Annotated in this window: 99 protein-coding genes and 2 pseudogenes (2 of these 101 running past the window's edge); 47 read left to right on the top strand and 54 right to left on the bottom strand. The window is 73.7% G+C overall.

What is annotated here, in order from left to right; all coding sequences use genetic code 11:
- Window positions 1-587, bottom strand: the 5' portion of a protein-coding gene (locus FGE12_RS15435) for a DUF1800 family protein (protein ID WP_228530812.1). The gene continues 958 nt to the left of window position 1, outside the view; 587 of the gene's 1545 nt are visible here — the first part of the coding sequence; its start codon is at window positions 585-587; its stop codon lies off the left edge, out of view.
- 180 nt (window positions 588-767) lie between these two features.
- Between FGE12_RS15435 and FGE12_RS15430 the strand changes: the two genes are divergently transcribed.
- Window positions 768-1304, top strand: a complete 537-nt coding sequence (locus FGE12_RS15430) for a 2'-5' RNA ligase family protein (RefSeq protein WP_153867228.1) — start codon at window positions 768-770, stop codon at window positions 1302-1304.
- A gap of 131 nt (window positions 1305-1435) precedes the next feature.
- Window positions 1436-3487, top strand: a complete 2052-nt coding sequence (locus FGE12_RS15425; RefSeq protein WP_153867227.1) for an ATP-binding protein — start codon at window positions 1436-1438, stop codon at window positions 3485-3487.
- A gap of 36 nt (window positions 3488-3523) precedes the next feature.
- Here the strand turns inward: FGE12_RS15425 and FGE12_RS30695 are convergent.
- From FGE12_RS30695 to FGE12_RS15415, 3 genes and pseudogenes are all read right to left on the bottom strand, one after another.
- Window positions 3524-3802 (bottom strand): annotated as a pseudogene (locus FGE12_RS30695) (HupE/UreJ family protein); the annotation flags it as partial.
- Window positions 3803-3896: 94 nt separating this feature from the next.
- Window positions 3897-4121 (bottom strand): annotated as a pseudogene (locus FGE12_RS30965) (HupE/UreJ family protein); the annotation flags it as partial.
- Between the two features lie 233 nt (window positions 4122-4354).
- Entirely contained in the window at window positions 4355-4861 is a 507-nt protein-coding gene (locus FGE12_RS15415; RefSeq protein ID WP_153867225.1) for a hypothetical protein, read from the bottom strand.
- Between the two features lie 196 nt (window positions 4862-5057).
- On the opposite strand from FGE12_RS15415, the gene FGE12_RS15410 reads away from it, so the two are divergent.
- Both FGE12_RS15410 and FGE12_RS15405 read left to right on the top strand, forming a co-directional pair.
- Complete coding sequence (locus FGE12_RS15410; RefSeq protein WP_153867224.1) at window positions 5058-6578, top strand: DUF4331 domain-containing protein; 1521 nt, start codon at window positions 5058-5060, stop codon at window positions 6576-6578.
- 14 nt (window positions 6579-6592) lie between these two features.
- Window positions 6593-6901, top strand: a complete 309-nt coding sequence (locus tag FGE12_RS15405) for a hypothetical protein (RefSeq protein ID WP_153867223.1) — start codon at window positions 6593-6595, stop codon at window positions 6899-6901.
- Window positions 6902-6922: 21 nt separating this feature from the next.
- On the opposite strand, the gene FGE12_RS15400 is transcribed toward FGE12_RS15405, so the two are convergent.
- On the bottom strand, window positions 6923-7819 hold the full coding sequence (locus FGE12_RS15400; protein WP_194797907.1) for an AraC family transcriptional regulator: 897 nt from the start codon (window positions 7817-7819) through the stop codon (window positions 6923-6925).
- Between the two features lie 176 nt (window positions 7820-7995).
- On the opposite strand from FGE12_RS15400, the gene FGE12_RS15395 reads away from it, so the two are divergent.
- Both FGE12_RS15395 and FGE12_RS15390 read left to right on the top strand, forming a co-directional pair.
- The gene (locus tag FGE12_RS15395; protein WP_153867221.1) at window positions 7996-8853 is read left to right on the top strand and encodes a Cof-type HAD-IIB family hydrolase; all 858 of its coding nucleotides are present in this window, start codon (window positions 7996-7998) and stop codon (window positions 8851-8853) included.
- A gap of 120 nt (window positions 8854-8973) precedes the next feature.
- Window positions 8974-9303 (top strand): hypothetical protein, encoded by a 330-nt coding sequence (locus FGE12_RS15390; RefSeq protein ID WP_153867220.1) that lies wholly within the window; start codon window positions 8974-8976, stop codon window positions 9301-9303.
- A 23-nt stretch (window positions 9304-9326) separates the two neighbouring features.
- Here FGE12_RS15390 and FGE12_RS15385 read toward each other — a convergent pair whose 3' ends face one another.
- Complete coding sequence (locus tag FGE12_RS15385) at window positions 9327-10031, bottom strand: VOC family protein (protein ID WP_153867219.1); 705 nt, start codon at window positions 10029-10031, stop codon at window positions 9327-9329.
- A gap of 232 nt (window positions 10032-10263) precedes the next feature.
- Here FGE12_RS15385 and FGE12_RS15380 point away from each other — a divergent pair, with 232 nt between their 5' ends.
- Window positions 10264-10725, top strand: a complete 462-nt coding sequence (locus FGE12_RS15380) for a DUF6130 family protein (RefSeq protein ID WP_153867218.1) — start codon at window positions 10264-10266, stop codon at window positions 10723-10725.
- Between the two features lie 221 nt (window positions 10726-10946).
- Window positions 10947-11969 carry an alcohol dehydrogenase gene (locus FGE12_RS15375; protein ID WP_153867217.1) on the top strand — a complete coding sequence of 341 codons (1023 nt, stop codon included), beginning with the start codon at window positions 10947-10949 and terminating at the stop codon, window positions 11967-11969.
- Between the two features lie 13 nt (window positions 11970-11982).
- Here FGE12_RS15375 and FGE12_RS15370 read toward each other — a convergent pair whose 3' ends face one another.
- A complete protein-coding gene (locus tag FGE12_RS15370) occupies window positions 11983-13296 on the bottom strand; it encodes an epoxide hydrolase family protein (protein WP_153867216.1) in 1314 nt (437 codons plus the stop codon).
- 161 nt (window positions 13297-13457) lie between these two features.
- Here FGE12_RS15370 and FGE12_RS15365 point away from each other — a divergent pair, with 161 nt between their 5' ends.
- From FGE12_RS15365 to FGE12_RS15340, 6 genes are all read left to right on the top strand, one after another.
- Window positions 13458-14057 (top strand): redoxin domain-containing protein, encoded by a 600-nt coding sequence (locus FGE12_RS15365; RefSeq protein ID WP_153867215.1) that lies wholly within the window; start codon window positions 13458-13460, stop codon window positions 14055-14057.
- Between the two features lie 18 nt (window positions 14058-14075).
- The gene (locus tag FGE12_RS15360; protein ID WP_153867214.1) at window positions 14076-15836 is read left to right on the top strand and encodes an MOSC and FAD-binding oxidoreductase domain-containing protein; all 1761 of its coding nucleotides are present in this window, start codon (window positions 14076-14078) and stop codon (window positions 15834-15836) included.
- Window positions 15837-15977: 141 nt separating this feature from the next.
- The gene (locus FGE12_RS15355; protein WP_153867213.1) at window positions 15978-17348 is read left to right on the top strand and encodes an NAD(P)/FAD-dependent oxidoreductase; all 1371 of its coding nucleotides are present in this window, start codon (window positions 15978-15980) and stop codon (window positions 17346-17348) included.
- Between the two features lie 11 nt (window positions 17349-17359).
- The gene (locus tag FGE12_RS15350) at window positions 17360-18355 is read left to right on the top strand and encodes a nitrilase-related carbon-nitrogen hydrolase (protein WP_194797906.1); all 996 of its coding nucleotides are present in this window, start codon (window positions 17360-17362) and stop codon (window positions 18353-18355) included.
- A gap of 21 nt (window positions 18356-18376) precedes the next feature.
- Window positions 18377-18883, top strand: coding sequence for a DUF302 domain-containing protein (locus tag FGE12_RS30960; protein ID WP_370458997.1), 507 nt, complete (start codon window positions 18377-18379; stop codon window positions 18881-18883).
- Window positions 18884-18967: 84 nt separating this feature from the next.
- Window positions 18968-19789, top strand: coding sequence for a general secretion pathway protein GspE (locus tag FGE12_RS15340; protein ID WP_153867212.1), 822 nt, complete (start codon window positions 18968-18970; stop codon window positions 19787-19789).
- Window positions 19790-19840: 51 nt separating this feature from the next.
- Here the strand turns inward: FGE12_RS15340 and FGE12_RS15335 are convergent, their stop codons facing one another.
- Window positions 19841-21385 carry a DUF4397 domain-containing protein gene (locus FGE12_RS15335; protein ID WP_153867211.1) on the bottom strand — a complete coding sequence of 515 codons (1545 nt, stop codon included), beginning with the start codon at window positions 21383-21385 and terminating at the stop codon, window positions 19841-19843.
- A 374-nt stretch (window positions 21386-21759) separates the two neighbouring features.
- Between FGE12_RS15335 and ggt the strand changes: the two genes are divergently transcribed.
- A complete protein-coding gene (gene ggt, locus FGE12_RS15330; protein ID WP_228530811.1) occupies window positions 21760-23574 on the top strand; it encodes a gamma-glutamyltransferase in 1815 nt (604 codons plus the stop codon).
- Here ggt and FGE12_RS15325 read toward each other — a convergent pair.
- On the bottom strand, window positions 23563-24372 hold the full coding sequence (locus tag FGE12_RS15325; protein ID WP_153867209.1) for an arylamine N-acetyltransferase: 810 nt from the start codon (window positions 24370-24372) through the stop codon (window positions 23563-23565). The genes ggt and FGE12_RS15325 overlap by 12 nt on opposite strands.
- Before the next feature lie 99 nt (window positions 24373-24471).
- Between FGE12_RS15325 and FGE12_RS15320 the strand changes: the two genes are divergently transcribed.
- Both FGE12_RS15320 and FGE12_RS15315 read left to right on the top strand, forming a co-directional pair.
- Window positions 24472-25533: a dipeptide epimerase gene (locus FGE12_RS15320; protein ID WP_370458996.1), complete on the top strand. Its 1062-nt coding sequence runs from the start codon at window positions 24472-24474 to the stop codon at window positions 25531-25533.
- 109 nt (window positions 25534-25642) lie between these two features.
- Window positions 25643-27127 (top strand): GMC oxidoreductase, encoded by a 1485-nt coding sequence (locus tag FGE12_RS15315; RefSeq protein ID WP_153867207.1) that lies wholly within the window; start codon window positions 25643-25645, stop codon window positions 27125-27127.
- Here FGE12_RS15315 and FGE12_RS15310 read toward each other — a convergent pair.
- The 3 genes from FGE12_RS15310 to FGE12_RS15300 all read right to left on the bottom strand — a co-directional run bounded on the left by FGE12_RS15310 (window position 27124) and on the right by FGE12_RS15300 (window position 30086).
- Entirely contained in the window at window positions 27124-28245 is a 1122-nt protein-coding gene (locus FGE12_RS15310) for a glycosyltransferase family 4 protein (RefSeq protein WP_153867206.1), read from the bottom strand. The genes FGE12_RS15315 and FGE12_RS15310 overlap by 4 nt on opposite strands.
- Before the next feature lie 101 nt (window positions 28246-28346).
- Window positions 28347-29030, bottom strand: coding sequence for an HAD family hydrolase (locus FGE12_RS15305; RefSeq protein WP_153867205.1), 684 nt, complete (start codon window positions 29028-29030; stop codon window positions 28347-28349).
- Window positions 29031-30086 (bottom strand): ATP-grasp domain-containing protein, encoded by a 1056-nt coding sequence (locus FGE12_RS15300; RefSeq protein ID WP_153867204.1) that lies wholly within the window; start codon window positions 30084-30086, stop codon window positions 29031-29033.
- Between the two features lie 953 nt (window positions 30087-31039).
- Between FGE12_RS15300 and FGE12_RS15295 the strand changes: the two genes are divergently transcribed.
- A complete protein-coding gene (locus tag FGE12_RS15295; protein WP_370458995.1) occupies window positions 31040-31951 on the top strand; it encodes an amidohydrolase family protein in 912 nt (303 codons plus the stop codon).
- A gap of 25 nt (window positions 31952-31976) precedes the next feature.
- On the opposite strand, the gene FGE12_RS15290 is transcribed toward FGE12_RS15295, so the two are convergent.
- The 6 genes from FGE12_RS15290 to FGE12_RS15265 form a co-directional block, all read right to left on the bottom strand.
- On the bottom strand, window positions 31977-33575 hold the full coding sequence (locus tag FGE12_RS15290) for a mucoidy inhibitor MuiA family protein (RefSeq protein WP_153867202.1): 1599 nt from the start codon (window positions 33573-33575) through the stop codon (window positions 31977-31979).
- 8 nt (window positions 33576-33583) lie between these two features.
- Entirely contained in the window at window positions 33584-35824 is a 2241-nt protein-coding gene (locus FGE12_RS15285; protein WP_153867201.1) for a mucoidy inhibitor MuiA family protein, read from the bottom strand.
- 141 nt (window positions 35825-35965) lie between these two features.
- The gene (locus FGE12_RS15280; RefSeq protein ID WP_370458994.1) at window positions 35966-36310 is read right to left on the bottom strand and encodes a YciI family protein; all 345 of its coding nucleotides are present in this window, start codon (window positions 36308-36310) and stop codon (window positions 35966-35968) included.
- A 124-nt stretch (window positions 36311-36434) separates the two neighbouring features.
- Window positions 36435-36917: a VOC family protein gene (locus FGE12_RS15275; protein WP_153867200.1), complete on the bottom strand. Its 483-nt coding sequence runs from the start codon at window positions 36915-36917 to the stop codon at window positions 36435-36437.
- An 85-nt stretch (window positions 36918-37002) separates the two neighbouring features.
- Window positions 37003-38091, bottom strand: a complete 1089-nt coding sequence (locus FGE12_RS15270) for an acetylserotonin O-methyltransferase (protein WP_228530810.1) — start codon at window positions 38089-38091, stop codon at window positions 37003-37005.
- 165 nt (window positions 38092-38256) lie between these two features.
- Complete coding sequence (locus FGE12_RS15265; protein WP_153867199.1) at window positions 38257-38937, bottom strand: hypothetical protein; 681 nt, start codon at window positions 38935-38937, stop codon at window positions 38257-38259.
- 564 nt (window positions 38938-39501) lie between these two features.
- Between FGE12_RS15265 and FGE12_RS15260 the strand changes: the two genes are divergently transcribed.
- Together FGE12_RS15260 and FGE12_RS15255 are read left to right on the top strand one after the other, a co-directional pair.
- Window positions 39502-40110: an alpha/beta hydrolase gene (locus tag FGE12_RS15260; RefSeq protein ID WP_228530809.1), complete on the top strand. Its 609-nt coding sequence runs from the start codon at window positions 39502-39504 to the stop codon at window positions 40108-40110.
- A gap of 64 nt (window positions 40111-40174) precedes the next feature.
- Window positions 40175-40705 carry a cupin domain-containing protein gene (locus FGE12_RS15255; RefSeq protein ID WP_153867370.1) on the top strand — a complete coding sequence of 177 codons (531 nt, stop codon included), beginning with the start codon at window positions 40175-40177 and terminating at the stop codon, window positions 40703-40705.
- Between the two features lie 43 nt (window positions 40706-40748).
- On the opposite strand, the gene FGE12_RS15250 is transcribed toward FGE12_RS15255, so the two are convergent.
- From FGE12_RS15250 to FGE12_RS30345, 4 genes are all read right to left on the bottom strand, one after another.
- Window positions 40749-42032 carry a cell wall metabolism sensor histidine kinase WalK gene (locus FGE12_RS15250; RefSeq protein ID WP_153867197.1) on the bottom strand — a complete coding sequence of 428 codons (1284 nt, stop codon included), beginning with the start codon at window positions 42030-42032 and terminating at the stop codon, window positions 40749-40751.
- A gap of 9 nt (window positions 42033-42041) precedes the next feature.
- Entirely contained in the window at window positions 42042-43622 is a 1581-nt protein-coding gene (locus FGE12_RS15245; protein ID WP_194797905.1) for an ATPase domain-containing protein, read from the bottom strand.
- Window positions 43623-43793: 171 nt separating this feature from the next.
- Window positions 43794-46157, bottom strand: coding sequence for a UvrD-helicase domain-containing protein (locus tag FGE12_RS15240; RefSeq protein WP_194797904.1), 2364 nt, complete (start codon window positions 46155-46157; stop codon window positions 43794-43796).
- An 86-nt stretch (window positions 46158-46243) separates the two neighbouring features.
- A complete protein-coding gene (locus FGE12_RS30345; RefSeq protein ID WP_228530808.1) occupies window positions 46244-47449 on the bottom strand; it encodes a CBS domain-containing protein in 1206 nt (401 codons plus the stop codon).
- Between the two features lie 195 nt (window positions 47450-47644).
- Here FGE12_RS30345 and FGE12_RS15230 point away from each other — a divergent pair, with 195 nt between their 5' ends.
- The 5 genes from FGE12_RS15230 (at window position 47645) to rimO (ending at window position 53068) form a co-directional block, all read left to right on the top strand.
- Window positions 47645-48109, top strand: coding sequence for a CBS domain-containing protein (locus FGE12_RS15230; RefSeq protein WP_153867195.1), 465 nt, complete (start codon window positions 47645-47647; stop codon window positions 48107-48109).
- Between the two features lie 204 nt (window positions 48110-48313).
- Window positions 48314-49960 carry a ribonuclease J gene (locus FGE12_RS15225; RefSeq protein WP_153867194.1) on the top strand — a complete coding sequence of 549 codons (1647 nt, stop codon included), beginning with the start codon at window positions 48314-48316 and terminating at the stop codon, window positions 49958-49960.
- A 30-nt stretch (window positions 49961-49990) separates the two neighbouring features.
- Window positions 49991-50488, top strand: coding sequence for a YajQ family cyclic di-GMP-binding protein (locus tag FGE12_RS15220; protein WP_153867193.1), 498 nt, complete (start codon window positions 49991-49993; stop codon window positions 50486-50488).
- 89 nt (window positions 50489-50577) lie between these two features.
- The gene (locus FGE12_RS15215; protein ID WP_153867192.1) at window positions 50578-51651 is read left to right on the top strand and encodes a hypothetical protein; all 1074 of its coding nucleotides are present in this window, start codon (window positions 50578-50580) and stop codon (window positions 51649-51651) included.
- Window positions 51652-51658: 7 nt separating this feature from the next.
- Complete coding sequence (gene rimO, locus FGE12_RS15210) at window positions 51659-53068, top strand: 30S ribosomal protein S12 methylthiotransferase RimO (protein ID WP_370458993.1); 1410 nt, start codon at window positions 51659-51661, stop codon at window positions 53066-53068.
- A gap of 51 nt (window positions 53069-53119) precedes the next feature.
- Here the strand turns inward: rimO and FGE12_RS15205 are convergent, their stop codons facing one another.
- From FGE12_RS15205 to FGE12_RS15145, 13 genes are all read right to left on the bottom strand, one after another.
- The gene (locus FGE12_RS15205; RefSeq protein WP_370458992.1) at window positions 53120-54511 is read right to left on the bottom strand and encodes a hypothetical protein; all 1392 of its coding nucleotides are present in this window, start codon (window positions 54509-54511) and stop codon (window positions 53120-53122) included.
- Window positions 54512-55327, bottom strand: a complete 816-nt coding sequence (locus FGE12_RS15200; RefSeq protein ID WP_153867191.1) for an outer membrane lipoprotein carrier protein LolA — start codon at window positions 55325-55327, stop codon at window positions 54512-54514. It abuts the gene before it with no gap.
- Between the two features lie 88 nt (window positions 55328-55415).
- Window positions 55416-56096 (bottom strand): RNA methyltransferase, encoded by a 681-nt coding sequence (locus tag FGE12_RS15195; protein WP_153867190.1) that lies wholly within the window; start codon window positions 56094-56096, stop codon window positions 55416-55418.
- 3 nt (window positions 56097-56099) lie between these two features.
- On the bottom strand, window positions 56100-57593 hold the full coding sequence (obgE, locus tag FGE12_RS15190) for a GTPase ObgE (protein WP_153867189.1): 1494 nt from the start codon (window positions 57591-57593) through the stop codon (window positions 56100-56102).
- A 198-nt stretch (window positions 57594-57791) separates the two neighbouring features.
- Window positions 57792-58064, bottom strand: coding sequence for a 50S ribosomal protein L27 (gene rpmA / locus FGE12_RS15185; protein ID WP_153867188.1), 273 nt, complete (start codon window positions 58062-58064; stop codon window positions 57792-57794).
- Window positions 58065-58169: 105 nt separating this feature from the next.
- Window positions 58170-58478: a 50S ribosomal protein L21 gene (gene rplU / locus FGE12_RS15180; protein ID WP_153867187.1), complete on the bottom strand. Its 309-nt coding sequence runs from the start codon at window positions 58476-58478 to the stop codon at window positions 58170-58172.
- A 222-nt stretch (window positions 58479-58700) separates the two neighbouring features.
- A complete protein-coding gene (locus tag FGE12_RS15175; protein ID WP_153867186.1) occupies window positions 58701-59231 on the bottom strand; it encodes an FHA domain-containing protein in 531 nt (176 codons plus the stop codon).
- A complete protein-coding gene (locus tag FGE12_RS15170) occupies window positions 59228-61192 on the bottom strand; it encodes a protein kinase (protein ID WP_370458991.1) in 1965 nt (654 codons plus the stop codon). Before FGE12_RS15170 ends, FGE12_RS15175 begins: the two co-directional genes overlap by 4 nt.
- Before the next feature lie 129 nt (window positions 61193-61321).
- Entirely contained in the window at window positions 61322-62755 is a 1434-nt protein-coding gene (gatB, locus tag FGE12_RS15165; RefSeq protein ID WP_153867185.1) for an Asp-tRNA(Asn)/Glu-tRNA(Gln) amidotransferase subunit GatB, read from the bottom strand.
- A 10-nt stretch (window positions 62756-62765) separates the two neighbouring features.
- On the bottom strand, window positions 62766-64226 hold the full coding sequence (gatA, locus tag FGE12_RS15160; protein ID WP_194797903.1) for an Asp-tRNA(Asn)/Glu-tRNA(Gln) amidotransferase subunit GatA: 1461 nt from the start codon (window positions 64224-64226) through the stop codon (window positions 62766-62768).
- 4 nt (window positions 64227-64230) lie between these two features.
- On the bottom strand, window positions 64231-64542 hold the full coding sequence (gatC, locus tag FGE12_RS15155; protein WP_153867184.1) for an Asp-tRNA(Asn)/Glu-tRNA(Gln) amidotransferase subunit GatC: 312 nt from the start codon (window positions 64540-64542) through the stop codon (window positions 64231-64233).
- Window positions 64543-64573: 31 nt separating this feature from the next.
- The gene (locus FGE12_RS15150) at window positions 64574-64900 is read right to left on the bottom strand and encodes a zf-TFIIB domain-containing protein (RefSeq protein WP_153867183.1); all 327 of its coding nucleotides are present in this window, start codon (window positions 64898-64900) and stop codon (window positions 64574-64576) included.
- 44 nt (window positions 64901-64944) lie between these two features.
- A complete protein-coding gene (locus FGE12_RS15145; RefSeq protein WP_153867182.1) occupies window positions 64945-66384 on the bottom strand; it encodes a zinc-ribbon domain-containing protein in 1440 nt (479 codons plus the stop codon).
- Window positions 66385-66566: 182 nt separating this feature from the next.
- Between FGE12_RS15145 and FGE12_RS15140 the strand changes: the two genes are divergently transcribed.
- Genes FGE12_RS15140 through FGE12_RS15130 form a run of 3 tightly spaced genes read left to right on the top strand, consistent with a single transcriptional unit; the run spans window position 66567 to window position 71218 of the window.
- Window positions 66567-69644 carry a DNA translocase FtsK 4TM domain-containing protein gene (locus tag FGE12_RS15140; RefSeq protein ID WP_153867181.1) on the top strand — a complete coding sequence of 1026 codons (3078 nt, stop codon included), beginning with the start codon at window positions 66567-66569 and terminating at the stop codon, window positions 69642-69644.
- 45 nt (window positions 69645-69689) lie between these two features.
- Window positions 69690-69971, top strand: coding sequence for an antibiotic biosynthesis monooxygenase (locus FGE12_RS15135; RefSeq protein ID WP_153867180.1), 282 nt, complete (start codon window positions 69690-69692; stop codon window positions 69969-69971).
- A gap of 14 nt (window positions 69972-69985) precedes the next feature.
- Window positions 69986-71218 (top strand): class I SAM-dependent RNA methyltransferase, encoded by a 1233-nt coding sequence (locus FGE12_RS15130; protein ID WP_153867179.1) that lies wholly within the window; start codon window positions 69986-69988, stop codon window positions 71216-71218.
- Here FGE12_RS15130 and plsY read toward each other — a convergent pair.
- Both plsY and FGE12_RS15120 read right to left on the bottom strand, forming a co-directional pair.
- Window positions 71215-71793, bottom strand: a complete 579-nt coding sequence (gene plsY / locus FGE12_RS15125) for a glycerol-3-phosphate 1-O-acyltransferase PlsY (protein ID WP_194797902.1) — start codon at window positions 71791-71793, stop codon at window positions 71215-71217. The genes FGE12_RS15130 and plsY overlap by 4 nt on opposite strands.
- 6 nt (window positions 71794-71799) lie before the next feature.
- Window positions 71800-72228 (bottom strand): DUF2752 domain-containing protein, encoded by a 429-nt coding sequence (locus FGE12_RS15120; RefSeq protein WP_194797901.1) that lies wholly within the window; start codon window positions 72226-72228, stop codon window positions 71800-71802.
- 87 nt (window positions 72229-72315) lie between these two features.
- On the opposite strand from FGE12_RS15120, the gene FGE12_RS15115 reads away from it, so the two are divergent.
- On the top strand, window positions 72316-72909 hold the full coding sequence (locus FGE12_RS15115; RefSeq protein ID WP_153867178.1) for a DUF4920 domain-containing protein: 594 nt from the start codon (window positions 72316-72318) through the stop codon (window positions 72907-72909).
- 11 nt (window positions 72910-72920) lie between these two features.
- Window positions 72921-73460, top strand: a complete 540-nt coding sequence (locus FGE12_RS15110; protein WP_153867177.1) for a hypothetical protein — start codon at window positions 72921-72923, stop codon at window positions 73458-73460.
- 204 nt (window positions 73461-73664) lie between these two features.
- Here FGE12_RS15110 and FGE12_RS15105 read toward each other — a convergent pair whose 3' ends face one another.
- From FGE12_RS15105 to FGE12_RS15090, 4 genes are all read right to left on the bottom strand, one after another.
- Window positions 73665-74576: a hypothetical protein gene (locus FGE12_RS15105; protein ID WP_194797900.1), complete on the bottom strand. Its 912-nt coding sequence runs from the start codon at window positions 74574-74576 to the stop codon at window positions 73665-73667.
- A gap of 114 nt (window positions 74577-74690) precedes the next feature.
- Window positions 74691-76262: a radical SAM protein gene (locus FGE12_RS15100; RefSeq protein WP_153867175.1), complete on the bottom strand. Its 1572-nt coding sequence runs from the start codon at window positions 76260-76262 to the stop codon at window positions 74691-74693.
- 132 nt (window positions 76263-76394) lie between these two features.
- A complete protein-coding gene (locus FGE12_RS15095) occupies window positions 76395-77126 on the bottom strand; it encodes a hypothetical protein (RefSeq protein ID WP_153867174.1) in 732 nt (243 codons plus the stop codon).
- 42 nt (window positions 77127-77168) lie between these two features.
- Window positions 77169-80381, bottom strand: a complete 3213-nt coding sequence (locus FGE12_RS15090) for a TonB-dependent receptor (protein WP_153867173.1) — start codon at window positions 80379-80381, stop codon at window positions 77169-77171.
- 301 nt (window positions 80382-80682) lie between these two features.
- Between FGE12_RS15090 and FGE12_RS15085 the strand changes: the two genes are divergently transcribed.
- The 8 genes from FGE12_RS15085 (at window position 80683) to recA (ending at window position 88019) form a co-directional block, all read left to right on the top strand.
- On the top strand, window positions 80683-81417 hold the full coding sequence (locus FGE12_RS15085) for an energy transducer TonB (RefSeq protein ID WP_153867172.1): 735 nt from the start codon (window positions 80683-80685) through the stop codon (window positions 81415-81417).
- A gap of 117 nt (window positions 81418-81534) precedes the next feature.
- The gene (locus FGE12_RS15080) at window positions 81535-82194 is read left to right on the top strand and encodes a MotA/TolQ/ExbB proton channel family protein (protein ID WP_153867171.1); all 660 of its coding nucleotides are present in this window, start codon (window positions 81535-81537) and stop codon (window positions 82192-82194) included.
- A gap of 116 nt (window positions 82195-82310) precedes the next feature.
- Window positions 82311-82730 (top strand): biopolymer transporter ExbD, encoded by a 420-nt coding sequence (locus FGE12_RS15075; protein ID WP_153867170.1) that lies wholly within the window; start codon window positions 82311-82313, stop codon window positions 82728-82730.
- A complete protein-coding gene (locus tag FGE12_RS15070; protein ID WP_370459012.1) occupies window positions 82727-83233 on the top strand; it encodes an ExbD/TolR family protein in 507 nt (168 codons plus the stop codon). The genes FGE12_RS15075 and FGE12_RS15070 overlap by 4 nt, the downstream gene beginning before the upstream one ends.
- A gap of 54 nt (window positions 83234-83287) precedes the next feature.
- Window positions 83288-83911 carry a DUF2378 family protein gene (locus tag FGE12_RS15065; protein WP_153867168.1) on the top strand — a complete coding sequence of 208 codons (624 nt, stop codon included), beginning with the start codon at window positions 83288-83290 and terminating at the stop codon, window positions 83909-83911.
- A 197-nt stretch (window positions 83912-84108) separates the two neighbouring features.
- Window positions 84109-85722: a YifB family Mg chelatase-like AAA ATPase gene (locus FGE12_RS15060; RefSeq protein ID WP_153867167.1), complete on the top strand. Its 1614-nt coding sequence runs from the start codon at window positions 84109-84111 to the stop codon at window positions 85720-85722.
- Window positions 85723-85887: 165 nt separating this feature from the next.
- Window positions 85888-86691 (top strand): 1-acyl-sn-glycerol-3-phosphate acyltransferase, encoded by an 804-nt coding sequence (locus tag FGE12_RS15055; protein ID WP_153867166.1) that lies wholly within the window; start codon window positions 85888-85890, stop codon window positions 86689-86691.
- A gap of 293 nt (window positions 86692-86984) precedes the next feature.
- Window positions 86985-88019, top strand: a complete 1035-nt coding sequence (recA, locus tag FGE12_RS15050) for a recombinase RecA (protein WP_153867165.1) — start codon at window positions 86985-86987, stop codon at window positions 88017-88019.
- A gap of 10 nt (window positions 88020-88029) precedes the next feature.
- On the opposite strand, the gene FGE12_RS15045 is transcribed toward recA, so the two are convergent.
- The 4 genes from FGE12_RS15045 to pssA all read right to left on the bottom strand — a co-directional run bounded on the left by FGE12_RS15045 (window position 88030) and on the right by pssA (window position 92094).
- Complete coding sequence (locus FGE12_RS15045; RefSeq protein ID WP_370458989.1) at window positions 88030-88512, bottom strand: DUF1285 domain-containing protein; 483 nt, start codon at window positions 88510-88512, stop codon at window positions 88030-88032.
- A 54-nt stretch (window positions 88513-88566) separates the two neighbouring features.
- Window positions 88567-89913 (bottom strand): hypothetical protein, encoded by a 1347-nt coding sequence (locus tag FGE12_RS15040; protein WP_153867164.1) that lies wholly within the window; start codon window positions 89911-89913, stop codon window positions 88567-88569.
- Window positions 89910-91169, bottom strand: a complete 1260-nt coding sequence (locus FGE12_RS15035; RefSeq protein WP_153867163.1) for a competence/damage-inducible protein A — start codon at window positions 91167-91169, stop codon at window positions 89910-89912. The genes FGE12_RS15040 and FGE12_RS15035 overlap by 4 nt, the downstream gene beginning before the upstream one ends.
- 70 nt (window positions 91170-91239) lie before the next feature.
- The gene (pssA, locus tag FGE12_RS15030; protein WP_153867162.1) at window positions 91240-92094 is read right to left on the bottom strand and encodes a CDP-diacylglycerol--serine O-phosphatidyltransferase; all 855 of its coding nucleotides are present in this window, start codon (window positions 92092-92094) and stop codon (window positions 91240-91242) included.
- Window positions 92095-92196: 102 nt separating this feature from the next.
- On the opposite strand from pssA, the gene FGE12_RS15025 reads away from it, so the two are divergent.
- Window positions 92197-93351 carry an alpha/beta fold hydrolase gene (locus FGE12_RS15025; protein ID WP_153867161.1) on the top strand — a complete coding sequence of 385 codons (1155 nt, stop codon included), beginning with the start codon at window positions 92197-92199 and terminating at the stop codon, window positions 93349-93351.
- Here FGE12_RS15025 and FGE12_RS15020 read toward each other — a convergent pair.
- A complete protein-coding gene (locus FGE12_RS15020) occupies window positions 93309-94754 on the bottom strand; it encodes a hypothetical protein (RefSeq protein ID WP_153867160.1) in 1446 nt (481 codons plus the stop codon). The genes FGE12_RS15025 and FGE12_RS15020 overlap by 43 nt on opposite strands.
- Window positions 94755-95061: 307 nt before the next feature.
- Here FGE12_RS15020 and FGE12_RS15015 point away from each other — a divergent pair, with 307 nt between their 5' ends.
- Window positions 95062-95331: an HU family DNA-binding protein gene (locus FGE12_RS15015; RefSeq protein ID WP_153867159.1), complete on the top strand. Its 270-nt coding sequence runs from the start codon at window positions 95062-95064 to the stop codon at window positions 95329-95331.
- 42 nt (window positions 95332-95373) lie between these two features.
- Here FGE12_RS15015 and FGE12_RS30955 read toward each other — a convergent pair whose 3' ends face one another.
- Window positions 95374-95994 carry a M23 family metallopeptidase gene (locus FGE12_RS30955; RefSeq protein ID WP_194797899.1) on the bottom strand — a complete coding sequence of 207 codons (621 nt, stop codon included), beginning with the start codon at window positions 95992-95994 and terminating at the stop codon, window positions 95374-95376.
- Window positions 95995-96042: 48 nt separating this feature from the next.
- Entirely contained in the window at window positions 96043-97074 is a 1032-nt protein-coding gene (gene ltaE / locus FGE12_RS15005) for a low-specificity L-threonine aldolase (protein WP_153867158.1), read from the bottom strand.
- A 121-nt stretch (window positions 97075-97195) separates the two neighbouring features.
- Here ltaE and nth point away from each other — a divergent pair, with 121 nt between their 5' ends.
- Window positions 97196-97852 carry an endonuclease III gene (gene nth, locus FGE12_RS15000; protein ID WP_370458987.1) on the top strand — a complete coding sequence of 219 codons (657 nt, stop codon included), beginning with the start codon at window positions 97196-97198 and terminating at the stop codon, window positions 97850-97852.
- Window positions 97853-97859: 7 nt separating this feature from the next.
- Here nth and def read toward each other — a convergent pair whose 3' ends face one another.
- The 3 genes from def to priA are packed head-to-tail and all read right to left on the bottom strand — an operon-like array spanning window position 97860 to window position 105474.
- Window positions 97860-98381, bottom strand: a complete 522-nt coding sequence (def, locus tag FGE12_RS14995; RefSeq protein WP_153867157.1) for a peptide deformylase — start codon at window positions 98379-98381, stop codon at window positions 97860-97862.
- Between the two features lie 34 nt (window positions 98382-98415).
- On the bottom strand, window positions 98416-103212 hold the full coding sequence (locus FGE12_RS14990) for a DUF4388 domain-containing protein (protein WP_153867156.1): 4797 nt from the start codon (window positions 103210-103212) through the stop codon (window positions 98416-98418).
- A 15-nt stretch (window positions 103213-103227) separates the two neighbouring features.
- Entirely contained in the window at window positions 103228-105474 is a 2247-nt protein-coding gene (priA, locus tag FGE12_RS14985) for a primosomal protein N' (protein ID WP_370458986.1), read from the bottom strand.
- A gap of 134 nt (window positions 105475-105608) precedes the next feature.
- Between priA and FGE12_RS14980 the strand changes: the two genes are divergently transcribed.
- From FGE12_RS14980 to FGE12_RS14965, 4 genes are read left to right on the top strand one after another with little or no spacing between them, the layout of a single operon-like run.
- Window positions 105609-106322 (top strand): TVP38/TMEM64 family protein, encoded by a 714-nt coding sequence (locus FGE12_RS14980; RefSeq protein ID WP_228530807.1) that lies wholly within the window; start codon window positions 105609-105611, stop codon window positions 106320-106322.
- Window positions 106319-107815, top strand: coding sequence for a mercuric reductase (locus tag FGE12_RS14975; protein ID WP_194797897.1), 1497 nt, complete (start codon window positions 106319-106321; stop codon window positions 107813-107815). Before FGE12_RS14980 ends, FGE12_RS14975 begins: the two co-directional genes overlap by 4 nt.
- Window positions 107812-108477, top strand: coding sequence for a TIGR04282 family arsenosugar biosynthesis glycosyltransferase (locus FGE12_RS14970; protein WP_153867155.1), 666 nt, complete (start codon window positions 107812-107814; stop codon window positions 108475-108477). Before FGE12_RS14975 ends, FGE12_RS14970 begins: the two co-directional genes overlap by 4 nt.
- Window positions 108474-109163 carry a TIGR04283 family arsenosugar biosynthesis glycosyltransferase gene (locus FGE12_RS14965; RefSeq protein ID WP_194797896.1) on the top strand — a complete coding sequence of 230 codons (690 nt, stop codon included), beginning with the start codon at window positions 108474-108476 and terminating at the stop codon, window positions 109161-109163. Before FGE12_RS14970 ends, FGE12_RS14965 begins: the two co-directional genes overlap by 4 nt.
- Here FGE12_RS14965 and FGE12_RS14960 read toward each other — a convergent pair.
- Window positions 109160-109933 (bottom strand): hypothetical protein, encoded by a 774-nt coding sequence (locus FGE12_RS14960; RefSeq protein ID WP_153867153.1) that lies wholly within the window; start codon window positions 109931-109933, stop codon window positions 109160-109162. The two genes, FGE12_RS14965 and FGE12_RS14960, sit on opposite strands and share 4 nt — an antisense overlap.
- A gap of 60 nt (window positions 109934-109993) precedes the next feature.
- Between FGE12_RS14960 and FGE12_RS14955 the strand changes: the two genes are divergently transcribed.
- Window positions 109994-110860 (top strand): hypothetical protein, encoded by an 867-nt coding sequence (locus FGE12_RS14955; RefSeq protein WP_228530806.1) that lies wholly within the window; start codon window positions 109994-109996, stop codon window positions 110858-110860.
- 12 nt (window positions 110861-110872) lie between these two features.
- Here FGE12_RS14955 and FGE12_RS14950 read toward each other — a convergent pair whose 3' ends face one another.
- On the bottom strand, window positions 110873-111472 hold the full coding sequence (locus FGE12_RS14950; RefSeq protein ID WP_194797895.1) for a hypothetical protein: 600 nt from the start codon (window positions 111470-111472) through the stop codon (window positions 110873-110875).
- A gap of 109 nt (window positions 111473-111581) precedes the next feature.
- Here FGE12_RS14950 and FGE12_RS14945 point away from each other — a divergent pair, with 109 nt between their 5' ends.
- Window positions 111582-111953: a hypothetical protein gene (locus FGE12_RS14945; RefSeq protein ID WP_153867151.1), complete on the top strand. Its 372-nt coding sequence runs from the start codon at window positions 111582-111584 to the stop codon at window positions 111951-111953.
- A 9-nt stretch (window positions 111954-111962) separates the two neighbouring features.
- Here the strand turns inward: FGE12_RS14945 and FGE12_RS14940 are convergent, their stop codons facing one another.
- Window positions 111963-112497 carry the 3' portion of an RluA family pseudouridine synthase gene (locus tag FGE12_RS14940; protein ID WP_153867150.1) on the bottom strand. Its footprint extends 377 nt past the window's final position, so only the last 535 of its 912 coding nucleotides appear in the window; the start codon falls outside the window, past its right edge; its stop codon occupies window positions 111963-111965.

Genomic DNA, 112497 nt, shown 5'->3' with positions numbered 1-112497 from the left:
TGGTGCGCCACCGCGCCCAGCAGGTCGCGGAACTTGCCGTAGACGTGGGGACGGATCGCGTCGCGCTCGTAGGACGTCACCAGCCAGCGCACGGCCCCCTTGTCCGCCGAGACGTTGAAGTGGTTGAACCAGAAGTCGACCAGCACCTCCTCCAGCGGCCGCTCGCTCTCTACCGCGCGCACCAGCTTCGCCGTCGCGAGCTCCTCCACGATGCGCCGGGGCCGCTCCTCCCACGGCAGCCGCGCGCGCCCGCCCTCTTCCCCGTCGCGCTCCGCGGCGGCCCCGCGGGGCGGAAAGGACTCGAGCAGCTGCTGCGGGGACTGCGCGAGCGTGGGAAAGGCCGCGAGCCGCGCGGCGAGCGCCGGCGGCGGGGCCCCACCGGGGCGCAGCTGCCCGTCCACCCAGGCGTCCACGCCCACCCGGCGCACCGCTTCCAGGTCCCGTGCCGAGGGACCGTAGGCCAGCCGCTCCAGCGCGTGCAGCGCGCGCTCCGCATCGAAGGGTGGGGGTGGGGCGGCGGGCGGCAGGGGCCGGGAGGCGGCGCAGGCCGTCACGCCGAGCAGGGCCAGCAGGGGCAGGGAGCGCATACGCAGACCTGAACCCGCGCCCGGTCGGAAAGTAGCGCGGGGGGCCTCGCCATGGCCGGGCGAGCCAGCGCACGCGCCCGTGCGGGAGGGCGTCTGCTCGCAGGCCGACATGCTCGCGCGCCTGCAGGGCGTCCCGAACGCCCTGCGCCTAGACTTCGGCGCCCCACCCCACTCCGCCCGATGAGCCACCCCGCGCAGCCCCCCGCACGGCCCCCGCTGCTCGTCACGCTCGGCCTGGAGCCGGCCGCGTTCGCGCAGCTCGACTCCTTGCGCCGGCGCTACTTCCCTCCCGGGCGAAACTTCATCCCCGCGCACCTCTCGCTCTTCCACCACCTGCCCGGCGCCGAGCAGCCCGCCGTGGAGCGCGCGCTCGCGCAGGCCGCCGAGCGCCACGGGCCCGTGGCGCTGCACTTCACGCGGCTCGTGCCGCTGGGCCGCGGCATGGCGGCGCGGGCCGAGGAGGCGCCGGCGCTGCGCGCACTCCATGCCGAGCTCGCCCGCGCCTTCGCGCCCTGGCTCACGCCCCAGGACCGCCAGCCGCTCACGCCCCACGTGACGCTGATGAACAAGGCCACCCCCGAGGAGGCGCGCGCCGCGCTCGCGGAGCTGGGGCGCAGCTGGGCCCCGCTCGCCACCCGGGGTGAGGCGCTGCTGCTGTGGCGCTACCTCGGCGGGCCGTGGGAGCCGCTCGGCCGCTTCCCGCTCCGGGCGGGGTGAGCCCCGGCGGCCGCCGCCTCCGCGCGGTGCGGACCCCGGCACGCCTCGCCGCTCATCCCCGGGGACGATGCACAGCAGGGCTGCGCCTCTTACCTTGGGGCCGCAATGCTTCGCGGCTCGGGAGCGCTCGGATGAGCGTCATCGCCACCTTCCTTCGCAGCCACCACGAGGCAACCCTCGGCTGCCTGCGCGTGCAGCTGCGGCGCTCGCTGCCACAGGCCGTAGGACTGCGGGACGATGCGTTGCTCGGCAACCTCCCCGCGCTGCTCGCGTCCTTCCCCGCGACGCTCGAGCAGCCGCTCTCCTTTGCCGCCCTGGACGTGCTCGCGCGCGCTCAGCCCGAGGCCGAGGAACACGCCCGCCAGCGCCAGGCGCAGGGCTTCTCGGCGCACGCCCTCACGCTCGAGTGGATGCTGGTGCGCGACTGCGTGCTGGACGAGATGGAGCACGCAGGGCTGCAGCCGCCGCTCGACGAGCTGCGCAGCTTTGCCGCCGTCACGGCCGCCGCCAATGCCATCGCGACGCACCGGGTGGTGGAGTCCGACCGCCAGGTGCTGCAGACCCGCTCCGAGCAGCTGCGCCTGCTCGTCGAGGGGGTGCGTGACTATGCACTCATCATGCTGGACCCCGAGGGGCGCATCCTGAGCTGGAACGCGGGCGCCGAGCGCATCTACGGCTACCGGGCAGAGGAGGCGCTGGGCCGCAGCCACGCCCTTCTCTACGGCCCGCAGGACGCAGCCGACGGACGGCCACGGCTCGCGCTGGAGCGGGCCTGCCGCGAGGGCCGCTTCGAGTGCGAGGAGGAGCGCGTGCGCAAGGATGGCAGCCGCCTCTGGTCGCACGTCATCCTCACCGCGCTGCGCGATGCGCACGGCAGGCTGAGCGGCTACGCCAAGGTGACGCACGACATCTCGGAGCAGCACCGCGCCCAGCAGATGCAGGCCTTCTCCGTGCGGGCCGCGCGCGAGCTCGCCAAGTCGCTGGACCTGGACGTGACCCTGCGGGCGCTGGCGCAGCTGGCCGTGGAGCTGCTGGCGGACTTCTGCCTCCTGGACCTCCTGCGTGAGGACGGTCAGCTGCAGCGGGTGCAGGTGGCGTCGCGCGCGCCCCAGCTCGCGCCGCTGATGGAGCGGCTGCGCGGCTTCGCGCCCGTGCCCGGCTCCGACAGCCCCGGGGCGCAGGTGCTGCGCGACGGGCGCTCGCGGCTCGTCCCACAGAACGGCGCACGCGATCTGGACCGCATCGCGCGCAACGCGGAGCACCGTGAGCTGCTCGAGATCCTCGGCCCCACGTCCAACATCTTCGCGCCTCTCACGGCCCACGGCCGCGTGCTCGGCGTGATCAGCGTCGCCCGTGCCGGCGCCTCGCGCCCATTCACGCCCGAGGACGTGGAGGTGGTGGAGAGCGTCGCGAGCCAGGCGGCCATGTCCATCTACAACGCGCAGCTCTACCGCGACGCGCGCGAGGCCGTGCGGATGCGCGAGGACGTGCTCGCGGTGGTGAGCCACGACCTGAAGAGTCCGCTGGGCGTGGTGGCGATGCGTGCCGAGCAGCTTCAGCGCGGCGCCGGCGCGGACGAGGCGGGCCGGCGCACCGCTCGCAACGCGACCATCATCCTGCGCTCCGCCGAGCGGATGAAGCGGCTCATCCGCGACCTCCTGGACTTCGCCCGGATGAGCGCCGGCACGCTCACCCTGAAGCGCTCCCCCGAGGAGGCGGACGCGCTGCTCACCGCCGTGCGCGAGGAGATGGAGCCGCTGGTGAGCGACAAGGGGCAACACCTGGAGCTGGAGCTGGCGGGCACGGGGGCCCGGGTGCTCGCCGACCACGAGCGCCTGCTCCAGGTGTTCAGCAACCTGGTGGGCAACGCCGTGAAGTTCTCGCCCGCGGGGAGCGCCATCACGCTGCGGGCCGACGCGGAGCGCGCGGACGTGGTCACCTTCGAGGTGCGCGACCGCGGGCCCGGCATCTCGGCCGAGCTGCTGCCGCACGTCTTCGAGCGCTTCGTGCAGGCGCGCGAGACGGCCGCGCTGGGCACCGGGCTCGGGCTCACCATCGCGCGTGGCATCGTCGAGGGCCACGGCGGACACATCTGGGCGGAGAGCCCCGGCGGCGGCGGCGCGCGCTTCCTCTTCACCCTCCCCCGCGAGCAGCGCGCCCCGCTCGAGGCCCAGCTGCACTGAAGGCCACTCGCGTCAGCTCTGCAGCAGGGCCGCGCCTCAGAGGGCGAGGATGCGCAGCACGAAGGCGCGCTCGAGGAACCACACGGAGGCGAGCAGCACGATGAGCGCGCTGCCGCCCACCAGCACCCCGCGCCGGTACGCCACCGAGCCGCGCAGGGCGTAGGCGAGCGGCAGGAACAGCGCCACCACGGCGAGCTGCCCCAGCTCCACGCCCACGTTGAAGCCGAGCAGCGTGCGCACGAGCGCCCCCTCCGAGAGCCCCAGGTCCACCAGCGTCTCGCTGAAGGCGAAGCCGTGCAGCAGCCCCAGCGCGAAGGCCGGCCACCCAGCGCAGGTCGCGCAGGAAGGGGCGCACGTTGTTGAGTGCCGCCACCACCACGCTGAGCGCGACGCCGGCCTCCACCCAGCGCACCGGCAGGCGCACCACGTCCAGCGCCGCGAGGCTCAGCGTGAGCGAGTGCGCCACGGTGAAGGCGGTGACGATCTTCAGCACGTCCCGGAGCACCGGGCCGAAGCCCGCGCGCGGCGTCCAGCCCTGCGCGTCCCGGCGCAGCACGCAGGGCAGCAGCAGCGCGACGAGGAAGAGCAGGTGGTCGAGCCCCTGCCAGATGTGGAAGGCGCCCTGGCGCACCATCGCCGTGAGCTGGCCCGCGGGCCCGCCGTCCGCGAGCGCCACGTGCCGCGTGCGCTCGCGCGCGCTGAACACCACCGGCGTAGCCACGCCCGCCTCGCCCGTGATGCGCGCGAGGCCGCGGTGCTGCGGGTCCTCGGCGAAGAAGAGCGAGTACTCCAGGTCCAGCGCGTGCGGTGGGCGCGCGCACGCGAGCGCGAGCAGGCCCAGGACCTTCGGGGAAGGAGCCATGGGCGCTAGAGCTTCTGGAAGGCCTGGGCGGCGGTGCGCGCCTCGGCCTCCGCGTCGGGGCTGCCCACGGGCCGCTGCAGCTGCAGGGTGGTGGCCCGGTTGAGGAGCACGGCGCGCTCGGGCGAGCCCAGCGCCCGCAGCACGCGCTGGCGCGCCGCGCGGGCGCTCGCCACGTCCCCATACTCGCACACGCTGAGGCGCAGCCCCCGCTGGCTGCGCGCCCCGTAGCAGTAGCGCGCGCCGGAGGCGGAGGCGAGGTACTGCTGGTGCTCGCCCAGGTGGAGCCCCGCGCGCTGCAGCGCCGCGAGCACCTCCTCGGCGCGCGGCGTCCCGGTGGGCCGCGCCTCCGCCTCCTGCGCGAGCCGCAGCGCGAGCAGGGGCGGCAGCGGCTCGGCGGCAGGGGCCGCGCGGGGCGCAGGCGCCTCGGCTGCAGCGGCAGGCTCGGCCGGCGCCGGGCGCTGGCAGGCGCTCAGCAGCAGTGGAACGAGGAGGGAGGCGAGGGGCAGGCGCATGGTGCCCTGAGGATGTGCCCTCCCGCGCTGGCGCCACGCAGTCCCCGGGTGCGAGGCCCGTGTCCGCTTTGCACCGCCTGCCCGTCCGCGCTGTCGCGTGCACACGGGCGGGACGCGGGTCCGATGCGCGCCCGCCCCGGGCTCTCCAGGGTCTGCGGACGGCCCATGGCCGCACACCCGCATCAGGAGCTCCACGATGGCGAGATGGCAGAGGATGGTCGCAGCGGCAGCCCTGGGCGCGCTTCCGCTGGTGGGAGGAAGCGCCCTGGCCTCGAGTCACCGGGAGGCCCCCTTCATCACCGAGCTGCCCAAGGTGGACAGCACGGACTTCTACATGTTCCGCAGCTACGAGGAGGGGCGAGAGGGCTACGTCACCCTCATCGCCAACTACCAGCCCTTCCAGGACGCCTACGGGGGACCGAACTACTTCGTGATGGATCCGGACGCGCTCTACGAGATCCACATCGACAACGACGGCGACGCCCGCGAGGACCTCACCTTCCAGTTCCGCTTCCGCAACAGCATCAACGGCGACAACGGGCTCACCGTCCCGGTGGGCGGCAAGGACATGAACATCGCCTTCCCGGCGCTGGGCCCCATCACGGACGACGCGAGCCGCGCCGCGAACCAGCACGTCATCGAGACGTACACGGTGAAGGTGGCGCGGGAGGGCCGGCGCAGCGCGGCCCAGGACGTCACGCGCACCGGCGGCGCCACCACCTTCGCCAAGCCCTTCGACAACATCGGCACCAAGACCTTCCCCAACTACGAGGCCTACGCGAACACCTTCGTGCACACCGTGACCGTTCCGGGCTGCGAGGGCACGGGCAAGGTGTTCGTCGGCCAGCGGCGGGAGTCCTTCGCGGTGAACGTGGGCGTGCTCTTCGACCTGCTCAACGTGCCGGACTTCACGGCCATCCTCGACCCGGCCAACCGCGGCGCCTTCCCCAACCCGCTGGCGGACAAGAACATCACCACCATCGCGATGGAGCTGCCCATCGCCTGCCTCACGGCCTCGGCGGACAAGCCCATCATCGGCGGCTGGCAGACCGCGAGCCTGCGCCAGGCACGGGTGCTCAACCCGCGCGCCACCTACAACGTGCCCGCGCGAGAGGGCGGCGCGTGGACCCAGGTCTCGCGCCTCGGCATGCCGCTGGTGAACGAGGTCATCATCGGGCTGAAGGACAAGAACCGCTTCAACTCGAGCGAGCCGCGCGAGGACGCGCAGTTCCTCGACTACGTGACGAACCCCACCCTGCCCGCGCTGGTGCAGACGCTCACGGCCGGCGCGCTCACCGCCCCGGCCACGCCGCGCAACGACCTGGTGGCCGCCTTCCTCACCGGCGTGCCCGGGGTCAACGCGAACGGCGCCACCGCGGAGTACCAGCGCCTCAACACCTCGGTGCCGCCCACGCCCGCCGCCCAGCAGAACAGCCTCGGCGCGGTGGGCTGCTTCAACGCGGCGAAGCAGGTGGACCTCACGGCGAAGGGCTGCGACCCCGCGGGCTTCCCCAACGGCCGCCGGCCCGGGGACGACGTGACGGACATCGAGCTCACGGTCGCCATGGGCTACCTGGTGCCCGGCGCGCTGCCGGCGGGCGTCGTCGTGCACGACGGCGTGCTGCAGGAGGCCGCGCAGTTCGACGCGAGCTTCCCCTACCTCAAGGCGCCGCTGCCGGGCGCAGGGGCCACGCCGGCCCCGCAGACGCGGAACTAGGGGGGAGGGCTGCCATGCGAAAGACACCTCTTCGGCTCTCGGGCCTCACCGCCGCAGCGCTCCTCGCCGTCGCCCCCGGCTGCGGCAGCGGCGGAGGCGGTGGCACGCCTCCGCCCTCCACGACGCCCCCGGACGCGCCTCCGCCCACGGACCCCGCGCCGGGCACCGGCGGCGCCACCTCCGTGGAGCTGACCCATTTCGCGCGCACGCTCGTGGAGCAGGACACCAGCGACACGGCGAAGCCGCGCGAGATCGGCGGCACCACCTTCGTGGACTCCGAGGACGCGAACGCGTTCACCGACAGCTTCTTCACGCCGCAGTAGGCTGCGTCCCGGGGCGGCCCGTCAGGCCACCTGCCCTGGGACGGCAGCGCGCTGCGCCCGGGCCGCTGCCCCGCCGACCGCCGTGCGTTGGTAGACGCCCGGCGTCACGCCCACCATCCGCTTGAAGAGGCGGTTGAGGTGGCTCTGGTCGGCGAAGCCCAGGGTGACGGCCACCTGTCCCGGGTGGGTGCCGCGGGCGAGCAACTGCTTCGCCCGGTCGATGCGCAGCGCCAGCTGGTACTGGTGCAGGGGGATTCCCACCTCCTTCTGGAACGCGTGCGCGAGGTGGAACTTGCTCAAGCCCACCGCCTCGGACACCTCGTCCAGGCGCACCGCCGCGCACGCGTGCGCCTCGAGGAAGGCGCGCGCCCGGCGCACGGCGAGCCGCTCCTGGCGCCGGACGACCGTGTGCCGTTCCCGGTCCGCGTAGCGCACGAGCAGCACCTCGAGCAGCCGCGCGAGGGCGACGTCGCGCGCGAGCAGGGGCGCGGCCTCCGAGAAGGCCACGTGGGCGGCGACGAAGGCGGAGACGAAGTCCGGGTCGGTGATGAGGGGAACGGGGAAGACGGGGTGCGCCGCGGCGCTGCCCCCCACGGCCAGCCACGCCTCGCGCATCCGGGCGGCCGAGACGGTGATCACGCGCCCGGTGAGCAGGCCCGGCGCCGACATGCTGCTCAAAAGCGGCTCGCCGGGCTCCACGACGAGCATGCGCCCCGGGGGCGAGTCGCCGCCGAAGCCCCGGTAGCGGAAGTGCCCGGGCCCGCGCTCCACCAGGTGCAGCCCGTACGCATCCTCCAGGATGCTCGTCTGCAGCTGCAGCGGGAAGTCGTACGCGCGCATCAGCTCCACGTCGCGCAGCGCCGGGTCCCGGAAGATGTGCAGTCCCGCGACCTCGTCGACCTGCGACTCTGTCTGCATCACGGCGTCACCTCTGTCTCCCGCGGGGCCCAGCCCACCCCTACCGCGCGGCGCGCCTGCGCGGCCTCGTACCCGAGGACACGCGCAACTTCCTTCAAGCGGCCACCGCCCCGCCGCGCACACCTTCTCCCCGGGCATGCGCTCCCGCGTGCGCCCGCTCGCACAAGGAGGCGTCCATGCCCCGCGCCGCAGCCTCCCCTCCCTCCCCCGTGGCGCTCGTGCTCGCGGACGTGGACGGCACGCTGGTCACCCGCGACAAGCGGCTCACCCCCCGCGCGGTAGCGGCCGTGCAGGCGCTGGGCGCCCGGGGCATCGGCTTCGCCCTCACCAGCGGGCGCCCGCCGCGCGGGCTGCGCATGCTGACGGGGCCTCTCGCGCTCGACACGCCGCTCGCTGCCTTCAACGGCGGGCTCTTCTGCCGGCCCACGGACCTCGCCGTCCTCGAGGCGCACACCCTCCCGCCCGCGCTGCTGCCCCCGCTGCTGCAGGTGCTCGCGGCGCATGGGCTGGACGCGTGGCTGTACCGGGGGCTCGACTGGCTGGTGCGCGAGGTGGGAGCACCGCACGTGGCGCGCGAGGCGTGGACGGTGCAGTTCGCCCCCACGCGCGTGGCGCACTTCCAGGGACTGGAGGCGGGCGTGGTGAAGCTGACGGGCGTGACGGACGACCCCGTGCGGATGGAGGCAGCGCGCGCGGACGTGGCGGCGCACTGCGGGGCGGGCGTGAGCGCGCAGCTCTCGCAGCCCTACTACCTGGACATCACCCACGCCGAGGCGAACAAGGGAGCGGTGGCCCGACGGCTGTGTGCGTGGCTCGGCGTGCCACGCGAGCGCCTCGCCTCGCTCGGCGACCAGCCCAACGACGTGTCCATGTTCCGCGAGAGTGGCCTCTCCATCGCCATGGGCAATGCGCCCAGCGAAGTACAGGCGCAGGCGAGCCACACCACCGCCTCCTCGGAGGCCGAGGGCTTCGCGCTCGCGCTCGAGCGCTTCGTGCTCGGCGCCGACGCGCCAGCGCTGTCCCCGTCGGAGTGAGGGGCTCGGACGGAAGTCCCAGCCGGGGGCCGCTGCGCAACTTCGTTCAAGCGCGCCGCTGCGCCGCCCCACAGCTTCCGGCGGGGCGCACGTCCCGCTGCCCCCTGCGAAGGAGACCCCATGTCCACGAAGAGGCTCGCTCCCCTTGCCCTGCTGCTCGCCGCGCCCCTGGGCGCGCTCGCCTCGCCGTCGCCTGCGTCCAACGAGCCCGGCAAGATGGAGGGCAAGACGGTGAAGGAGGCGAAGGCGGCGGGCGCGAAGCTGGACACGCGCCAGTGCGCCTTCGCGCCCGGCAAGGAGGGCATGAAGACGGGCGCCAACGGTCCCATCCGCGTGATGCTCGTCGACGAGTCGGGTGCGCTGCGCTACCTCGGCACGCTCGAGGAGGCGATGCCGGCCGCGGCCTCCACCCTGCACTTCCAGTCCGACCCCGTGCGCGGCGGGACCTGACCCGCCGCGCCCTGCAGCGGCGCTCACACGGGCAGCTGCTCGCCGGACTCCTCGGCCGTGAGGTACTGCGCGTACCAGTCCGGCCAGTTCTCGTCCCGCTGGCCGGTGCGCTTCTCGTGCTCGCCGTGCGCGGCCGCCGCGCGCCGCAGCGCGCTGGCGAGATCTCTCGCGGAGCTGAAGGACATCATCGACTTGTCCACGCGGCCGGGGAAGCGGGTGGTGACCTCCTGCAGGAGCCAGGTGTTGCCGTCCGGGTCGCTGAACGAGGCGTAGGAGCCGTAGCTCTGGTGCTCGGGCGCGGGGCCGTTGACCTTCTGGCCGAAGGGCGCGGGCCCCTCGGAGAAGTGGAACACCTCGCTCACCTTGGCGCCGCGCTTGATCAGCTCGTTGCGCGCGGCCTCGATGTCCGAGACCACGAGGAAGATGTTCTGGGCCGAGCCGGGCGCGGCGGAGGTGAGGTTCGTGCCGAACTGAAACGAGGCGGGCGAGCCGGGCGGCGTGAGCTGGAGCACGCGGGCGTTGCCCTTGCTGAAGTCCGCGTCGAGTCGCCAGCCGAGGCCCGTATAGAACGCCTTTGCGCGGTCGAAGTCCGAGACGGGGATGACGAAGGCCTCGAGCTTCAGGTCGACGCCGGCCACGCTCGCGGTGGGGCCCGCGTTGGAGCTGCCAGTGCTCGCCGCGCGCCGCGCGCTGGAGCTACCGGTGGAAGGGGTGCTGGGGGTGCTCATGGGGTGCCTCCTGGGGTTCCGCATGACGTTGGGCCCGCACCTGGCAAAGGGCCAGTGTGCCGCGCGCGAAAACCGGCGCGTTGGACTCGGGTCCGTGTGGAACGAGCGGAGCGTGCGCGAGCGGTTCTCCTTGCGACGGGGCGCGCGCGGCACCCGCGCCGTTCACCCGCCAGGCACGAGAGAGAGACACGCCTTGAAGCGGATTGCTCTATTCCTGGTTCCAGCCACTGCGGTGGCCAGCATCGTCTCGGCGGTCGCCACCACCGCCGAGGGCGCAGACAAGGGCGCAGCTCCGCCGCAGGCGACGGAGATGCGCGTCGCCAACCCGTACGCCGCAGTGGACCAGGAGCCGCCGCCCGAGCTGACCCTGGACCCGCCGGACCCCAAGGCCCTGCGCCAGGGCGTGGTGTGGATCCAGTACCAGGTGCAGAACCTCCGCATCCTCCCGGTGTTCGGGAAGGAGGCCGTGGCGGTGTCCCCGCGCGTGGGCCACCTGCACATCATCGTGGACGACCTGCCCTGGTGGTGGGCCCACACGAGCGACATCAACACCATCGACCTGGCCGGGCTGCCCCCCGGCGAGCACCAGGTGCAGGTGATGCTGGTGAACCCCAACCACGAGACCTTCCCCGGCCAGACCCGGACGGTGAAGTTCACCGTGCCCGCGGAGGCCGCGTCGGCCTCGCACCGGTGAGCGCCCGTGCACGCGGGCAACGCCCATGAGCGATGACACGCTGGACGGAGACGCGGACGGCGGGGTGCCCGCGTCGGACGGGCGGCGTACGCGAAGAAGTTCTCCGGCAAGCGCACGCACCACGTGGCCGCGGGCGCCGGCCACACCCTGCCGCAGGAGGCACCCCGCGCCTTCGCCGATGCCGTGCTCGAGGCGAACGCGCTCTGAACGAGGAGGCTCACATGCCACAGACGATGAAGGCCATGCAGGTGAAGAAGCCCCACGGAGCCTTCGAGCTCGTGCAGCTGCCGGTGCCCGAGCCCGCCGCGGGGCAGGTGCGCATCGCGGTGGAGGCGTGCGGCCTCTGCCACTCGGATGCGCTGGTGAAGGAGGGTGGGTTCCCCGGCCTCGCCTACCCGCGCGTGCCCGGCCACGAGCTGGTGGGCCGGGTGGACGCCCTCGGGGCCGGGGTGAGCGAGTGGAAGCCGGGGCAGCGCGTGGGGGTGGGCTGGCACGGCGGCCACTGCTTCGTGTGCGAGCCGTGCCGCGCAGGAGACTTCATCCAGTGCGTGCGCGCGCAGATCTGCGGCATCAGCTACGACGGCGGCTACGCGGAGTACGTGGTGGCGCCCCACGAGGCGCTCGCCGCCATCCCGGACGCGCTGGACGCCGTGGCCGCCGCGCCGCTGCTGTGCGCGGGCGTCACCACGTTCAACGCCCTGCGCCACAGCGGGGCCCGCGCCGGCGACACGGTCGCGGTGCAGGGCATCGGCGGGCTGGGCCACCTCGGCATCCAGTTCGCGCGCCACCTCGGCTTCCGCACCGTGGCGCTCTCGCGCGGGGAGGACAAGCGCGCGCTGGCCCTGGAGCTCGGGGCCCACGTGTACCTGGACCAGGCGAAGGGCAAGGCGGCCACACTGCTGCAGGAGCTGGGCGGGGCGCGCGCCATCCTCGCCACGGCGCCCAGCGCCAAGCTGATGGGTCCGCTGGTGGACGGGCTGCGCCGCGACGGCGTGCTGCTGGTGGTGGGCGCGGACGCCGCACCCATCGAGGTCAGCCCGCTGCAGCTCATCTTCGGGCGCCGGCGGGTGCAGGGCTGGCCCAGCGGCACGGCGAAGGACAGCGAGGAGACGCTCGCCTTCAGCGCGCTCGAGGGGATTGCCCCGCGCAACGAGGTCTTCCCGCTCGAGCAGGCGAACGAGGCGTACGCGCGGATGATCGAGAACCGGGTGCGCTTCCGCGCCGTGCTGCGCATCCGCAGCTGAGGGAGCGCGGCCCTCAGCGCGCCGCGCGCAGCGGGCGGAAGGCGGCGCGCAGCTCGGCGGCGAAGAGCTCGGGCTGCTCCCAGGCGGCGAAGTGCCCGCCCCGCTCCGCCTCGTGGAAGTAGCTCAGGTTGCGGTAGGCGCGCCGGGCCCACGACTCCGGCGGGCGGTAGACCTCGTCCGGGAACACGGTGATGGCCACGGGGAGCGAGATCTCCGCGGTCTTCTGCGCGGTCGCGCTCGTCACGGCCATGGGGCCGTTCTCCCAGTACAGCCGCGCGGCCGAGGCGCCGCTGTTCGTCACCCAGGAGAGGGTGAGGTCATCCAGCACCTCGTCGCGCGTGGGCGCCTGCGCGGGGTCCGCGCCGAAGGACCACCGCGCGAAGCCCGGATGCACCAGCACCCAGGCCGCGAGGAAGGCGGGGGAGTCCGCGAGGCCGTAGCCGATGGTCTGCGGACGCGCGCTCATCATCGCGTTGTACGCGGCGCTGCCCTTCTTGCGGTACGCCGCGAGCGCGTCGAACACCGCGCGCTCCTGCGGCGTGAGGCTCGCCGGCGCGGGCGCGCTGCTCGCGAGCGCCGCCTCCACCTCGGGAGGCACCACCGCGGGCAGGTTGAGGTGGATGCCCAGCAGGCCCGGGGGCGCCTGGCGCGCCATGGCGCTGGAGACGGGGCCGCCCCAGTCTCCGCCCTGCGCCACGTAGCGCGTGTAGCCCAGGCGCCGCATCAGCTCCGCCCACGCCCGCGCGATGTGCTCCGGGTCCCAGCCGGTGCCCCGGGGCTTGCCCGAGAAGCCGTAGCCGGGCATCGACGGGATGACCACGTCGAACGCATCCGCGGCGCTGCCGCCATGGGCCGTGGGGTCGGTGAGCGGGCCGATGACCCCGAGGAACTCGAGCACCGAGCCGGGCCAGCCGTGCGTGAGGATCACCGGGAGCGCGTTCGGCTGCTTCGAGCGCACGTGGATGAAGTGGATGTCCACGCCGTCGATGGTGGTGACGAACTGCGGGTAGGCGTCGAGCCTCGCCTCGGCCTTGCGCCAGTCGTAGTCGGTCCCCCAGGAGCGGACGAGCGCCTGCAGCTTCGCCAGCGGCACGCCCTGCGACCCGTCGGCCGCCGTCTCGCGGTCGGGCCAGCGCGTGGCGGCGATGCGCTCGCGCAGCTGCGCGAGCGCGGCTTCCGGGACGTGGGCGCGGAAGGGGCGCACCGAGCGGTCCTCGGGCGCCGGGGCGGCGGAGGCCTGCGCGGCGCGCGCGCCCGCGGGCGGGGTGAGCAGGAGCGGCACCACCGCGAGCGCGAGTGCCCACCACCGCTTCGTCCTCCGGCCCATGGTCGCGTCCTCCTCGGCGCGTGCTGCGCCGCGCTGGGCGTCCGATAACGCCGCGGCGCGCGCGCGACATACGACCGCGGGGCAGGACGCTGCGACCACGACAAGAATGTTCAAGGCGGAGGGGCGCGGCGGCCCTTACCTCGGCGGTGAAGGAGCCTGCGATGCGACCTGACATCGTTCCGGGTGCCGTCTTCCCGGACTACCAGCTCTCGGACCACACGGCGAAGCGCAGGCACCTCTCCGAGCTGCAGGGAGCGGACCCCATGGTGCTGGTCCTCAGCCGCGGCAGCTACTGCCCGAAGGACCGCCGGCAGCACGAGGGGCTCGTCCAGCTCCACCGCGAGCTGGAGGTCTCCTACTGCCGGCTCGTCACCATCAGCACCGACAACCTCACCGAGACGAACGAGTTCCGCACCGGCGTGGGGGCGCACTGGCCCTTCCTCTCGGATGCCGGGCGCAGCATCCAGAAGGACCTGGACATCGCGGAGTACACCGACCCGCTGCACAACCCCATGGTCCCGCACGTGTTCGTGCTCGAGCCGGGCCTCGTCATCCACACGATCTACAACGGCTACTGGTACCTGGGCCGCCCCACCGTCGAGGAGCTGCGCCAGGACCTGCGCGCGGTCACCCGCAAGTGCCGCCGCGACTGGGACCTCGCCGACCCCGAGCTCCAGGCCGCGTGGAAGGCGGGACGCAAGGAGCTCTTCCATCCTTACGGCAAGCCGTACGTCCAGACGCTGCGCGAGCAGGACGGGTGAGCGGAGGGGAGGTCCAGCATGGCACGGCTGCACTCGGTGAACGTGGGGCTGCCCCGGGACGTGCCCTGGGAGGGCCGCACCGTGCACACGGGCGTGTGGAAGGCGCCCGTCAACGGACGCAGGACGGTGCGGCGCCTCAACATCGAGGGTGATGGCCAGGGCGACCTCGGGGGCCACGGCGGCGAGCACCGCGCGGTGCTCGTCTACCAGCTCGGCTCCTACCGGTACTGGGAGCAGCTGCTGGGTCGCGCGCCCTTCACCCCGGGGCAGTTCGGCGAGAACTTCACCGTCGAGGGGCTCGCGGACGACGAGGTGTGCATCGGCGACCGCTACCGCATCGGAACGGCGCTCTTCGAGGTCTCGCAGCCGCGCGTCACCTGCTTCCGCCTCGGACTGCGCATGGGAGAGCCCCGCATGGCCGCCCTGGTCGTGGCGCACCACCGGCCGGGCTTCTACCTGCGCGTGCTCGAGGAGGGCGAGGTCGGGGCGGGCGATGAGATCGAGCAGGTGGCCGTGGGCCCCGAGCGCATGAGCGTGGCACAGGTGGACGCGCTCCTGTACCTGCCCGGCCACGCACGCGAGGACCTCCTGCGCGCGCTGCGCATCGGCGCGCTGAGTCCCGGCTGGCGGGGTTCCTTCCAGGCGCTGCTCGACGCCGAGGCGAGCGGAGCCACGGGCGGCAACACCGGGCTCGCGCCGGGCTCGGGGCCGCCCCCCGCGTGGACGGGCTTTCGCCCGCTGCGCATCGCGCGCATCGCGCAGGAGAGCCACAGCATCAGCTCCTTCGAGCTCGAGGCGGAGGACGGCAGCGCCCTGCCCGCGGCGCTGCCGGGCCAGTTCGTCGTGCTGCGGCTGTGGCCCCAGCCCGGCGCGCCGCCCCTGCTGCGCAGCTACTCCCTCTCGGGCGAGCCCGGTGCCCCGCGCTACCGGGTGAGCGTGAAGCGCGAGCCCCACGGCGCGGGCAGCGCCTTCCTCTTCGAGCACTGCGGCGTGGGCGCGCGGCTCGAGGTCAGCGCGCCGCGCGGCGCCTTCACCCTGCGCGCGGGCGAGGGCCCCGTCGCGCTGCTCAGCGCGGGCGTCGGCGCGACGCCGGTGCTCGCCATGCTCCACGCGCTCGTGCAGCAGCGCTCGCCGCGCGAGGTGTGGTGGCTGTTCGGCGCGCGCGACCGCGGCGACCACCCCTTCGTGGACGAGGCGCGGCGGCTCGTCGCGGCGCTCGCGCGCGGCCGCGCCCACGTCCGCTACAGTCGGCCCGGTGCGCAGGACCGGCTCGGCCAGGACTACGACGCGGCCGGCCGCTGGACGGCGGACGCCGTGCAGGCGCTCGGCGTGCCGCGCGCCGCGGACTTCTACCTCTGCGGTCCGCCGGCCTTCCTCGAGGCGCTCGGCGCGGGGCTCGCGGCCTGGGGGGTCGCGCGCGAGCGCATCCACGAGGAGGTGTTCGGAGCCGGCGCCTCGCTCACGCCGGGCATCGCGCCCACGGCCGCTCGCCCCGTGCACGCTCCGGTGGGGCCGGCGGGGACCGGGCCCACGGTCTCGTTCACCCGCAGCGGCCTCGCGGTGCCCTGGAGCCCGCGCTTCGCGAGCCTCCTCGAGCTCGCGGAGGCCTGCGACGTGCCGGTGCGCTGGTCCTGCCGCACCGGCGTCTGCCACACCTGCGAGAGCGGGCTCGTCTCGGGGGCAGTCTCGTACGCGCCCGAGCCGCTCGACCCTCCCGCGGCCGGGAGCGTGCTCCCCTGCTGCGCCACGCCCACCGCGGACGTGGTGCTCGATCTCTGAGCTTCGCAAGGCGCGCGCGCCGCACCACACGCCCGGTGCGGGCCCGCGCGCCCTCCATGCACCCCGGGGTCATCGTCCGCGCCGGGGTGCAGCGTTAGCCGTTCGGACGCGTGCAGCGCGCGCGTCGCGACAGGAGCCTCCATGGACTTCGAGGTGGTCGTCATCGGGAGCGGTCAAGCCGGCATTCCCCTCGCCGTCCGGCTGGCGCGCGGCGGCAAGCAGGTGCTGCTCGCGGAGCGCGGCGCGCTCGGCGGCACCTGCGTGAACACGGGCTGCACGCCCACCAAGACGCTCGTCGCGAGCGCGCGCGCCGCGCACGTGGCCCGCAGCGCAGGCCGGCTCGGCGTCCACGCGGAGGCCGTGCGGGTGGACTTCCCGGCGGTCATCGCGCGCAAGGACGCCATCGTGCGCAGCTGGCACGAGGGGATCGACCGCCGCCTCGCCTCTGCGGGCGCACGCCTGCGGCTCGTGCGCGGCCACGCGCGCCTCACGGGCGGACACGGGGTGGAGGTCGCCGGGGAGCAGCACACGGGCCAGGTGGTGGTGCTGAACGTGGGGGCGCGTCCCGTCGAGCCGCCCATCCGCGGGCTCGGGGAGGTGCCCTGGCTGGACAACCACCGCGTGATGGAGCTGCGGGCGCTGCCCTCCCACCTCGTGGTGGTGGGCGGCGGCTACGTGGGCTGCGAGTTCGCGCAGCTCTACCGCCGGCTCGGCGCCGCGGTGACGCTCATCGAGCCCGGCCCCCACCTGCTCGGCCGCGAGGACGTGGAGGTATCGCAGGCGCTCGAGGGCGTGTTCCGCGAGGAGGGCATCACGGTCGTGTTCGGCGCCCGCGTCGAGGAGGTGTCGGGCGGCGCGGAGCGGGTCTCCGTGCGGCTCTCGGGCGGCCGCAGCGTCGAGGGCTCGCACCTGCTCGTCGCGACCGGGCGCCGGCCGAACACCGCGGACCTGGGGTGCGAGGCCGCGGGCGTGGCGCTGGACGCGCGCGGCTTCGTCCAGGTGGACGACCACTACGCGACGAGCGCCGCGGGCGTGTACGCCGTCGGAGACTGCGTGGGTGGGCCGCAGTTCACCCACTCGGCATGGGACGACCACCGGCTGCTCTTCGAGATCCTCGCCGGGCGGCGCGAGCGGGGCCGCAAGGACCGGCTCGTCCCGCACACCGCGTATACGGATCCACAGGTGGCGGGCGTGGGGCTCACCGAGCGCGAGGCGAAGGCGCGCGGCGTCCCCTACGAGGCGGCGAGCACCCCGTTCGAGAGCGTGGCGAGGGCCCTCGAGACGGACGAGCGCGCGGGCCTGCTCAAGGTGCTGATCGACCCCGCGAGCGAGCGCATCCTCGGCGCCTCCATCGTGGGCGCGGAGGCCGGAGAGCTCATCCACGTCTTCGCCGCGCTGATGCAGGCGCGCGCTCCCGCACGCGCGCTCGTGGACATGGAGGCCGTGCACCCCTCGTTCGCCGAGGGCGTGCAGGCCGTGGTGATGGCGCTGCCCCGCTACGCGCTGTCGTGAAAGGAGCCCCCGTGACCGTCGTCAAAGCCGCCGCCGTGCAGCTCTCCCCCGTGCTCTACAGCCGCGAGGGCACCGTGGCGAAGGTGGTGCGCAAGATCCACGAGCTCGGGGAGCAGGGGGTGCAGTTCGCCACCTTCCCGGAGACCATCATCCCCTACTACCCGTACTTCTCCTTCGTGCAGACCCCGGTGCAGAACCTCGCCGGCCCCGAGCAGCGCAGGCTCATCGAGCAGTCGGTGACGGTGCCGTCCGCCGCCACCAACGCGCTGGGCGAGGCGGCCCGCGCGGCGCGGATGGTCGTGTCCATCGGGGTGAACGAGCGCGACGGCGGGACGCTCTACAACACGCAGCTGCTCTTCGACTCGGACGGCACGTTGCTGCAGCGGCGCCGCAAGCTCTCCCCCACGTACCACGAGCGGATGATCTGGGGTCAGGGCGATGGATCGGGCTTGCGCGCCGTGGACACCAAGGTGGCTCGCATCGGGCAGCTCGCGTGCTGGGAGCACTACAACCCGCTCGCGCGCTATGCCCTGATGGCCGACGGCGAGCAGATCCACTCCGCCATGTACCCGGGCTCCATCTTCGGAGACCTCTTCACGCAGCAGACCGAGGTCAACGTCCGCCAGCACGCGCTGGAGTCCGGCTGCTTCGTGGTCTGCGCCACGGCCTGGCTCGACAAGGACCAGCAGGCGCAGATCCTGAAGGACACCGGCGCCCCCAACGTCGGCCCCATCTCCGGCGGCTGCTTCACCGCGATCGTCGCTCCCGACAGCACCCTGCTGGGCGAGCCCCTGCGCTCGGGCGAGGGCGTGGTCGTCGCGGAGCTCGACTTCACGCGCATCGACAAGCGCAAGCTGATCATGGACTCGCGCGGCCACTACGCCCGGCCCGAGCTGCTCAGCCTCCTCATCGACCGCACCCCCACCGCCTACGTCCACGATCGCGCCGAGCAGGGACGGCACGTCCCCGAGCAGGGCGCCGTGGAGCTGCTCTCCACCGTGGCCTGAGCGCCACCCGGAGCCGTTGCCGTGACGCCCCACATGACCTCCATCGACGTGCAGGTGCGCAGGCTCAGCGTCGTCTCGTCCCGCCCCTTCGACGAGGTGGTGGCGCGGCTCACGGCCACCATCGGCCGCCCGGACTTCCGGGCCTTCAGCGAGGCGCTGCACGCGGCAGGGAGCGAGGCGGAGCTGGAACAGCGGGTGGGCGCGGCCGTCGGCCCCTCGAACCTGATGGAGTTCGCCCGCTTCGATGCAGGCGCGGTCCTGCGCAAGGAGCAGGGCACGCCGACGCCGCGCATTCTGCGCCTCCTCGTGGGCAATCCGCTCATCATGAAGGAGATGGCCCGCAGCGCGCCGGACGCCGCGGCCTACGCGCCCGTCACCCTCCTCGTGGACGAGCGCGCGGACGGCGTGCACCTGTCCTACGACTCGATGGAGAGCCTGCTCGCGCCCTACGGCAGCCAGGCCGCGCTCGCGGTCGCCCGGGACCTGGACCGCGAGGTCGAGCAGTTGCTCGACGCGGCCGCGCGGTGAGCGGCCGCACGCCGACCGAGCAGGCCCGGGCCGCATGTGCACGGTGGCCGCTCCGTCCGGCAGTCGCCACTCTTCGAGGGGACCATGGAGACCGGTGCGCGACGCATGCTCGGGGAGATCCTCCTGGAGCGGGGGGTGCTCAGCCGCGCCCAGCTCCACCTGGGGCTCGTGCACCACCACCAGACCCGCGTCCCGCTGGGCCTGGCGCTCGTGCGGGAGCACGTCTGCTCGGAGGCTGACGTGCTCACGGCCCTCTCCGAGCAGCTCGGCGTGCCGTGGGTGGACCTCGAGCGCGAGCCGCTGGACCCCGCGCTGACCCGGCTCATCCCGGCCCGGCTCGCGCGCCAGCACCGCGTGGTGCCCCTGCGCCTGGAGCGAGAGGACAAGGAGGTGCTGCACGTGGCCCTGCCGGCCCCCGCGTCGGTGGTGGCCATCGACGACGTGCGCGCCGCCTCGGGCAAGCCGCGCGTCGTGCCCCACCTCGCGTCGGAGGTGGGCCTGGCTCACGCGCTGCGCGAGCTCTACGGCCTCGACGCTCAGCCCGAGCCCCCGGCCCCGGAGCTCGCGCGCGCCTCCGAGGCCCCCGTGCTGCTCTACGGCTGGCCGGCCGTCACCGCGGTGCTCATCTCGCGCAAGCTCGCGCGCCACGGGTACGCGGCGCGGGTGGCGACGCCGCTCGAGGTGCTCCACTCCCGGCCCTCGGATCTCGTGCTCGCGCCCCTGCAGGCCATGGAGGGGCTCCTGGTGGGGGAGCTGCGAATCCAGGGCTCCATCGTCGTCCACGCGCCCCCGGACGATGCCTCCGTCGAGCGGGCCCAGGCGCTCGGCGCGAAGGGGCTCCTCGCCCACCCCACGGACGAGGAGCTGCTGCTGCGCGCCATCGGCCGGGTGCGCCCCCCGGGCTAACCCGGGGGGCCTCTTGCAACGGAGTTGCACTCGCGCTCCTGCGGCCCTGCGCTATGGCGCCGCGAGGTAGCGCGGCACGTTCGCAGGCGCCGCGCGCGACAGCCGCGCCGGCCGCACGCTCGCCGGCGTGGCCTCGCCCACCTGCCAGGGGTCGATACCCGGGGTGGGATTGGCCAGCACGAGCAGCGCGCGGAAGCCCTCCTCCCCACGCTGCGGCTGCAGAGCGCCTGCGGCCACCGCGAAGACGCGCGCCCCGGCCGTGGGCGTTGCATCGAAGGTGGCCACGGGGGTGCGCGTGCCCGCCGCCGCCACCCCCACGGTGAGCGGGGTGGCCGGGAGCGCGGCGCCCTCGGGCGCCGAGGCGTTGGGGTAGGCGATGTTGGCGAACGCGGGCGGCGTGTCCAGCTGCCCGCCCGTCACCGTGCCCACGTCCACCGCGGGGGCATCCGGCGACTGGTGCAGCAGCCGCACGCGCGCGGTGCCCGCGGCCGGGTTGGCGAAGTCCGCGGCGAAGGTGTGGAGGGCGAGCGGCTGGCGCGCGCCTCCCACGTTCGTGACGAAGCCCGCGGCGCTCACCAGGTAGCTCTCCCCAGCCTCCAGCGTGAGCGAGGCCGAGGCGGCGGGCTCGCCGGAGGGCCGGTCGCTGCCCGCGTGCGCGGGGAACACCTCCACCCCGTAGGTGTCCGGCGGGACCTGGAGGCCGTCCGAGAGCTCACCGAAGGCGAGGTTGGAGACGATCTTCGTGCCGGAGAAGACGTCCACCGCGGGCGCATCCGGCCCCGCGTGCAGCACGTACACCACCGGGTTCTGGCGCAGCAGCCCCACCGTCCCCTGCGGGCCCACCGCGAGCAGGCCGAAGCCGTCCGGTGCGTCGCCCTCGTGGGCGAGCAACCCCGTGGCGATGACGAAGAGGCTCGCACCGCCGGGCAGCGCGGGCGTGGTGAAGCCCGTCACCCGCTTCGCACCCGCGCCCGTCGTGACGATGCCCACCTGCAGCGCCTGGCCCGCCGGGAGCGCCACGCCGGCGGCGCCGGAGTCCGCGAAGCGCGCGAGGCTCGGCAGCTCCACGGAGTCGTCGTCCCCCACGTCGATGCCCACGTCCGGGGCATCCGCGCCCGCGTGGACGACGCGCGCGCGTACCTCGCTCGCACCCGGCTGGGTGAAGCCCTCCTGCAGCAGGAGGATGCGGAAGCGGTCCTCCGCGGCCTGCGAGGCGAGCAGCCCCGCGGCCACCGCCGTCACCTGCGTGTCGCGGGCGAGGGTCACCGGTCCCAGCGTGTACACCGGCGCGCTCGTGGCGGCCGCACCGGCCGGGCGCACCTGCAGGGTGTACGTGCCCGCGTTCACGTCGCGGTACGCGGTCGTCTGGGTGTAGGCCGCGTTGCTGAACAGCGGCGTGCTCTGCCCCTCGGCGTAGATGTCCACCGCGGGCGCGTCCGGCGCGGCGTGGACCACGCGCAGCCGCGCGGTGCCTGCCGAGGGTGCATTGCCGCCCCCGCCGTCACCCCCGCCGTCACCTCCGTTGTCATCGTTGCTGCAGCCCGTCCCCCACAGCGCCACGCACAGCCCCAGCATCAGCATCCGGATCAGCCTCACGTCCCCTCCTCTGGGCGCGCGCGGGCAGACGCGCCCAGCCCCTGGGCCTGCGCATCCCCCCAACGCCCCTCGTTGCTCGCCGGCGTCGATCGGGACGACCTCCACACGGCAGTCGGACAAAGGTGGAACGGAGTGCAGCTCCGCGCGACGCCGCTCGTGGATAGACGGCTTGCCCTCTGGGTCGATGCCGCGAGTGCCTGCCTGGAGAGGAGGCCTGACCCCAGGCGCCGCGCACCGGACACTCCCCCTGCCCTCGCCGCCCGCTCCCGCCGGTGCGCCCCGCCTCGCACCCTTCCCGGATGCGCGAGTGTCCACGGGCGCCGCGCCGGCGGGGAGTGGGGGCCATGCAGAGCGCGCGGTGCACGCCGAGGCGGATGGCCGCGGCACTCGTCCTGCTGACGCTGGCCGCGAGCGCGGGCTGCGGCGGCTGCGGCGGCGAGGACTCGCTGCGCCCGGTCCCCAGCGCCACGGGCCGCGGCGGCGCGGCGTCCACCATCGACCCGCGCGCCACGCGCGCCGCACTGGACGTGCTGCGCGACGGCGGCAACGCGGTGGACGCGGCCGTGGCGGCCTCGGCGGTGCTGGGCGTCACCGACCTGCAGTCCTGCGGCGTCGGCGGCGGGGGCTTCATGCTCGTGCACCTCGCGGCGGACGGCAGCACGCGCGTGATCGAGCACCGCGAGCCCGCGCCAGCGGCCTTCCGGCGCGAGCTCTTCTACGCGGACGACGGCAGGCCCCTGCCCTTCGAGCAGCGCGTGGCCAGCGGCGTCTCCACGGGCGTGCCCGGGCTCGTGGCCGGCTGGGACCTCGCGCTGCGTCGCTTCGGCACGCGGACGCTCGGCGAGCTGCTCCAGCCCGCCATCCGGGTCGCCGAGGAGGGCTTCGACGTCGACCAGGGCTTCGTCGACCAGACCACGAAGGGGCTCGCGCGCCTGCAGCTCTTCGCGCCCTCGCGCGCGCTGCTGCTCACCCCCACCGGCGAGCCGCTGCCGGTGGGCACGCACTTGCGCAACCCGGACCTCGCGCGCACCTACCGCCTGCTGGCCGAGCGCGGCGCGGACGCCTTCTACCGCGGGGAGCTCGCCGGCGAGATCGTGGACACGCTCGTCCACCCTCCGCTCGCGTCGGGCGTCACGCAGCCCGTGCGCGCGGGCGTGATGACGGAGGCGGACCTCGCCGCCTACTCCGCGAACGTGCGGCCCGCGCTCGAGACGACGTACCGCGGCTACACGCTGCGCGGCGCAGGGCCGCCCAGCGGCGGCGGCCTCGCGGTGGGGCTGCTGCTGCACCTGCTCGAGGGCTCGGACCTCGGCGCGCTCTCCGACGAGGAGCTCTACCACCGCTTCCTCGAGGCCTCGCGCCTGACCTACGCGGACCGCGATGCGTACGTCGCCGACCCGGCCTTCTTCGACGTGCCCGTGAGCGGGCTCCTGTCCGCGGGCTACGCGGAGCTGCGCCGCGGCGAGATGAGCGAGCCAGGCGCCTCGGTGGGCGCAGCACTCCCCGGCAACCCCTACCCCTTCGAGGGCAACCCGGGCATGCCCCCCGCTCCCGTGCCGCCCCCGCCACCTCCCGCGGACGGCACCGAGCTGGCCGACGAGGGCAGCACCACGCACATCACCGTGGTGGACGCGGACGGCAACGTCGCGGCCTACAGCTGCAGCCTGGAGCAGGAGGGCGGCAACGGCATGGTGGTGCCCGGCCGCGGCTTCCTCCTCAACAACGAGCTGACGAACTTCGACGTGCCGCCCTCGGCCGACATGCCCCTCGCCAACGTGGGCGAGCCCCTCAAGCGGCCGCGCAGCAGCATGAGCCCCACCCTGGTGCTGAAGGACGGCCGGCCCGTGCTCACCCTGGGCAGCCCTGGCGGCGCCACCATCATCACCACCGTGGCGCTGGTGCTGGTGCGCGCGCTCGACCGCGGCATGTCTCTGGAGGATGCCGTGGCCGCTCCGCGCGTCACCCAGCGCAACCTGCCCAGCGGCCGCGCCGAGGCGGAGCCCGGGTTCCTCGCGCTGCCCGAGGCGGCGGCCCTCATCGCACGCGGGCACCGGCTCGTGCCCACCGAGCCTCCGCTGGGGCTCGGCGCGGTGACGGCCGTCGTCTTCAACGCGGACGGCACCCTCACCGCCGCCGCCGAGCCCGTGCGGCGCGGCGGCGGCAATGCGGGCGTCGTGTCACCGCCCTGAGCCCGGACCCGGAAAGAGGAAGCGCTCCAGGGCGGCGCGGTCCGTCCAGTCCTCGAGCCCGAACTCTGAGGCCAGCAGCGCTGCCAGCTCCGCGGGGTGGGCCAGCTCGCGCACCTCGGTGCCCGCTGCCGTCGTGCGCCGCAGCTCGCGGTTGCGGAAGGTGATGCGCCCCTCGGGGGTGGTGAGCGCCGCCACCGCGTTGAGCACGAAGCTCGAGGCGGGATGGGTCGAGGTGTAGTGGTTGGCGGGCACGTAGTCCTGGGGCCGCACGGTGCAGGGCAGCAGGCTGTACAGGTTGCGCCAGCCCTCGGGCTCGTGGGACTGGAGCATCACCTCGTCGTTGTCCGTGCGCACGAGCCGGAAGGTGTCCGGCCCTTGCGCCACCGGCGCATCCAGCCTCCAGGGCAAGGGGGCGCGCAGCACCCGCGCCCCGAAGCCCACGTCCACCAGGTAGCGCTCGCCGCCCAGGGCAACGCGGCTCACCTGGTGGGTGGGGACGGGGGCGGTGGGATTGCTGAACCACACGCGGCCGAGCAGGTGCTCCACCTGGAAGCCCAGCGCCTTCAGCAGCGCGGAGAAGAGGCCGTTGAGCTCGAAGCAGTACCCGCCCCGCCGCCGCAGCACCACCTTGTGGAACAGGGCCTCGGGCTCGAGCGAGATGCGGGCGCCCTCGTGGATGGCGAGGTTCTCGAAGGGCACCGTCCGGATGTGCGCCGCGCAGAGCCCGGTGAGCACCTCGAGCGTGGGCTCCAGCGGACCTTCGTAACCGATGCGGCGGGTGTAGGCGGCGGCGTCCATGGAGCCTCACGGGGGGAGAGCGGGCAACCTAACGCGGCCGCGCCGCGCTCGCCCGTCCGTGCGCCCTCCCCTACCCTGTGGGCCATGACGCCCACGCGCGTGACCGCCATCTCTCTCGAGTCCCTCACCCTGCCCCTCACCGAGCCCTTCGCCATCGCCGGCGGCGCACCGGACGTGGCGGACAACCTGCTCGTGCGCCTGCAGCTCGCCGACGGGACGGTGGGTCTCGGCGAGGCGGCGCCCTTCACCGCGGTGACCGGGGAGACGGCCGCGAGCACGCGGGCCGCATTGGAGCGCGGGAGCGCGCAGTGGCTCGGGGCGGACGCGCGCGGCTGGCGCCCCCTGTGCGCGCAGCTCGCGCAGGCGCTCCCCGAGGCGCCCTCGGCGCGCTGCGCGCTGGAGACGGCGCTGCTGGACGCGCTCGCCCGCCACTACCGCACGCCCCTGTGGGTGTTCTTCGGCGGGGCCGGCACTGCGCTGGAGACGGACATGACGGTGACCGCGGGGGACGTGGCGCACGCGCTAGCCTCCACGCGCGCCATCCTCGCGCGCGGCATCCACACCCTGAAGGTGAAGGTGGGCGCGCTCGAGCCCGAGGGGGACCTCGAGCGCCTCGTCGCCATCCGCGCTGCCGCGCCGCACGCGCGGCTCTTCGTGGATGCGAACGGCGGCTACAGCCTCGCCCAGGCGCGCGCCTTCCTGAAGGGCGTGGCGCGGGAGGGCGTGGGGCTCGCGCTCTTCGAGCAGCCGGTGCACCCCTCGGACCTCGAGGGCATGGCGGCGCTCACCCGCGAGGCCCCGATGCCCATCTGCGCGGACGAGTCCGCCCGCTCGGCCGCGGACGTGCTGCGGCTGGTGCGCGCGGGCGCCGCGAGCGCCGTCAACATCAAGGCGATGAAGTACGGGGTGGCGGAGGCGCTGCACATCTGGTCGCTCGCGCGCACCGCGGGGCTCGAGCTGATGGTGGGCGCGATGCTCGAGAGCATCCTCGCGGCGAGCCTCTCGGCGCACCTCGCCGCGGGGCTGGGCGGCTTCAGCTACGTGGACCTGGACACGCCGCTCTTCATCGCGCGCCACCCCTTCCGCGGCGGCTCGCGCCAGGAGGGCGCGCGCCTCAGCGTGGCCGAGGTGGAGGCGGGACACGGCGTGCAGTGGGCGTAGGCCCAAGCCTTGCCCCGCAGTCCGATGGGCGGCGCGGGGCCCGGGCGCCCACGGTGCGGGCGTGCGCGCCCGGGCGCGAGGGGCCGCGGCGCGGGCGGAGCGGGCCACGATGGCGGCGACCTTCGACGCGGTGGTGGTGGGCGCGGGCGCGTGCGGCGGCTGGGCCGCCAAGGAGCTGACCGAGGCGGGGCTCCGGGTGGCGCTGCTCGAGGCGGGCGGGAGCACGCGCGCGGACCCGGTGCTGCTCGCGCTGCAGCAGGTGCGGCTGCGCCTCGGGCTGCCCATCCCCTCGCAGGCGCGCCAGCCCATCCAGTCGCGCACCGTGGCGTGGCGCGCCCACCCCCACGCCTTCGTGGACGACGTGGACAACCCCTACACCACGCCCGAGGACATGCCCTTCACCTGGCTGCGCGCGCGGCGGGTGGGCGGGCGCACCGCGGTGCACGGGCACGGGCGGCAGTTCTACCGGATGTCGGACGCGGACTTCCACGCAGGGCGCGTGGACGGCTTGAGCCCCGAGTGGCCGCTCTCCTTGCGCGAGCTCGCGCCCTTCTACGCGCGCGTGGAGCGCTGGATGGGGCTGCGCGGCAACGCGGACGGGCTGCCCGGGCTGCCCGACTCGGAGTGCGTCGCGCCCGTGCCGCCGAGCGCCGCGGAGAGGCGCCTCAAGGCGAGCGTGGAGGCGCGCTGGCCCGGGCGTCACGTGGTGGTGCGGCGCACCGCGCGCGTCCCCGTCACGGTGCCCGCCGCGCTGCGCACCGGGCGGCTCACGCTCCTCACCCACGCGGTGGCGAGCCACGTGCTCCACGATCCGGCGAGCGCGCGGGCAAAAGGCGTGGCCTACGTGGATGCGCGCACGGGGCACGCGCGCGAGGTGCATGCGCGCGTGGTGGTGCTCGCGGCGGGCACCATCGAGTCCACGCGCCTGCTGCTGCTCTCCGGCGGCCTGGGCGCGCGCTCGGGCCAGCTCGGCCGCAACCTGATGGACCACATCGTGCCGCCGTACATCGCGGCGCGCTGCGACCCGTGCACCCGCAGCAGGCCGCCAGCCTCCTGGTGCTACGTGCCGCAGTTCCGCAACGTGGGGGCCCACACGGAGGCGTTCGCGCGCGGCTACGGCGTGCAGGTGCTCACCGCGGGGAAGGACGTCTGCAACATGCTGCCCTTCGGCGAGATGCTCCCGCGCCCGGACAACCGCGTCACCCTGGACCCGCGGGTGAAGGACCGCTGGGGCATCCCCGCGGTGCACATCGCCTGCGCCCACTCGGACAACGAGCGGCGCATGGCGGCGGACGCCGTGAGCAGCTGCGTGGAGATGCTGCAGGCGGCAGGCTACGAGGTGGCGGAGCCGAGCGGCGCCCTGCCCCCGCCCGGCAGCGCCCTGCACGAGGTGGGCACCGCCCGCATGGGCCGCGACCCGGACACGGCCGTGCTCAACCCCTTCAACCAGCTGTGGGACGTGCCCAACCTCCTCGTGACCGACGGGGCCTGCTTCCCGTCCAGCGGCGTGCCCAACCCCACCCTCACGATGATGGCGCTCACGGTGCGCGCCTGCGCGCACCTGGTGGGCGAGCTGCGCGCGGGGACGCTCTAGGCGCGGGCCTCGCCGCGGGCGAGCTGCGGGAAGTGGCGCTGCAGCGCCTGCTGCACGCCCCGGCCCCAGGCCGCCCAGTTGAGCCGTGCCTCGAAGCGCTCGCGCGCCCGGCGCGAGAAGCGCACGTAGGCCTCGCGGTCCTGCCACGCCCCGGCCACGGCGCGGCCGAAGTCCTCCCCCGTCGCCTCGAGCGGCAGCGTGTGTCCGTTGACCCCCTCCTCCACCACCGAGGGGACGCCGCCCGTGTGCGTGGTGATGACCGGCAGGCCGTACGCGCCGGCCTCGCAGAACACCAGCCCCATGCACTCCGCACGCGTGGGCAGCAGCAGGAAGTGCGAGCGCAGCATCAGCTGGTGCAGGCGCTCGGCATCTGCGGGCGCGCCCTTGTCCAGGAAGGGCAGCAGCGTCACGCACGGGGGCAGCCGCGTGCCCGCGGGCGGCGTGCAGCCGCACACGGTGAGGTGCGCGGCCACGCCCTGCTGGTTGAGCCAGGTGACGGCCTCGAGCGCGAGCGCGCCCCCCTTGCGCTCCCAGCTCACGCCGAGCAGCAGCAGCTGCACCTCGCGCTCGAGCGCCCACGCGGAGGACGCGCGCGGCGCGGGCGTCACGGCCAGGTTCGCACCGTAGGGCAGCACCTCGATGCGCTCGGCCGGCACGCCGTAGTCGCGCGCGGCGGAGCCCGCGGCCCAGTCCGAAGAGAGCAGGAGCAGGTCCGCGCGCCGCAGCGCGCGCCGGTCCACGCCGTAGCGCACCGCGCGCTGCCAGCCGCGGCGGTACACCTGCGGGTAGTAGCCCTCGTAGGCGGCCCAGGTGTTGTCGGTGCTGAAGACCACCGGGATGCGCCGGGGGATGAACGCGCCCACCACCGGCGCCTGGAGCACGAAGGCCACGTCGAAGTCCTCGGGCCGCAGCGCGCGCCAGCCCTCGAAGAGGTACGCGGCCGCGCCCCCCGCGCGCGCCACCAGGGCGCTCGGCAGCGGCGGCGGGGTCAGCGCAGTGGTGCGGCCTACGTGCGCCTTCAGGGCCTCGAAGGCGTAGTGCGCGATGCCGGAGAAGGCCCGCAGGTTGCCCGGGTCGTGCAGGCTCACGTAGGCGATGCGCAGGGATGGCGCGGGCATGGGGCACGCCGTGGCACGGGTGGGGCCGCGCGGGTGCTGTCCCCCGGTGCAGCCAGCGGGCGGCGCGGCGTTCGCTCGTGCAAGTCCCCGCCGCTCCGGGCTCAGCCGAGCTGCAGCCCGAGCAGGCCGGGCAGACCCTCGAGGTCCGGGAGCTCGTGGTCCACGTCCGCGCCGCTCGCACGCGCAGCGTGCAGGCCTCCCGCCCGCCGCAGCCGCACCGTCCTCCAGCCGCGCGCGTGCGGCGCGACGAAGTCCTTCGCCGGGTTGTCCGCCACGTACACGCAGGACTCCGCACGCACCCCGTGCGCCTCCTCCACGAGCGCGAACGCGCGCGGGTGCGGCTTCTCGAAGCCCGGGCCCCACTGCGCGGTGAGCACGAGCGGAGAGAGCCAGCGCGCGAGCTGCAGCGCCTGCGCCTTGGCCTGCTGGCTGCGCAGGGGGCCATCCGTCACGCAGGCGAGCGCCGCCCGCGGGTGCAGCCGCGGGAGCAGCGCGTGTGCATCCGGCAGCAGCGCGATGTCGGGCACGTGCGCGCGGTACACCTCCACCAACTGCTGCACCAGCGCCGGCGTGGGAGTGCACCCGCAGTCGCGCAGCGCGACGTCGAAGACCCTGCCCCGCACGCCGGCCTCGAAGGCCGCCCAGGCACGCTCGGCGAGCAGCCCCAGCCCGAGCGCACGCTCGGCCCACGCTCCGGCCGCGCGAAAGCCGCTGCGCGCGTAGTCGCGCTCCAGATAGAGCGTGTCGTCCACGTCGAAGGTGATGCTGGCCGGCGGAGGCACCACTCAGGGCCCCGCGGCCTGCGCGTCGTGGACCGCGCCGCGGCGGGCTTCATCCGGGGCTTCGTCGCGGGCTTCGTCGCGGGCTTCGTCGACGAAGACGGCGCTGTCGTAGCGCAGCATCACCAGCCGGTCGCGCCACGCCCCCTGGGAGGCGGTGGACGGCAGCCCGAGCACCTCTTCGATCATCCACCGCGGCAGGTGCGCGCCTGCCTCCCACGCGAGCGGGAAGCCGCCGCCGAAGCGTGCGTTGATCTCGATGACGTTCACCGTGCCAGAGGCCTCGTCGAGGAACAGCTGCACGTTGAGCGTGCCGTACGCGCCCGGCAGTCGCTCGCAGACGCGCCAGGCGAGCGCCTCGAGCACCTCGCTGCGTACCGTCATGCCCTTGCTCACCTCCCCGCCGCGCACCTCGAGCCGGCGGCGCGGCACGGTGCAGCGGCAGCGGCCCGCGCGGTCCGCGAGGAAGTCCACGGTGTACTCGTGCCCCGGGGCCACGGCCTGCACGATGTCGTCGCCCCGCCGCCCCGTCGCCGCCAGCTGCCGCGCGTCCCCCACCTGCACCACGCCCACCGAGGAGCTGCCCCGCCGCGGCTTCACGATTACCGGGAAGCGCCACTGCTCGGGCTGCGCGAGCACCGCCTCCACGCTGCCCTGCCGCACGGTGGGAAGCCCCTCCTGCACCAGCCACGCGTGGGTGCGCTGCTTGTCCTCGCTGATGGCGACCACCTCTGGCGAGGACACCGCCACCGTCACCCCGGCCGCCTCGAAGCGCGCGCGCTGCGCCGCGAGCACCCCGAGCTCCGAGTCGATGGTGGGCACCAGGAGGCGGACGGCCTGGCGCTCACAGAGCGCGAGCAGCGCGGGGACGAAGTCCGGGCTCGAGCAGCGCGGCACCACGAAGCCCCGGTCCGCGGCGTGGAATGCGGCGCTGCGGCGGGACATGTCCGAGGCCATCACCTGGCCGCGCAGGCCCAGGTCGCGCAGCGTGCGCCGGAAGATGTCCAGCAGCGCCACGCGGCGCCCCGCCGACGACACCAGGATGTTGAAGGAGGGATACACGTGTGGCGTCTCCCGCCGGTCCCCCAGAGGTGCCCAGGCTGCGGTGCGGCGGCAGCGCTCCGGTGGGCGGGGCGCACGTCGCGGAGCGGGAGCCTGGGCGAACGGGCCAGACGCGGTCCCCAACGCTGCCGACCGGCCCGCGCGGGTGCAAGCCGTGCGTCCAGCGCAGCACGCTGGGGCGGCTTGCTGGGGAGAGGAGCAGCCGGAGCGCGACGTTGGTGCGATACCGCGCGTCCGCCGCGGGGCCTGGCCGCTGGAAATGGCCTACGCTCCACGCGATACGCATGGCCTGGAACTGGAAAGTCCTCGGCGAGGAGGTGGAGCGCGCGCGGCGCAGTCTCGTCCCCCACTGGGAGGCGGGACACGAGGAGGCGGCCGCCCGCTCCCACCGGGCCTTCGAAGCGGTATGGCCTCCGGGCTTCTTCGACCAGCTCGAACGTTGCCGGCGCGGCGAGGTCTGCAACCTCGACGAGCTCCTGGGCTTCGTCGAGGCGTGCCCGAAGTTCTTCCGGAGCGGGTACATCCTCGTCAAGGCGTTGCGGTGGCTCGGCCGGCCGCCCCGCACGAAGGCCCAAGCGGAGAGGATGCGGGCAATCGTCCTCGCCGCGGTCGGCCTCCGCCTCTGGCTGCCCTTCCGTGAGATTCCATCCCTGGCGCGGGCCGTCGACTCCCCGGGCCTCCGCGAGCAACTGCGCGTGCTCGCCCCGCGACGACGGCCCCGGGGACCGGGCGCGCTGGCTGCTCGCCCACCTGCGCCCGTAGCCCCCGCTGAGGAGAACAGGGGGCGCCTTGCCGAAGCCGCGGCATTTCGCCAACCTCACCCGATGCGACCTGCACGAGACCCGAGAGGCCCTGGCGCACGCTTCGAATGCATCACGGGGCTGCTGTGCCTCTCCCTGGCGCTCGCCGCTGCGAGCCCTGCCGCGGGCGCTGCTCGCACCGAGCCCGTGCGCGTGGACCACCACGTCCACGTCCACTCGCCGACCATCCTCGCCTTCCTGCCGGACTACTGCGAGAGCGTGCGCCGCTTCGGCAAGTGCGATCCCGCGTTCACGGCGCCGCTCGCGCCCGAGGACCTGCTCGCCCAGCTGGACCGGGCCGGCATCCGGCGCGCGCTGGTGATGTCCACGGGCTACCTCGCCGAGAGCTCGATGATCTCCCCCGCGCGGCCCGATGGCGCGGCCCTGCTGCGGGCGGCGAACGACTGGACCGTGGCGCTGGCCCGCCGGTACCCGAAGCGCCTCTCCGCCTTCATCGCGGTGGACCCCACCACCCCGACCGCGCTGCCGGAGATTGCGCGCTGGCGCGGCAACCCTGCCGTCACGGGGCTCAAGCTGCACCTCACCAGCGCGGGGGTGGACCTGCGGCGCGATGCCGACGTGACCGCGCTCGCTGCCACCTTCCGCGCCGCCGCCGAGGCGAAGCTCGCGGTCATGATCCACCTGCGCACGCGCGCGGGCGACTACGGCGCGCGGGACGTTCAGCGCTTCCTCACCGAGGTGCTGCCGGCTGCCGGGAGCACGCCCGTGCAGATTGCGCACGCGGGCGGCTGGGGCGGCATCGACAAGGCCACCCTCGCGGCGCTGGGCGCGTTCGCCGACGCCATCGAGGCGGAGCCGAAGCGCTTTCGCAACGTCTGGTTCGACCTCGCGGGGGTCTGGACGAAGGACACTGCCCCCGGCGACCGGGACGCGCTCGTCGCGCTCATCCGGCGGATCGGCCCCGCGCACTTCCTGCCCGCCTCCGACTGGCCCTTCACCGGAGACCTGGCGGACTACTACGGCCGGATCTACCCGCTGCTGCCGCTCACCCAGGCGGAGTGGAAGCGCATCCGGAGCAACGTGGCGCCGTACGCGCGGCCCTGAGGCGCCGCGCGCACGCCGCCCGGAACTACAGGTCGCCGAGCTCGTACTCGGTCGGCACGTCCACGTGGAAGGCGAGCTCCAGCGTGCGGCGCTCGCCCGGCGCGAGCCGCACGCGCCAGGTGGCGATGCCGTCGCCCGTGTCGAGCTGGTAGCCGGCGCTCGTCGTGTCCTCCAGCCGCACCGACACGTCGTCGAGCTCCGAGACGGGCAGGTGCTCAGCCAGCTCCACGTCCTCGGCGCCGGCGTGGTGGTTGGCCAGCGTGAAGCGGTAGGCGTAGCGGAAGCGGTAGCGGCCGCCGAAGAGCCCCTGGGTGCGCCGCACCTCGTCCACCACCGCGCGCTCCACGCGCAGCCCCTCGTCCTGGCCGAAGGTGAGCTCGAAGGGCGCCCCCTGCGCCACGCGCTCCAGCGTCTGGCGGCCGAGGAAGCCCGAAGGGCGGAACAGCTCCACGCTGCCCGGCAGCAGCGGGAAGGGCGCGGCGTTGGTCAGGCGCGCCACGCGGAACACCGCCGGCAGCAGCTTGGGCACGGCGCGGAAGTGGAAGGTGGCCCTCAGGCGCGTGCGGGCCACCTGCAGGCGCACCGCCGTGCCGTCGCCCGGCACGTCCGCGGCGTCGGGAACCTGGAGCTGCACCGAGAGCCCCTGGGCGCTCGCCCGCAGGTCCTGCGCGCCCGACTCCAGGGCCGACTCGCCGCTGCCCGCCCGGGCGTGCTCGCGGTACTCGTCGCGGCGCACCAGCACCTTGCGCTCCTCGGGGCGCTCGCTCGCGCGCAGCTGCAGCGAACGCAGCTCGGGCGGGGTGGCGTTCTGCAGCGGTACGGCGGTGGAGAGCGTCACCTTCGCGCCGCGCCAGTCCTCGCCCGTGCGCTGGCGCACGGTGGCCAGCGTGGTGAGCTCTACCGCGCCGTGGGCCTCGTCGCTGCGCGCCTCGTAGGTGGGCTCCCAGCCGGCCCCGCCCACCAGGTAGCTCAGCTCCACGCGGGCCTCCCCCTGCGCGGTGCAGGTGAGCCGCACCTCGGCCCGGCGCTCTCCGCGCTCGCTGGCGGCGGCGAGCGCGGCGAGGCGCGCGTCCACCTCCTGCGCCTCGGCGCGCAGCTCGCGCTCGCGCGCCAGCGTCGCTGCCTTCCGTGCGGCCGCCTCCAGCTGCGCGCCCAGCGCAGACTCGAGGGCGGCCGTCCACGCCCGCGCATCCGGGCGAGGTGCGGCCAGCTCGCGCTGCACCTGCTCCACGGCCACGGCGTTGAAGCGCGCGCCCAGCTGCCAGCGCGCCTGGGCGCTCTCCTGCGCATCGTCTAGCGCCGCGAGCTCGCGGGTGAGCACCTGCCGGCGCTGCTCCAGCGCCTCGGCCTCGGCGCCGTAGCGGGTGTCGCTCGCGCGCTGCTCGTACACGAGGCTCTCCACCTGCGCGCCCTCGGCGCGCGCGCGCAGGGAGAGCCGGTCCGCGGAGGGTGGCAGCCCCTCGAAGACGGCGACGGGGCGGCCCTCGCACGGCAGGGACACGGTGCGCGTCACCTGCGCGCGGTCCGGGTAGACGAGCACGGAGGCGATGCGCGAGGGGGAGGCGCCCGCCGGAGCGGCGAGCGCGGAGAGGACGAGGGCGACGAAGGGGGACACGGAGCGCATGGGAGTCCTCACTGTTGCTGGTGCAGGCGCCAGCCCTTGGGGCGGCGCACGGAGTAGCGGAAGGAGACGGTGGTCTTGCCGGAAGGGGGCACGGTGAGGCGCCAGGTGAGCGCACCCTTCACCTCGTCCTGCTCGGCATAGGGCTCGGTGCTGAGCAGGCGCACCTGCACGTCCTCGCTGCGGCTCAGGGGCCACTGGTCGTGGACGCGCACGGGCAGCGCGAAGGGGTACGGGTTCGCCACTTCGATGGTGGTGAGGTACTCCGTCACCTCGTCCTTGCCGATGAAGCCCCGCTCCGCCGTGACCTGCTGCACGTTGCGCGCCGGGTGCACCGCGCGGTCGAGCCCGAGCGGCAGCGTGAAGGGCTCACCGGGCGCCACCACCTGCAGCCGTGCGCTGCCGGCCGGGTCCGCGCCCACGTAGAGCTGCGCGTCGCCGCCGGGTAGCACCTGGCGCGCGGGGCTCTTCAGCTCGGCGACGAGGAAGGCGTCCTGCGCGAGCGCCGGGTACAACTCGCGCTCCACCTTCACCGGCCAGCTCTCGCTGAACAGCGGCACCTGGCGCAGGCTGCCGCCGGTGCGCACCGTCTCCGGGCGCGCCGCACGGAAGTCCAGGTCGCGGCCCCCTGCGCTCTCCGCCGGCAGGCGCGCATCCAGCTGCGGCCGCACCCAGCCCGCGGGCGGAGCGAGCCCCACCGAGGTGAGCACCGCCTCGCTCTGCGAGGAGGAGCCGGTGAGCCCCTCGAACGAGCGCGCCGCGCCGCCACTGCCCGAAGGGCGCGTCACCGTGACGCCGCGCACGAAGTCCGCGCCCACGTTGACGCCCGTGGAGGTGGAGCCCACGTCGATGCTCGGCGCGGTGCCCTGCACCACCAACGTCTCCTGCAGGCCCGCCGGCAGCAGCTCCACGTTCACGCGGATGGTGCGGTCCGCGCGCAGCTGGACGCCGGAGCGGCTGTACGGCTGGAAGGACTCCTTCTCGAAGCGCAGGCTGTAGTTGCCCGGGGGCAGCTGCGGGATGCGGTAGCGGCCGTCGGCATCGGTGACCACCACCTGCTCGCCGCTGATGTTGGGACTGGTGGCAGTGACGACCACGTCGGCCGCCGGCTGCTTCGTCGAGGCATCACTCACGACGCCCACGATGAAGCTCTGTCCCTGCCCCGGGGCGATGCCCTGCGTGGGCCGCGGCGGTGGCGCGGACGGAGGCGGGGCACGCTGGCCGGAGGCGTCGTGGGGCTCCTCTGGCGGTGCCGGCTCGGGGATGGAGAGGTCCTCGGGCTCCTTGCCCACCAGGGCCAGCAGGCGCCGGCGCAGCAGGAGGTCCGCGTCCACCTGTGCGCGGAGCGGGGGCAGCTCGGGTGGGGGCGCGCGCACCTGCTCCACGCGCGTCTCGGGCGTGGGGATGAAGCGCTCCTTCTGCCCCACCTTCCAGGTGGAGAGCCGCGGCACGGCGGTGGCGCCCGAGGGCAGCGCGGTGCTCAGGGTGAGCTGGGCGTTCGTCCAGTCCTCTCCGCTCTCCTGGCTCACCAGGCCCGAGAAGGCCACCTCCACGCGGTTCGCCTCGGGCAGCAGCCGCAGCTCGTAGGCGGGGAACCAGCGCGCGCGAGGCGTGGCGTAGCTCAGGCGCAAGGTGGCGGCGCCGTGGCCGCGCAGCACGGGCACCACCGCGAGCCCGCCCTGGCGCTGCGGATTGCCCAGCCGTGCGGCCTCCTCCGCCTGCCGCTCGCGGGCCTGCTCGAGCTGCGCGATGTGCTCTTCCACCTCGCGCACGCGCGCCTGCAGCCGCTCGGTGGTCTCCACCACGAAGCTGACCGCGGCCGACCAGCCCGTGGCGTTGAGGCGCGGCGGCGGCGCGTCCACCGGGCTCTCGGGCGCCTGCGGCTGCAGCCCCGCCACCGCCTTCAGCTGCGCCTCGTACGCGTCCTTCTCTGCGCGGGCACGCGTCAGGGCATCGTCCAGCCGCTCCAGCTCCGCCAGCACCTTGCGCGCGGGGTCTGCGGCGAAGGCGGCACGGCTCACCGGGCGGATGTCCACCCGCAGCACCTCGGCGCCGTCCGCCTCCACCCGGATGCTCTCCGGGTCCACGCCCTCGCGCAGCAGCGGGAGCTCCACGCGCTCCGTGCCGGAGAGACTCACCCGGGCGGTGCGCACCACCCGGGCGCGGTCGCTGAAGACGGTGACGTCGGTGACGGGAGCATCGATGGCACCGAGCGTGAGCGTGCCGAGGGCTGGAAGCAGGAGCAGGAGCATGAACTGCATCCTGCAAGTTGGAGGGTGCCGCCGACTTCACGGCATCCGCACACTCTCGGCACGAATCGTCACGGTATCGGCACGAGCGCCGGCCGCCTCGGCGCGTGGGTCCGAGCGCGGCCGCCCCCTCGGCAGCGGGCGCTAGAAATCAGCGATCTGCCTCACCTCGCACTCGACGTTCCACTCGTCGCCGTGCACCTCCAGGAAGCGGCGGGTCAGCGCGAGCGCCTCTTCCAGCGAGTCGGCCTTGAGCAGCGCGAAGCCGCCGATGACCTCCTTCGTCTCGGTGAACGGCCCGTCGGTGCGGCTGTACTTGCCGTGGTCGTTGCGCAGGCGGATGCCCTCGGCGGTGGGGTGCAGGCCCGCGGTGTCGAGCAGCGCGCCCTTCGCGGTCATCTCCTGCATCAACTTGCCCATCTCGGCCATCAGCCGCTCACTGGGCTTCTGGCCGTTCTCGTGGACTCGAACCATGGACAGGAAGCGCACGGGGATCTCCTGGGTGACGTGGGTCGTTGGATGAGCTCGGACGCGATTCGCCCGCCTCATCAATGCGACGAATGACCCGGCCGCGGATCGACACGGCCCTTCGACAAAGGTCACCGCAGCAGCGTCAGCGACCGCGGCGGGCCTTCTCGATCGCCGCGATGTCGATCTTCCGCATCCCCATCATCGCCTCGAACGCGCGCTTGGCCGCGGCGCGGTCGGGGTCGGTGAAGGCGGAGGTCAGGGCCCGCGGGGTGATCTGCCACGACACGCCCCACTTGTCCTTGCACCAGCCGCAGGCGCTCTCCTGTCCGCCGTTGCCGACGATCGCGTCCCACAGGCGGTCGGTCTCCGCCTGGTCGTCGGTCGCGACCTGGAACGAGAACGCCTCGTTGTGCTGGAAGGTGGGGCCGCCGTTGAGGCCGAGGCACGGGATGCCCATCACGGTGAACTCGACCGTCAGGACGTCGCCCTGCTTGCCGTCCGGGAAGTCGCCCGGGGCGCGGTGCACCGCCCCCACCGCGCTGTCCGGAAACGTCTTGGCGTAGAACGTCGCGGCGTCGAGCGCGGTGCCGTTGAACCAGAGGCAAATCGTGTTCTTGCTGACCATGGCCTTCTCCTCGTCAGGGGGTGTGCAGGGCTGTCCCACATCACCCCGACGAACGGGGAGCGCCCATTTCGACATGCACCGGGCGCTACTTGTACGCGATGGCGGCGCTCGCCGGGCCTGCGAGCGGCAGCACCTGGACCTCGCGGAAGCCGGCCGCCTGGCACCACTGCCGGAAGTCCGCGCCGGTGAAGTCGAAGGCGTCGCCGAACTCGATGAGCATGTTCAGGGACATCATCAGGCCGAACACGTTCTGGCGCCGCTCGTCGTCGATGAGGTTCTCCACCGCGATGAAGGCGCCGCCCGGGGGCAGCGCGGCGTGGGCGGCGCGCACGAGGTGCAGCTTCCGCTCCAGGTTCCAGTCGTGGAGGATCATCCCCATGGTGATGACATCCGCGCGCGGGAGCGGCTCGCGCAGGAAGTCGCCCGACACGGGCGTCACGCGGTCGCTCACGCCGGCAGCGGCGATGGAGCGCCGGGCGATGGGCTCCACCACCGGCAGGTCGAAGCTCTTGCAGCGCAGGTGCGGGTACTTCTGGGCGAGGATGATGGAGAGCTGGCCCGTGGCGCCGCCCACGTCGCACACGGTGGCGTAGCGCGAGAAGTCGAAGCGCTCGGCGAGCATGCGGAAGTTGCCGGCGGAGATGCCGGACATGGCGCGCATGAACTGCTCGAGCCGCTCCGGGTCCGCGTAGAGCTCCTCGAACATGGAGCGGCCCGAGCGCTTGAGCTCGTTCTGCGGCTCGCCTGTCTTCAGCGCCTCGGTGAGCCCGCCCCAGAAGCCGTAGAGCCGGGCATTGGCCATCTCGAGGATGCCGCCGATGTACTGCGGGCGCGTGGAGTCGAGGAACTGCGCCGTCTCGGGCGTGTTCGCGTACCGCGCCTCCGGCCCCGAGCCCTCGCGCTCGAGCAGGCGGAGCGCGACCAGGCCGTCGAGGAAGTCGAACACCGCGCGCGAGCGCAGCTGCAGCCGCTCGGCAATCTCGCCGCCCGTGAGGCCGTGGTCGCCCAGCAGCGTGAAGAGGCCGAGCTCGACTGCGGTGAGCAGCGTCTTGGCAGGCCAGAAGCCCCAGCCCGTCTGAAGAATGGCCGATGGGTCGAGCGCAGGCGCCCGTTCCGCTGCCGCTCCGCGGCCTCTCGCCGCCTCCGTCCGCGTGTCCGTCTGCGTGTGCATCATGGGGTGCCTCCGCGCTGGGGTCTGCTGCGCGCGCAGCCATCACGCCGATGCGGGTGGGCGGCAACCGCACCAAAGGGGGGCACGGGCGTGGCTGCAGCGCAACCACCGGCTGCCCGCCTTCAGGTCGGGGAGGCGGGCGAAGCCTTCGAGCCCGTGCGCCGAGGCTCAGTGCAGCAGCACGTCGAGCGCGGCGATCACGAGCGCGGAGGCGACGGCGCCGCCGAAGAGCCACCGGGGCGCGAAGTGGACGTGCCCGCCGTGCTCGCCGAAGAACGAGAGCGCAATCACCGCCCCGCTGACGAGCGCGAAGCCGTGGGCCTGGACGATGGGGGGTACGTGCACGACGAGCGCACCGAGCCACCCCGCGAGCACGGCAGCGGCGAGCAGCGGACCGAAGCGGCGCCAGCCCGCGGCGTCGCGCAGGTAGAGGGCATGGTCCAGGTGAGCCAGGTGCACGCCGAGCCCCGCCACCAGGAACGGCACTGCTGCCCAGTCCGCGTCGCCCCGCGCGATGAGGGCCCCGAGGAGCAGGTTGTAGGCGAGGAGCGGGAGGTAGACGCGTCGCGGCCGCCTGCTCCCGCGCTCGGCCTCCAGATAGGCGATCACCGCGCTCAGCCCGAAGAGCGCGACGAGCCACAGCTGCAGGCCGGGGAACAGCAGCCGCGAGGCGAAGCGGTGCTGCAGCTCGGCGTCATCCGGGAGCAGGTGGAGGAACACGTAACCGAGGGCGAAGCCCACCGCGGCCGAGTCGATGCGGGGTCCGATCTTGAAGCCGAAGCGGCCCACGCCCAGGTGCACCAGCGCGAGGCACACCACGGAGAACAGCTCGGGCGGGTGGATGGCCATCACGCACCTCGGTTGCGCTGCATGACCGGCCTCCGCGCGCGGCCCGCAGGCTCGCCTCGCCCTTCCGCGCCCTCAACGTGCATCGCTCCCCCCTGCGGCGCAACTCATCGCGGCTCGCGGTCGTGCGGGCTGCGGGCAGGTGGCGTGTAGGGTGCGCGCCGACTCGTCCTGGAGGGCAGTACCGCGCGTGGCGCGCGCCGCGAGACGACCCGGAGCTCCCTGAGCCCTGACCGCGGGTGCACCTCCGAAACTCTGGCCATGCCCGGGTCACTGTCTGGCTGAATGCGAACGCTGCGCTCGACTCCACCGTCTCGCTTCCGGCACCCGGACGACCGCCGTTCCACGGCCTGGGCCCTGGTCGTCGTGGCGCTCCTGTCCGCTCCTGCCTGCCGCTCACGGGACGCTGCGACCGCGCGGACGGCTTTCGACGCCGGTGCGGAGTCACCGTCAACAGCGGCTCAGCCCCCGGCCGAGGAAGCGGGGAGCACGACCCGGGGCGAGATCGCGGGCGTGCGCTACCTCGAGCACATGACGGGCGGGGCCCGACCTGAAGAGCGGGTGCCGATGATCGTCGCGCTGCATCCCATGGGCGGGAACCCCGAGGGCCTGCTCCCGATTCTCGGGCGTTACCACCGCCGCGCCCGCCTCATCCTCCCGTATGGCCACCCGCGCGGCGGCATGTACCTCTGGTTCGACTCCGTCCGCGAGGACGTCGCAGCGCCCGTGGTGACGCGGGAAGCGGATCGGCTCGCCGTCGCGCTCGCCGCGCTGGTCGCCGCCCGCCCCACCATTGGAAAGCCGCTCGTCACCGGCTTCTCGCAGGGCGGCATCATGACCTTCGCCCTGGCGGTCACCCACCCCGAGGCGCTGGCGGCCGCCTTCCCCATCAGCGGCCTGCTCCCGCCCTCGCTCTACCCATCGGCCGCGCTCAGCTCGCGGTCTCGACCGGCAACGCTCCCGCCGGTTTCGGCCTTCCACGGCGCCGCCGACCTCGCGGTGCCGACCCGGAGCGCGCGCGCCTCGATCGCCGAGCTGCGGCAGGCCGGGTACTCCGCGGAGCTGCGCGAGTACGCCGGAGTCGAGCACGACACGTCCGTCGAGGAGGAGAACGAGCTCTTGGAGCAGATCGGGCGGGCCGCCGACGGCCTCGCGGCGGCGGCGCCAGCGCCCTGAAGCGATCGCGCCCGCGGCGAAACCCGTGTCCCCCACCGGCGGCGAGCGTGGCACGCTGCTCTCCATGCCCGCACGCCCTCCCCCTCCCCCTTCGGCGCCTGACCTGACAGACGAGGTCCGGCGCCTCGTCGAGCAGCTCGGCCTCGCACCCCATCCCGAGGGCGGCTTCTACCGGGAGACGTTCCGCGCGCCACTCCAGCTGGAGGGCCTCCCGCACGGGGCTCCGCGCTCCGCGTCCACGGCCATCTACTTCCTCCTGCCGGCGGGTACCTTCTCGGCGTTCCACCGGGTGACCTCGGACGAGGTGTGGCACCACTACGACGGGGACTCACTGGAGCTCCACATCGTCGATGCCCACGGCACCCCCACGCGCCACGTGCTGGGCACCCGCTTCTCGGAGGCCGAGCTGCCCCAGGTGGTGGTCCCCGCGGGCGCCTGGCAGGCGGCGAGGCCCCTCGGCGCGCGCTACACGCTGTGCGGCTGCACCGTCAGCCCGGGCTTCGACTTCCAGGACTTCACGCTCGGAACGCGCGCGGAGCTCCACCGCGTCCTCTCCGGCCACCCGGAGCTGGTCGAGCGCTTCACCCGGGACTGAGCCGCCGTCCGCGCGCGGCGCGCGGCGGTGCGTGCTCCGGCGTTCAGGGGGCGCGCCACGCGGCACCTGCGCGCGCGCGCACCGGGAGGCGCACGGTAAAGGTTGCGCCCGTTCCCGGACCCTCGCTGGCCACCGAGATGGTGCCGCCGTGCAGCTCCACCACGTGCCGGGCGATGGCGAGCCCCAGTCCGAGTCCGCCCTTGCGCTGGGAGCGGGTGAGGCTGCCCTGGGCGAAGGGCTCGAAGATCTGCCCCAGCACCTCGCGGGGGATGCCGATGCCCGTGTCGCTCACCGCGAGCTCCACCCCGGCGGGGGACTCGCTCACCCGCAGCGTCACCCGGCCGCCCTCCGGCGTGAACTTCAGCGCGTTGATCAGCAGGTTCCACAGCACCTGGCGCAGCCGGCTCGCGTCCCCCAGCACCTCGCCGTGGAAGGCGGGCGGAATGCTGCTGGTCAGGGTGATGCCCTTGGCGTGCGCCGCAGGCTCCGACGCCTCGATCGCCTCGGCCACCATCGCGGCGAGCCGCAGCGGCTCCAGCTCCACGGTGAGCTTGCCGCTCAGCGTCTGGGAGGCCTCGAGCAGGTCCTCCACCAGCTTCGCCTCGGCGTCCACGCTGCGCTTCATGGCCAGCAGCAGCCGGCGGATGTTCTCCGGGTCGTCCAGCTGCGTGCGCAGCAGCTGGTCGATGCGCAGCCGCAGGCTCTGCAGCGGGGTGCGCAGCTCATGGGAGACGCCGAGCAGGAACTCGTCGCGCATCCGGGCGAGCTCCCGCATCGCGCTCAGCGCCGAGAGCTGGTTGAGGTTCTGCGTGGCGAGCGTCTTGAGCAGGGTGCCTGCCACCTCGAAGCGGCTCGCGCTCGTCGGCTGCTGCAGGCGCGAAGTGCTCCACAGCGTGTGCCCCGCGATGCCCAGCGCGCGCCCCAGCCGCTCGCACTCCACGGGATCCGAGAAGTGGTCGAACACCCAGCCGTAGAGCACCGCGCCCACGGGGCGCGCTCCCACCAGCAGGGGAAGCGCGTCCACGCGCAGCGAGCCGTACAGCTGGCGCGAGAGCGGCTCGCGCGTGTGGAGCACCTCCTGCACCAGCTCGGCCTCGGCACGGTCCGCGGGCCCCGCGGGGCTCCACAGCCCCGCGCCCACCAGCAGCGCGCTCAGCGGGGTGCAGTAGAGCGGACCGGCCACGCGCTTCCCCGATGCATCGTAGATGCAGGCGGTGAGCCCGGTGGCCTGGCAGAACTGCTCGATGGCCGGCGCCCACTGGGCGTTCTCCAGGGTGGCGGGCCATGCGGCTGTGCCGTCACCGGCCGGGGACGACGGGTCGTTCATGCGCATCCGCTACTCCTTCGGGATGCGAGGGGACCGGGGCAGGTGCCCCCCGTCCTGCAGCGCCGTCTCGATGACCGGGCTCTGGCGTGCCGGGGAGCGCGAGAGCAGCCCGTAATAGCTGGAGAAGGGCAGCTGCGGCACCTCGGGCAGCGCGGCCGCCTCGCCCGAGTCCTCGTCCAGCAGCGAGATGCCGCCCTGGCCGATCACGTACTCGCGTGTCTTCTGCACGTTCTTGCTGCCGCGCACCTTGGGGATGGTGATGGCGCGGCGCAGCCGGGTGGAGACCTCCACGTAGTTGAAGAGGATGATGTTGTCGACGAGGTGCGAGGCCTTCAGGTTCTCGCTGATCTGCGACACGCCCAGCAGCTCCGGGCTCTCGTAGTTGCACATCACCGTGCACAGCCGGCGCTTGAGGTAGGTGGCCAGCGCGTACATGAAGTCGGTGGCCTCCTCGGGGCTCGCCGCCTCGTAGGCGGCGACCGAGTCGAGCACCACGCGCTGGATGTGGTGCTGCTCCACCAGCCGCGCGATGCGGTCGAAGTGCACGTCCAGCTCCAGCTCGAGCGGGCTCTCGTAGTGGATGAAGAGCTTCTCCTGCGCGAGGGGGCCCGCGAGGTCCAGCCCCAGCGTGGCGGCGTTGCGGATGAGCTGCTGCGGGTGCTCGTCCAGCGTCACCAGCAGCCCGCGCTCGCCGCGCTTCGCCCCGTCGGTGAGGAACTGCACCGCGGAAACGGTCTTGCCCGTGCCGGAGATGCCCACCGTGAGCGTCACCGAGCCGCGGTAGAGCCCGCCCTGCATGAGGCCGTCGAGCGCGGGACAGCCGCTGGACACCCGCTCCATCGAGGTGGGCTGGTCCACGAAGGCATGCGGCCGCGACTGGCTGCGGCGGTACACCTGGATGCCATGCCCCGCCTCGATGCGCAGCGTGTGCTGGCCGGTGAGGAACTCCTGGCCGCGTGACTTCACCACCTCGAGCGTGCGCAGCATGCCGCGCCGCCGCCGCTGGGTGCCCAGCGTGATGATGGTGTCGCAGACGAAGCGCTCGTGCGCGTGGCTCGTCTCCTCCGGCCCCGGGCCCTCGATCTCCCGGGTGAGCAGCGCGGTGATGCCCAGCCGCTGCAGCCCCTCGACCAGCAGGTGCAGGCTCTCGCGGTAGGAGCGCTGGTGGCGGCTCTGCGCGAGCAACTGCAGGGGTGTGAGCCCGTCGATGAGCAGGCGCTTCGCGCCCAGCGCGGCGATCTCGCTCGCCAGCACCCCGTCGGTGGACTGCAGCTCGTCCATGAGCACCGAGGGACTGGTGTAGAGGATCTTCACCTTGCGCTGGCGCTCCAGCTCCTCGAAGTCCCAGTCGTAGCCGCGCGCGTCGCGCAGCAGCTTCTGCGGCGAGAGCTCGAAGGTGACGATGACGCCCGGCTCGTCGAAGCGCCGCGCGCCCGCGTGGATGAAGCCCAGGCCCAGCGTGGTCTTCCCGGTGCCCGGCGCCCCCTCCACCAGGATGATGTTGTTGCGCGTCACCCCGCCGAACAGCACTTCATCGAGTCCGGAGACGCCGGTGGGGATCAGCCGCGAGGCGGTGTCACTCTTGAGCATGCCCGCACCGTGCTCACGCCCCATGCACCCCGTCATCTGCCAAGTGGTCCGCTGGCCAGGGCCTCCTCGGCTACTCAACACCAGCGAGCGAGCCCTCGGCGGGAGCTCCCCGGACGAGCGCCCGTCATTCCGGGAACTCCGGGGCATCAGGGGAGCGGCCCGCGCGCCGCCTCACGCCGGCATGAGGAAGCGTGCGATGACGCGCTTGAGCCCCACGTTCTTGAACTCCACCGTCACCTTCGCATTCGGCCCCTGCCCGTCCGCGGAGACGATTCTCCCGGTGCCGAACTGCTCGTGACGCACGCGCATCCCGCGCACGTCGCCGCTCATCCCCTCGCCGCCCGAGTCCTGCGAGTAGCTCGAGTCGATGCGAGGGCCCCCGTCGTCCTCGTCCACCGCGCGGCGCTTGTACGGGGTGCCCATGGAGGGTGGAGGCCGCGGGGGCGCTGCCACCTCGCGGTCGAAGCCGAAGCGCTGCGGCTCCACGTCCTTGAGGAAGCGGCTGGGCGGGTTGTAGCGCAGCTCGCCGAAGAGCGCCCGGCACTGCGCGAGGCTCACGAAGAGCCGCTTGCGCGCGCGCGTGAAGCCCACGTAGCAGAGGCGCCGCTCCTCGGCCATCTCCTCGTCCCCTGCGCCCTCCTCGTCCCCGTCCTCCATCGCGGCGATCGCGTTGAGCGCGCGCGAGTGGGGAAACACGCCGTCCTCCATGCCCGCGAGGAACACCGCGTCGAACTCGAGGCCCTTCGCCGCGTGCAGGGTCATCAGGGCCACGCGCCCGTCGCCCACGTCCTGGTCCGCATCCCCCACGAGTGAGATCTGCTCGAGGAAGGCCTGCAGCGCGGGCACGTCCGCGGCCAGCGGCGCGTTGTCGAGGTCCGGGTTCGCCTCGGGCACGGGCTGTCCCTGCGCGGCCGTCTCCGCCGCCACGGCGGCCGCGGCGCGGTTGAGGTCGAACTCCTGCGAGGCGCCGAGGAACTCCTTCAGGTTCTCCGCGCGGGTGAGGGCCTCGTCCGTGCCCTCGGCGGTGAAGGCCTCCACGAGCTTCGTCTCGTTGAGCATCCGGTCCACGGCGCTCGCCGCGTCCGGGGCGCTCTGCCCGTAGCCGTGCAGGCTCTCGAGCAGCTCGCGGAAGCCCGCGAGCCGCCGCTGCGCTGCGCTGTTGAGGCCCGGGACGCGCTCGGGGTGCTCGAGCGCCTCGAAGAGGCTCACGCCCTCGCCCGTGGCGTAGCCGGTGAGCCGCTCCAGCGTGGTGTCCCCGATGCCGCGCGCCGGCGTGTTGATGACGCGCAGCAGGTCCGCGTCCGAGCGCGGGTTCACCATCAGGCGCAGGTAGGCGGCGGCGTCCTTCACCTCGGCGCGCTCGTAGAAGCTGCGGCCGCTCACCAGGGTGTAGGGCACGCGCGCGAGCCGCAGCGCCTCCTCGAGCACGCGGCTCTGCGCGTTCACCCGGTAGAACACCGCCATGCTCGAGTACTTGATGAAGCCCTCGCGCGCGAGCGCGTGGATCTGCCGGGCGATCTCCTGCGCCTCGGCCCGCTCGTCGCGGCTCATCAGCAGCGTGAGGTTGTCGCCGCGGGGCCGGTCGCTCCACAGCTTCTTCGCCATGCGGCGGCGGTTCTTGGTGATGACGTCGTTGGCCGCCTCGAGGATGACCTGGTCCGAGCGGTAGTTCTGCTCGAGCTTCACCACCCGCGCGCCCGGGTACTGCTCGGGGAAGAGCAGGATGTTGTCCACGTTGGCGCCGCGCCAGCGGTAGATGGACTGGTCGTCGTCGCCCACCACCACCAGGTTCGCGCTCGGCGGCGGCGCGAGCTGCTTGAGCAGCGCGTACTGCACGGGGTTGGTGTCCTGGAACTCGTCCACCATCACGTGCGTGAAGCGCGTCTGGTAGCGCGCCAGGACGTCCGGGCGCTTGCGGAACAGCGTGACGAGCAGGAGCAGCAGGTCGCCGAAGTCCACCGCGTTCGCCGCGCGCAGCAGGCGCTGGTAGGCGCGGTAGGTGTTGCGCACGATCTGCCCGCGCTGGTCGTCCGCCTCCACCTCGATGTCGTCCGGCAGGCGCGCCTGGTTCTTGTGCCCGTCGATCTTGTGGAGGATCTCGCGCGGCTGCATCAGCGGCTCCACGCGCGCCTCGCGCATCGCGCGCTTCACCACCTGCAGCTGGTCCGCGTCGTCGTAGATGACGAAGGAGCGGGTGAGGCCCACGGCCTCCGCCTCACGGCGCAGGATCATCGCCGCGGCCGAGTGGAAGGTGCTCACCACCAGGTCGTGCGCCTGCGCGCCCAGCAGCCCCTCCAGGCGCTCGCGCATCTCGCGCGCCGCCTTGTTGGTGAAGGTCACCGCCAGGATGCGCCACGGGAACACGCGGCGCACCTTCACCAGGTGCGCCACGCGCCGGGTGATGACGCGGGTCTTGCCGCTGCCCGCGCCGGAGAGCACCAGCAGGGGGCCGTCCCCATGCAGGACGGCCTCGCGCTGGGGCGGGTTGAGGTCGGCGAGGAGCGGGGCTTCGAGCGGGGATTCGGACGCGTTCACGGGCCGGCTTCTTTAACGCCTTTCCGCCTGCTCTGCGGCCCCTTCTGCACCCCGCCTGGCTGCCTGCCCCCCGGCGCCTCCGGGGCCTAGGTGAACGAGCGGCTCCAGAAGGAGCGGCGCGAGGAGATGCGCTCGAGCGCGGCCTGCAGCTCCTCGTCCTGCTCCGCCCGGTTCGCGATGTCCGCCATGGCGATGATGCCCAGCAGCCGGTCCTCGCGGTCCACCACCGGCACGCGGCGGATCTGCTTGCGGCCCATCAGCTCGATGAGCTCGTGGATGCTCTCCTCCGGCGTCACCGCCTCCACGTCGTCCGTCATCACGTCGGACACGCGCAGGGTGTGGGGCTGGCGCTCGTCCACGAAGGCGCGCACCACCACGTCGCGGTCGGTGAGCACACCCACCAGGCGCAGGTTCTCGTCCACCACCGGCACGATGCCCACGTTCTCGTCCTTCATGATCTGCGCCGCATCGCGCAGCGGGCTGTCGCGGCGCACCGTGCGCGGGTTGCGGGTCATGATCTCCTGCGCGGTGAGCGGCTCGCGCTGCCAGCGCCCGCGCTGGGTCGCCGAGCCCATGGAGGACCCCATCGCCCCCGTCGCCCCCGTGCGCATGTAGCCCTGGCCATCTGGCCGGCGCGCGAAGTCCCTGCCGCCCTCGGCCATGCGGCTGCCCTCGCCGTACGCGCCGCTCTCGAAGCCCCCCTCGCGCCGGCCGTAGTCCGAGTACAGCCCGCGGTCCTCGCGCATCCCCGTGCCGTAGCCCGCCTCCGGGTAGCCGCGGCGCTGGATGTCGCGCAGCTCCTGCTGGGGCGTCTGCGTGTAGCGCGTCTCGCGCTCGTTCACCTCGCGCCCGGTCCGGCGGCTGCGCTCGAAGGACGAGTCCACGTCCCCATCGGAGTCCGCGCCGCTGCGGCCGTAGCGCCGCTCGTCGCGGCTCGGGGTGTCGTCGAAGCTGCGCGAGTCGTCGCGGTAGGAGCCCTCGCGGATCGAGCGTCCGTAGTCGCCATAGCCCTCACGCCCGCGCGACTCCCAGCGCTCGTCGTCCGAGCTCCCGAACGAGCGGCCCTTGAGACGTTCGCTCGCGGCGCGGAAGAAGCGGCCCAGCCCGCCGCCGCGCCCCGTGTCCTCGCGGCCGAAGCCCTGCTCGGTGCGTCCGCTCGAGGCCTGCGACGAGGTCGCCGAGGGCTGGAAGTTGCCGATCACCTCGTCGGTGCGCGGGGTGTCGCTGGAGGCACCGCGGTTGGGGTTGGAGGGGTTCGTGCCTTGACGGAAGTCCGGCTGCTTGTGGGCCATGGGGGTCCTCCTGGGGAAGGGGTTCTGTGGGCGTCCAGAGGCGGCAAAGGTGGGCACCCGCGGGGCGTGCCGCAGACCCTCGACGGCGGTCTCCCGGCCGCAGGGCACGCGCTCGTCCGCGCCGTCGGGAGCTTCCTGCCTGCCAACCGCCGGGGGAGGCCGCACGTTCGGGGGTTGAAGAACGCAGAGGTCTCCATGAGCACACGCACGGTGGCGCAGTACATGACCCGCAGCCCGCGCACGGTGGGCCCGGAGGACACGCTCGCCGAGGCCCAGCGCCTCATGCGCGAGCGCCGCATCCGCCACCTGCCCGTGCTCGAGGAGGGGCTCCTGCGCGGGGTGCTCTCCCAGCGCGACATCTACCTCATGGAGACGCTGCAGGGCGTGGACCCCGGGGACGTGGCCGTGAGCGAGGCGCTGCGCGCGGACGTGCCCCGCGTGTCGCCGGGCGCCGCGCTGGAGACGGTGGTCGCGCGCATGTGGCAGGAGAAGCACGGCGCGGTGGCGGTGGTGGAGGAGCGCCGCCTGCTGGGCATCTTCACCCGCTCGGACGCCCTGCGAGCGCTCGTGGAGCTGCTCTCGGAGCGCCCCTCGCCGGGCGTCTCCGACGACGACTTCCCCGAAGACCTGCACGCAGGCGTCGGCCTGCCGGCTCCCTGAGCATCTGCTGAGCCCGCTCCTTGCAGAACCCCGCCTGCTGTCCCTGCACGGGAGCGCGTTGAGGGGGGCGTCTGGGCGAGGGCCTTCCGTGCATGGGCAGTTCTTTTCCCACCCGGGGCAAGGTGCTTCTCCGGGCAGGCCGTCGTGCGCGCAGCGCATGAAAGCGGCAGACGTGTCGGAGCGCGGTGGCCATAATCGGAGCACATGCTCCACGTCATCCCGCTCGGCGGCCTCGGAGAGTTCGGCCTCAATGCCCTGGTGCTCGCCTGCCGCGGGGAGTCCCTGCTCATCGACTGCGGGCTGATGTTCCCGCCCGAGTCCATGCCCGGCGTGGACATCATCGTCCCGGACTTCACGCACCTCACCCGCGGCGGCGGCCTGCAAGGCATCGTGCTCACGCACGGGCACGAGGACCACGTGGGCGCCCTGCCCTTCCTCCTCTCGGAGCTCGCGCCGCGCAAGGTGCCCGTCTACGGCACCCGCTTCACGCTCGCGCTGGTGCGCCACCGCCTGGAGGAGGCGGGCATCGAGGCGGACCTTCGCGTCATCGAGCCGCGCCACCCCTTCGGCGTGGGCAGCCTCTTCACCGTCGAGGCCACGCGCGTGACGCACACCGTGCCGGACGCAGTGGGGTACGCGGTGCGCACGCCCGAGGGCACGGTCATCCACACCGGCGACTTCAAGCTGGACCCGGACCCCATCGACGGGCTGAAGACGGACCTCGAGCGCTGGGGCGAGTACGGCGACGAGGGCGTGCTCTGCCTCCTCTCCGACTCGACCAACTCCGAGCACACCCACGAGACGGGCAGCGAGCGCGTGGTGGAGGCCACGCTGGAGCGGCTCTTGCGCGAGGCCCCGGGCCGCGTGGTGGTCGCCACCTTCGCCTCCAACATCCACCGGCTGCGCCACGCGCTCGGCTCGTGCGAGCGGCTGGGGCGCAAAGTGGCGCTCGCGGGGCGCAGCATGGTGCGCAACGTGGAGATGGCGCGCGAGCTCGGCTACATCACCGCGCGCTCGGACCTCTTCATCAACATGGAGGACGCGGCGAGCCTGCCGCCGAAGCAGGTCGCCATCTTCACCACCGGCAGCCAGGCCGAGCCGCGCTCGGGGCTCGTGACGCTGGCCACCGGAGACGGGCCCGTGCGCCTGGGCCCGGATGACCTGGTCATCCTCAGCTCGCGCCCGATTCCCGGCAACGAGCGGGGCGTGGGCGCGCTCATCGACCAGCTCTACTGGCGCGGCTGCAAGGTGGCCTACGCCGCGCTGGAACCCGGCGTGCACGTGTCCGGTCACGCGAGCAAGCCGCAGCAGCAGCGGGTGCTGCAGGCGGTGCGGCCGAAGAACTTCGTCCCGGTGCACGGCGAGCTGCGCATGCTGGTGCGCCACCTGGGCACCGCGCGCGAGCTGGGCATGGCGCCCGAGCACCTGCTGCTCGCCAAGGACGGCGACCTGCTCGCCTTCGACGAGGGCCGCGGCCGCTTCGCCGGCAGCGTCCCCTACGGGCGCACGCTGCGCGACCGCTTCAGCCGCAGCGAGGTGACGCCGGAGGCCGTGACCGAGCGCAACCGGCTCGCCGAGACGGGGCTGCTCGTCGCGGCAATCGTCGTCGACCGCAGCCGCAACGTGCTGCTGGCCGGGCCCCAGCTCTCCGGGCAGGGCCTGGGGCTGGACGAGCAGGTGCAGCTGGGGCGGGTGGCCGAGGAGGCGAAGCGCATCTTCCAGGAGCTCAGCCCCAGCCTCTACGGGGACGACGCGCTCTTGCGCGAGGAGCTCACGCGGGCGGTGAAGCGGGCCTTCAAGCTGTACACGGCCAAGCGCGCGCCGGTGGTGCCACTGGTGGTGAAGATCTGAGCGGCAAAGTCTGATAAGGGCGGGCTCGCCATGCCCTCTTTCGACGTCGTCTCCAAGATCGATCTGGCCGAGCTGGACAACGCGGTGAACCAGACCAAGAAGGAGCTGAGCACCCGCTACGACTTCCAGGGTGTCCAGGCCGACGTGGTCGTCGCCCCGGACCACACCTCGCTCACGGTGAAGGCCAACAGCGAGGAGCGCGTGCAGGCCGCGAAGGAGGTGCTGCTGGCGAAGCTCGCCAAGCGCGGCATCAGCCTGCGGGTGCTGCAGTACGAGGACATCGAGAAGACCGGCCTCTCCAACGTGAAGCAGCTGATCAAGCTGCAGCAGGGCATCCCGGTGGAGAAGAGCAAGGAGCTGATCAAGGTCCTCAAGGAGTCCAAGATCAAGGTGCAGGCCAGCATCCAGGCGGACCAGCTGCGCGTGACGGGCAAGAACCGCGACGACCTGCAGGAGGCCATCGCGCTGTTCCGCGGCCAGCAGGACGTGCTGAAGCTGGACATGCAGTTCACCAACTTCCGCGACTAGAGGCCCCGGTCATGCGCACTCCCTCTCGTCGACACCGTGTCCTCCCTCTTCCCCTGGGAGAGGGTCGGGGTGAGGGATTGCGCCGCACCGTGCCCCTCGCGGCCCTGGCGCTGCTCCTGACCGCCGCGGCCCCCCGCCCCGCTCCGCTCCCCGCGCTCCCGAAGGCTCCCATCGTCGACGGCGTCACCCAGGACGCCCGCGCGGCCCGCACCCTCACCGTGTCCGAGCCTGCGCAGGGCCTCAGCGCGCGCGCCGCCTGGACCTCTCCTTCCGCGCTCTACGTGGCCGCGGAGCTGCGCGCCCAGCCCGGCGCCTCCGCCGCCCCCTTCGAGCTCGCGGTCTACTTCCCCGGCGCCGGCCCCACCGCTCCGGGCCTGCGCCTGCGCATCACCCCGGACGGCCGCGTGCAGCAGCTGGGCGACACGGGCGCTGCCGAGCCCGCGCCTGCCGCCATCAAGGCCGCGACCAAGGTGAGCGCCGCGGGCCTCGGCCTCGAGGTCCTCCTCCCGGCCCGCGCCCTGCCCCGCTTCCCTGCGACGGGCCCGCTCCTCGTGGACCTCTGCCTCACCCTGGAGACCTCCGGGGACGCCCCCCATCCCTCCACCTGCGCCGGCGGCGCGCCGCTGAGCGGCCCCCTGCAGCTCCCGGACGCCTTCCGCGCCTCCCTCAAGCTCCAGCCCCCCAAGGACGTCCTCACGCTCGAGGGCCGCGAGGGCGGCTGGCTCGGCTACGGCGACCTGCCCGTCCCCTCCTGGGTCCAGTCCGACTCCCCGCTCACCCAGCAATCGCTCGGGCGCCTGGTCGCCGGGACGCCGGTGGAGGCGAAGGCGGCCCGGGTGGGCGTGCCCGAGCAGCTGCGGCTGCCGGACGGGCGCATCCTCTTCAGCGTGCTCTCGGGCAAGGACCCGTACGCCCGGGACGGCCAGTGCAATGCCGAGCAGGAGCTGCGTGTTGGGCTCTTTCTCGTGAAGGGAAAGACCGCCCAGCGCGTCCTCGACTGGCCGGCCTCGACCTGCGCGCTGGGGCGTGTCCTCTCGATGCAGCTCGGAGAGGGTGATAGTGACGCTCCGGGCGCGCTCACGATGGGTTATTCGAACGGCGCGACCGTCAACTTCGCCTGGAGTGGAGACCACTTCGAGCGAACCGAACTCGGAAGCAGGTAAGCGAGCAGTGGCAACTCCCGAACCGAAGAGCCTCTACATGATGACCCTCGGCTGCCCGAAGAACAGGGTGGACTCCGAGGTGATGCTGGGCACCCTCAAGCACCGCGGCTACCAGCTGGTGCAGGACCCTGCCGCCGCCGAGGTCATCGTCGTCAACACCTGCGCCTTCATCGGTCCGGCGAAGCAGGAGTCGGTGGACTCCATCCTGGAGATGGCCGAGTTCAAGAAGAGCGGCCACTGCAGCACGCTGGTGGTGACGGGCTGCCTCAGCCAGCGCTACAGCACCGAGCTCGCCAAGGACATGCCGGAGGTCGACCACTTCCTGGGCACCAGCGCCTACGCGCAGATCGGCGACCTGCTCGCGGCCGAGGCCACGCCGCGCCAGGTCATCCCGGATCCCGACTACATCCACGACGCGCACACCCCGCGCGAGAACTCGATGCCGTCGTACACGGCATACCTGAAGGTCTCCGAGGGCTGCGACAACGCCTGCGCCTTCTGCATCATCCCCACGCTGCGCGGCGGCCAGCGCTCGCGCACCGTGGCGGACATCGTGGCGGAGGCCCAGCGCCTCGCCGCCTCCGGCGTGCAGGAGCTGAACCTCGTCGCGCAGGACCTCACGGCGTACGGCCATGACCTGCCCGGCAAGCCGAAGCTTCACGAGCTGCTCAAGGAGCTGGTGAAGGTGGACGTGAAGTGGATCCGCCTCCACTACGCCTACCCGCGCGTGTTCCCGGACGAGCTCATCGAGGTGATGGCCTCGGAGCCGAAGATCGCCAAGTACCTGGACATGCCGCTGCAGCACGCGAGCGACAAGCTGCTGATGGCGATGAAGCGCGGGCGCAACAGCCAGTTCCTCACCGACCTGCTCGCGAAGCTGCGCGCGCGCGTGCCGGGCCTCGTCATGCGCACGTCGATGATCGTGGGCCTGCCCGGCGAGACCGAGGAGGACTTCGAGCTGCTCAAGGAGTTCGTGCGCACGCAGCGCTTCGAGCGCCTGGGCGTGTTCCAGTACTCCGACGAGGAGGGCACCGCGGCGGCCGAGATGGCGGACAAGGTGCCGCAGAAGACCATCGAGCGGCGCTGGCGCGAGGTGATGGCCATCCAGAAGCGCATCAACCGCGAGCAGAACAAGAAGCTGGTGGGCAAGCAGATCGAGGTGCTGGTGGAGGGCCCCAGCCCCGAGAGCGAGCACCTGCTGGTGGGCCGCCACGAGGGCCAGGCGCCGGAGATCGACGGGCAGGTCTACATCAACGACGGCCTCGCCTACCCGGGCGAGTTCGTGACCATCGAGGTCACCGAGGCGCACGACTACGATCTCGTGGGCCGCGTGGTCTCCCGCCCCGACCCGAAGCAGCGCAAGCACACCGCGCGCGACAGCTTCCCGCTGCCCGTGCACATCGCCTCGCAGCGCTGACCGAGTCCTCCCTCTCCCTCTGGGAGGGGGTCGGGGTGAGGGAAGTACGCCCTACTCCGGATCCGCCGGCTCCTGCTCACGCGGGGCCGGCGTCTTCTTTTCCGGGGCCTGCACCTTCACCGACAGCGCCCCGCGCCCGAGCGGAGTGGGCTGGCAGTCGCAGGTAAACCGGCGCGTCACGAGCTGGTGCACGTAGGCGCACGTCGCCGGGCAGTAGTCGAGCGCGTCCTCCTCGAACAGCGCCGGCGTGAACCCCTCTGCATGCGCGAGCACCTGCGCGCACTCGGGCTGCTGCTGCGCGAGCACCGGCCACGGCACGACGTGCTGCGTGTTCTGTCCCTTCAGCCCGGGCGCGAAGGTGAGCCCCAGCCGGCAGGCGCTGCGCGCGAGGCTCGGGTCCGCGCCCACCGGCTCGAGCTCGAGCCGCCCGCCGCGCGGCAGGTCGCGCCACACCGCGCCCGAGACGGACAGGCGCCCATCGGGCTCGCGCCTGACCTGAAGCCCGTAGCAGCCCTCCTCGCTCTCACCCGGGCCGCAGGCGGCGCGCGCACCCGGGACCTGCGCGGGGCGGCGCAGGAGCAGCGTATGCCCCGCGAAGTCGAGCGTGGCCAGGAAGCGCCCCCACACGTCCGGCCCCAGGCGGCCCAGCGTGCCCGCGTGGCTCCAGCCCGCGCCCACCTCGAGCAGCAGGGGCCCCGCGGCGGCGCCCTCGGCGAGCGCCACGCTGTCCACGAGGAAGGCCTGGCGCGCCTGCCCCGGAACCGGCGCGAGCCCCGCGCCCTGCGCCGCGTTGCCCGCGAGCCGGGTGAAGGGCTCGCGCGTGCCGAGCACGAAGGCGCCGGCGAGCTCGCGCTCCCGTGCGCGCACGCGCACCGCCACCAGGGGCCAGTCCGCGGTGGGCTCGCGCGAGAGCTCCAGCACGAAGCGCTCCTCCCCGGCCACCGCGGGCGCCCGCAGATACGCCTCGCGCGGCCGCGAGCGCGAGAAGCGCAGCTCGCGGCGCAGCGGGTCCACCTCGAGCGCGTAGGGAGCGAGCACGTCCTGCCCCAGCGCGAGCACGCAGCCCTCCTCGCGCGAGAGTCCCACCGAGAGGCTGCCCAGCTGCGCGCGGCCCAGCTGCGCGCCCTCGAGCGGGACGCGCTCCCAGGTGCTGAAGCCGCCGGTGGGCTCGGGCACCCGCGCGCGCTCCTTCGCGCGCGGAGGCCCCTCGGGAAAGCAGCCGGGGGACGCCGTGCTCAGCGGGCGCGAGAGGTCCAGGAACACCTGGGCGGGCAGCGCGCCCACCTGCCCCTGCAGCTCCAGGCGCAGCGCGGGCTGCGCCACGAGCGGCAGGGTGAGGCCCGCGAGGCTGTCCGCGGGCGCGCGCGCCGGCGCGCCTCCGCGGTGGCAGGCGGAGGCGCCGAGCAGCAGCCCCGCCAGCAGCAGCGTGCGGACCGGGCGCACCTACTTCTTCGCCTTGGTGAAGTCCTCGATGTGCGTGTCCGCGGGCGGGTTGATGGCGAAGAACTCGGGCTTCACGCCGACGTTCGTCTTCAGGTCGAGGAAGGAGATCACGTTCTCGCTGCCGTCCGGGTCCACCACGGTGCTCTTGAGCACCTGGGCGCTCGTGGGGTCCACCTCGAGCCGCACCTGGCGGAAGCGCGTCTCGGCCTTGAGCGGGTCGAGCACCAGCAGCGTGCCCTTGCACGTGCTGCAGTCGGCGCGGCTGATGGCGAACTCGTCCGCGAGCTTGCCCTTGCCGAAGAGGAAGGTGACGGAGGCGGAGAGCTGGTTCGTGTCCAGCTTCGCCACGGTGAGGCTCTGCGCCGCGGGGTCATAGGCGTAGGCCTTCTCGTTCGCGAGCACGAAGGTCTTGGGCGCGGGGCTCGTGTACTCCCAGCGCATGCGGCCCGGCTTCATGAAGGTCACCGTGCCGCTGGAGACCTGCTTCCGCTTGAAGGTCTTGTACGTGTACTCCTGGTGGAAGCCGGCGCGGAAGTCCTGGGTCTTCTCGTAGAAGGCCTGCATCCGGTCCACGAGCGCCGTCACCGCAGGGTCCGTCTTCTTCGCGGCGGCGGGGGCGGCAGCCGGGGCGGCGGACGCCGCGGGGGCCTCGGCCTCAGGAGCCTTCGCGGCCGGGGCCTTGGCGGCGGGAGTCTTGCTCGCGGGGGCCTTCTGCACGGCCGCGGCGGGGGTGCCCGCGTCGGGCTTGGCTGCAGGCGCGGCGGCCTGGGCCACGGCGACAGCGAGGGCTACGAGGGCAGCATGGTCGAAAATCATGGTCGGGCAGTCTCCAGGTGGGGGGCCTGCAGGTCCAGCGTCTTGGGAGTGGGACGCAGGGGGCCTGTCCGGCATTCACCGGGTGCCCCTAGCGCGGCGCGTCCCGGAAGATGCGCTTTCGCTGCTTCACGCTCAGCACGTAGAAGCGCTCGCGCAGGGTGTGCGCCTCTTCGGGGGACAGGTCGCCCATGCCCCCCAGGTGCTCTTCCCGCCAGGCGACCGCCCGGCTGATCGTCGCGCTGGCGGCCGCGGAGATGTTGAAGCTCTGGGTGAAGCCCCGCATGGGGATCCAGAAGGTGCCGTCCACGCCCGCGAGCACCTCCTCGCTCACCCCGAAGCGCTCGTTGCCGAAGACGACCGCGAGCTTCTGGTCGAAGCGCAGCGAGTACACGCTCTTCGAGTCCTCGCGGATGGCGGAGGCGAGCAGCGTGAAGCCGCGCTCCTTGAGGTGCGTGCGGCAGCTCGCGAAGTCCTTGTAGAGCTTCACGTCCAGCCACTTGTCGCAGCCCTGGGCCACCTTCGAGTTGGGCACGAAGGGCGCGTCGGGGTTCTCCACGACGTGCACCTCCTGCACGCCGAGCCCCTCGCAGGTGCGCATCACCGCGGCCATGTTGAAGCTGTCCTCGAGCCGGTCGAGCACCACGGTGAAGGTGCGCGTGCGCAGGGACACCACGCGGTCGATCTTCTCCTTGCGCACGTCGAGCACCAGGGACTCCGCGTCCGGTGCCTCGCGCGCATAGCGCTCGTAGCGAGCCCCTCCCCCGCCCATCGCCTAGCGCCCCCTCCGCGAGGCCGTGCCCCGGCCCTTCTTGGCCGCCGCCTTCGAGGCCACCTTGAACGCCGGAGGCTTGTGCGCGGACACCTTGCGCGCCGGAGCCTTCTTCGCCGCCGCCTGCTTCACCGCGGCCACCTTCGCCGCCTTGAGGCCGCGCTTGGGCAGCGCCTGGCCTGCGCGCGTGGCCTTCTTCGCCACGGCCGCCGCCTTCGTGCGCCCCACCCGGTTCGTCTTCGAGGCCTTGAGGCCCGCCGCCGTGTTGCGCAGCGGCTTGCGCGCGCTCGCGCGGGGGCCCGCCGTCTTCGCCGCGGGGCGCGTGGAGGCCTGGCGCCCCTCCGCGTGCGAGCGCGCCGCCGCGGGCGCCTTCGCCGCAGCGGCCGGCTTCGCCGGAGCGGCCTTTGCTGCCGGAGCCTTCGCGGCCGCCGGCGCCTTCGCCGCGGCCTTGCGCGCGGGCGCCGGGCGCTCCACGTGCAGCTTGTCGGTGCGGCCGGTGAAGAGCACCTCGGCCACCGCGTCCATCAGCGGGCCCATCCCCTCGCCGGTGGCGGTGGAGACGGGGAACACCTGCAGGCCGCGCGCGCGCAGGGCCTTCTGCAGCGGCTCGAGCCGCTCCTCGCGCGCGTGCGTGAGGTCCAGCTTGTTCGCCGCCACCACCTGCGGCTTGTGGGCGAGCTCGGGGCTGTACTTCTCCAGCTCCCGGTTGAGGATGTCGAAGTCCTTGAGCGGCTCGCGCCCCTCGCCCTCGGCGCCCATGTCCAGCAGGTGCACCAGCACCTTGCAGCGCTCCACGTGGCGCAGGAACTGGTGGCCCAGGCCAACGCCCTCGCTCGCGCCCTCGATGATGCCGGGGATGTCCGCCATGACGAAGGACAGGTGGTCCTTGTAGGCCACGACGCCGAGGTTGGGCACCAGGGTGGTGAAGGGGTAGTCCGCCACCTTGGGGCGCGCCTTGCTCACGCGGCTGATGAAGGTGCTCTTCCCCGCGTTGGGGAAGCCCAAGAGCCCCACGTCCGCGAGCAGCTTCAGCTCGAGGCGCAGCGTGCGCTCCTCGCCCGGCGTGCCGTCCTGCGCGAAGCGCGGCGTCTGGCGCGTGGAGGAGGCGAAGTTCATGTTGCCCAGGCCGCCGCGGCCGCCCTTCGCCGCCACGTAGCGCTCGCCGTCCTCGCTCAGGTCCGCGAGCAGCTCGTCCGTGTCCGCGTCCTTGATCAGCGTGCCCACCGGCACCTTGAGCACCAGGTCCTCGGACGCGCGGCCGTTGCAGTCGCTGCCCATGCCGTGCTCGCCGCCCTTGGCGCGGTGGTGCTGCTGGTAGCGGTAGTCGAGCAGCGTGGTGAGCTGGCTGCTGGCCTCGAACACCACCGAGCCGCCGTCGCCGCCGTCGCCGCCCGAGGGGCCGCCGCGCTCGATGTACTTCTCGCGGCGGAACGCCACCGCGCCGTTACCGCCGTCGCCGGCCTTCACGAAGATCCGGACCTCGTCGACGAATTTCATCTGCAGGCCTTGGCGGGCTCCCCCTGCGCGGCGCGCGGCGGGCGGCCCGGGGAAGCGGGTGAGCCACAAACGCAGAACGGGCCGCTCTCGCGCCGCCGGCCCGTTCCCCTTCTCAGGAGGACGTGCGCGGGGCCAGGAGCGACCCGCTCGTGCTGGGACGCGAGGCGCGCCGCGCGAGAGCGGCGAGCCCGGTCGGAACTACGCCTGGGCGACGGCCTCGGCGGGGTACACGGAGACCTTCTTGCGGTCCTTGCCCTGGCGCTCGTACTTCACCACGCCGTCCACCGTGGAGAAGAGCGTGTAGTCACGCCCCAGCTTCACGTTGGTGCCCGGGTGGATCACCGTGCCGAGCTGGCGCACGAGGATGCTGCCCGCGCTGACCGTCTCACCGGCGTAGACCTTGACCCCGCGCCGCTGCGCATTCGAGTCGCGGCCGTTGCGAGAAGAACCCTGTCCCTTTTTATGAGCCATGACACCTGTCCCTGCGTGCTGAAGGTCCGGAGCTGTGGCGCGCAGTCCCCTCCTCGCGGAGGGGCAGGTGCGCGCCGGGCACCCCGGCCGTGAAAATGACCGGCTTTAGCCGGAGATGGAGGTGACCTTCACCTCGGTGAACGGCTGACGGTGGCCGCGGCGGCGGGTCCAGCCCTCCTTCTCCTTGCGGAAGTGGAGGACGCGACGGGCCTTGTCCTGGCGGAGGATCGTCCCCACCACCTTGGCGCCCGCCACGGTCGGCTTGCCGATCTTCGGGCTGTCGCTGCCGCCCAGAAGAAGGATGTCATCGAACGTCACGTTGGCGCCCACGTCCCCGGCGACCTTCTCGATCCGGAAGACGTCGCCCTCGGCAACGCGGTACTGCTTCCCGCCCGTGCGAATCACAGCGTACATCGTCAAACCCCTGGTCGATTCGGGTCGTGAAACCCGTAGCTCCACGCGCGCATTTCGAGAGGGACAGAGCCACTCCTGATCGCGCAAAGGACGGCGGACATAAGGGATAGCGGCGGGCGAGTCAAGCAGATGCGGCCACTTCGCCCCCCTGCCCCGCAAAGGCCCTCCCTTCCGGGGCGCCTGCCTCCCCTCCAACCCGCCCGGCAGCCTGCCCGGCCGGGATCAGGGTCGCGGCGCCGCCACCCCCCGCAGCCGCTCCAGGAGCCCCTCGGGGGTGTAGAAGGTCAGGCTCACCTGCGCCGCCTGCAGCCGGGCCCCTGACGCGAGCGCCTGCGGCTGCCCCGGGGCGAGCCGCACCCCGTCCAGCCAGCTGCCGTTGCGGCTGCCCCCGTCGCGCACCGTCCACCCGCCGCCCGGCGCCCCTCCCGGCTCGCGCAGGAAGAGCAGGTGGACCGAGGAGAGGGTGCCGTCGTTGATCACGAGCTCGCACTCCGGCGCGCGCCCCAGCCGCACCCGGCCCGGCGCGTCGGGGCGCCCCTCCAGCGCGAGCGCCAGCGCCTCACCGGCGCGCGCGTCCGCCGCCACCTGGGGCAGCGCCACCACCGTGGTGGTGCTCTTGCCCGGCGGCCGCCATGCGCCCGGCTCCCAGAGCACCCACGCATGCGGGTGCGCGCGCACGAAGGCCTCCGGGCCGGCGGCTCCCCCGGCTCCCGGGTACGTGCGCGCCAGCTGCGAGACGAGAAAGCTCTTCATGCAGACCCCCGCGCGGCGAGCTGCCGCTTGAGCGCACGGTAACGCTGTTGCAACTCCAGGTGCAGGGGGTCCAGCGCGAGCGCCCGCTCATAGCTCTCCAGTGCACGCGCCGCCTGGCCGTCCTTCTCGAAGGCCTGGCCCGTCAGGAGCAGCACGTGCGCGCGGCCCGCCGCCGCCGGGCTCGCCGCCAGGTGCTCGCCGCGCAGCGCCTCCAGGCGCGTCACGGTGAGCCCCGCCGCGATGCAGGCCGCCACCCCGCGGTGGTTGCCCCGCTGCGCGTCGTGGAGCGCGCGCCGCTCGGCGTTGCCCAGCTGCTCTCCCGCCTCGCGCACCCGCGCGAGCGTGGCCTCGGCGGCCGCGCGCTGCGCCGCGGGCAGCGGCCGCTTGAGCAGCGCCTCCAGCTCGCCGCGCGCCTCGCGCGCCCGGGCCCGCACCGCGTCCTGCGAGGCGTCCTGCGGCAGGGCGAGCAGCACGTAGGGGTCCGAGCCGCCGCGGCGCCGGTAGGGCTCGAGCGCCGCCGCGAGCGCCGCGTCCTCGGCGGGCTCCGGGGCCGCGGGGGGCGGAGGCGGGGGCGCGTCCCCCTTGAGCAAGAGGCCGATCGCCGCGCGCAGCGCCGGGGTCGCCTCCACCAGCTGCAGCGCGAAGCCGGGCGCCATGCCCCACGCCTTCGACTGCTCGGGCGGCACGTGGCGCACCACCTCGCCCGTCAGCGGCAGCTCGGTGCTCGCGAGCTCCAGGGTCACCTCCACGCGCGCGTGCAGCGGGGGCAGGCTCGCGTCCGTCGCGAGGAACAGCCCCCCGCGCGACAGCTCCGTGCAGCGCATGCGCACCGGCGCGGCCACGCCCGGCAGCCGCACCCGCGCGGGCACCGGCTGGAAGGCGCGCGCAGGCGGGGGCGGCGGCGCGGCCACGGGCGGGGGCGGCGGCGCGGGGGCGCGCGCGGGCGGCGGCGCAGCGGCGAGGCTCGCCTCGAGCGCGGCGCGCATCGCGGCGGCGTCCGGGTAGCGGTCCTCGGGGCGCTTGGCGAGCGCGCGCAGCACCACCTCGGAGAAGGCCCGGGGCACGCGCGGGCTCACGTCGCTCGGGTTGGGCGGCGCCTGGGTCTGGTGCGCGAGCAGCTGGCCGGTGAGCCCGCCCGCCTCGAAGGGCAGCCGCCCGGTGGCGAGCTGGAAGGCCATCACCCCGAGCGCGTACAGGTCCGCGCGCCCGTCCACCTCGCCCGCGGTGCTCTGCTCCGGCGCCATGTACTCGGGCGTGCCCACCACCAGCCCCACGCTGGTGCGCGCGCGCGTGGCGCGGTGGTAGAGCTTGGCGATTCCGAAGTCGAGCACCTTCACGAAGCGCTCGTCCCTCCCGCGGCGGGTGAGGAAGATGTTCTCCGGCTTCAGGTCGCGGTGCACGATGCCCTGCAGGTGCGCGGCCTGCAGCGCGTCGCAGATCTGCGCGAGCACCGGCACCAGCACCTCCACGTCCAGCGCCCCGCGCTCGAGCAGCTGCGCGAGCGACTGCCCCTCCAGGTACTCCATGATGAGGTAGGGGCGCTCGCGGTCGGCGCACAGGTCGTAGATGCTGACGATGTTCTCGTGCCCGATGAGGTTCACCGCGCGCGCCTCGGCGTAGAAGCGCGCCACCAGCTGCGGGTCGCTCGCCAGGTGCCGGTGCAGCACCTTCACCGCCACCCGGCTCCCGATGGCCGTGTGCTCGCCGAGGTACACCGAGCCCATCCCGCCCTGCCCCAGCAGCCGCACCAGCCGGAAGGAGCCCAGCTGCGCGCCCACCATCGTGGGGCGGCTCCCCGCGACCTCGTCCACGAAGCCCCCGGAGCCCCCCGGCAGCTCCGTGGTGAAGCTGTGCATCGGGGTGTCCGGCTGCGTGCGCACGCCGCCCGTCCACACGCACGGGGCGCTCGCCGCATGGGCATGGCCACACAGCGGGCAGACGGTGACGGGCGAGGACGACACGGGCGGGGAGCTCCTGCGGCGCTCACTCCCCGCAGGGCGGCGGGGAGCACGGGCGAGCGCTGGGGGCGGATAAAAACAGACTCACCCCTACCTTGACCAGCCAGGGCTCCCCGGGCAGGCGGGCAGGCGCTACTCGCCGAGCCGCTGGCGCAGCAGCGCGTGGACCACTGCGGGGTTTCCCTTGCCCCTCATCGCCTTCATCACCTGGCCCACGAGGAAGCCGTACACCTGCTTCTGGCCCGCGCGGTAGCGCTCCACCTCGCCCTCGCTCTGCGCGAGCACCGCCTCCACCACCCGCTCCACCTCGCCCGCGTCGCTCACCTGGGCGAGCCCGCGCTCCTGCACGATGGCCTCGGGGGCCCGGCCCATGCGGAACATCTCGGCGAGCACGTCCTTCGCCGCGCTGCCGGAGAGCGTGCCCGCGGCGACGAGGTCCAGCAGCGCGCCCAGCTGCGCCGGCGTGAAGCGCAGCTGCGCGAGGCCGCCTCCCCCTTCATTGAGCAGGCGCGAGAGCTCTCCGAGGAACCAGTTGGCCACGCGCCGCGGGTCCGGGTGCGCGGCGACGCAGGCCTCGTACAGGTCCGCGAAGGCGCGCTCGGCGGTGAGGGCGCGCGCGTCCTTCGGCGAGAGCGCGTACTGGCGCACGAAGCGCTGCAGGCGCGGGCGCGGCAATTCCAGCAGCGCCGCGCGGGCCTCCGCGAGCTGGGCGTCCGTCACCTGCAGGGGCGGCAGGTCCGGCTCGGGGAAGTAGCGGTAGTCGTGCGCCTCCTCCTTGCTGCGCATCGCGCGGGTCTCGCCCCGCTGCGCGTCCCACAGCCGGGTCTCCTGCACCACCTGCCCGCCGCCCTCGAGCAGCGCCACCTGCCGCGCCACCTCGTACTCGAGGGCCTGCTTCACGAAGCGGAAGGAGTTGATGTTCTTGAGCTCCGCGCGCGTGCCGTACGCGCTCGCGCCCCGGCGCCTCACGCTCACGTTGGCGTCGCAGCGGAAGCTCCCCTCCTCGAGGTTGCCGTCGTTGACGCCCAGGTACACGAGCACGTCGCGCAGGCCCTTGAGGTACTCCACCGCCTCGTCCGCGTCGCGCAGGTCCGGCTCGCTCACGATCTCGATGAGCGGGATGCCGGCGCGGTTGAGGTCCACGAGGCTCTCTCCCGCCTCGTGCACGCTCTTGCCCGCGTCCTCCTCCAGGTGGATGCGGCGGATGCGCACCGTGTGCTCGCCCGCGGGCGTGTCGAAGGCGAGCTGCCCCCACTCGCACAGGGGCCGGTCGTACTGGGTGATCTGGTAGCCCTTGGGCAGGTCCGGATAGAAGTAGTTCTTGCGGCTCCACGTGCTGGTGCGGTTCACCCGGCAGCCCAGCGCGAGCGCGGCGCGCAGGCCCAGCTCCACCGCGCGCCGGTTGAGCACCGGCAGCGCGCCGGGCATCCCCAGGCACACCGGGCAGGTGTGGTGGTTGGGCGGCGCGCCGAACGCGGTGGAGCAGCCGCAGAAGATCTTCGTCTGCGTGAGCAGCTGCGCGTGTACCTCGAGTCCGATGACCGGCTGGAAGTCCGTGACGGGCATGGCGCTCTCCCTAGAGCGGCGCGAGGCGGCGCGCGCAGTCGTGCTCGCGCTCCAGCGCGCGCGCGGCGCGCAGGAGCGTGGCCTCGTCGAAGGGGCGCCCCAGCAGCTGCAGCCCTACCGGCAGCCCCGCGCCGGTGAAGCCGCAGGGCACGGAGAGGCCCGGCAGCCCCGCGAGGTTGCACGGCAGCGTGAACACGTCCAGCAGGTACATGGACAGCGGGTCCTTCACCTCGCCGAGCCGGAAGGCGGGCACCGGGCTCGTCGGCGAGACGAGCGCGTCCACCTGCGCGAAGGCCCGGCGGAAGTCCTCGGCGATGAGCGTGCGCACCTTCTGGGCGCGCAGGTAGTACGCGTCGTAGTAGCCCGCGGAGAGCGCGTAGGTGCCCAGCATGATGCGCCGCTTCACCTCGGGGCCGAAGCCCTCCTCGCGCGTGCGCGCGTAGAGCTCCTGCAGCCCGCGCGCCCCTTGCGCCCTGCGGCCGTAGCGCACGCCATCGTAGCGGGCGAGGTTCGCCGAGGCCTCGGCCGGGGCGATGAGGTGGTAGGTCGCGAGCGCGTACTTCGTGTGCGGCAGGCTCACGTCCACGAGGCGCGCCCCCAGCCGCGCGTACGTCGCGAGCGCCTCCTGCACCCGCGCGCGCACCTCGGGGTCCACGCCCTCTGCTTCGAAGTACTCGCGCGGCACGCCCAGGCGCAGCCCCTCCACCCCCACCTCCAGCCCGGCCGCGTAGTCGGGCGTGGGCACGGCCGCGCTGGTGGAGTCCTGCGGGTCGTGCCGGGCGAGGATCTGGAGCAGCGCAGCGGCGTCCCCCACCGTGCGGGTGAGCGGACCCACCTGGTCCAGCGAGCTCGCGAAGGCGATGACGCCATGGCGGCTCACCCGCCCGTACGTGGGCTTGAGCCCGACCAGGTTCGTGAGCGCCGCGGGCTGGCGGATGGAGCCGCCCGTGTCCGTGCCCAGGCTCGCGTACGCCTCGCGCGCGGCCACTGCCGCCGCGCTGCCGCCGGAGCTTCCGCCCGGCGAGCGGGTGAGCTCCCACGGGTTCCTGCACGGCCCGTACGCGCTGGTCTCGCTCGAGGAGCCCATCGCGAACTCGTCCTGGTTGAGCTTGCCCAGCAGGGGCAGCCCCGCCTCCTCCAGCAGGCGCACCGCGGTCGCGCTGTAGGGCGGCACGAAGCCCTCCAGCGCGCGCGAGCCGCAGGTGGTCTCCAGCCCTTGCGTGAGCAGGTTGTCCTTCACCGCCACCGGCACCCCGTCCAGGGGGCCGCGGGGGCTCCCTGCGGCGCGGCGCGCGTCGCTCGCCTCGGCGGCCGCGAGCGCCCGCGCCTCGTCCACGCACAGGAAGGCGCCGACCTGGCCATCCACCTGCGCGATGCGCGCGAGGCAGGCGCGCGTGGCCTCCACCGAGGAGGTCTCCCGCCGCGCGAGCGCCTGCGACAGCTCGAGCACGCCGAGGTCCGTCAGCGCCACGGCGTCACTCCAGCACCCGGGGGACGCAGAAGCGGGTGCCGCTCCGCTCGGGCGCGTTCGCCAGCGCGGCCTCCGGCGGCAGCGAGGGGCGCACCGCGTCCTCGCGCAGCGGCGGCGCGGGCACGGCACCCGCGAGCGAGGCCGCGAGGCCCGCGTGCGAGGTGGGCTCGACGCCGCTCACGTCGAGCCCCTGCAGCTGCTCGGCCGCCTCGAGGATGGCCGAGAGCTGCTCCCGGTAGGCCTCCTCCTCCCCGGGCGTGAGCGCGAGGCGCGCGAGGCGGGCCACGTGGCGCACCTGCTCGAGGGTGAGGCGCATGCGGGGTCCTCCCCGGCCCGCCGCCGGGCGGCTACTTGCGGATGAGGTTCAGCACGGAGCGCATCACGGCGCCGCGCTGCGGGTGCTGCTCGTGCGCGAGGAGCTTCTCGAGCTCGCCCGCGTCCAGCCACATCCCGTGGCAGTGGAAGCAGGTGTCCACCTCCACCTCGCCGCGCTTGAGGCTGTGCAGGTCGAAGCCGCAGCGCGGGCACTTCATGTGGTGCAGCTGGCGCAGCGCCTCGCGCTCCTTCTGCGCGGTCTCCTGCGCCTGCTGCAGCGCGAGCTTGCGCTTCTTCTCGATGTCCTCGCGCGCGAAGTACTCGTCTTCCTGCGTCGAGGGCTTGTCCAGATCCGACATGGGCTCGTCCTTCCGGAGTCGTCGTGGTGCTGCGGGTGGGTGTCCTAGTCCTTCTTCAGCCGCTCGAGCGCGTTGCGCGCGGCGCGCGCATCCGGCCCGTCCGGCATCACCTGGAGGTACTGCTCGTAGTAGCGCTGGGCGTTCGCCTTCTGCCCCTGCGCGCGGTAGGTCTCCGCGAGCCCCATCAGCGCCGCGCCCGACTTGGGGTCCAGCCGCAGCGCCTGCTGGAAGGAGCGCTCCGCGAACACGAAGCGCCCCTGGTCCAGGTACGCGAGCCCCCGGCCCACGTGCGGCTCGGGGCGCGTGGGCTCCAGCTCCTGGGCACGCGCGTACGCGAAGAGCGCCGAGTCCGGCCGCTCGCGCATGCGCAGCCGGTCTCCCTGCGCGATGTACGTGGCGAAGTCCTTGCCCTGCGCCGCGGCGCTGCCGCCGTCCACCCCTGCGCCTGCGGGCGGAGCGGGGGTCGCCACGCGCACGCCGGCATCCTCCGCGGCGCTGCTGCCCGCGTCGGCGGCCGCGGAAGCCTCGGCGAGCCCGGCATCGGCGGCGCCCGCTGCGGCGAGCGCGCCGGGAGCCGCTGCGCCCTGCGCGGGCGCGCCCCCGTCCTCGGTCGCTCCCGTCGCCTCGGTCGTTCCCGCCGCCTCGGGCGCGGCAGTCGCAGCGGCCGCGGGGGCCGGGGAGGCATCGGGCGCCTCGGCCGGGCGCGCGGCGGGGCGGGGCGGCGGGGGCGCGACGGGCGGGGCCGCGGACTCGCGGGGCTCCCACAGCTGCGTGTACGCGGCGTAGGCACCGGCGCCCAACACCGCGAGCACCAGCAGCCACAGCAGCGGACGCGCCCCGCTGCGCTGCTCGGGCGCCCTGCGCTCCGCGGAGCCGCTGCGCACGGCCGCCGCCTCGCGGCGAAAGGGCGCCTCGGCGAGCGGCTCGCTGCGGGCGGGGGGCGGCGCGGCGGCCTCGAGCGGCTCGGCGGCCGGGGGCGGCGCGGTGGCGGGACGCGGCGGCGGCGCAGCGGGAGGCGGCTGCGGTGCGGCCTGCGCAGAGGCGGCGGCGAGCCCTGCCGCGCGCTGGGCCTCGTCCACCACCTGGAAGAAGCTCGCCAGCTCGGCGATGTTGCCCAGGCGCTTCCAGCTCTCGCCGGTGAGGGAGATCTCGTCGTCGCGCGTCACCTTGCGCTCGACGATCCACTTCTGGAGCGTGGTCAGCTCACGGAAGGTCAGGACGGTGCCGCTCGCCTGGCGCACCCGCCACTCGCGCGTCTTCTCGGGCGCAGCGCTGGCGCCGCCGGTGGGCGCCGCGGTGAGGGGCGTGGCGCTGCCGGCCTCGGCCCCGCCGCCGGCCTTCACCGGCACGGTGACCACCAGCGCCTTCTTCTTCACCATGAAGACGTGCTGGCACGTGGTGCAGCGGACCGTGACACCCGCTTCGGTGATGCGCGCGTCGTCGAACTCGTATTCGGTCTTGCACCGCTCGCAACGTACGTCCATGCACCCCGCCTGCCCGGAAGCGACCGGGCGCACCATACATTTTCCACTGCGGCCTGCAGGCACAAAGTGCGCCCTCCCGGGCGCCCTGTGACCTGGCCGGAAAATTGACCCCTCCCCCCCTGTCCCTACACTGCCGGGCGTTCGCTACAGCTTGCTACGGGAAGTTACGAGGGAAGCACACCATGACGGCCAAGAAGGCGAGGGCAGACAAGGGCGTCCTCTCCCGGCAGGAGATTGCCACGCGTCGCAAGGCGCTGCAGGAGAAGAAGATGCAGACGGGGGGCGCCGGAAAGCGGGCCCTGGTCGGCGTGTTCCTCCTCGCCGGCTCGCTGCTCACCCTGCTCTCCGTGGCGACCTACGACCCGCGCGACCGCGTGGGCCCCGGCTTCCACAACTCGGTGGGCCCGGTGGGGCACCTGCTCGCCAGCGGCCTGCGCGGCCTGCTCGGGCTCGTCGCCTACCTCGTCCCGCTGTGCGGCCTCTACGCCTCGGGGGTGCTCTTCGTGGGCAACCGCGAGCGCCGGCGCTGGCCGCAGGTGCTCTCGCTGGGGCTGCTCGCGCTCAGCGCCGCGGTGCTCGCGCACATCACCCTCGCGGATCAGCCGGGCTGGTCGCACCCGCCCGGTGGCGCCATCGGCGCGGGGCTCGCGGGCCTGCTCGAGGGGCTCTTCTCCACCGTCGGCACCGTCATCCTGGTGACGGCCGTGTGCATCGCCGCGCTCATCGTCGGCACCCAGTACACCTTCCTGCGCCTGTGCTCGCTCGCCTGGGAGGCAGCGGGCGTGCTCGCGCGCCGCGCGGGCGTCGCCTTCGCGGCCTTCCTCGAGCAGCAGAAGGAGGCCCACCGCGAGCGCCAGGAGCGCGCGGCCGCCGCGCGTGAGGAGGAGGCCGCGTTCCTCGCCCAGCTCGAGGCGGACGAGGAGGAGCTGCTCGAGGCCGAGCGCGAGGCGATGGAGGCCGAGGCCATGGCCGAGGAGGCCGTGCGCCTGGCGAAGGCCACCGAGGACAAGAAGGCGCTCGAGCGCGGCGAGAAGGAGAAGAAGCCCGCGAAGGAGCCGCGCCAGCTCGCGGCCGGGGCCGCTGCCGTGGCCGCGTCCAACGTCGTCTCCCTGCCCGCCCCCGCCTCGCTCGCCGAGCGCCGCCCGTCGCCCGGTGCGGACCCCGCGTGGGCGAGCGCCCTCGCCCCGGTGCAGGCCGCGGCCCTGCCCGCGGCGGAGGCCGAGGCGCCCCGGAAGCGCGAGCGCAAGGCGCCCGCCATCGTCACCGCGCCCGCGGCCCCGGCGGCCGCCAGCATCCCTGCCGCCACGCTCGCGGCCGCGAGCGCCGCCGTCGCGCCCGCCGTGGCGCAGCTCGCGGCGGAGCCCGCCGTGGCGGTGGCGAGCACCGCGCTCGCTCCCGTCGCCCCGCTGCCGCCCCCGCCCGCCGCCGCCGCGCTCGCGCGCATGCCGGTGATCGTGGAGCCCAAGGCCCCGCCCAAGCCGACCAAGAAGGCCGAGGACTTCGAGTTCGTCGGCGACCGCAAGAGCTTCACCCTGCCCCCGCTCGACGTGCTCGAGTGCGACAAGCAGGAGCGCGGCGAGCTGGACAAGGACGCGTTCCTCGTCACCGCGGAGAAGCTGCGCGCGAAGCTCGCGGACTTCGGCATCGTGGGCGAGGTGGTGGAGATCCGCCCCGGCCCCGTCGTCACCATGTACGAGTTCCTCCCGGGACCCGGCATCAAGGTGAGCAAGATCGCCGCGCTGCAGGACGACCTCGCCATGGCGATGGAGGCCATGCGCGTGCGCATCGTCGCGCCCATCCCCGGCAAGGGCGTGGTCGGCATCGAGGTGCCCAACCGGGACCGCGAGACCGTGTTTCTCAAGGAGGTCGCCGAGCAGGACGCGTTCCGCCAGAGCGCGAGCCGCCTCACCATGTGCGTGGGCAAGGACATCGAGGGCATGCCCTACGTCCTGGACCTCGCCAAGGCGCCCCACCTGCTCATCGCGGGCACCACCGGCTCGGGCAAGTCCGTGGCCGTGAACTCCATGATCATGAGCATCCTCCTCAAGAGCACGCCCGAGGAGGTCCGCTTCATCATGGTGGACCCGAAGATGCTCGAGCTCTCCGTGTACGAGGGCATCCCGCACCTGCTGCTGCCCGTGGTGACGGACGCGAAGAAGGCGGCGCTCGCGCTGCGCTGGGCCGTGGAGGAGATGGAGCGGCGCTACCACCTGCTCTCCGAGGCGGGCGTGCGCAACATCGCCGGCTACAACAAGTTCGTGGAGAGCAGCGCCACGGTGGTGAAGCCGGTCGAAGGCAAGAAGGCGCAGAAGCCCAAGAAGAGCGCGCTCATCATCGACGTGGCCGAGGGCGAGACCGAGGACGAGGCGCTCGCGCGTCAGGCGACGGAGGGCGTCTCCGCCCCCGGCGTGGCCGCCCCGCGCGACGAGCCCGAGGACGTGCGCGAGGCGCTCACCGGCGCCCCGGCCGAGGCGCCCGACGCCGGCGATACCAACGACGACGCGCTGGATGCGGCGATCGACGCGGCGGCGGACGGCGACGCGAGCGCGGCGGAGCGGAGCGCCTCGGAGAAGAAGGAGCTCAAGAAGCTGCCCTACATCGTGGTCATCATCGACGAGCTCGCGGACCTCATGATGGTCGCGAGCCGCGAGGTGGAGACCTACGTGGCGCGCCTCGCGCAGATGGCGCGCGCCGCCGGCATCCACCTGATGGTCGCCACCCAGCGCCCCTCCACGGACGTGGTCACCGGCATCATCAAGGCCAACTTCCCCACCCGCGTGAGCTTCATGCTGCGCTCCAAGCCGGACTCCATGACCATCCTGGGGACGGTGGGCGCGGAGGCCCTGCTCGGCATGGGCGACATGCTCATCATGCCGCCCACCAGCGCGCACCTGCAGCGCGTGCACGGCGCCTACGTGTCCGAGGGCGAGATCAAGAAGGTCGTCGACCACCTCAAGGCCCAGGGCAAGCCCGTCTTCGACGAGTCCATCCTCAAGCCGCGCGACGAGGACGTGGAGGCCGGCGGCGAGGAGGACGAGCTGTCCGACGAGCTCTACGACCAGGCGCTCGCCACCGTCAGCGAGATGCGCGCCGTCTCCATCTCCATGCTCCAGCGCAAGATGCGCATCGGCTACAACCGCGCGGCGCGCATGATCGAGCGCATGGAGCGCGACGGCGTGGTCGGCCCCGCGGACGGCGCCAAGCCCCGCGAGGTGCTCATCCGCCAGGTGGGCGAGATGCCGGGCGCAGGCGCGATGTAGCGCACGGGGCGCGCGCCCCCTGGGCGCGCGCTACCCTCCTCCGCCATGATCGTCGCCATCTCCCGCTTCCGCCCCCCGCCCGAGGACGCCGAGCGCCTGGTGCAGCAGTTCGAGGCCCGCACCCGCGCGGTGGACGGGCACCCGGGCTTCCTCGGCCTCGAGGTGCTGCGCTCCTTCGAGCCCGTGCCCGAGTTCCTCCTCGTCACCCGCTGGGCGGACCGCGAGGCGCTGCGCGCGTACATGAAGAGCCAGGACTTCCGCACGGTGAAGGCGCAGAGCACCGCCCAGGACGCGAGCTTCTCCATGTACGAGGTCGTCGCGTCCTGAGATAAGGCCAGACCATGGCCGAACGCCTCGCCCTCTTCGCCACCACCGCCCGCGGCACCGAGGACCTCCTCGCGGAGGAGCTCGGCGAGCTGGGCGCCAAGCGCATCCGCCAGGACCGCGGCGGCGTGCGCTTCATGGCCTCGCTCGACGAGGCCCTCAAGGTCTGCCTCTGGAGCCGCATCGCGATGCGGGTCCTCTACCCGCTCGGCGAGTTCGAGGCGCGCGGCGCCGAGGGCCTCTACGACGCGGTGGCCAGCGTCCCCTGGGAGCAGCACCTCACCCCCGGCCACACCTTCGCGGTGGAGGCCACGCTCAAGGACAGCGAGCACAGCCACTCCGGCTTCGTCGCCCTCAAGGTGAAGGACGCCATCGTGGACCGGATGCGCCAGAAGACGGGCAGCCGGCCGGACGTGGACACGAAGCACCCGCACGTGGGCGTGGTCGCGCACCTCGTGAAAGAGCGGCTCTCGCTCTCGCTGGACCTGTGCGGTGAGCCCCTGCACCGGCGCGGCTACCGCGTGCGCCCCACCCCCGCGCCGCTCAAGGAGACGCTCGCCGCGGCGCTCCTGCGCAGCAGCGGCTACACGGGCGCCGAGCCCCTGCTGGATCCCATGTGCGGCAGCGGCACCCTGCTCATCGAGGCGGGCCTCATCGCGCGCCGGCGCGCCCCCGGCATCGCGCGCGACTTCGCGGTGGAGCGCTGGCCCTTCCTCGGCACCCGGGCGAAGGAGCTGCTCGAGGACCTGCGCGCGGACGCGCGGCGCAACGAGCGCAAGGTGGAGCAGCCCATCGTCGGCTACGACAAGGACCCCGAGGCCGTGGAGGCCGCGCGCCGCAACGTGCGCGCCGCGCGGCTCGCCGAGGAGGTCCAGGTCTCCGAGGGCGACGCGATGAAGCACTTCGAGGTGCCCGCCTCGCCCGGCCTGCTCATCACCAACCCGCCCTACGGCGACCGCATCGGCGGCGCCGGCGGCCAGAAGGGGATGAAGAGCTTCTACTTCAAGCTGGGCGAGCGGCTGCGCGAGCTCACCGGCTGGCGCATCTACGTGCTCAGCGGCAACCCCGCCTTCGAGAGCGCCTTCCACGCCCGCCCCGTGAGCCGGCGCGACCTGTGGAACGGCCCCATCCCCTGCGCGCTGCTCGCCTACCGCCCGGTGTACGTGCGGCCGGACGCGGCGGCTCCGGGGACGCCTGGGCCGATGGAAGGGACGCACGAGGCGCCCCCGAAGGAGCCGGGAGAGGCTTAGAAGCGCCGCTCGCTGCGGCGCACGATGCGCGCGATGTTGCCGCGGTGGGTCCACACCACGAGCAGCAGCAGCAGCATCGCGAGCAGCACGTACTCGGGGGCGCGCGCGGTGGCCACGGCCACCGCCACCGCCGTCAGCGCGCCGGCGAGCGAGCCCAGCGAGCTGACCCGCCGCGCCGCCACCACCGCCACGTAGACGACCGCGCCCGCGAGCGCCGCCTGCGGCACCAGCGCGAGCAGCACGCCGAGCGCCGTGGCCACGCCCTTGCCGCCGCGCAGCCGCAGCCAGATGGGGTAGACGTGGCCGAAGAAGGCCGCGAGCCCCACCGCCGCGTGCAGCGCGGGCGCCGCGGGCTGCAGCTGCACGCTGAGCAGCACCGGCAGCGCGCCCTTCAGCGCGTCGAGCCCCAGCACCACCGCCCCCAGCCGCTTGCCCGCCACGCGCGTGACGTTCGTCGCGCCGATGTTGCCGCTGCCCGCCGCACGCACGTCCACCCCGCGCCGCCAGCGCGTGAGCAGCACCCCGAAGGGCACCGAGCCACAGAGGTAGCCGAGCAGCAGGAGGGAGACGGACACGGGGGCCTAGAGCAGGTGGGGGAACTTCGCCTTCATCACCACCCAGGCGTAGTTGACGACGAAGAGGACCAGCAGCGTCGCCTTCAGGGCGGAGGCCTCGCGCGCGCTGAGCTCCACGCGCGGCAGCGGCAGCTTGAAGGCGAGGTGCAGCAGCGCCGCCACGGCCGCGAGCGCGAAGAGCAGCGCCGCCACGGTGCCCAGCGGATTGACGGCCCACGCCGCGGCGAAGTGCAGGTGCGCCACGTGGTCCGCCACCCGGGTGAGCCCGCAGCCGGGGCAGGGCCAGCCCGTCCGCTGGCGCAGCACGCAGCCCCAGAAGGGCACGAGGCGCGCGACCGGGATGTAGCGCGCCACGAGCAGGCCCACGAGGCCCACGAGGCCGAGCACGTCGAGCGCCTCGAGGCGGCGGTTGGGGGCGGGGAGGTGGATCTTCACGGTGGTTGCCAGTCTAACCGGCCCGGGCGCGCAGTTCAGCCCCGCGGGTTGCCCGCGTGCGGGCGGCTGCGCTAAGGGCTGTGGGTCATGAAGACCCTGCGCGCCGCCCTGCTCCTCCTGGTCGCCCTCCCCCTCCCCCTCGCGCTCGCGGCCCCCAAGGCGAAGGCGCCGGCGGCCGCGCCGACTGCTGCCCCCGGCCACGCCCACGCAGAGGGCGGCGAGTGCCACCATCCTCCGGAGCCGGCCAAGGCGGCGGCGGCGAAGGCGCCCGCGGCGGGCGAGGGCTGGGTGCTCACCCGCGGAGAGCCCCTGAAGGGCGCGCCCACCGTGACGCTCGCCGAGCTGCTGCGCGCGCCCGAGGCCCACGCCGGGAAGAGGGTGCGGGTGGAGGGCCAGGTGCGCCGGGCCTGCGAGCGCAAGGGCTGCTGGCTCGAGCTGGCCGAGGGAGCCTCGGGCTCCAAGGGCCCGGGCGTGCGGGTGACCTTCAAGGACTACGGCTTCTTCGTGCCGCTGGACTCTGCGGGCGCGAGCGCCCGGGTGGAGGGCGTGGTGCAGGTGGCCGAGCTCTCCGAGGCGCGCGCCCAGCACTACACCTCCGAGGGCGCCACCGTGCCGCGCGGCGCGGACGGCAAGCCGCGCGAGGTGCAGCTGGTGGCGAGCGGCGTGGAGCTGCGGCGCTAGGCGCGCGGGCCATGGCGCGCAGCTTCAGCATGCGCGGCGTGCAGGGCGCCGCGGACCGGGCCGTCCAGCACGTGCGCAGCCACCTGCTCGCGCAGGCGCCGGGCTCGCGCGTGCACGACGTCCAGGAGGACCCGCGCTTCCAGCACCGCGGCGTGGACCTGCTCTGGGAGCTGCCCACCGGCGAGGTGCGCGGCGTCGAGGTGAAGGGCGACCGCCAGCCGCGCCGCCGCAACTACTTCTTCGAGCTCGTCTCCAACGTGGAGCGCGACACCCCGGGCTGCTTCCTCTACAGCAGCGCGGACCTGCTCACCTACGTCTTCCTCGCGCAGGGCGAGCTGCACCTGCTCCCGCTGCGCGCGGTGCGCGAGTGGTTCCTGCCCCGCGCGCGCCTCTACAGCCTCAAGCGCGCGTTCACGCAGACCGGCGCCGTGCGCTACACCACCGTGGGCGCCGTGGTCCCCGTGCGCGAGGTGCTCGAGGCGGTGGCGGAGGTGCAGGTGGTGCGCCTGCCGCGCGCCACAAGCGCGCCGCCCTCCCCCGCCGCAGCCTGAGCGACGCGGCCTCGCGCGGCGCCCTCGCCGCGGCGGCGTGAGCTGCAGCTCCGCGCCTGGCTGCGCGAGCGTTCCCGGCGCCGCATCGGTGGCGACTGCGCCCGCAGGCGCGGCGGCCCACGGGGCGTCCCGCCGGTCCGCGGACTTGGGAGCGCCCCGGGGTGACCGGGCGGCGGCTCGCCGCCGGTCGGTGCGGCCGCAGCCTCAGCCGTGGCGGTGCCGGTGGCCGGGATGGGCCGCGTCGTGCGCCTGCTCCAGGCGCTTCTGGTCCTTCGCCAGTGCGGCGAGTGCCGCGCGATCGTCGAGGGCCTTGTAGGTGTGCTCCAGCCGCGCGCAGAGGTCGAGCGCGAGGTGGTAGTCCTTCTCCGTCTCCGCCTCGGCGAGCAGCGCCTTCGCGGCGGCCGCCCCCTCGGGGTACGCCTCGAGGTGCAGCAGGCCGTCGGTGGCGAGCAGGCGGCTGTCGCGGCTGCGCCCGGCGTCCGCCGAGAGCGCCACGAGCGAGGCGATGGCCGGGTCGCGCTCCCCGCGCGCCGCGCGCACCACGGCGCTCGCGATGCCCTTGCGCGCCGGGAGGAGGAACTCCTCCAGCTCGGCGAAGGCCTCCGCGTCCGCCACGTGCCCCTCCTCGGCGAGCGCCTCGGCCAGCTCGTCGAACAGCTCCACGGCCTCCTCGTCGAAGGCGCCCAGCGAGTCCTCGAGGAAGCTCTCGTCCGGGGAGCCGTCCGGCGCGAGCGGCATGCGCGCGCGCGCCTTGCCGAAGGCCTCGAAGGCGGCGGCGACGGGCGCTCCGGCCTCGCCGTTGATGCGCATCGCGAGCGCGTTCATCAGCGCGGCGAGCGCCTCGGCGAAGTCCTCGGGCGACAGCTGGTCCGGCACCCAGCGGCGCCACAGCTCGGCGGCGGCGTGCGCCGGGAAGGAGGCGAAGGGCCCCGTGCCCTTCCAGCCCTCCTCCCACTCCTCGGCGATGCCCGAGGGGTAGGACGACTGGGCGCGCTGCCGGAAGCCCGCCTCGTCCACCGCGACGCCGTAGTGGGCGAGCGTGCCCACGATGGCCTCGGTCGCGTAGCCCCCCAGCCCCTGCTTCTGCCACGTCTTCTCCACCCGCTGCGTCGTCACGCGCTCGCCTCCTGGCACCGGCCCCCGCTGCGCCAGGGGCTCCGGGCGCGCCTTCTAGCAGCCCTCCAGGGGCGCGGGGGACCTTCGGCGGGGGGAAGCGGCCCGGCCGCCCGCTCAGGCGGCGGGAGCGGCGCCAGGGGCAGCGCTGGCGGCGCCCGGGGGCGCCACGTTCGGCACGGTGGGCCAGACGGTGGCCTTGCGCCGCCCGTCCTCCACCCGGCGGGCGAGGTACGGCGTGCAGCCGCGCTCCTGGAAGGCGCGCTTGTAGGCGGCAAAGGAGCCGCCGGCGCGCCACGCATCCATCGCGGCGAGCCCCGCCTCGGGGCCGCACTGCGCGAGCATGTACTCCACCCAGGCCCAGCGGGCCGAGGTGGGCCGCACCTCGGCGCGCCCGCGCAGGCCGCGCCGCAGCCGATCGAGCCGGTTCTCCACCTCGCGGATGCCCGCGAAGGGCGCGCCGTCCAGCGGCGTGTTGCGCTTGGCCACGAAGGGCGCCACCCCGAGCGAGAGGGGCAGGATGCGGCTGAGCTCGGTGGTGAAGCGGATGAGCTCGTCGATGTCCGCGTCCTCCTCCAGCGGCAGGCCCACCATGTTGTACACCTTCAGCTGCTTCATCCCGGCGGTGCGCGCGAAGGTGGCCGCGCGCACGATCTGCTCCTCGGAGTGCTTTCGGTCGATGAAGTCGCGCATGCGCTGGCTCGCGCCGTCCGAGGCCACGGTGAGGCTCTGCGCCCCGCCCGCGTGCAGGGTGCTCACGAGCTCCTGGGTGAGCCGGTCGGCGCGCAGCGAGGAGACCCCCACCTCACGGCCGGAGTCCACGAGCGTGCGCAGCAGGGGCACGATGCGCGGGTGGTCCGTCACCGCGGCGCCCACCAGCCCCACGCGCCGGGCGGCCTCGGGCACGAGCGAGAGCACCCGCTCCGGGGGCACCGTGCGCATGCCGCCGTTGGTGGTGCGGCGCATCACGCAGTAGTGGCAGCCGCGCGAGCAACCGCGCTCCGGCTCGATGAGGAACATCGAGCGCAGCTCGGTGTGCGGCGTGATGATCTGCGAGCGCGCCGGGAGGTTCGCGTCCGTGGCCTTGGCCACGTGGTAGCGCACCCCGCCGCGCCCCGGCACGAGGAAGCCCGGCGTGCGCGCGAGCTGCGAGAGCAGCTGCTCGCGGGGCGGGTGCGCGCGCGCCGCCTCCAGGAGCGTGTGCACGAGCTCGTCGGCCTCGCCCTGCACGAGCACGTCCACGAAGGGCTCGAGCGGGTCGGGGTTGGAGAAGGTGAGCGGCCCGCCCGCGACGATGAGCGGATGGCCCTCCCCGCGCGCCTCGCGCAGCACGGGGATGCCCGAGAGCTCCAGCATCTCGAAGAGGCCGCTGAGCTCCAGCTCGTAGGCCACCGAGAACGCGAGCATGTCGAAGCCGGAGACCGGCGCCTGGGACTCGTAGGTGAACAGCGCCGTGCGCGTGCGCCGGTAGGCCTCCACGTCGTCCGGGAGGAAGGCGCGCTCCGCCGTCGCCCCCGGATGCGCGTGCACCTCGCGGTAGATGGTCTGGTAGCCGAGCGAGCTCATGCCGACGTGGTAGGGGCTCGGGTAGCAGAGGGCCACCCGGTAGGGGGCCTCCTTGCGCAGGGTCCCCTGCTCGTCCGCCAGGCGGGTGCGGACTGCGTCGACGAGTGCGTAGCGGCCTTCCAAATGCGCTCCTGGCCCCCGGCTGCCGGGGCCCTGCTGTGGGTTGCTGGACTGCATAAACACCTCGGCCCCGGAGGGCCACTCCCGCGAGGGAGGGGCATCCGGGGCCGAGGCGCTACCGACAGGCTGCGACGCTTACTGGTCGCCGCCGGTCTTCACGAAGTCATCACCCTTGATCACGCAGGTGAGCAGCGTGGGGGAGCAGGTGACGCCACCCGCCTTGACCACGTCCGGGTTGATACCCGTGTCGGTCGCCTGGCAGACGGTGTCGTCCGGCTGCAGGTGGCCCTGGGCATCCTTGACCGGCTTGCCCTTCGCATCCACCAGGGTGCAGTCCACCGCCGGCCAGATGCCGAGCATCTTGTAGCTCACGCTGCAGGCGCCGTTCGCGATGGTCACGTCGCCCTTGAGCTGCGTGCCCTGGTTCGCGGCGCTGACGTAGGTCTGCACGTTGCTGAACGTGTAGGTCGTCGTGCCAGTCGTCGCGTCCGTCTGGGACACCGTCGTGAGCTGCGGGACGGAGCAGGTGTTGTTGGCGTCCGCCGCGTCGGTGGCGAAGGCGCCGACCGCGAACTTGTTGCCCGTGCTGGTCACGTTGCCATCGGCGTCGAAGGTCAGGGCGTTGCCCGGACCAATCGCGATGGAGGGACGCTCGCCAGTGGGCGGAGCGTACGTGGACAGCTGCATCAGCTCGCCAGGGCTGACGTCGCAGCCGGCAGCCGGGGTACCCACCGGGGTGTACTTCACCGCGAAGGGAATGTTCGCACTCGCCGCACGGCAGGTCACCGCCGCCTGCTCAGTGTCACAACCACCGAGCAGGGAGAGGGCGCCCACCGCGAGGAGGGACTTCATAAGACGGGTCTTCATCTGTGGTCTTTCCTCGATGTCCTGTGAAGTTCCAACCAAGACTTAGAAGGTCACCTTCGCCCCGAAGCGGACGGAGCGAGGCGCCTGGTAGGCCGTGGCGTTGCGGAAGTTCGGGTTCAGCTCGTTGTCGGTGTAGCCCTGGTCGAGGAAGCACTGGTGAACCGCGTCCTCGGTCTGCGGGTTGCCCGTGCAGGGCGTGACGGGGAGCGCCGTGTAGGCCTGGTCAACCGACGTCGCCGTCTGGAAGTTGAACAGGTTGAACACGTCCACGCCGACGGTGATGAGGTTGTTCTCGCTCAGCTTGTAGTTGAGGCCGAGGCGACCATCGATGTCGTTGCGCCACGGGGTGCGACCCGCGATGCCGCGCTCAGCGAGGAAGGCCTCCTGGGCGCCGTAGACCGGGTGCGCGCCCAGGTAGCTGATGGGCGTGCCCGTGCGGCCACGGTAGGTGGCGCCGAGGTTGAAGCTGAACGCGTCGGTGAGGACGAACTCCTTCGCCGCGAACACCTTGATGCTGTGCGTACGGTCACCGGGCAGACGGCCGGTGCGGTTCGCGAGCAGCGAGATGAGGTCGAAGTCGGAGTTGATGTTCGGGTCCAGCTGGCCCGTCTCGGGACGGAACAGACCGGCGTAGTTACCCTCGAGCTTGCTCCAGGTGTAGCTGACCTGGGCGAGCCACAGGTCGGCGAAGGTCTTGTCGAAGAAGACCGTCACCGCGTCGTAGTCGCGCGTCGCCTTGGGGAAGTCCGAGGCCACGCCCGTACCCGGGTTGCCGATGAAGTAGGTGTTCGCCTCATCGCGGCTCATGTCCTCGATGACCTGGTTCATGTAGCGGCGGGTGTAGCTCGCACCGAAACGGCCGTTGCTGATCACCTCGTACTCGGCGCCGACCACGAACTCGTCCGAGCTCTGGGGCTTCAGGTCGGGGTCCACAGGGCTGCGGACACCGCCGGTGGGCGAGAGGAACTGGTTCGGGTCGCTGTCGTCGCTGATCGGGCGGAGGCTGCCCGGACCGATGTCGAGGCAGCTGCCGGTCGCGGCGGAGATGTCCACCACGCCGTTCGCGGCGGTCATGTTGCAGCCAGCGCCGCCCACGCGGTTGTGGCGCATGTACGCCTGGCGCTCACCGGGGAACTGACGGTCGGCCAGGTCGAGGGGAACCTGCTCGTAGAAGCGCGCGTAGTTCGCGTAGATCTTGGAGCGGCCCTGCTGGGTGAAGTCGTACAGGACGCCGACGCGCGGGCTCCACTGGTTGCCCAGGTTGAGCGCGAGGATGTCGTCATCGCCGTACATCTTCTGCTGGTCGTAGCGAACGCCGGCGTTGATGGTGAAGAGGTCGAGCACGCTCCAGCTGTCCTGCAGGAAGCCACCGATGGTGGTGCTGGTGGTGGTCGCCGGCACGGACGCCTGACGGGTGAACTGGTTCGGACCAGTCAGGTAGCCGTAGTTGCGGATCTCCTCGAAGTAGGCGCCAGGCGCCGCGCCCGAGCGGATCTGCTCGCGCAGCCAGGTGGTACCGGAGTACGCCTTGTTGCGGTCGTAGTTCAGGTACTCGAAGTCCACGCCGGCCTTGAACACGTGACGGCCCGCGAGGGTGGCGAGGTAGGTGCCCACGCCCTTCGCCTGGTAGCGGTCGAGCTTGTCCTCGGTGATGAAGCCGGGGCCGCCCACCGCGTACGAGGTCACGGGGCAGAGGTTGCTGCCGCCGGGGCCGGTGCAGGCCGCGACCACGTCCGCGTTGTTGGCGTACTCGAAGTCGGTGACGCGGTACGCGCCAGCGCCCGAGCCGCGGAACTGCACGAGCGGCGTGGCGGACAGACCCTGGCCGTCACCCACGGAGGTGCCGTCCACCGGGAGGATGTCCGCATCCTGGTGGTGCCAGCCGGCCGTCACGTCCAGGAGGAACTTCTTGTCCATGAACGAGGACGCGGTCTTGAGGGCCACGTCGAGGCTGTTCGCCTTGTTGATCGTGGACAGCGCGCCGAACACGCCGTTCACGCCCACGGTCGCCGTGCCGTCCTGGTTGTCGAACGGGAAGCTGCTGCTGCCGCCCGACTTCGAGGGCGAGCCGTACACGGACAGGCTGATGTTGTGATCCTGGTTGATCAGGTAGGTCAGCTTGCCGATGTACTGCAGGGTCTTCTGGTCCGCGAAGCGGTTGATGGTGGTGCCCGGGACGCGCTCAGAGGCGAAGAGGCTGCGCGCCGTGAGGGTGCCGGAGGAGCCCGGGATGCGGAGCAGGCCGTTGAAGCAGTTGTTCGTGCCGTTCGCGTCCGTGCAGGGGATGCGGTGGTTGACGTTGCGCTCCTCGTTGAACCGCGTGAACGAGGGGGCCACGCCCGCGTAGAACCACAGCTTGTCCTTGAGGATGGGACCGCCGAGCTCCGCACCGAAGTCACCCAGGTTGTGCAGGGTGGAGGTGTTGGAGAAGGCGCTCGCCTGGGAGACGACCGGGGTCGCCGTGCCCTCGAGGCTGCCGGGGGTGAAGTTCGCGAACACCGAGCCGTGGAACTCGTTGGAGCCCGACTTGGTCACCGCGTTGAGCACGCCACCGGTGGAGCGGCCGTACTCGGGCATGTAGCCGCCCGTGATCACGTTCACGTCCTGGATGAACTCCACGGACAGCGGGGTGCCGAGCACGCCGAAGCCGGGGTCATTGACGGACAGACCGTCGATGACGAAGGAGTTCTCGGGGGACGTGGTGCCGCTGATGGACACGCCGTACTGGTCGGCGTTCGCGCCCGGGGCGATGTCCGCCAGGGACTCGAACGAGCGCGCCGCGCCGCCCTTGCCCGTGGGGCGCACCACCGCGATGTTGCGCACGAAGTCCGCGCCCACGTTGACGCCCGTGGAGGTGGAGCCCACGTCGATGGTCGGCGCGGTACCCTGCACCACCACCGTCTCCTGCAGGCCCGTCGGCAGCAGCTCCACGTTCACGCGGATGGTGCGGTCGACGCGCAGCTGGATGCCGGAGCGGCTGTACGGCTGGAAGGACTCCTTCTCGAACCGCAGGCTGTAGTTACCAGTCGGCAGCTGGGGAATACGGTACTGGCCCTGCGCGTCAGTCACAACGACCTGCTCACCCTGAAGGTTGGGCGAGGTCGCAGTCACCACCACGTCGGCCGCGGGCTGCTTGGTTGAAGCGTCGCTCACCGTACCGGTGATGACGCCGCTCTGGGCATGAGCCGCGGTGCCGAACAGCAGGCCCGCGACCAGGAACGCTCCGGTTGCCCGGAGTACACGAGTCAATTGCATACCGAAAACCCCTCCAAGGTGAACGGCTACAGCGTGCTACCGGGACAGCGACTGCTGACTAGCTGAAGTGGCGGTCTCCTGATCCTGAAGACGCCACTACACAGGGCGCGCAAAATAGCGGACAGGGCATCCTTGTCAATAGACCGTTGCTTTTTGGTGACCCTTGGGGCATTGGCGCGTGCCGCGGATCAGGCGAGCGATCAGTATGCTTGAACCCGACCCTCGTTTCTGTATGGTAGCGCGCCTTTTTTGAACCTGGATGGGCGTGGTCGGTCTCTGTGGTCCCAAGGAGTGACGCCTCATGTTCGACTCTGTCCTCGGCCGCGGTGTTGGACCGAAGTCTCGGTTCGGCACCGGAGCAGTTCTATCGGTCCTGCTCCACGTGGGCCTCGTGGCCCTCGCGCTCTGGCTCTCCACCCGCACTCCGGAAGCGGAAGAGGGCGACGTGGAGGTGACCTTCAAGCAGGCAATGGCTCCTCCGCCGCCTCCGCCTCCGCCGCCCCCGCCGGCGTCCCACTCCTCCACTACCAAGAAGAAGCCGACGAAGAAGCCGGACACCATCGTCAAGCCGAAGGAGATCCCCACCGAGAAGCCGCCCGAGACCGAGCCCCAGGAGGAGGAGTCCTCCCAGGAGGAGGAGGTCGAGGGGGGCGTGGAGGGCGGTGTCGAGGGCGGCGTGGTCGGCGGCGTCGTCGGTGGCGTGGTGGGTGGTGTGCTCGGCGGCCAGCTGGGCGGAACCGGCACGGACGTGCTGCCCTTCGGCCAGGGCATGACCCGCCCGACGAAGATCTCGGGACGCAACATCCAGTACACCCAGGAGGCCCTGGTTGCCCGCGTCGAGGGCGTGATGATCGTGAAGTGCATCATCACCGTCGAGGGCAAGCTGGAGAAGTGCCGCATCATCAAGCCGCTGCCCCACATGGAGGCGGCCGTGCTCGACTCGCTCTACAGCACCCGCTACACGCCGGTCCTCTACCAGGGCAAGCCCACGGCGGTGGACTACACGTTCACCATCCAGCTGAAGCTGCCCCGCTAACGCCGTCTCCCGGGGCCCCGGTGACGGGGCCCCGCTCTCCCCTGCCCGTCGTCTTCCGTCTTCAGCAGCCGCCCCAGAAGCTCTCACCCGCGCTCGAGGAGGAGCGCTCTCCCAACCATGCAATTCACTCTCTCTGATCTGTGGGCCCACATGGGCCTCTTCGCGCGGATGGTCGTCTGTGTCATGGCGGTCATGTCGCTGTCGTCCCTCATCGTGATGGCCGAGCGCATGGTGGTCTTCCGCAAGACCCGCCGGGACAGCCGCACCTTCGCCGCCAAGATGGGCGCCATCCTCTCCAAGGGCGACCTGAACACGGCCGCCAACACCAACCTGGGCAAGGACGTGGGCCACCTGGGCCGCGTGATCAACGCCGGCCTCACCGCCTACAAGGGCACCCGCGGCGAGGCGCAGGTGGAGAGCGTGGCGCGCGCGCTCGAGCGCCAGGCGCAGCGCGAGGTGCAGAGCCTCAAGCGCGGCCTCGGCCTGCTCGCCACCGTGGGCTCCACGGCGCCGTTCGTGGGTCTGCTCGGCACCACGATGGGCATCGTGAACGCGTTCCAGCTCATGGCGGCCGCGGGCTCGGGCGGTCTGGGCACCATCTCGGCCGGTATCGCCGAGGCGCTCGTGACCACCGCGTTCGGTCTGCTCGTGGCGATCCCCGCCGTGATGGCGTACAACTTCCTCCAGGGCTGGGTGGACGCGCGCGCGGTGGACATCAGCGAGTCCTCCAACGAGTTCCTGGACGTGGTGGCCCGCCAGGCCGGCGCTTCTCACTAATCTCCGGCTCGGTCCCACCCCCCAAGGCCCGTTTCCGCCGCGCGTAGAGGGGCCCTCGAGCAGCACGCGAGGGCCCCTGCGGTCGGGCGGGCCTTTTTCAGGAAGCAGGTGCAACAATGGCAATGTCAGCAGGCGGTAAGGGGGGCGTCAAAAGCGAGATCAACGTCACGCCGCTGGTGGACGTGGTGCTCGTGCTCCTCATCATCTTCATGGTCGTGACGCCGATGCTCCAGCGCGGCAAGTCCGTGGAGCTGCCGAAGGCGGAGAAGGAGAAGGGCGAGGAGAAGCACAAGGATGCCGACCCCGTCGTGCTCTCCATCACCGCGCAGAAGGAGATCTACGTGGAGGACGACCTGATGCCGGACGCGAGCCGGCTGCAGGAGGCCCTGCGCGTGAAGATCGCCACCGATCCGACCGAGCAGCTGCTCCTGAAGGGTGACTCCACCCTGCAGGTGGGCGACGTGCGCAAGGTGATGGAGAGCGCGCGCAAGGCCCAGTTCAAGAGCATCAAGCTCGCCGTGCAGGAGAAGAAATAACCATGCACAAGCGCAGAAGCATGGCGGCCATCCAGGGCCGGCCCAACTCGGACATCAACGTCACGCCGCTCGTGGACGTGGTGCTCGTGCTCCTCATCATCTTCATGGTGGTGACGCCGCTGCTCGAGAAGGACATCGACGTGCGCGTGCCCGAGACCGAGGACGTGCAGGACCAGTCCGAGGTGCCGCAGGGCCAGCTGGTGGTCGAGATCGACGCGCAGGGCAACTACAAGCTCAACGCGGAGACCATCCCGGCGGACCAGTACCTCGAGCGGATGCGCCGCGTGCTCGCGGCGAAGACGAAGCTTGAGGACAAGGTCGTCTTCTTCCTCGCCGACGACAAGGCCAACTACGGCAAGCTCATCGCGGCGCTGGACATGACGCGCCAGGCGGACCCCAAGGTCACGCTGGGCATGGCCACCGAGGAGCCGACCGCTCCCGCGCCGGGCGCCGACCCGAACGCGCCGCCGCCGCCGGCCCCGCCCACTCCGGGCAGCCCGTAGGCAGCAGCCCGCAGTCCGTTTCACCCCAGGAGCTCGCTCGGCTAGATTGCACCCATGGCCGACGAGCTCCTGGTGTTTGAGCAGACCCTCGAGGCCCTCTTCCTGCGGGGGCTCCAGGGGCGCATGGACGCCCGCTGCAAGGCGCGCCTGCGCCAGGCCGGCCTGGACCTGGACCAGAAGCTGCGGCCGGCCTACCCCATCAACGCCTGGATGGCCTTCCTGCGCATCGCCGCGGAGGAGCTCTTCCCCGAGCTCAGCGTGGACGAGGGCTGCCGGCAGCTGGGCCGGGCCCACATCGCGGGCTACCGCGACACCATGCTGGGGCGCGCGGTGCTCTCGCTCCTGCGCGTGCTGGGGCCCCGCCGCGCACTCGCGCGCGCCACGCAGAACTTCCGCTCGGGCAACAACTACACCGAGAGCCGGCTCGTGGAGCGCGGCCCCCGCTCCTTCGAGCTGTGGATGAACGAGGTGGGCGCCTACCCGGGCTTCACCGCCGGCATCATCGAGGCGGGCCTGGAGGTCGCCGGGGCGAGCCAGGTCCACATCGAGGCCACCGAGCACGACGGGCACGCCTGCACCTACCGCATCAGCTGGAGCGAGGCCTCGGCGTCTCCGGGGCTGCGCGGCAGCGGCGCCTCCCGGTCCTCGCGGAGGTCCGGGGCGGTCAGCACGCGCTAGCAGGCGCAGCCACGGCCCTCCCCGTTCTCGCGGCCTGAGAGCCCCGCTGGCGCACGCACGCCGCTCCGGCCTCCTGGACCCCTCCCCCACCCCTCCGGACGCCATGGCGGAGCGCCTGGGAGGCCGGGCCCCGGGTACGGCGCTTGCTCTGTCCCGGTCCCCGACGCAAGGCGGCGGCGGGAGCGGGAGGGGGACGGATGCTGGCGAGGGTGCGCAGCGGAGCGTTGGTCGGCATCGACGCGGTTGTGGTGGACTGCGAGGTCGACATGGCGCTGGGCCTGCCCTACTTCAACGTGGTGGGGCTTCCGGATGGCGCCGCCCGCGAGTCCAAGGTCCGGGTGGTCTCGGCCCTGAAGAACTCGGGCTACGACCTGCCGCAGAAGCGCATCACGGTGAACCTCGCCCCGGCGGACATCCGCAAGGAGGGCGCCGCGTTCGAGCTGCCCATCGCGCTCGGGGTCCTCGCGGCCGCGCGCCTCCTGGACGAGGAGCCGCTCGCGACCCTCCTCTTCGGGGGGGAGCTCTCGCTGGACGGCGCGGTGAAGCCCATCCGGGGCGTGCTGCCGCTCGCGGTCGCCGCGCGCGACGGCGGATACCACGGCGTGATGGTTCCCGCGGCGAACGCCGCCGAGGCGGCGCTCGTGGAGGGGCTGCACGTCTACCCGGTGCGCCACCTGCGCGAGGCGGTGGAGCACCTGGCGGGCACGGCGCCCCTCCCGCGCTTCGTGCGGGGCGCCCCCGAGGCCCGCGCGAGCCCCCCGCCGACCCAGCCCGACATGTCCGAGGTGCGTGGCCAGCCGGACGTGAAGCTCGCGCTGGAGCTCGCGGCCGCCGGGGGCCACAACGTGCTGATGAGCGGCCCTCCGGGCTCGGGCAAGACCATGCTCGCGCGGCGCCTGCCCGGCATCCTCCCCGCCATGACCTTCGGCGAGGCGCTGGAGGTGACGAAGATCTACTCGGTGCTCGGCCTGCTGGCCGAGGACCAGGGGCTGCTTCGCGAGCGCCCCTTCCGCTCGCCGCACCACACCATCTCGGATGCGGGCCTCGTGGGCGGCGGGCCCACGACCCGGCCCGGCGAGCTCTCGCTCGCCCACCACGGCGTGCTCTTCCTCGACGAGCTGCCCGAGTTCCGCAAGAACGTGCTCGAGGTGCTGCGCCAGCCGCTCGAAGAGGGCGTCATCCACCTCGCCCGCGCGAGCCAGCACCTCACCTACCCCTGCCGGGTGATGCTCGTGGCCGCGATGAACCCCTGCCCCTGCGGCTTCCACGGTGTGCCGGAGCGCGTGTGCCGCTGCAAGGAGTCGAAGGTCGACGAGTACAAGGCACGCGTGAGCGGCCCGCTGCTCGACCGCGTGGACATGACCCTGCAGACGCGGCCGGTGGGTGTGTCCGACCTCTACCGGCTGAGCGCCTACGACCTGCCCTCGAGCCACTACCGCGCGCGCGTGGAGGAGGCGCGCGAGCGCCAGCGGGTGCGCTTCCGCGACGAGCCCGGCGTGCACTGCAATGCCCAGATGACGCCCCGCCTGCTGCGCACGCACTGCCGGATGAGCGCAAAGGCGGAGCGCCAGCTCGCCCACAACGTGAAGAGCCTCGGCCTCTCCGCGCGCGCCCACGACCGCATCCTCAAGATTGCGCGCTCGCGCGCCGACCTCGAAGGGCACGAGCGCATCGAGGAAAAGGACATGCACCTCGCGCTCAGCTGCCGGGTGCTCGACCGCAGGCCCGGGGACCGGGACAAGCCGAAGAGCGCGAGCGCCGAGGCGCAGGCCCACAACTGGGACGAGACGGTGGGCGCGAGCGGCCATTAGGAGGCGCGCTGCGTCACGGCGGGCCCTTCCTGCCTGGTCGTCATGCAGGCGTGAGGCGCGGCAGGTGTGGGCGTGGCGCGGTGTTCCGATGACAGGCCACCCCTGCTTCGGCCACACTGCCGCGCTCCATTTTCTGGCCCCCGGGCCCGAGCCCCTCCGAGCCCCATGACGCTCCTCCTCGCCCCGCTCCACCTGCTGCAGCTCGTCTTCCTCGCCCTGTGGAGCGTGTTCTGGATCACCCTCTCCGGGGTGGCCGGCCTGCTCACGCTCAACAAGGACGTGCCCCTGGCGATGGCGCGGCGCTGCTGGGCCTCGATGCACTGGCGCATCACCGGCTCGAGCCTGAGCGTGGAGCCGCTGCCGGACGTGGACTGGAGCAAGCCCCACATCTTCGTGATGAACCATCAGTCGATGATGGATATCCCCTGCGCCTTCGCGGCCATCCCCGCCAACATCCGCTTCGTCGCGAAGCACACGCTCAAGTACGTGCCCTTCCTCGGCTGGTACATGGCGCTCACGGGAATGATCTTCGTGAACCGCTCGGACCGCCGCAAGGCGATGGCGAGCCTCACGCTCGCCGGCGAGCGCATCCGCGCGGGCGCCAACATCCTCGCCTTCCCGGAGGGCACGCGCTCGAAGGACGGCCGCATCCTGCCCTTCAAGAAGGGGCCCTTCCTGCTCGCGCTCGAAGCGAAGGTGCCCATCATCCCCGTGGCGATCGACGGCACCGGCCAGGTGCTGCCCGCGGGCAGCTTCCGGCTGCGCCGCAGCGCCATCCGCATGAAGCTGGGCCGTCCCATCGAGACGGCCCACCGCGCGCGCTCCGAGCGCGATGCGCTGCTGGTGGAGGTGCGCGACGCGCTCATCCAGCTGCAGAAGGACATCGGCGGCGCGGGCGGGGTGCCCGAGGCGATCGCCGACGCGGGCACCGAGGGGCGCCCCGCGCGGTCCCTGCAGCGCGCGGGCTGAGCGCAGCCCGGTCCTCCCACCCCTCGGCGCTCCGGACGCGGGCCTCCCGCTGCGCGCGGCGCTGCGCCCCTGGAGAGGGTGCCTCGCGTTCCCGCGCCTCTCGGCCATCGAGAGACACGGCTGTCGCTCCCGCGTGCCGGACGCTGCGCGTCCTCTCGGACGCCTGCGCCGCTCCGGCTCGCTCTCGCGCGTGCGCGGCACGTGCGTTGCTCAGTCTCCTCTCCGGACGCGCGCGGGCCACTTCCGGCCTGCCAGCGCGAGCCCCGGTGCGTGGGCGAGGGAGGGAGGCTGCGATGAGCAAGCTGACGGAGAAGCTGAAGGCGGTGGCGGCGGCGGTGGCGGCGATCGAGAAGCAGTTCGGCAAGGGTGCGGTGATGCCCCTGGGCGGCGAGGCGCGCGAGCAGCGCATCGCGGTCATCCCCTCCGGCTCGGTGGGCATCGACCGCGCGCTGGGCGTGGGGGGCTATCCGCGCGGGCGGGTGGTGGAGATCTTCGGCAACGAGTCGAGCGGGAAGACCACCCTCACCCTGCACGCGATCGCGCAGGTGCAGTCGCAGGGCGGGGTGGCGGCGTTCATCGACGCGGAGCACGCCCTGGACGTGAACTACGCGCGCAAGCTCGGGGTGCGCGTGGAGGAGCTGCTCATCTCCCAGCCCGACACGGGCGAGCAGGCGCTCGAGATCACCGAGCAGCTGGTGCGCTCGGGGGCGGTGGACCTCATCGTGGTGGACTCGGTGGCCGCGCTGGTCCCGCGCGCCGAGATCGAGGGCGAGATGGGGGACGCGCACATGGGCGTGCAGGCGCGCCTCATGAGCCAGGCGCTGCGCAAGCTCACCGGCGCGGTGAGCCGCTCGGGCACCTGCATCATCTTCATCAACCAGATCCGCATGAAGATCGGCGTGATGTTCGGCAACCCGGAGACCACCACGGGCGGCAATGCGCTCAAGTTCTACTCCTCGGTGCGCATGGAGATCCGCCGCACGGGCAACCTCAAGGAGGGCGAGAGCGTCATCGGCACGCGCACGCGGGTGAAGGTGGTGAAGAACAAGGTCGCCCCACCCTTCCACGAGGCCGAGTTCGACCTGCTCTACGGCACCGGCATCCACCGCGCGGGCGAGGTGCTGGACCTGGCCGTGCAGGCCGGCCGGGTGGACAAGTCCGGCAGCCACTTCAGCCTCAAGGGCGAGCGCATCGGGCAGGGCCGCGAGCGCGCGAGCGAGTGGCTGCGGGAGCACCCCGAGGCGCTCGAGGCGCTCGCCGCGGAGCTGCTGGGCGCTGCGCCGCAGGCAGCGGCCCCCACCCCGGCGGCGCTTGAGGAGGCGGCCTGAGGCGGGGCCGCTAGCGCAGGGCGTCCGGGGGGACCGGCAGCCAGGCCTCCCCCGCCCGCAGCCCCAGCGCGCCGTCCGGCCCCTCCTCGAGGAGGAGGCCGAGCTGGTACTGCGCATCGCGCGAGAAGCGGGCCCGCGCCTGGCCGCCCTTCACCCGGCAGGTGAGCACGCCGTCCGCGCCGGGGGCGAGCGACTCCGGCGCGAGCGCCTCGGCGGTGCGGTCGCTCAGGCGCACCGAGACCCGCCCGTCGCCGGTGACGTCCACGGCGCGCACCTCGAAGGCCGCGTCCTCCACCTGCACCACGCACCAGTCCTGCCCGATGCGCAGCACGTAGCGGCCCGTCTCGTCGAGGCCGAGCGAGGTGTTGAAGAGCTCGACGATGCGCGGGTGCTCGATGGGCTCGTCGTCGTGCCACCAGCGCAGGGCGCGATCCAGCCGGATGCCGCTGTCCTCGCGCGTGTGCCAGCGCTTGCCTGGAGAAGGGGTGTCCACGCCCCTTTAGTGCGCAGCAAGGGCGGCCCCGTCAAGCGCGGCCCGCCCCGGGCGCTACCAGTTGCGCATCAGCTCGGTGTACCCCCGGAAGGCCACCGCCCCCCAGAAGTTCACCACCACCCCCAGCAGGAGCAGCGCGAGCACGCCCGGCTTGCGCAGGCTCCAGCCGCCCGCGGCGAGGAGCAGCAGGAGGTAGGGCGTGTAGTCGAGGCTGAAGCGGAAGCCGAACTGCATGTAGCCCGTGTTCTGGTACAGCAGCCCCGGCAGCGCGCACGCGGCCACGCTGAGCCACAGCGGCAGCTGCAGGCGCGCGCGCTCGCGCGGCACCACGAGCAGGACGAGCAGCGGCAGCGTGAGCAGGAGGCTCAGGCCCCGCGGGTCGTAGCCCAGGCGCAGCGGCTGCAGCGAGAGGCGCGGCAGCAGCAGGAAGGCCGCCTCCAGGTTGCGCGGCAGGTAGTGCAGGTCGAAGAGGCCGAAGCGGTCGATGTCCGCGTTGACGCGGTTGTTGTAGAGGAATGCGTGGCCGAACTCGCCCACCCGCCCGAAGCGGTAGGCGTTGTAGGCCGCCGCGAGGAGCGCGAGCGGCGCCGCACCGGCCGCGAAGAGCCCGAGCGGGCGCAGCGCCGCGCGCAGCCGCTCCCCCAGCCGCCCCAGCTGCGCGCGCCGGGCCGGCCCCGGCAGCAGTGCCTCGAGCACGAAGAAGAGGCCGGTGAAGACGAGCGGCGTGCGCGTGAGCGTGGCCATGGAGAAGAGCAGCCCGGCGAGCAGCGGGCGGCGCGCGCCCACCGCGCAGCGCAGGTAGAGGCAGGTGAGCGCCACCCCCATCACCTCGGCGCTGAACCACACCTCGCCGCGCAGCGCGCAATAGAAGAAGAGCGTGCCGAAGCCCAGCACGAGCGCGAGCGCGGCGCTCTCCCCGGGCGAGCGCCGCAGCTCTCCCTGGCGCGCGAGCGCGCGCAGGAGCCCGCAGAAGAGCGCGAGCGCCAGCGCCCCCACGAAGACGCCGAAGGAGGTGTCGTTGAACTGGTAGCCGTGCAGCGCCACGAAGGGCAGCATCACCACGGCGGGGAAGGACGGGAAGCTCACGTACCAGCGGTCCGTGGCGCGCACCGGCCCCTCGCAGCGCACCTTGTGCCCCTGCACCTCGCGCACGCAGGCCCAGTCCTCGAGGTTCGGCAGCACGGCGGGGTCCACGTCCAGCCGGCCCTCGAGCCAGGCCTGCGCCTGGTACACGAAGTGCGGCGCCGCGCTCTGGCGCAGGAAGCGCTGGGCGCTGAAGCAGGCGAGCGCCACGTACGCGAACGCGAAGACGAGCAGCTCGATGCGGTGGGCGTGCACCCAGCGGCGCAGCGGCGGGGCGCGGGTCGGAGCGGCCGGGGCGGCCGGAGCGGGTGAGTTCATGGCGTGGAGGACAGCAGGTGCTGGCGCAGCAGCTCGAGGGTGGCGCTCGCCGCGAAGAGGCGCACGCGCTCGCGGCCGCCGGCGAAGTGGCGGCGCTCGCAGCGCAGCAGCCCCGCGGGGCCCGCGAGCGCGCAGTAGACCGTGCCCACGGGGTTCTCCGGGGTGCCGCCGCCGGGCCCCGCGAAGCCGGTGACCGCGAGCCCGTAGTCCGCACCCGCCTGGGCGCGCACGCCCGAGGCCAGCGCCTCGGCCACCTCGCGGCTCACCGCGCCGTGCGCCGCGAGCAGCGAGGGCGCGACGCTCGCCCAGGTGGACTTCATCGCCTCCGCGTACACCACCGCGCCGCCGAGGAAGACGCGGCTCGCACCGGACACGTCCGTGAGCTGCGCGCTGATCAGCCCGCCCGTGCAGCTCTCGGCCACGGCGAGCGTGCGCCCTGCGTCCGCGAGCCGGCGCACGAGCGCCTGCGCGTAGTCCTCCGCGTCCGCCGCGTACACCGCGCTGCCCAGCACCGCGCGCGCGGCGGCCTCGGCCTCGGCGAGCGCCGCTTCCGCCTCCGCCTGGCTCGGCGCCTCGGCCATCAGCTTCAGGTGGTTCTCGGGCGCCTCGGTGCGAAACCCGAAGACGACCCGCGGGTGGGCCTGGGCGAGCGGCGCCACCGCGGCATCCAGGTGGCTCTCCGGCAGCCCCACCGTGCGCAGCAGGCGGAAGGCCCGGTGGGTGCGGCCCGGCTGCGCCTGCACTTGCGCGCGCAGCCGCGGCAGCACCTCGCCGTCCACCAGCGCCCGGTACTCGCGCGGCACGCCGGGCACGAAGTAGAAGCGGCAGGCGCCGAGCTGCAGGATGAACATGGGCGCGGTGCCCACGGGGTTGAGCACCACCTCGGCGCCCGCGGGCACCTGCGCGGGGCGCGCGTTGTTGGGGGTGAAGGCGGTGCCCCGGCGCGCGAAGCGCTCGCGGATGGCGGCGAGCGCGCGCGCGTCCTCCACCAGCTCGACGCCCGCCGCGCGCGCCGCGCACTCGGCCGTGAAGTCGTCCGCCGTGGGCCCCAGCCCCCCGGACACCAGCACCGCGTCCGCGCGCGCGGCCGCCTCCTGAAGCGCGCGGGTGATGTCCTCGCGCACGTCCCCGACCAGCGTCACGCGCTGCACCTTCACGCCCAGGTCGAAGAGGCGCGCCTCGAAGTAGGGGCTGTTGGTGTCGGCGATGAGGCCGGTGACGAGCTCGTCACCGGTGCACACAAGCTCCACGCGCATGGCGCGGCATCCTAGCGGCAAGCGCCGGCGGAGCCAGGGGAAGCTCGGGAGCGGGGCCCGGGAGCGTGGGCTAGAGGAAGTCCTCGTCCTCGTCGTCCGGGTCCTCGTCCTCGCCGTCGTCGGCGTCGTCCGCGAGCAGGGCCGCGGCGCCGCCGGCCGCCGCCCCGCCCGCCATGCGGCGCGAGACGAGGTGGCTGCGCAGCAGGAAGATGGACTCGATGAGCCCCAGCGCGAGGTACGTGGAGAAGTACGCGACGAGCACGTAGGCCGGGTGCAGCTGCGTGGCGATCACCAGCCCGCCGCCCAGCACCAGCATGAACACCATGGCCGAGGTGCGGCTGAGGCGCAGGTCCTTGAAGGTGCGGTAGCGCACCGTGGACACCATCAGCAGCGAGAGCGCGCCCACGGCGACCGCGATGGGCACGCGCGCGCCGGTGCTCAGCACGTCGCCGCGCGCGGCGTGGTGCGCGATGACGAGCGAGATGAGCACGCCGGCGGCGAGCGGAATGGGCAGCCCCACGAAGAAGCGGCCGCCGCCGCCCGACGGCGCGCGCTGGGCGATCACGTTGAAGCGCGCGAGGCGCAGCGCGCCGCAGGCGAGGAAGGCGAAGGAGAGGAACAGCCCCACGAAGCCCAGGGGCGCGAGCGCCCACTTGTACACCAGCATGGCAGGCGCGGCCCCGAACGAGACCACGTCCGCCAGGCTGTCGAGCTCCATGCCGAACTGGCTCTGCGTGCGGGTGAGGCGCGCGACGCGGCCGTCGAACCCGTCGAAGAAGATGGCGAAGAAGATGGCCAGCGCCGCCTGGTAGAGGTGCACCGGCGTGGGCTCGCCCGCGCACAGCGTGAGGGCATAGAAGCCACAGAAGATGGACGTCACCGTGAACAGGTTGGGCAGGACGAACATCAGTTTGCGCAGCTTCATCTCGCTCCTGCTCTCCTGTGGACGCGGGGGAGCCGCGCCGGTACCGGGCGCAAGCCTGAACCGAGCATAACAAGCTTTTATTTGTCCGGGTTGGGAGGGGCGATGACGTGGGCGCAGGCGGAGCGGTGGGCGATGTGGGGGACCGTGGCGCTCGCCGCGCTCGCCCTGCTCAACGTGCTCTGGGTGCTCGGGGTGCGCCGCTACTACCGGCTGCGGGGGCCGGCGCCCGAGCTGCTGCGCGCCGTGTGCGCGGACGGCTGGGAGCTGGCGGTGTACGTGCGGCGCGCCGCGGTGCGCCGCTTCGAGGAACCCGTGCTGCTGTGCCACGGGCTTGCGGCCAACCGCTACACCTTCGACTTCGAGCCGCCCTACTCCGTCGCCCACGCGCTCAACGAGGCGGGCTTCGACTGCTACAGCGTGGAGTGGCGCGGCACCGGAGGCTCACGCCGGCCGCCGCGCGGCCGGCGCGCCACGGACTTCAGCGTGGACGATCACATCCTGCAGGACGGCCCGGCGCTGCTCGCCCTCGCGCTCGCGCAGAGCGGCGCCCGCGAGGCCTTCTGGCTCGGCCACTCGCTCGGGGGACTGGTGGGCTACGGCGTGGCCCAGGGGCCCGAGGGCGCGCGGCTCAAGGGGCTGCTCGCCCTGGGTGCGCCCGTGTACTTCCAGTACCGGCCCTTCCTGCAGGCGCTGGTGGGGCTGGGGGTGCGCGCCGCGTGGCCGCGCCGGCTGCGGCACGAGTGGACGAGCGTGGGGCTCGCTCCCTTCCTGGGCTACGTGCCGCTGCCGCTCTCGGACCTGGTGGTCAACCCGCGCCACATCCCGCCGCGGGTCCAGCGCCAGGTGTACGCGAACATGGTGGCCTCGGTGAGCCGCCGCGTGCTGGTGCAGTTCCACGACTGGATCCGCCACGACGCCTTCCGCTCCTTCGATCGCCGCGTGGACTGGCGCGCGGGCATCGCCGGGCTGCGCCTCCCGCTGCTGGTGATGGGAGGCAGCGCGGACCGGCTGGCGCCGCCCGAGTCCGTGCGCGCCCAGTACGCGCTGGCCGGCTCCGAGGACAAGACGCTGCACGTGTTCGGGCGCGACCGCGGCGACCGCATGGACTACGGGCACGGCGACCTCATCTTCGGCGAGGGCGCGCCGCTCGAGGTGTACCCGCTCATGTGCGGGTGGCTGCAGGCGCGCGCCACCCCGCGCGCGCAGGAAGAGGCTCAGGGCGCGTCCGTGCGCACGCAGGCGGCCCCCAGCGCGTAGTCGCGCGGCGAGATGCCGAAGCCCACGCGCGCGCGCACCCCGTCCGCGCAGTCGGCCCACAGCAGCTCGGAGGTGCCCGGGGCGCTCACCACCTCGAGCCCGGCCTCGGCCTGGCGCAGCAGCGCTACGGCGGGCGCTGCCCCCTGCTGCACCTTCACCCCGCGCAGTGCGAGCTGCGCCCTGCCCTCGGCGAGCACGCCTCCGGTCTGACAGCGCTCGAGCTCCAGGTCCCGCACCTTCACGTGGGCGCGCTGCGCGGCGAGCAGCCCGATGCCGGCGGCCACGCGCACGCGCAACGTCCGTAGCTCCGACTCCCCCCGGCGCAGGTGCACCGCGTCGCCCAGATCGGGATCGTCCGCGCGTGTGCGCACGATGGTGCCCTCGGCGGCGAAGAGGCGCCCCGAATCCAGCATCAGACCGGAGGCAGCCGAGTCCTGCAGGCCGAAGCGGCGCAGCCGCACGTCCGACTCCAGCAGCTGCACCGCGCCGAAGGTCCCCGCGCCCAGCACCTGGATGTCCTGCAGGTCGCCTCGGCTCGCCACCAGCGCGAGCCCCGCGAGGTGGGCGCCCACGGAGGAAAAGCCCCGCGCGATCACGATCCCTCCGCGTGCGCCCTGCAGCCCGTACTCGTGCCCCACCACGATGACGTCCGCGAGCTCCAGGGTGCCGCTGGACACGAAGAAGCCGGGGCCCCAGCCGCCCGCCACCGCCGCGCGGCGCAGCTCCACCCGGCCCCCGCGCTGGTGCACCGCCGTCCCAGGACCCACCACGCGCAGCGTGTCCAAGTGGACCTCGGCCTGGTCGGAGACTTCCACCCCCCGGCGCAGCGCGCCCAGGAGAACGAGCTCGCGGAGCTGCGCCTGCACCGCTCCCCCGAGCGCGAGCCCGATCGGCCTCACCCGCTCCCTGCGCGCGGCCGCATCCGCGGCTGCGCGCACCTGCAGCTGCTCGACCATCAGCCGCCCCGCCTGCACCTGCACGCCTCCGAGGCGCCCGTCCACGAGGGTCACGTCCCGGAGGGTGACCTCGCCCGCAGCGCGCACGCCCCACTCCCCGCCCTCCACCGTCAGGTGCTCGAGCGCGCCACCCGACGGCAGCTCTACGCCCCCCTCCAGCACCACCCCGGCCCCGGTGCCCCGTAGCCGCGCCCCGGCAGGCAGGGTCAGCGGCCCCGGATAGCGGCCAGCCCCCAGCGTCACCTGCACGCCAGGCCCCCGGGCGAGCGCCTCCTGCAGGCTCGCGAGCGGACGCAGCTTCGTCCCGTCTCCGCCAGGCGAAGCGTGGACGTCCACCCACAGCGGCGCGCCCTGTGAGGCGACCGGGTCCATGGAGCCTGCGCCCCGGCAGGCGAGCAGCAGGAGCCACGACAGCAGGAGGGCGCGGGAACGGAGGCGGTGGAGCACCCCGCCACCCTAGCCCGGCGCACCCCCACCGGGGCGCGGCCGATCAGCCGCGGCCGCCAAGCGATCGAAATAACACGAGTTTTTTATTTCACGCGATCGGACGCCCCGCTGACTGCTGGGCAAGCGGGTGCGAGGGATTGTTTCGAAGCGATCAGTTCTTCTCTCTAGAGCAGCTGTGACAGACGTCAATTTTCGTCTCCGGGGCCGAAAAATCGGCCTCGGGCGCGGATGGAGCATTGACGGCGATAACGGCGATTTGTTACCAACCGCGAGCTTTCGCACATTCGACGCATCCCCGGAGGGGTGAATGACCAAGGCAGAGCTCGTGGAGGCGGTGGCGGCGCAGTCGAAGCTGACGAAGAAGAACGCGTCGGAGATCCTGGACATCGTCTTCGCCAACATCGGCAAGGCGGTGAAGAAGGACTCGCGCTTCAGCTACCCGGGCTTCGGGACGTGGTCGCTGCGCAGCCGCAAGGCGCGCAAGATCCGCAACCCCCAGACCAACGAGATGATGAAGCTCAAGGCCTCGAAGACCATCGGCTTCCGGCCGGCCAAGGAGCTGAAGCAGACGCTGTAGTGCCGGCGAGCGCTCGAGCGAGCGCCGCGCGAGGACTCCGCGTCAGAGGGGGCGTCGTCCGGAAGGGCGGCGCCCTTCGCGCGTCTGGGCTCCGGCGAGCGGCAGGCCCAGCACCCGCAGCGGGTCCAGCGCGTGCCCCGCGCGCCACAGCTCGAAGTGCAGGTGCGGGCCGGTGGACAGGCCCGTGCTGCCCACGAGCCCCAGCACGACGCCGGCCTCGAGCACCATGCCGGGCTCCACGAGGATGCGCGAGAGGTGGCCGTAGCGCGAGTGCAGGCCGTCCGGGTGCAGCACCTCCACCTGCAGCCCGTAGCCGCCGCACCAGCCGGCGCTGAGCACCACCCCCTCGGCCGCGGTGGCCACCAGCGTCCCCTCGCGGGCGGCGAGGTCCAGGCCCTCGTGGGCGCGCAGGGTGCCGGTGATGGGATGCAGCCGCTGGCCGAAGAGGCTGGTCACCGCGACGGGGGCGACGGGCCACTCGAGCACGAGCGGGGGCGGAGGGGGCCTCGGCGCGGGGCGCGGCGGGGCCGGCGGCGGCACCGGGGCCTCGGGACGCGCGTACAGCTCCGCGAAGCTCAGCTTCGGCGCAGGAGCACTCGCGCAGCCCGCGAGGGCCGCACCGAGCGAGAGGAGGGAGAGCGGGAGGAGGGCACGGCGGCGCACGGCGCGCCCGAGGCTAGCACGCGCCTGCCCGGCCCCCTATCCCACCCCCTAGCCGGCCAGGACCGTGCGCACGCGGGTCACGGCCTCGTCGATGTCCGCCCGGCTCAGGTCCAGGTGGCAGACGAGGCGCACCGCGCCCGGGCGCACGCCGGCGGTGTTCGAGTGCACCCCCGCGCGGCCGAGCCGGGCCACCGCCTCGTCCGCGGGCATGGGGAAGTCCGCGACGACCATGTTGGTCTCCACCGCGCCGGCGTCCACCGTCACTCCCGGTACCTCGGCGAGGCGCGCGGCGAGGTGGCGCGCGTTGGAGTGGTCCTCGGCGAGGCGCGCCACGTGGTTCTCGAGGGCGTACAGGGCCGCCGCGGCGAGCACGCCCGCCTGGCGCATGCCACCGCCCAGCCGCTTGCGCAGCCGGCGCCCCTCCTCCACGAAGGCGCGCGAGCCGGCGAGCGCCGAGCCCACGGGGGCGCCCAGGCCCTTGGAGAAGCACACCGAGGTGCTGTCGGTGAGGCGCGCCCACTCGGCGGCGGGCTGCCCCGCAGCGACCTCGGCGTTGAAGAGGCGGGCGCCGTCCAGGTGCACCCTGAGGCGCGCGCCCCGCGCCACCTCCACCACCTGGCGGAAGAGCGCGAGGGGCCACACGCGGCCGCCGCCGCGGTTGTGGGTGTTCTCGAGCGAGAGCAGCCGGGTGCGCGGGTAGTGGATGTTCTCGGGCCGCACGGCGGCGCGCACCTGCTCGGGGGTGAGCAGGCCGCGGTCTCCGGGGAGGCCCGCCGGCTGCACGCCCCAGAGCGCCGGCACCGCCGCGCCCTCGTAGTGGATGATGTGGCTGCCGGCCTCGGTGAGGACCTCCTCGCCCTGGCGGCAGTGCAGGCCGATGGCGATCTGGTTCGCCATGGTGCCGGAGGGGACGAAGAGCGCGGCCTCGTGGCCGAGCCGCGCGGCCACGGCCTCCTCGAGCCTGCGCACGGTGGGGTCCTCGCCGTACACGTCGTCGCCCACCTCGGCCTCGGCCATGGCGCGGCGCATGGCGGCGGTGGGGCGGGTGACGGTGTCGGAGCGGAAGTCGATGGAGCGCATGGGCGGGAGACCTCGGGGAGTGAAGGCCGGTGGCCGGCAGGGAGGCCCTTCATAGGCGAGGGGCCCTGTGACATACAGCGGACTCGCGGCGGGGCTTCCGCCCGGGGAGGTCTTTCGAGCAGTGGCGCGCGAGAGCAGGGCGGCCCGGGCCGAGCGGGCGCAGCGCATCCTCACGCTGCTGGGCGAGGCGATGCCGGACGCGCGCATCGAGCTGGACCACCGCTCGCCCTACGAGCTGCTGGTGGCGGTCATCCTCAGCGCGCAGTGCACGGACCGGCGGGTGAACATGGTCACCCCTGCCCTCTTCCGCCGCTTCCCGGACGCGCGCTCGCTCGCGCAGGCGGACGAGGCCGAGGTGCGGCCCTTCATCCAGTCGCTGGGGCTCTACCGCGCGAAGGCGAAGAACCTGGTGGCGGCGGCGCGGCAGCTCGTGGCCGAGCACGGGGGCGAGGTGCCGGTGCGCCGCGCCCCGCTCGCGCTGCTGCCCGGCGTGGGCAACAAGACGGCCGGCGTGGTGAGCATGCACATCGGCGGGGACGTGGCCTTCCCGGTGGACACGCACGTGAAGCGGCTCGCGCAGCGCATGGACCTCACGCGCGAGGAGGCGCCGGACAAGGTGGAGCGCGACCTGCAGGCGCTGCTTCCCCCGGAGCGCTGGGTGCTCGGCCACCAGCTGCTGGTGTGGCACGGGCGGCGCACCTGCTTCGCGCGCGCGCCCGCCTGCGAGCGCTGCCCCGTGCGCGCGCTGTGCCCGCGCCGCGGCGTCGAGAAGGCCTGAAGCGGCCTCAGGTGCCGGTGCGCGGCTCGCGCTCGGCCTGGCGGCGCTTCATGCGGCGGCGGATGAGCTCGCGCTTGAGCACCGAGACGTGGTCCACGAAGACGATGCCGTCCAGGTGGTCCAGCTCGTGCTGCACCGCGACCGAGAGCAGCCCCTCGCAGCGCACGCTCTGCTCCTGCCCCTGCAGGTCGAGGTAGCGCACGGTGACGACGGCGGCGCGCGCCACGTCCTCGACCTCGCCGGGGAGCGAGAGACAACCCTCCGCGTACACCTGCTCGCCCTCCTCGGCGACGATGACCGGGTTCACCATGGCGAGCGGCTGCAGGTGCGGCTGGCGCGAGGTGGTGTCCAGCACGAGCACCCGCTCGAGCACGCCCACCTGGGTGGCGGCGAGCCCCACGCCCTCGGCGGCGTACATGGTCTCGAAGAGGTCCTCGACGAGGGCGCGCACGCGCGCGTCCACGTGGAGCACCGGGGCAGCCTTCTGCTTCAGCAGGGGATGGGGCCAGAGGAGGATGTCGCGGCGCATGGCGGGGCGCCTTCTACCACGTCAGGCCCGCACGTCAGTCCAGCAGGTTGCGCGCGTACTCCTGACGCAGCCGGTCATCTCCGAGGGCGCGCGCTGCCTCGGCGAGCAGGCTGCGGATCTGGTGCGCCCGCTGCTGCAGGCTCACGTCCGGGTGGCCGGCGAAGCGCAGGGGGTGGAACTCCTCGGCGAGCTGGGCGTAGGCGCGCCGCACCTCCTCGCCGCCCGCCGAGCGCGGCAGGCCGAGCACGGTGAAGTAGTCCGCGTCCTGCACCTCCTCGAACTTGGCCTCGAGTCGCTGCACGTCCAGCTCGGCCGGCGTGGGGACGGCCTCCTCGTCCGCCGTCCCGGGCTCCGCGGGGCGCAGGGCGAAGAGGCCCAGGGCGTGCGCCACCGCGAGCGCCTTGAGGGCGACGTCCTGGGGCAGCCCCGCCGCGCGCAGCAGCGCCTCGAGGGTGCGCTCGGCGTCGGGGCGGGCGCCGTCGATGCGCTCGAGCAGGGCGCGCTCGCGCGGCGGCAGGCCAAAGGCCTCGGGAGCGGGGCTGCCCGGGCGCGGCTCGGCCACGGCGCGCAGGCCGCCAGCCTCGGCGAGCAGCGCATCGGCGGCGAGCGCGTTGCGCAGCGCCTCGGCGAGCAGGTGCAGCAGCGGGCGGGGCGCCGCCGCAGGGGCGACCTCGGGAGGAGGCGCGGCCACCGCGAGGCGGTAGTGCACGTGGGGCTCGGAGAGCGCGTCGAGCGCCACCTGCTCGGTGTAGCGCTGGGCGAGCGGCACCACCTCGGAGTCGCGCAGGTAGCCGCGCGCGCGCAGGGCCTCGAGCTGCGCACCCGGAGCCTGGGTGCGCACCCGGCGCAGCTCGGACTCCTGGCGCGCGTCGATGAGGCCGTCGCGCCGCGCGCGCTCGAGCAGCGTCTCGCCCGGGGCGGTGGACAGCGCCCCCACGAGCGCGCCCTCGCGCAGCCACAGCACGCGCTCCACCTCGGGGGCACGCAGGGTGAGCCGCACCTGCGCCCCCGCCTCGCACAGCTGGATGAGCAGGCGCGCGAGCGGTGCGCGCTCGAGCGTGCCCGTCGGCGCGAATTCCACGCCCACGCCCGCCACGCGCTCCAGCCTCAGCACCTTCGCGCCCGCGGGCGATGCGCCCGACTGCTGCAGCGCCTCGCGCTCGCGCTGCAGCTCCGCCTCCAGGCGCCGCGCCTCGTCCCGCGCGCTGCGCGCCTCGCGCTCGCGGGCCTCGGCCTCCGCGGCCTCGCGCTGCGCGCGCTCGAGCTCCCGGCGCGCGGCCTCCTGCGCGGCCTGGGCCTCCTGCTGCAGGTGCGCCGCCTCGGCCAGCACCGCCTCGCGCACCCGCTCCGCCTCGGCCTGGGCCGCGGCGAGCGCCTCGGCGCGCGCCGACTCCAGCGCCTCGCGCCCCTGCTGCTCGCGCTGCGCCTCGACGCTGGCCTGCGCCGCGCGCAGCTTCGCCTCGGCGTCGCGGCGCAGCGCCGCGAGCGCGGCCTTCAGGCGGGCGATCTCCTCCTGGGCGCGCGCGTCCGCGTCCGAGCGCGCCGCGGCCTCCTGCGCGGCGCGCGCCTCTGCCGCCGCGCGCCGGGCAGCCTCCTCGTCGGCCCGCTGCTGCAGTGCCTCGGCCTGCGCCCGCAGCGCGCGTGCCTCGTCCCCGCGCGCCTGCGCCGCGGCCTCCGCTGCGGCGCGCCCCGCCGTCTCCAGCGCGGCGCGCGCCTCCGCCTCCGCGCGCGCGGCCGCGGCGGCCTCTGCGCGCGCCTCGGCCTCCGCGCGGGCTGCCGCTGCCGCAGCGGCCCGGGCCTCCGCCTCGGCACGGGCCACGCGCTCAGCCTCCAGGCGCGCTGCGTGCTCCGTGGTGAGCCGCGCCTCGGACTCCTCGGCCCGGCGCAGGGAGTCCGCCCGGGCGGCTTCCGCGCGGGCCTCCGCCGCAGCGCGCAGCGCCCGCTCCGCCTCGGCCTCCGCGAGGGCGCGGGCCTCGCGCTCCGCCTGCTGCAGCCGCTGCTGCTGCTCGGCGTGCGCGTGCGCCTCCTGCAGCGCCCGCTCGCGCTCGGCCTGCGCGTCGGCCTCGAGCGCGGCGCTCTCCTGCTCAGTGCGCTCTTGCTCAGCGCGCGCCTCCTCGGCTCGAGCCTCCTCGGCCCGAGCCTCCTCGGCCCGAGCCTCTTCCTCGGCGCGGGCCTCGGCCTCTGCCTCGAGTGCACGCCGCTCCACCTCTTCCTGCAGCGCGCGCTCCGCCTCCGCGCGCGCCTCGGCCGCGGCCTGCAGCGCCTGCGCGTGCAGGGCGCGCGCGCCCACCTCGCGCTCCAGCTCCGCCTCGAGCGTCTGCTCGGTCCACGAGGCCTGCGTGCCGCCCGCGTCGAGCTCCTCGTGGCCAGGAGGCGCCTCGTGCGCGCTCTCCAGCGAAGAGGGCACGGCGGGCGCCGTGGGCCGCGCGAACAGCAGGGTCTTGCGGCCCACGCTGACCACGGAGGGAGGCATGGGCGCCGTGGGGCCTTCGCGCCCGGGAACGCCGCCAGCGTTGCCCCTCGGTGAGCGCCGGCGCTCGGCCCACACGTCTACGGAGGCGGGCATGCGCGCGGACTCGAAGTCGGGGCTCGACCCGAGCGGGGTCTCCGCGCGGAAGGCACCGGCCTGCGCTTCGGCGTCCAGTTCGTCCGCGGAGTGAGCGTCGTCACCGGATGCATCATCGGAGGCGAGCAACTCGTCCGCCGGCTCCGCGTGAGCCGCGGGGCCCGTCAAGGGCGCCGCGCCCTGCCCTTCCTCACCCTCGAGCGTTCCGGCGTCGGGCACGTATGCACCGTCCGGAGTACCCGGCACGGGCTCGAGGAAGCCACCCGTCGCGTCGTCGAGCGGCGCGAGCTCCTCACCGGATGCGCCGCCGTGCGCGTACAGCGAAGCGGCGTCGGCAGCGCCGTCACCCTCGAGCGCAGCGTACGCGCCCTCGCTCTCGAGTTCGCCGTGTGATGCGCTTCCCACTTCGTCGGCGAGCGCGTACTGCGGAGGTGCCGCAACTTCCGCCGCGTACTCTCCGTACGCGGCAGGCTCCGTAAGCCCCTCCGCGCCCGACGTGTATTCGCCATCGGAGACAGGCGCTCCGAGCGAAGGAGCTCCCGCCTCGTGGAGCCCGTAGGTTCCGGGCTCCGGGTCCGCCGGAGGTTCGGCCGCGTAGGCACCGTAGGCCTCGGGCTCCGGCTGCGCCGATGGGTCCGCGTACGCACCGTAGGCCGCAGACTCCGAGTGCGCGGATGGGTCCGCGTACGCACCGTGAGTCGCGGGCTCGGGGCTCGCCGATGGACCCGAGTACTCTCCGTCGGTCCCGGGCTCGTCGGGCATCGCGGAGGCTGGCGCGAGCTCGCCGTAGCGCCCCACGCCGACGGGCATCAGCCCCTCTGCCGTGAGCTCGCCCTCCGGCCCGGACGCCTCGTGTGTCGCGGGGGCGGAGTACTCCCCGTAGCGCCCGGCGTCTTCGTATGTCGCGGTGGCGGAGTGCTCGCCATCGGTCCCGGCGTGCTCGCTTGTCGCGCCGGCGTAGTCGCCGTAGGCCGCCAGCTCCGCTTGCACCGGGGCGGCTGCGAGCTCGCCGTAGGCCCCAGCATCTGCGGCTGTCGAAGCGTCTGCGAGCTCGCCATAGGCCCCCGCATTGCCATGCGTCGAAGGGGCCGCGTACTCGCCGTAGGCAGCGGCGTCCTCGTGCGTCGCGCCGGCATACGCTCCGTAGGCCGTCGCCTCTTCGTGCGCCGAGTGGGCCGTGGGCTCGCCGTAGCCGCCAGCGTCCGCGGGCTCCGGCGCCTCGTGCGCCGGGAGCTCCGCCGCCAACCCGCCGCCGTGCGGCGCCGGCGCTGCGGCGCTCCACCCCAGCCCGGACTCCTCCGCCTCGAGGGCGGCCCAGCGGCTGCGTGCGCCCGGCTCCTCGCGGACGGGCGGCATGCTCGGGAGCCCTTCAGGAGCAGCAGCCGCCGCAGGCTCCGGCTCGGCCGCCCAGGGCAGGTCGCCGTCCGCCGACGATGCGGCGGGAGCCGCCTCGAGGCCGCCACCGACCATGGGGCGCTGACCCTCGGCGAGCTCGCGCTGCATGCGGCGGGCGTGGGCCTCGCGGCGCACCTCGGCCTCGAGCGCGTCCAGGGCGTCCTCGTCCACGGCGGCCGCCGGAGCCGCACCGGCGCCCAGCAGGGAGTCGAGGCTCGCGAGCGCCTCGGCCTCCACCTCGTCGTGGGCGCGCGCGAGGGCGGCGTCGGCGACGGCGGCGGTCTGCGCCTCGCGCTGCCGGCGCACCTCCTCGCGCTCGGCGCCGCTGTCCGTCGCGGCGAGCTCCCAGTCAGCGGACTGCAGGGGGGCGAGGTCTCCGAAGAGGGCGTCGGCGAGCGCGGAGTGGCTGCTGCCCTCGGCGCCTCCCGCCGCCCCCAACGCCCACGGGTCCTGCGGCTGGGCGGGGAAGTAGGGAGCGCGCTCGGCCGAGGCGCGGTTCTCGATGACGTACCAGGCGTCCGCCTCGGTGGGCGAGCGCACGAGGGAGTCCACCTGCTGGAGGAAGGCGGGGCCGTCCAGGGGCAGCGGGGCCACGGGCGCGCCGTAGCCGGGGATGGGCTCGCCGAGCAGCAGCACGCGCGCGAGCCGGCCGTCCGGGTGCTGCGCGAGCTCGTCCAGCACCACGTGGCCGCGGCCGCTCTCCACCGAGGGCGCGAGCACCAGCAGGGCGGGCAGGTGGTGGCCGTAGGCGATGAGCGCGTCTGCGGCGGAGGTGGCGAGGATGACCTCGTGTCCCTCGCGCGCGAGGAGGCGGCGCACGGCGGCGATGGTGGCGATGTCGTCGTGGACGAGGAGGACCGGCGCGGCCATAGGGGGCTGGAAAGTCTACAGCATCGCGCCCGGGTCCACGTCGATCACCACCCGGACGCTCGCGGGCACGTCGTCGAGCTTCGATTCCAGGCTGGCGAGCAGGGGGGCGAGCGCGGCGTGGGTGGGCGCCTTGAGCAGCAGCTGCCAGCGCGTCTTGCCGCGGATGCGGCTGATGGGGGCGAGCGCGGGCCCTAGCAGGCGCACCCCGGCGGACGGGGGCGGCATGCGGCGCGCGAGGTGGTCTCCGAGGAAGCGCGCGACGCCCGCGGTCTGCTCCGCGTTCTCCCCCTCGAGCCGGATGGCGGCGAGGCGGGCGAAGGGCGGATAGGCGAGCGCCTTGCGCCACTGCAGCTCCTGCTCGCTGAAGCCGTCGAAGTCGTGGGCGAGCACGCGGCGCACGGGCTCGGCGTCCGGGTTGTAGCTCTGGATGAGGACGCGCCCCGGGTCCTTGCCGCGCCCCGCGCGCCCGCCCACCTGGGTGAGCAGGTGGAAGGTGCGCTCGCCGGCGCGGAAGTCCGGGATGGCGAGCGAGGTGTCCGCCATCACCACGCACACCAGCGTGACGCCGGGGAAGTCGTGCCCCTTGGCCACCATCTGCGTGCCCACCAGCACGTCGATCTCCCGGCGCGCGAAGGCGGCGAGCAGCTCGGTGAGGCGCTCGGCGCTGGTGGCCGAGTCGCGGTCCAGCCGGGCCACGCGCGCGCGCGGCAGCCGCTCGGCGACCTCGGCCTCCACGCGCTCGGTGCCCACGCCCAGGCGCAAGAGCGGCCCGGTGCACTCGCTGCAGCGCTCGGGCACGGCGGTGGCGAGGCCGCAGTAGTGGCACACCACCTTGCCCTGCCCGCGGTGGTGGGTGAGGCACACGTCGCACTCGCTGCACTTGAGCGTGTGGCCGCACACCTCGCAGAGCAGGAAGGTGCTGTGGCCGCGGCGGTTGAGGAAGAGGATGACCTGCTGGCCGCGCTCGAGCGTCTGCTCCATCGCGTCCAGCAGGGGCCGGCTGAGCACCGGCGCCTCCTCGGTGGTGGGTGCGCCCTCGCGCGGGCGCTCGATGCGCAGGTCCACCAGCTCCACCGAGGGCATGGGGCGGTCGTCCACGCGGCGGCGCAGCTCGATGAGCCCGTAGCGCCCGCGCCGCGCGTTCTCCAGCGTCTCGAGCGCCGGGGTGGCCGAGCCCAGCACCACCACCGCGCCGGCCTGCTTCGCGCGCACCACGGCGAGGTCGCGCGCCTGGTAGCGCAGCTTCTCCTCCTGCTTGAAGGAGGGGTCGTGCTCCTCGTCCACCACCACGAGGCCGAGCCGGTCCACCGGCGCGAAGATGGCGCTGCGCACGCCCACCGCGATGTGCACCGAGCCCTTGCGCAGCGCCTGCCAGTGGAAGAGCCGCTCGCGGTCCTTGAGGCCCGAGTGCAGCACGGCCACGTCCGCGCCGAAGCGGCTGCGAAAGCGCCCCACCAGCTGCGGGGTGAGGGCGATCTCCGGCACCAGGATGAGGCTGCCCTTGCCCTGCGCGCGCGCGTGCTCCACCGCGCGCAGGTAGACCTCGGTCTTGCCGCTGCCCGTCACCCCGTGCAGCAGGAAGGGCTTGAAGCCGCCGGCATCCAGCGCCGCCTCGAGCACCTGGCCGGCCGCGGCCTGCTCGGGGGTGAGCTGCGCGGGGCGGCCCTGCGCGAGCCCCTCGCGCACGCCGGGCTGCAGCACCTCCTCCTCCAGCCGCACGAGGCCGCGCTGGGCGAGCTTCTTCAGCGTCTCGCGCGCGCCGGGGATGGCGTGCGCGACCTCCTCGAGCGGCGCCCTTCCCCCCACCGCGAGCAGGTACGCGAGCGCGGCGGACTGTGCGGGAGCGCGCGCGAGTGCCGCGGGCACCTCGGTGGTGAGGGCACGCGCGAAGTGCTGCACGTCGGGGCGCGCCTCGTGCTCCTCCTCGGCCTTGGAGAGGCCCGGGGGCAGCGCGCCGCGGATCACCTCGCCGAGCGGGTAGCGGTAGTGCTCGGCGGCGAAGCGCAGGAGCGCGATGAGATCCGCGGGCAGCGCCGGCGAGGCCTCGAGCACGCTGTGGATGGGCTTGAGGCGCGGCAGGGCCGCCTCGGGCGGCGGCTGCGCGGGGCCCAGGTAGAAGCCGAGCGCCTTGCCGCGGCCGAAGGGCACGAGCACGCGCTGGCCGGGCGCGAGCTGACCGGCGAGCTCCTCCGGGATGCGGTAGGTGAACTCGCCGCGCACGGGGCGGCCGACGGCGACGGAGGCGAGGGAGGGCGAGCTCACGGCAGGCTGCACACTCTACAGGCGGACCCTGACCTGCCCAGTTCCTTGCGCACGGAAGCCTTCGGGTGTGACCGGGCGTGCGGCTCGCGCGTAGAACGCGGGTGAAGCGGCCCCAGGGCCGCGCGGGGAGGCGCATGAGGGCAGGAGCGAAGTGGACGCTGGCGGCGCTGGTCGTGGCGGGGGCGGGGGCGGCGCTGTTCCTGCTGCCGCTGAACCGGTGGCTGCTCGCGCTGGTGGAGCAGATGCGTGGGGCGGGCGGCGCGGGGGCGGCGCTGTACGTCGCGGCCTACGTGCTCGCGTGCGTGCTGCTCATCCCGGGCTCGGTGCTCACGCTCGCCGCGGGCTTCGCCTACGGACCGGTGCAGGGCACGCTGCTGGTGATGGTGGCGAGCATGCTCGGGGCGATGGCCGCCTTCGTGCTGGGGCGCACCGTGCTGCGCGGCCCCATCGAGCGCAGGCTCGCGAGCCAGCCCCGCTTTGCCGCGGTGGACCGCGCGGTGGGGGCGCAGGGCTTCAAGGTGGTGTTGCTCTTGCGCCTCTCGCCCCTCTTTCCCTTCAACCTGCTCAACTACGCGCTGGGGCTCACCCGGGTGCGCCTGGGCACGTACGCGCTCGCCTCGCTCATCGGCATGTTCCCGGGCACCCTGCTCTACGTGTACCTGGGCTCGCTGGTGACGAGCGCCGCGGAGCTCGCGAGCGGGAGGCGCCCGCAGGGGGGTCCCTACGGGCAGCTGCTCTTCTGGGGAGGCCTGGTGGCCACGGTGGTGGCCACCGTGCTCATCACCCGCACGGCGCGCCGCGCGCTCGCGCAGGCGCTGGAGGCCCCGGCCGCGAAGGAGGCCGCGTGAGCGCGCTGCTCGAGGGGGACGCGCACGACGAGGCGCTGCGGCGCCACGTGCACCCGCAGGACTGGACGAACCCCACGCCCGCGGGGCGCTACAACCTCGTCATCATCGGTGGGGGCACGGCGGGGCTGGTGGCGGCCGCGGGCGCCGCGGGGCTGGGCGCGCGGGTGGCGCTGGTGGAGCGCGCGCTGCTGGGCGGCGACTGCCTCAACGTGGGCTGCGTGCCCTCCAAGGCCCTCATCGCGTCCTCGCGGGTGGCGCAGGCGGTGCGCACCGCGGCGCCCTACGGCGTGCACGCGGGCAGCGCGCGCGTGGACTTCGGCGAGGTGATGGCGCGCGTGCGCTCGCTGCGCGCGGGCATCGCGCCGCACGACTCGGCGGCGCGCTTTCGCGAGCTCGGGGTGGACGTGTTCCTCGGGGATGCGCGCTTCGTCGCACGCGATGCGGTGGAGGTGGGGGGCACGCGCCTGCGCTTCTCGCGTGCGCTCATCGCCACGGGCGGACGCGCCGCGGTGCCGCCCATCCCGGGGCTCGCGGAGGTGCCCTACCTCACGAACGAGACGGTGTTCACCCTGACCGCGCTGCCGCAGCGGCTGGTGGTGCTGGGGGGAGGCCCCATCGGCTGCGAGCTCGCGCAGGCCTTCGCGCGGCTCGGCTCGCGGGTGCACGTGGTGTGCGACTCGGGGCTGCTCCCGCGCGAGGACCCGGAGGCCGCGGGCGTGGTGCAGCGGTCGCTCGAGCGCGACGGGGTCGTGCTCCACCTGCAGACGAAGGTGCAGCGCGTTGCCGCCGCCGCCCACCGCGAGGCAGCGCTGCAGGTGCAGCTCGAGGCCTCCGCCCTCGCGTGCGATGCGCTGCTGGTGGCCACGGGCCGCAGCCCCGTGATGGAGGGGCTGGGGCTGGACGCGGCGGGCGTGAGGGCGGGGCCGCACGGCGTGGAGGTAGACGACCACCTGCGCACGAGCAACCCGCGCATCTACGCGGCCGGAGACATCTGCAGCCGCTTCAAGTTCACGCACGCCGCGGATGCGCTCGCGCGGGTCGCGCTGCAGAACGCCCTCTTCCTCGGGCGCAAGCGCGCCAGCGCCCTCGTCATCCCCTGGTGCACGTACACCGACCCGGAGCTCGCGCACGTGGGCCTCGGCGCCGAGGAGGCTTCGAAGCGCCCCGGCACGGTGACGCTCACCGTCCCCTTCTCTTCGGTCGACCGCGCCGTGCTCGAGGGCGAGACGGAGGGCTTCGCGCGCGTGCACGTGGACGCGAAGAGCGGGCGCATCCTGGGAGCGACGCTCGTGGGCGCGCACGCGGGCGAGAGCCTCGGGGAGCTGGTGCTCGCGATGACCGAGGGGCTGTCCCTGGGGGCGCTCGCGAGCACGGTGCTCCCCTACCCCACGCGCGGCGAGGTGGTGAAGAAGCTGGGGGACGCGTGGAACCGGCGCCGCCTCACCCCGCGTACCCACGGGCTGCTCACCCGCTTCCTGCGCCTTCGTCGATGACCCCTCCGGACACCGCCGTCTGCCTCTTCGCCAAACCTCCTCGCGCGGGCGAGGCCAAGACGCGCCTCATCCCGGCCCTCGGGCCCGAGGGGGCAGCGGCGCTCGCGCGCGCCTTCCTTGCGGACACCTGGGCCCTGCTCGAGCAGCTGCCCTGGGCCGAGCCCGTGCTCACCTCCCCCGCGCCCTGGCCCGAGGCGCTGCTGCCCGCTCCGGGCATCGCCGTCTGGCCGCAGGGCGAAGGAGCCCTCGGCGCGCGGCTGGAGCGGGTGCTCGCGCGCGCCCTCGCGCAGCGCCCCTTCGCTATGGCACTGGGCGCGGACAGCCCGGGGCTTCCGGCCGCACACCTCGCGCGGGCGCGCGCCCTGCTCGCCGAGGCGGACGCCGTGCTCGGCCCGAGCGAGGACGGAGGCTTCTACCTGCTGGGCCTGCGCCGGGCGCTGCCGCCGGGCGCCCTCGAGGGGCTGCCGTGGAGCGCGCCCGACACGCTCGCGTGCACCGAGCAGAGGCTGCGCGCGCTCGGCCTTCGCGTGGCGCGCGCCGAGCCCTGGTTCGACGTGGACACGCCTCACGACCTCGAGCGGCTGCGGGCGGCTGGCACGGACGCCCCCGCCACACGCGCGGCGCTGGAGCGGCTCGGACCGCCGGGGCGGCTCGAGCGGTGAGGCTCTCGGTCATCATCCCCACGCTGGACGAGGCGGAGCGCATCGGCGAGCGGCTGCGCGAGCTCGCCGCCATGACGGGCGTGCACGAGGTGTGGGTGGTGGACGGCGGCAGCCGGGACGCCACGCGCGAGCGCGTGCGCGAAGCCCCCGGGGTGCACCTGCTCGAGGCGCCGCGGGGCCGCGCGCGGCAGATGAACGCGGGCGCCGCCGCGGCGAGCGGAGACGTGCTGCTCTTCCTGCACGCGGACGTGGCGCTGCCGCCGGAGGCACCTGCGCACGTGGCGCGCGCGCTCGGGGACACGCGGACGGTGGCCGGCGCCTTCAAGACCTGGACGGTGGCGGACGCGGGAGCGCGCTCGCGGCTGGGGCCGCTGCTGCACCTCGCGGACCTGCGCTCGCGCTACACGCACCTGCCCTACGGGGACCAGGCGCTGTTCGTGCGCGCCGAGGCCTTTCGCGCCGCCGGAGGCTTTCCCGAGCAGCCGCTGATGGAGGACCTGGAGCTCTCGCGCCGGCTGCGGCGGCAGGGGCACATCGCGCGGGTGGACGCGCGCGTGCGGGTGTCCGGGCGGCGCTTCCTCGCGCGCCCCGTCTTCTACTTCCTCGCGGTGAACCTGTTCCCGCTCGCCTACGCGCTGGGGGCCACGCCCGAGCAGCTGCTCGGGCTCTACCGCCACGAGCGCTAGAGGGCGAAGAGGCTGTCGGCGAGCTGCGCGCGGCTGTCGCCCTTGAGCGCGGTGAAGCGCAGGGCGCGCTCGTTGCCGCGCCACACCTCGATGGTGCGCGGCATCCACTCGCCCGTGGTGGGGGAGTCGAAGTCGATGAAGCGCACGTCCCACACGGTGCCGGCCTTGTCGGTGGAGCGCACGCGCGCCGGGCGGAAGGTGTCCTTGTACACCCACAGCTGGGACTTGCCCTCGGCGGGGTCGCCGAGCACGTAGGTCACCTCGCCGCTGAAGCGCGCGAGGCTGGAGCGCTGGGCCGCCACGCCGAGCGAGCGGATGTGCTGCTCGAGCGCGGCGCGCGCCTCGCTGTCCGAGCCCGAGCGCGCGGCGAGCAGCGGGCACACCTGCTCGAGCGCCGCGGAGAGCGCGGCGACCTCGGGGCCCACGCTCTTGCGCCGCCCCGCGTTCATCACCGCGCCCACGCGCTTGCCGTCCGGGGTGCCCACCTCGAGCCGGCAGCGCCCCGGCAGCTTCAGCGAGAGCGTGCCGTCCAGCGACAGCTCGGGGCGGTCCGCGGGGAGCCCCAGCGCGCTCGCGGCCTGGGCCTGCGCGGGGCCCGAGAGGATGGCGGCGCCCTCCACGCGCACGTTGACCAGCTGCAGCTCGGAGCGCGCTTCCACCATCCGCCGCAGGATGGCCCCCTGTGGCAGCACGTACGCGGCGGCGCTCAGGGACACCAGCAGGGCAGCGCCCAGCAGGGCGCGCGAGAAGGTCGAAGGAGAACAGGACATGGCGGCGCGAATGTAGTGGTGGCCCCCCAGTGCTTCAAGACGGATAGGATGCGCGCCGCCATGGCGCGTCCTCTTCCTACCGCTGCCCTCCTCCTCGCCCTCCTCCTGCCCGTCGTGTCGGAGGCCCAGCAGGCATTCACGCGCACCACCCCGGATGCGCTGCGCGAGCTGGGCACCGCGCGCAGCCTGGCCATGGGCGGGGCCTACCGGGCGCTGGGGCTGGGGACGGAGGCGGTGCTGGGCAACCCGGCGGCGCTCGCGCTCTGGCGCACCTACCGCATCGAGGGCACGGGCGCCTACGACACGCACACGAAGGACGGCGTGGGCAGCGTCGGGGTGACGGACGCGGCGAGCGGCCCGCTCGCGGCGGGCTTCGACTACCACTACCTCAGCCTGCGCCCGGAGACGGGGCGGGCCACCGGCCACTTCACCGCGCTGGGGCTCGCGCTGCCCCTCTCGGAGAACTTCTTCATCGGCGCCTCGGGGCGCTACGTCACGCTCGGCGGCATCGACGGCTTCAACGCCGTGAGCGTGGACACGGGCCTGCTGGTGCGCCTGGCGGGCAGCGTGCTCGCGGGCGTGAGCGCGCACAACCTGGTGGGCTCGAACACGAACCTGCTGGGCCGCTACTACTCGGCGCACGTGGGCTACGCGGCCGGGGTGTTCACGCTCGCGACCGATGCGCGCGCCGACTTCACCGGCGACCGCACCCGCTACAACTGGGGCGCCGGCGCCGAGTACATCGTGGCGCAGGCCATCCCGCTGCGCGCGGGCTACTCCCTCGACACCGCCACGCGCGACTCGCAGGTGAGCGTAGGCGCGGGCTTCCTCACCGAGGGCGGCGGCATCGACCTCGCCTACCGCCACGACTTCAGCGACCGCGCGAGCCGCCTGCTCGCGCTCACCTTCAAGATCCAGCTGCAGTAGCGCGCCGGCGCCTCAGTCGAAGTCCAGCACTGCCGTGAGCGAGCCCAGTGCGCCCACGCCGCCGCCTTCGTCCCCGAAGGTCAGCGCGAGGCCCTGCACACTCGCCTCGAGCCCGAGCCGGCAGCGCTCGCCCAGGGCCCAGGGCCTCACGCCGCCGCCCAGGGAGAGCGAGGCGCCATGGCCATCGGACTCGGGGTGCTCGGCGCCGTAGCGGACGGTGGCCACATAGCCGAGCTGCCCCGAGAAGAAGGGGCGCCATCCCGCAGCGGACTCGGCGCGCACCGCGAAGCCCAGGTGCCAGAGGGCGTCCGTGGCCCGGTCCGTCACCACGAGGTGGGCACAGGTCGCGTCCGTGCAGCGCTCCTCCACTGCCCGGCCCGGAAAGAGCGTGAGGCCTCCCTCCACCCCCACGTGGACGGGGAAAGCGCCCCCCGTGAGCAGCTGCCCGCGCACGGTGGCTCCCGGATCCACGGCGCCCGTGAGGGTCAGCGCCGGTCCCACCGCGAGGCCCAGGCGCGGCGCAGCGACCGCGCTCCCGGCACACGGAAGGAGCACCAGCAGCAGGGCGCGAAGGCCTCGGGACACCGCCCTCCAGGATTTCTCGGATTGCATGGCATCCGCTCTAACAGGCCGGCGCGGCAGCGGTCACCCGCCCCTGCCTCCGAACGTGTTCGGGGCTGAACCCGGGCCGAGGACGGCCGGTGCTACGCTCGTGGGTGCCATGCGGGAGCTCGCACTCGTCGTCGCCATCGCGCTGGGCCTGCTGGGCCTGGGCGTCCTCGCGCAGCTGCCCTTCGACGCGGCGCTGCACTGGGGTGCGCTGCTCACGGCCGGGGGGCTCGCGCTGGGCGTGCCCACGGGCATCGCGTACCACGTGCAGCTGGCGCGGGTGCTCTCGCGGCGCGGCGCGCTGCCTGCGGGCTGGTACTGGAGCCCCATCGCGCTGCACCCGCGGCTGCGGCCCGCGGAGCGGCCCGGCGTGCTCCTGTGGTGCGGCGCGGGCGCGGTGGGCTTCGCCGTCACGGCCCTGGGGCTCGCGGTGATGGGCGTGCCCACGCTCCTGCTGCTGGTGCAGCTCTCTCGCGGCGCCTAGCGCGCGCGCTCAGGCGGGCGCTGCGACTCCGGCTGAGTCGAAGAAGCGCGCGAGATCCGCGGGCACCGGCGAGACGAGGCGCAGCGCGGCGCCGCTCACCGGGTGCGCGAGCTCGAGCACCTGCGCGTGCAGGAGGCAGCGCGGCGCCTCGAGCCCCGCGGCCCGCGCCGCGCCGCCGTAGCGCGCATCGCCGAGGATGGGCGCGCCCAGCGCCGTGAGGTGCGCGCGCAGCTGGTGCGTGCGCCCCGTCTGCGGCAGCAGCAGCACGAGGCAGAAGGCCTCGCCCGCGTGCAGCGTCTCGTAGTGGGTGAGCGCGGGCACGCCGTTGGCCTGGCGGGTCGCGCGGTAGCGGCCCGGGCGTTGGGGGTCCTTGGAGAGCGGCAGGTCCACGGTGCCGCGCGGCGGAAGGCCGGGCCCGCAGGCCGCGAGGTAGCGCTTCTTCGCCGTGCCCTCGCGAAACTGCGCCGCGAGCGCGGAGGTGGCCGCGGGCGTCTTGCCGAACACGGTGACGCCGCTCGTCTCGCGGTCCAGCCGGTGCACGAGC

The organism is Aggregicoccus sp. 17bor-14 (assembly GCF_009659535.1).
Classification (GTDB): Bacteria; Myxococcota; Myxococcia; order Myxococcales; family Myxococcaceae; genus Aggregicoccus.
This window is presented reverse-complemented; position numbering and strand designations above follow the sequence as displayed.

Excerpts from the sequence above, each read along its gene's own strand:
- def (WP_153867157.1), bottom strand. The coding sequence starts at position 98,381 with ATGCGCCGCGACATCCTCCTCTGGCCCCATCCCCTGCTGAAGCAGAAG.
- FGE12_RS30345 (WP_228530808.1), bottom strand. The coding sequence starts at position 47,449 with ATGGCCCACAAGCAGCCGGACTTCCGTCAAGGCACGAACCCCTCCAAC.
- FGE12_RS14970 (WP_153867155.1), top strand. The coding sequence starts at position 107,812 with ATGACCCCTCCGGACACCGCCGTCTGCCTCTTCGCCAAACCTCCTCGC.
- FGE12_RS15355 (WP_153867213.1), top strand. The coding sequence starts at position 15,978 with ATGGACTTCGAGGTGGTCGTCATCGGGAGCGGTCAAGCCGGCATTCCC.
- FGE12_RS15275 (WP_153867200.1), bottom strand. The coding sequence starts at position 36,917 with ATGGTCAGCAAGAACACGATTTGCCTCTGGTTCAACGGCACCGCGCTC.
- FGE12_RS15035 (WP_153867163.1), bottom strand. The coding sequence starts at position 91,169 with ATGCGCGTGGAGCTTGTGTGCACCGGTGACGAGCTCGTCACCGGCCTC.
- FGE12_RS15290 (WP_153867202.1), bottom strand. The coding sequence starts at position 33,575 with ATGCGCTCCGTGTCCCCCTTCGTCGCCCTCGTCCTCTCCGCGCTCGCC.
- FGE12_RS15250 (WP_153867197.1), bottom strand. The coding sequence starts at position 42,032 with ATGAACGACCCGTCGTCCCCGGCCGGTGACGGCACAGCCGCATGGCCC.
- FGE12_RS15430 (WP_153867228.1), top strand. The coding sequence starts at position 768 with ATGAGCCACCCCGCGCAGCCCCCCGCACGGCCCCCGCTGCTCGTCACG.
- FGE12_RS15325 (WP_153867209.1), bottom strand. The coding sequence starts at position 24,372 with ATGGACGCCGCCGCCTACACCCGCCGCATCGGTTACGAAGGTCCGCTG.
- ltaE (WP_153867158.1), bottom strand. The coding sequence starts at position 97,074 with ATGCGCTCCATCGACTTCCGCTCCGACACCGTCACCCGCCCCACCGCC.
- ggt (WP_228530811.1), top strand. The coding sequence starts at position 21,760 with ATGGCCGCGGCACTCGTCCTGCTGACGCTGGCCGCGAGCGCGGGCTGC.
- FGE12_RS15055 (WP_153867166.1), top strand. The coding sequence starts at position 85,888 with ATGACGCTCCTCCTCGCCCCGCTCCACCTGCTGCAGCTCGTCTTCCTC.
- FGE12_RS15140 (WP_153867181.1), top strand. The coding sequence starts at position 66,567 with ATGACGGCCAAGAAGGCGAGGGCAGACAAGGGCGTCCTCTCCCGGCAG.
- rpmA (WP_153867188.1), bottom strand. The coding sequence starts at position 58,064 with ATGGCTCATAAAAAGGGACAGGGTTCTTCTCGCAACGGCCGCGACTCG.
- FGE12_RS15415 (WP_153867225.1), bottom strand. The coding sequence starts at position 4,861 with ATGCGCCTGCCCCTCGCCTCCCTCCTCGTTCCACTGCTGCTGAGCGCC.
- FGE12_RS15015 (WP_153867159.1), top strand. The coding sequence starts at position 95,062 with ATGACCAAGGCAGAGCTCGTGGAGGCGGTGGCGGCGCAGTCGAAGCTG.
- FGE12_RS14990 (WP_153867156.1), bottom strand. The coding sequence starts at position 103,212 with ATGGCCGCGCCGGTCCTCCTCGTCCACGACGACATCGCCACCATCGCC.
- FGE12_RS14960 (WP_153867153.1), bottom strand. The coding sequence starts at position 109,933 with ATGTCCTGTTCTCCTTCGACCTTCTCGCGCGCCCTGCTGGGCGCTGCC.
- FGE12_RS15145 (WP_153867182.1), bottom strand. The coding sequence starts at position 66,384 with ATGGACGTACGTTGCGAGCGGTGCAAGACCGAATACGAGTTCGACGAC.
- FGE12_RS15260 (WP_228530809.1), top strand. The coding sequence starts at position 39,502 with ATGATCGTCGCGCTGCATCCCATGGGCGGGAACCCCGAGGGCCTGCTC.
- FGE12_RS15065 (WP_153867168.1), top strand. The coding sequence starts at position 83,288 with ATGGCCGACGAGCTCCTGGTGTTTGAGCAGACCCTCGAGGCCCTCTTC.
- FGE12_RS15080 (WP_153867171.1), top strand. The coding sequence starts at position 81,535 with ATGCAATTCACTCTCTCTGATCTGTGGGCCCACATGGGCCTCTTCGCG.
- FGE12_RS15115 (WP_153867178.1), top strand. The coding sequence starts at position 72,316 with ATGAAGACCCTGCGCGCCGCCCTGCTCCTCCTGGTCGCCCTCCCCCTC.
- FGE12_RS15390 (WP_153867220.1), top strand. The coding sequence starts at position 8,974 with ATGTCCACGAAGAGGCTCGCTCCCCTTGCCCTGCTGCTCGCCGCGCCC.
- FGE12_RS15315 (WP_153867207.1), top strand. The coding sequence starts at position 25,643 with ATGGCGGCGACCTTCGACGCGGTGGTGGTGGGCGCGGGCGCGTGCGGC.
- FGE12_RS15375 (WP_153867217.1), top strand. The coding sequence starts at position 10,947 with ATGCCACAGACGATGAAGGCCATGCAGGTGAAGAAGCCCCACGGAGCC.
- FGE12_RS15225 (WP_153867194.1), top strand. The coding sequence starts at position 48,314 with ATGCTCCACGTCATCCCGCTCGGCGGCCTCGGAGAGTTCGGCCTCAAT.
- FGE12_RS15230 (WP_153867195.1), top strand. The coding sequence starts at position 47,645 with ATGAGCACACGCACGGTGGCGCAGTACATGACCCGCAGCCCGCGCACG.
- FGE12_RS14945 (WP_153867151.1), top strand. The coding sequence starts at position 111,582 with ATGCGGGAGCTCGCACTCGTCGTCGCCATCGCGCTGGGCCTGCTGGGC.
- FGE12_RS15270 (WP_228530810.1), bottom strand. The coding sequence starts at position 38,091 with ATGATGCACACGCAGACGGACACGCGGACGGAGGCGGCGAGAGGCCGC.
- FGE12_RS15090 (WP_153867173.1), bottom strand. The coding sequence starts at position 80,381 with ATGCAATTGACTCGTGTACTCCGGGCAACCGGAGCGTTCCTGGTCGCG.
- FGE12_RS15425 (WP_153867227.1), top strand. The coding sequence starts at position 1,436 with ATGAGCGTCATCGCCACCTTCCTTCGCAGCCACCACGAGGCAACCCTC.
- FGE12_RS15175 (WP_153867186.1), bottom strand. The coding sequence starts at position 59,231 with ATGAAGAGCTTTCTCGTCTCGCAGCTGGCGCGCACGTACCCGGGAGCC.
- FGE12_RS15075 (WP_153867170.1), top strand. The coding sequence starts at position 82,311 with ATGGCAATGTCAGCAGGCGGTAAGGGGGGCGTCAAAAGCGAGATCAAC.
- rplU (WP_153867187.1), bottom strand. The coding sequence starts at position 58,478 with ATGTACGCTGTGATTCGCACGGGCGGGAAGCAGTACCGCGTTGCCGAG.
- gatC (WP_153867184.1), bottom strand. The coding sequence starts at position 64,542 with ATGCGCCTCACCCTCGAGCAGGTGCGCCACGTGGCCCGCCTCGCGCGC.
- FGE12_RS15060 (WP_153867167.1), top strand. The coding sequence starts at position 84,109 with ATGCTGGCGAGGGTGCGCAGCGGAGCGTTGGTCGGCATCGACGCGGTT.
- gatB (WP_153867185.1), bottom strand. The coding sequence starts at position 62,755 with ATGCCCGTCACGGACTTCCAGCCGGTCATCGGACTCGAGGTACACGCG.
- FGE12_RS15130 (WP_153867179.1), top strand. The coding sequence starts at position 69,986 with ATGGCCGAACGCCTCGCCCTCTTCGCCACCACCGCCCGCGGCACCGAG.
- obgE (WP_153867189.1), bottom strand. The coding sequence starts at position 57,593 with ATGAAATTCGTCGACGAGGTCCGGATCTTCGTGAAGGCCGGCGACGGC.
- FGE12_RS15195 (WP_153867190.1), bottom strand. The coding sequence starts at position 56,096 with ATGGGCGGGGGAGGGGCTCGCTACGAGCGCTATGCGCGCGAGGCACCG.
- FGE12_RS15400 (WP_194797907.1), bottom strand. The coding sequence starts at position 7,819 with ATGCAGACAGAGTCGCAGGTCGACGAGGTCGCGGGACTGCACATCTTC.
- FGE12_RS15220 (WP_153867193.1), top strand. The coding sequence starts at position 49,991 with ATGCCCTCTTTCGACGTCGTCTCCAAGATCGATCTGGCCGAGCTGGAC.
- FGE12_RS15310 (WP_153867206.1), bottom strand. The coding sequence starts at position 28,245 with ATGCCCGCGCCATCCCTGCGCATCGCCTACGTGAGCCTGCACGACCCG.
- recA (WP_153867165.1), top strand. The coding sequence starts at position 86,985 with ATGAGCAAGCTGACGGAGAAGCTGAAGGCGGTGGCGGCGGCGGTGGCG.
- FGE12_RS15040 (WP_153867164.1), bottom strand. The coding sequence starts at position 89,913 with ATGAACTCACCCGCTCCGGCCGCCCCGGCCGCTCCGACCCGCGCCCCG.
- FGE12_RS15255 (WP_153867370.1), top strand. The coding sequence starts at position 40,175 with ATGCCCGCACGCCCTCCCCCTCCCCCTTCGGCGCCTGACCTGACAGAC.
- FGE12_RS15340 (WP_153867212.1), top strand. The coding sequence starts at position 18,968 with ATGGAGACCGGTGCGCGACGCATGCTCGGGGAGATCCTCCTGGAGCGG.
- FGE12_RS15365 (WP_153867215.1), top strand. The coding sequence starts at position 13,458 with ATGCGACCTGACATCGTTCCGGGTGCCGTCTTCCCGGACTACCAGCTC.
- pssA (WP_153867162.1), bottom strand. The coding sequence starts at position 92,094 with ATGAAGCTGCGCAAACTGATGTTCGTCCTGCCCAACCTGTTCACGGTG.
- FGE12_RS15285 (WP_153867201.1), bottom strand. The coding sequence starts at position 35,824 with ATGCTCCTGCTCCTGCTTCCAGCCCTCGGCACGCTCACGCTCGGTGCC.
- FGE12_RS15095 (WP_153867174.1), bottom strand. The coding sequence starts at position 77,126 with ATGAAGACCCGTCTTATGAAGTCCCTCCTCGCGGTGGGCGCCCTCTCC.
- FGE12_RS15265 (WP_153867199.1), bottom strand. The coding sequence starts at position 38,937 with ATGGCCATCCACCCGCCCGAGCTGTTCTCCGTGGTGTGCCTCGCGCTG.
- FGE12_RS15150 (WP_153867183.1), bottom strand. The coding sequence starts at position 64,900 with ATGTCGGATCTGGACAAGCCCTCGACGCAGGAAGACGAGTACTTCGCG.
- FGE12_RS15395 (WP_153867221.1), top strand. The coding sequence starts at position 7,996 with ATGCCCCGCGCCGCAGCCTCCCCTCCCTCCCCCGTGGCGCTCGTGCTC.
- FGE12_RS15025 (WP_153867161.1), top strand. The coding sequence starts at position 92,197 with ATGACGTGGGCGCAGGCGGAGCGGTGGGCGATGTGGGGGACCGTGGCG.
- FGE12_RS15200 (WP_153867191.1), bottom strand. The coding sequence starts at position 55,327 with ATGATTTTCGACCATGCTGCCCTCGTAGCCCTCGCTGTCGCCGTGGCC.
- FGE12_RS14955 (WP_228530806.1), top strand. The coding sequence starts at position 109,994 with ATGGCGCGTCCTCTTCCTACCGCTGCCCTCCTCCTCGCCCTCCTCCTG.
- FGE12_RS15405 (WP_153867223.1), top strand. The coding sequence starts at position 6,593 with ATGCGAAAGACACCTCTTCGGCTCTCGGGCCTCACCGCCGCAGCGCTC.
- FGE12_RS15135 (WP_153867180.1), top strand. The coding sequence starts at position 69,690 with ATGATCGTCGCCATCTCCCGCTTCCGCCCCCCGCCCGAGGACGCCGAG.
- FGE12_RS14980 (WP_228530807.1), top strand. The coding sequence starts at position 105,609 with ATGAGGGCAGGAGCGAAGTGGACGCTGGCGGCGCTGGTCGTGGCGGGG.
- FGE12_RS15410 (WP_153867224.1), top strand. The coding sequence starts at position 5,058 with ATGGCGAGATGGCAGAGGATGGTCGCAGCGGCAGCCCTGGGCGCGCTT.
- FGE12_RS15110 (WP_153867177.1), top strand. The coding sequence starts at position 72,921 with ATGGCGCGCAGCTTCAGCATGCGCGGCGTGCAGGGCGCCGCGGACCGG.
- FGE12_RS15245 (WP_194797905.1), bottom strand. The coding sequence starts at position 43,622 with ATGCTCAAGAGTGACACCGCCTCGCGGCTGATCCCCACCGGCGTCTCC.
- FGE12_RS15385 (WP_153867219.1), bottom strand. The coding sequence starts at position 10,031 with ATGAGCACCCCCAGCACCCCTTCCACCGGTAGCTCCAGCGCGCGGCGC.
- FGE12_RS15370 (WP_153867216.1), bottom strand. The coding sequence starts at position 13,296 with ATGGGCCGGAGGACGAAGCGGTGGTGGGCACTCGCGCTCGCGGTGGTG.
- FGE12_RS15360 (WP_153867214.1), top strand. The coding sequence starts at position 14,076 with ATGGCACGGCTGCACTCGGTGAACGTGGGGCTGCCCCGGGACGTGCCC.
- FGE12_RS14950 (WP_194797895.1), bottom strand. The coding sequence starts at position 111,472 with ATGCAATCCGAGAAATCCTGGAGGGCGGTGTCCCGAGGCCTTCGCGCC.
- FGE12_RS15085 (WP_153867172.1), top strand. The coding sequence starts at position 80,683 with ATGTTCGACTCTGTCCTCGGCCGCGGTGTTGGACCGAAGTCTCGGTTC.